75 protein-coding genes are annotated in these 84,770 nt (G+C 58.3%); 38 read left to right on the forward strand and 37 right to left on the reverse strand.

Going from position 1 to position 84,770, the window contains the following annotated elements; translation table 11 throughout:
* Positions 1-380: 380 nt before the first annotated feature.
* Genes LOH53_RS09655 through LOH53_RS16930 form a run of 4 tightly spaced genes read left to right on the forward strand, consistent with a single transcriptional unit; the run spans position 381 to position 5,570 of the window.
* Positions 381-1,712 (forward strand): MFS transporter, encoded by a 1,332-nt coding sequence (locus LOH53_RS09655; RefSeq protein ID WP_230067532.1) that lies wholly within the window; start codon positions 381-383, stop codon positions 1,710-1,712.
* Between the two features lie 21 nt (positions 1,713-1,733).
* Entirely contained in the window at positions 1,734-2,981 is a 1,248-nt protein-coding gene (locus LOH53_RS09660; protein ID WP_230067533.1) for a hypothetical protein, read from the forward strand.
* A gap of 2 nt (positions 2,982-2,983) precedes the next feature.
* The gene (locus tag LOH53_RS09665; RefSeq protein ID WP_230067534.1) at positions 2,984-4,048 is read left to right on the forward strand and encodes an S-methyl thiohydantoin desulfurase domain-containing protein; all 1,065 of its coding nucleotides are present in this window, start codon (positions 2,984-2,986) and stop codon (positions 4,046-4,048) included.
* The gene (locus tag LOH53_RS16930; RefSeq protein ID WP_230067535.1) at positions 4,041-5,570 is read left to right on the forward strand and encodes a PucR family transcriptional regulator; all 1,530 of its coding nucleotides are present in this window, start codon (positions 4,041-4,043) and stop codon (positions 5,568-5,570) included. The genes LOH53_RS09665 and LOH53_RS16930 overlap by 8 nt, the downstream gene beginning before the upstream one ends.
* Before the next feature lie 26 nt (positions 5,571-5,596).
* Here LOH53_RS16930 and LOH53_RS09675 read toward each other — a convergent pair whose 3' ends face one another.
* The 4 genes from LOH53_RS09675 to LOH53_RS09690 all read right to left on the reverse strand — a co-directional run bounded on the left by LOH53_RS09675 (position 5,597) and on the right by LOH53_RS09690 (position 9,901).
* Positions 5,597-7,183, reverse strand: a complete 1,587-nt coding sequence (locus LOH53_RS09675) for a hydantoinase B/oxoprolinase family protein (protein WP_230067536.1) — start codon at positions 7,181-7,183, stop codon at positions 5,597-5,599.
* Entirely contained in the window at positions 7,176-9,215 is a 2,040-nt protein-coding gene (locus LOH53_RS09680; RefSeq protein ID WP_230067537.1) for a hydantoinase/oxoprolinase family protein, read from the reverse strand. The genes LOH53_RS09675 and LOH53_RS09680 overlap by 8 nt, the downstream gene beginning before the upstream one ends.
* A 96-nt stretch (positions 9,216-9,311) precedes the next feature.
* Positions 9,312-9,743 (reverse strand): nuclear transport factor 2 family protein, encoded by a 432-nt coding sequence (locus LOH53_RS09685; protein WP_230067538.1) that lies wholly within the window; start codon positions 9,741-9,743, stop codon positions 9,312-9,314.
* Positions 9,740-9,901, reverse strand: coding sequence for a hypothetical protein (locus LOH53_RS09690; protein ID WP_230067539.1), 162 nt, complete (start codon positions 9,899-9,901; stop codon positions 9,740-9,742). Before LOH53_RS09690 ends, LOH53_RS09685 begins: the two co-directional genes overlap by 4 nt.
* Before the next feature lie 470 nt (positions 9,902-10,371).
* Between LOH53_RS09690 and LOH53_RS09695 the strand changes: the two genes are divergently transcribed.
* The 3 genes from LOH53_RS09695 to LOH53_RS09705 all read left to right on the forward strand — a co-directional run bounded on the left by LOH53_RS09695 (position 10,372) and on the right by LOH53_RS09705 (position 12,373).
* The gene (locus LOH53_RS09695) at positions 10,372-10,734 is read left to right on the forward strand and encodes a VOC family protein (RefSeq protein WP_268251082.1); all 363 of its coding nucleotides are present in this window, start codon (positions 10,372-10,374) and stop codon (positions 10,732-10,734) included.
* 402 nt (positions 10,735-11,136) lie between these two features.
* Positions 11,137-11,439, forward strand: coding sequence for an NAD-binding protein (locus tag LOH53_RS09700; RefSeq protein ID WP_230067541.1), 303 nt, complete (start codon positions 11,137-11,139; stop codon positions 11,437-11,439).
* 202 nt (positions 11,440-11,641) lie between these two features.
* Positions 11,642-12,373 carry a flavodoxin family protein gene (locus tag LOH53_RS09705; protein ID WP_230067542.1) on the forward strand — a complete coding sequence of 244 codons (732 nt, stop codon included), beginning with the start codon at positions 11,642-11,644 and terminating at the stop codon, positions 12,371-12,373.
* A 368-nt stretch (positions 12,374-12,741) separates the two neighbouring features.
* On the opposite strand, the gene LOH53_RS09710 is transcribed toward LOH53_RS09705, so the two are convergent.
* Positions 12,742-13,110 carry a DUF1048 domain-containing protein gene (locus LOH53_RS09710; protein WP_230067543.1) on the reverse strand — a complete coding sequence of 123 codons (369 nt, stop codon included), beginning with the start codon at positions 13,108-13,110 and terminating at the stop codon, positions 12,742-12,744.
* A gap of 2 nt (positions 13,111-13,112) precedes the next feature.
* Positions 13,113-13,466 (reverse strand): PadR family transcriptional regulator, encoded by a 354-nt coding sequence (locus tag LOH53_RS09715; protein WP_230067544.1) that lies wholly within the window; start codon positions 13,464-13,466, stop codon positions 13,113-13,115.
* 238 nt (positions 13,467-13,704) lie between these two features.
* Here LOH53_RS09715 and LOH53_RS09720 point away from each other — a divergent pair, with 238 nt between their 5' ends.
* The 3 genes from LOH53_RS09720 to LOH53_RS09725 all read left to right on the forward strand — a co-directional run bounded on the left by LOH53_RS09720 (position 13,705) and on the right by LOH53_RS09725 (position 15,154).
* Positions 13,705-14,271, forward strand: a complete 567-nt coding sequence (locus LOH53_RS09720; protein ID WP_230067545.1) for a dihydrofolate reductase family protein — start codon at positions 13,705-13,707, stop codon at positions 14,269-14,271.
* 111 nt (positions 14,272-14,382) lie between these two features.
* Entirely contained in the window at positions 14,383-14,511 is a 129-nt protein-coding gene (locus tag LOH53_RS16825; protein WP_268251083.1) for a hypothetical protein, read from the forward strand.
* Position 14,512: 1 nt separating this feature from the next.
* Positions 14,513-15,154: a dihydrofolate reductase family protein gene (locus LOH53_RS09725; RefSeq protein ID WP_230067546.1), complete on the forward strand. Its 642-nt coding sequence runs from the start codon at positions 14,513-14,515 to the stop codon at positions 15,152-15,154.
* Between the two features lie 144 nt (positions 15,155-15,298).
* Here LOH53_RS09725 and LOH53_RS09730 read toward each other — a convergent pair whose 3' ends face one another.
* Positions 15,299-15,502: a hypothetical protein gene (locus tag LOH53_RS09730; protein WP_230067547.1), complete on the reverse strand. Its 204-nt coding sequence runs from the start codon at positions 15,500-15,502 to the stop codon at positions 15,299-15,301.
* A 75-nt stretch (positions 15,503-15,577) separates the two neighbouring features.
* Between LOH53_RS09730 and LOH53_RS09735 the strand changes: the two genes are divergently transcribed.
* Entirely contained in the window at positions 15,578-16,222 is a 645-nt protein-coding gene (locus LOH53_RS09735; protein ID WP_230067548.1) for a response regulator transcription factor, read from the forward strand.
* A 20-nt stretch (positions 16,223-16,242) separates the two neighbouring features.
* Here LOH53_RS09735 and LOH53_RS09740 read toward each other — a convergent pair whose 3' ends face one another.
* The gene (locus LOH53_RS09740) at positions 16,243-16,500 is read right to left on the reverse strand and encodes a metal-sensitive transcriptional regulator (protein ID WP_230067549.1); all 258 of its coding nucleotides are present in this window, start codon (positions 16,498-16,500) and stop codon (positions 16,243-16,245) included.
* Positions 16,501-17,115: 615 nt separating this feature from the next.
* On the opposite strand from LOH53_RS09740, the gene glgX reads away from it, so the two are divergent.
* The 5 genes from glgX to LOH53_RS09765 all read left to right on the forward strand — a co-directional run bounded on the left by glgX (position 17,116) and on the right by LOH53_RS09765 (position 25,965).
* Positions 17,116-19,347, forward strand: coding sequence for a glycogen debranching protein GlgX (gene glgX / locus LOH53_RS09745; protein ID WP_230067550.1), 2,232 nt, complete (start codon positions 17,116-17,118; stop codon positions 19,345-19,347).
* A gap of 2 nt (positions 19,348-19,349) precedes the next feature.
* Entirely contained in the window at positions 19,350-21,782 is a 2,433-nt protein-coding gene (gene treY / locus LOH53_RS09750) for a malto-oligosyltrehalose synthase (protein WP_230067551.1), read from the forward strand.
* Positions 21,783-21,818: 36 nt separating this feature from the next.
* On the forward strand, positions 21,819-23,600 hold the full coding sequence (gene treZ / locus LOH53_RS09755) for a malto-oligosyltrehalose trehalohydrolase (protein WP_230067552.1): 1,782 nt from the start codon (positions 21,819-21,821) through the stop codon (positions 23,598-23,600).
* Positions 23,601-23,649: 49 nt separating this feature from the next.
* Positions 23,650-25,299 carry a beta-N-acetylhexosaminidase gene (locus LOH53_RS09760; protein WP_230067553.1) on the forward strand — a complete coding sequence of 550 codons (1,650 nt, stop codon included), beginning with the start codon at positions 23,650-23,652 and terminating at the stop codon, positions 25,297-25,299.
* A 117-nt stretch (positions 25,300-25,416) separates the two neighbouring features.
* Positions 25,417-25,965, forward strand: a complete 549-nt coding sequence (locus LOH53_RS09765; protein WP_230067554.1) for a dihydrofolate reductase family protein — start codon at positions 25,417-25,419, stop codon at positions 25,963-25,965.
* 24 nt (positions 25,966-25,989) lie between these two features.
* On the opposite strand, the gene LOH53_RS09770 is transcribed toward LOH53_RS09765, so the two are convergent.
* A complete protein-coding gene (locus LOH53_RS09770) occupies positions 25,990-26,403 on the reverse strand; it encodes a VOC family protein (protein WP_230067555.1) in 414 nt (137 codons plus the stop codon).
* A gap of 101 nt (positions 26,404-26,504) precedes the next feature.
* Here LOH53_RS09770 and LOH53_RS09775 point away from each other — a divergent pair, with 101 nt between their 5' ends.
* Both LOH53_RS09775 and LOH53_RS09780 read left to right on the forward strand, forming a co-directional pair.
* A complete protein-coding gene (locus tag LOH53_RS09775; RefSeq protein ID WP_230067556.1) occupies positions 26,505-27,464 on the forward strand; it encodes a VOC family protein in 960 nt (319 codons plus the stop codon).
* Positions 27,465-27,540: 76 nt separating this feature from the next.
* Positions 27,541-30,159 carry an excinuclease ABC subunit UvrA gene (locus LOH53_RS09780; RefSeq protein ID WP_230067557.1) on the forward strand — a complete coding sequence of 873 codons (2,619 nt, stop codon included), beginning with the start codon at positions 27,541-27,543 and terminating at the stop codon, positions 30,157-30,159.
* Positions 30,160-30,180: 21 nt separating this feature from the next.
* Here LOH53_RS09780 and LOH53_RS09785 read toward each other — a convergent pair whose 3' ends face one another.
* Positions 30,181-31,437: a phospholipase D-like domain-containing protein gene (locus tag LOH53_RS09785; protein WP_230067558.1), complete on the reverse strand. Its 1,257-nt coding sequence runs from the start codon at positions 31,435-31,437 to the stop codon at positions 30,181-30,183.
* 135 nt (positions 31,438-31,572) lie between these two features.
* Here LOH53_RS09785 and LOH53_RS09790 point away from each other — a divergent pair, with 135 nt between their 5' ends.
* The 3 genes from LOH53_RS09790 to LOH53_RS09800 are packed head-to-tail and all read left to right on the forward strand — an operon-like array spanning position 31,573 to position 35,671.
* On the forward strand, positions 31,573-32,565 hold the full coding sequence (locus tag LOH53_RS09790) for a pyridoxal-phosphate dependent enzyme (RefSeq protein ID WP_230067559.1): 993 nt from the start codon (positions 31,573-31,575) through the stop codon (positions 32,563-32,565).
* Entirely contained in the window at positions 32,562-34,265 is a 1,704-nt protein-coding gene (locus LOH53_RS09795) for an FAD/NAD(P)-binding protein (RefSeq protein ID WP_230067560.1), read from the forward strand. Before LOH53_RS09790 ends, LOH53_RS09795 begins: the two co-directional genes overlap by 4 nt.
* Positions 34,265-35,671, forward strand: a complete 1,407-nt coding sequence (locus LOH53_RS09800; protein WP_230067561.1) for an alanine racemase — start codon at positions 34,265-34,267, stop codon at positions 35,669-35,671. The genes LOH53_RS09795 and LOH53_RS09800 overlap by 1 nt, the downstream gene beginning before the upstream one ends.
* A gap of 470 nt (positions 35,672-36,141) precedes the next feature.
* Here the strand turns inward: LOH53_RS09800 and LOH53_RS09805 are convergent, their stop codons facing one another.
* From LOH53_RS09805 to LOH53_RS09825, 5 genes are all read right to left on the reverse strand, one after another.
* A complete protein-coding gene (locus LOH53_RS09805; protein WP_230067562.1) occupies positions 36,142-36,609 on the reverse strand; it encodes a hypothetical protein in 468 nt (155 codons plus the stop codon).
* 15 nt (positions 36,610-36,624) lie between these two features.
* Positions 36,625-39,708, reverse strand: coding sequence for a type I restriction endonuclease subunit R (locus tag LOH53_RS09810; RefSeq protein ID WP_230067563.1), 3,084 nt, complete (start codon positions 39,706-39,708; stop codon positions 36,625-36,627).
* Positions 39,698-41,080, reverse strand: coding sequence for a restriction endonuclease subunit S (locus tag LOH53_RS09815; protein WP_230067564.1), 1,383 nt, complete (start codon positions 41,078-41,080; stop codon positions 39,698-39,700). The genes LOH53_RS09810 and LOH53_RS09815 overlap by 11 nt, the downstream gene beginning before the upstream one ends.
* Positions 41,077-43,038, reverse strand: a complete 1,962-nt coding sequence (locus tag LOH53_RS09820; protein WP_230067565.1) for a type I restriction-modification system subunit M — start codon at positions 43,036-43,038, stop codon at positions 41,077-41,079. Before LOH53_RS09820 ends, LOH53_RS09815 begins: the two co-directional genes overlap by 4 nt.
* A 140-nt stretch (positions 43,039-43,178) precedes the next feature.
* Positions 43,179-44,177, reverse strand: a complete 999-nt coding sequence (locus LOH53_RS09825; protein WP_230067566.1) for a GIY-YIG nuclease family protein — start codon at positions 44,175-44,177, stop codon at positions 43,179-43,181.
* A gap of 157 nt (positions 44,178-44,334) precedes the next feature.
* Between LOH53_RS09825 and LOH53_RS09830 the strand changes: the two genes are divergently transcribed.
* Together LOH53_RS09830 and LOH53_RS09835 are read left to right on the forward strand one after the other, a co-directional pair.
* Positions 44,335-44,751, forward strand: coding sequence for a VOC family protein (locus tag LOH53_RS09830; protein ID WP_230067567.1), 417 nt, complete (start codon positions 44,335-44,337; stop codon positions 44,749-44,751).
* 67 nt (positions 44,752-44,818) lie between these two features.
* Positions 44,819-46,225, forward strand: a complete 1,407-nt coding sequence (locus LOH53_RS09835) for a mycothione reductase (protein ID WP_230067568.1) — start codon at positions 44,819-44,821, stop codon at positions 46,223-46,225.
* 61 nt (positions 46,226-46,286) lie between these two features.
* Here LOH53_RS09835 and LOH53_RS09840 read toward each other — a convergent pair whose 3' ends face one another.
* On the reverse strand, positions 46,287-48,068 hold the full coding sequence (locus LOH53_RS09840; RefSeq protein WP_230067569.1) for a long-chain-fatty-acid--CoA ligase: 1,782 nt from the start codon (positions 48,066-48,068) through the stop codon (positions 46,287-46,289).
* Between the two features lie 308 nt (positions 48,069-48,376).
* Between LOH53_RS09840 and LOH53_RS09845 the strand changes: the two genes are divergently transcribed.
* A complete protein-coding gene (locus LOH53_RS09845; protein ID WP_230067570.1) occupies positions 48,377-49,792 on the forward strand; it encodes a reverse transcriptase family protein in 1,416 nt (471 codons plus the stop codon).
* On the opposite strand, the gene LOH53_RS09850 is transcribed toward LOH53_RS09845, so the two are convergent.
* The 6 genes from LOH53_RS09850 to LOH53_RS09875 all read right to left on the reverse strand — a co-directional run bounded on the left by LOH53_RS09850 (position 49,782) and on the right by LOH53_RS09875 (position 57,485).
* Positions 49,782-50,555 (reverse strand): GntR family transcriptional regulator, encoded by a 774-nt coding sequence (locus tag LOH53_RS09850; RefSeq protein WP_230067571.1) that lies wholly within the window; start codon positions 50,553-50,555, stop codon positions 49,782-49,784. The genes LOH53_RS09845 and LOH53_RS09850 overlap by 11 nt on opposite strands.
* Complete coding sequence (locus LOH53_RS09855; protein ID WP_230067572.1) at positions 50,521-52,200, reverse strand: dipeptide ABC transporter ATP-binding protein; 1,680 nt, start codon at positions 52,198-52,200, stop codon at positions 50,521-50,523. The genes LOH53_RS09850 and LOH53_RS09855 overlap by 35 nt, the downstream gene beginning before the upstream one ends.
* A complete protein-coding gene (locus LOH53_RS09860; RefSeq protein WP_230067573.1) occupies positions 52,184-53,941 on the reverse strand; it encodes a gamma-glutamyltransferase family protein in 1,758 nt (585 codons plus the stop codon). Before LOH53_RS09860 ends, LOH53_RS09855 begins: the two co-directional genes overlap by 17 nt.
* Positions 53,942-54,004: 63 nt before the next feature.
* Positions 54,005-54,910 (reverse strand): ABC transporter permease, encoded by a 906-nt coding sequence (locus tag LOH53_RS09865; protein WP_230067574.1) that lies wholly within the window; start codon positions 54,908-54,910, stop codon positions 54,005-54,007.
* Complete coding sequence (locus tag LOH53_RS09870; RefSeq protein ID WP_230067575.1) at positions 54,910-55,863, reverse strand: ABC transporter permease; 954 nt, start codon at positions 55,861-55,863, stop codon at positions 54,910-54,912. The genes LOH53_RS09865 and LOH53_RS09870 overlap by 1 nt, the downstream gene beginning before the upstream one ends.
* Entirely contained in the window at positions 55,860-57,485 is a 1,626-nt protein-coding gene (locus LOH53_RS09875; protein ID WP_230067576.1) for an ABC transporter substrate-binding protein, read from the reverse strand. Before LOH53_RS09875 ends, LOH53_RS09870 begins: the two co-directional genes overlap by 4 nt.
* Positions 57,486-57,684: 199 nt before the next feature.
* Here LOH53_RS09875 and LOH53_RS09880 point away from each other — a divergent pair, with 199 nt between their 5' ends.
* A complete protein-coding gene (locus LOH53_RS09880) occupies positions 57,685-58,407 on the forward strand; it encodes a YoaK family protein (protein WP_230067577.1) in 723 nt (240 codons plus the stop codon).
* Positions 58,408-58,410: 3 nt separating this feature from the next.
* On the opposite strand, the gene LOH53_RS09885 is transcribed toward LOH53_RS09880, so the two are convergent.
* Positions 58,411-60,378 carry an AfsR/SARP family transcriptional regulator gene (locus LOH53_RS09885; RefSeq protein WP_230067578.1) on the reverse strand — a complete coding sequence of 656 codons (1,968 nt, stop codon included), beginning with the start codon at positions 60,376-60,378 and terminating at the stop codon, positions 58,411-58,413.
* A gap of 134 nt (positions 60,379-60,512) precedes the next feature.
* Here LOH53_RS09885 and LOH53_RS09890 point away from each other — a divergent pair, with 134 nt between their 5' ends.
* Complete coding sequence (locus LOH53_RS09890; protein WP_230067579.1) at positions 60,513-61,391, forward strand: alpha/beta fold hydrolase; 879 nt, start codon at positions 60,513-60,515, stop codon at positions 61,389-61,391.
* Between the two features lie 107 nt (positions 61,392-61,498).
* Here the strand turns inward: LOH53_RS09890 and LOH53_RS09895 are convergent, their stop codons facing one another.
* The 5 genes from LOH53_RS09895 to LOH53_RS09915 form a co-directional block, all read right to left on the reverse strand.
* Positions 61,499-61,675, reverse strand: coding sequence for a hypothetical protein (locus LOH53_RS09895; RefSeq protein ID WP_230067580.1), 177 nt, complete (start codon positions 61,673-61,675; stop codon positions 61,499-61,501).
* A gap of 75 nt (positions 61,676-61,750) precedes the next feature.
* Positions 61,751-62,686, reverse strand: a complete 936-nt coding sequence (locus LOH53_RS09900; RefSeq protein WP_376991689.1) for a patatin-like phospholipase family protein — start codon at positions 62,684-62,686, stop codon at positions 61,751-61,753.
* A 309-nt stretch (positions 62,687-62,995) separates the two neighbouring features.
* A complete protein-coding gene (locus LOH53_RS09905) occupies positions 62,996-63,487 on the reverse strand; it encodes an FBP domain-containing protein (protein WP_230067582.1) in 492 nt (163 codons plus the stop codon).
* Positions 63,488-63,747: 260 nt separating this feature from the next.
* On the reverse strand, positions 63,748-64,398 hold the full coding sequence (locus LOH53_RS09910) for a response regulator transcription factor (protein ID WP_230067583.1): 651 nt from the start codon (positions 64,396-64,398) through the stop codon (positions 63,748-63,750).
* On the reverse strand, positions 64,389-66,149 hold the full coding sequence (locus LOH53_RS09915; protein WP_230067584.1) for a sensor histidine kinase: 1,761 nt from the start codon (positions 66,147-66,149) through the stop codon (positions 64,389-64,391). The genes LOH53_RS09910 and LOH53_RS09915 overlap by 10 nt, the downstream gene beginning before the upstream one ends.
* Here LOH53_RS09915 and LOH53_RS09920 point away from each other — a divergent pair.
* The 3 genes from LOH53_RS09920 to LOH53_RS09930 are packed head-to-tail and all read left to right on the forward strand — an operon-like array spanning position 66,148 to position 67,540.
* A complete protein-coding gene (locus tag LOH53_RS09920) occupies positions 66,148-66,504 on the forward strand; it encodes a hypothetical protein (protein WP_230067585.1) in 357 nt (118 codons plus the stop codon). The genes LOH53_RS09915 and LOH53_RS09920 overlap by 2 nt on opposite strands.
* Entirely contained in the window at positions 66,501-67,019 is a 519-nt protein-coding gene (locus LOH53_RS09925; RefSeq protein WP_230067586.1) for a TetR/AcrR family transcriptional regulator, read from the forward strand. The genes LOH53_RS09920 and LOH53_RS09925 overlap by 4 nt, the downstream gene beginning before the upstream one ends.
* A gap of 59 nt (positions 67,020-67,078) precedes the next feature.
* Positions 67,079-67,540 (forward strand): DUF3817 domain-containing protein, encoded by a 462-nt coding sequence (locus tag LOH53_RS09930; RefSeq protein ID WP_230067587.1) that lies wholly within the window; start codon positions 67,079-67,081, stop codon positions 67,538-67,540.
* A gap of 30 nt (positions 67,541-67,570) precedes the next feature.
* On the opposite strand, the gene LOH53_RS09935 is transcribed toward LOH53_RS09930, so the two are convergent.
* A complete protein-coding gene (locus LOH53_RS09935; protein WP_230067588.1) occupies positions 67,571-68,728 on the reverse strand; it encodes a hypothetical protein in 1,158 nt (385 codons plus the stop codon).
* Positions 68,729-68,900: 172 nt separating this feature from the next.
* Here LOH53_RS09935 and LOH53_RS09940 point away from each other — a divergent pair, with 172 nt between their 5' ends.
* Both LOH53_RS09940 and LOH53_RS09945 read left to right on the forward strand, forming a co-directional pair.
* Positions 68,901-69,599: a TetR/AcrR family transcriptional regulator gene (locus LOH53_RS09940; protein ID WP_230067589.1), complete on the forward strand. Its 699-nt coding sequence runs from the start codon at positions 68,901-68,903 to the stop codon at positions 69,597-69,599.
* 80 nt (positions 69,600-69,679) lie between these two features.
* Complete coding sequence (locus tag LOH53_RS09945) at positions 69,680-70,861, forward strand: acyl-CoA dehydrogenase family protein (protein ID WP_230067590.1); 1,182 nt, start codon at positions 69,680-69,682, stop codon at positions 70,859-70,861.
* On the opposite strand, the gene LOH53_RS09950 is transcribed toward LOH53_RS09945, so the two are convergent.
* Together LOH53_RS09950 and LOH53_RS09955 are read right to left on the reverse strand one after the other, a co-directional pair.
* A complete protein-coding gene (locus LOH53_RS09950) occupies positions 70,858-71,775 on the reverse strand; it encodes an oxygenase MpaB family protein (RefSeq protein ID WP_230067591.1) in 918 nt (305 codons plus the stop codon). The two genes, LOH53_RS09945 and LOH53_RS09950, sit on opposite strands and share 4 nt — an antisense overlap.
* 51 nt (positions 71,776-71,826) lie before the next feature.
* Positions 71,827-72,711: a hypothetical protein gene (locus LOH53_RS09955; protein ID WP_230067592.1), complete on the reverse strand. Its 885-nt coding sequence runs from the start codon at positions 72,709-72,711 to the stop codon at positions 71,827-71,829.
* Positions 72,712-73,075: 364 nt separating this feature from the next.
* Here LOH53_RS09955 and LOH53_RS09960 point away from each other — a divergent pair, with 364 nt between their 5' ends.
* From LOH53_RS09960 to LOH53_RS09970, 3 genes are all read left to right on the forward strand, one after another.
* Positions 73,076-73,855, forward strand: a complete 780-nt coding sequence (locus LOH53_RS09960; protein ID WP_230067593.1) for a class I SAM-dependent methyltransferase — start codon at positions 73,076-73,078, stop codon at positions 73,853-73,855.
* Positions 73,856-73,937: 82 nt separating this feature from the next.
* Positions 73,938-74,474 (forward strand): GNAT family N-acetyltransferase, encoded by a 537-nt coding sequence (locus LOH53_RS09965; RefSeq protein ID WP_230067594.1) that lies wholly within the window; start codon positions 73,938-73,940, stop codon positions 74,472-74,474.
* A gap of 370 nt (positions 74,475-74,844) precedes the next feature.
* Positions 74,845-75,426, forward strand: a complete 582-nt coding sequence (locus LOH53_RS09970) for a hypothetical protein (RefSeq protein WP_230067595.1) — start codon at positions 74,845-74,847, stop codon at positions 75,424-75,426.
* Positions 75,427-75,785: 359 nt separating this feature from the next.
* Here LOH53_RS09970 and LOH53_RS09975 read toward each other — a convergent pair whose 3' ends face one another.
* Positions 75,786-76,514, reverse strand: a complete 729-nt coding sequence (locus LOH53_RS09975) for a FadR/GntR family transcriptional regulator (protein ID WP_230067596.1) — start codon at positions 76,512-76,514, stop codon at positions 75,786-75,788.
* A 207-nt stretch (positions 76,515-76,721) separates the two neighbouring features.
* Here LOH53_RS09975 and LOH53_RS09980 point away from each other — a divergent pair, with 207 nt between their 5' ends.
* Both LOH53_RS09980 and LOH53_RS09985 read left to right on the forward strand, forming a co-directional pair.
* Positions 76,722-77,243, forward strand: a complete 522-nt coding sequence (locus LOH53_RS09980; protein WP_230067597.1) for a gluconokinase — start codon at positions 76,722-76,724, stop codon at positions 77,241-77,243.
* Positions 77,244-77,327: 84 nt separating this feature from the next.
* Positions 77,328-78,731 (forward strand): GntP family permease, encoded by a 1,404-nt coding sequence (locus tag LOH53_RS09985; protein WP_230067598.1) that lies wholly within the window; start codon positions 77,328-77,330, stop codon positions 78,729-78,731.
* 632 nt (positions 78,732-79,363) lie between these two features.
* Here LOH53_RS09985 and LOH53_RS09990 read toward each other — a convergent pair.
* From LOH53_RS09990 to LOH53_RS10010, 5 genes are all read right to left on the reverse strand, one after another.
* A complete protein-coding gene (locus LOH53_RS09990) occupies positions 79,364-79,621 on the reverse strand; it encodes a type II toxin-antitoxin system RelE family toxin (protein WP_230067599.1) in 258 nt (85 codons plus the stop codon).
* Positions 79,618-79,866, reverse strand: a complete 249-nt coding sequence (locus LOH53_RS09995) for a type II toxin-antitoxin system Phd/YefM family antitoxin (protein WP_113719418.1) — start codon at positions 79,864-79,866, stop codon at positions 79,618-79,620. Before LOH53_RS09995 ends, LOH53_RS09990 begins: the two co-directional genes overlap by 4 nt.
* Before the next feature lie 141 nt (positions 79,867-80,007).
* The gene (locus LOH53_RS10000) at positions 80,008-81,528 is read right to left on the reverse strand and encodes a hypothetical protein (protein WP_230067600.1); all 1,521 of its coding nucleotides are present in this window, start codon (positions 81,526-81,528) and stop codon (positions 80,008-80,010) included.
* Complete coding sequence (locus LOH53_RS10005; RefSeq protein ID WP_230067601.1) at positions 81,512-82,165, reverse strand: ABC transporter ATP-binding protein; 654 nt, start codon at positions 82,163-82,165, stop codon at positions 81,512-81,514. Before LOH53_RS10005 ends, LOH53_RS10000 begins: the two co-directional genes overlap by 17 nt.
* Complete coding sequence (locus LOH53_RS10010; protein WP_230067602.1) at positions 82,162-82,683, reverse strand: ArsR/SmtB family transcription factor; 522 nt, start codon at positions 82,681-82,683, stop codon at positions 82,162-82,164. The genes LOH53_RS10005 and LOH53_RS10010 overlap by 4 nt, the downstream gene beginning before the upstream one ends.
* Positions 82,684-83,137: 454 nt before the next feature.
* Between LOH53_RS10010 and LOH53_RS10015 the strand changes: the two genes are divergently transcribed.
* Both LOH53_RS10015 and LOH53_RS10020 read left to right on the forward strand, forming a co-directional pair.
* Positions 83,138-83,641 (forward strand): hypothetical protein, encoded by a 504-nt coding sequence (locus tag LOH53_RS10015; protein WP_230067603.1) that lies wholly within the window; start codon positions 83,138-83,140, stop codon positions 83,639-83,641.
* A gap of 301 nt (positions 83,642-83,942) precedes the next feature.
* The gene (locus LOH53_RS10020; RefSeq protein WP_230067604.1) at positions 83,943-84,683 is read left to right on the forward strand and encodes a DUF2971 domain-containing protein; all 741 of its coding nucleotides are present in this window, start codon (positions 83,943-83,945) and stop codon (positions 84,681-84,683) included.
* The last annotated feature ends 87 nt before the right edge of the window (positions 84,684-84,770 follow it).

The following is an 84,770-nucleotide window of genomic DNA, read 5'->3' on the forward strand; positions in this document are numbered from 1 at the left end:
AAATGAGAGCGGATCAATCAAGGTCCACCCCCCCCGGGAAAGCAGAAAATTCTTGAAGAACGTCCAGCAAGCAATCCCAGGCACGTCCCCGGCGGCAAGGCCGGGAAACCAGAGAGCACGGCTATCCTACCGATCGCCATGAAGCACAGACGAACATTCAGTATTGGCCAATATGAATGGCTTTTAAGCGAGCGAGCAAAAGAGAAGAATCAGATCCGGCAAAGGGTTGAAAGTCACTCATGACTGAAGATATTCACACAGTGCATGCCGCACACCTAACATCTAATGAACCATGCGGAATGCACGGAAAGTGGGAAGTGACCCAGATTACCATGAGAGCATCGCCGACGACCTGGCGACATTCACCGAAGGAGTAGTACATGGGCAACGATGCCAAGATCTCTTCTGAACGTTCCCGGCAGACGACAACAATAGGCGATGTATTTGAACGAATGACGTTCACACGAGCGCATTGGAAAATCGCTATCGCATTATTCGTCGTCTTCGTCATCGAGTCATGGGAGCAACTTGCCTTAGTTTACGTCTCCGACGACGTCGTGAAGCAATTCTCCCTCAACGAGGTTCAGCTCGGTTGGCTTCTTGCAGCCGTCGCAACAGGAATGATCCCGGGAGTCCTAGTTTGGGGCCCTATAGCCGACCGGATTGGACGCCGGAAAGTTGCCACCATCAGTCTCGCCACTTATGGCGTCGTAGCCTTGCTTTCGGCCGTCGCCCCGAGCTTCACTGTTCTGTTAGCGATTAGAATCGTCGCCGGTTTCTTGTTCGCCGGAATCTACACAGTGACTTTCCCTTACTTCCTCGAGCTGATGCCGACGCGAGTGCGCGGACGGGCAACGGTATTACTTTCAATCGGCTGGCCAATCGGCGTGCTCCTAGCCCTTGGCGTGACAGTGACCTTTAGCTCTCTAGGATGGCGCGCAGTCGTTTTGGCCAGCGCAGCTGCCTGCCTTTGGCTCTTCGTCATTCGTGCCTGGGTCCCCGAATCCCCACACTGGCTCGCCATCAAAGGCCGAGATTCAGAAGCATCAACGGTACTGAGGAAGCTGGGCGTGGAAATTCCCGAGGGCACCAAATTTGAGATGAAGGCGTCAGCCCTCGGTAATCCCATCAAGCTGGTTCAGAAACCATTCTTGCGAATTACAATCCAAATGTTGATCGTGAACTTCGCTTTCAATTGGGGCTACTGGGGCCTGCAGGTATGGTTACCGACACTTCTGCAACAGCGAGGGCTAAGTCTCTCTGACAGTCTTGGCTTTGTTGCCATCAGCGCGATGTTCATGATTCCGGGCTACCTCGTGGCCTCATTTCTCACTACGCGTTGGGGGCGGCGTGCGGTCTTCCTCCTATTTATCGGTGGAGCGATCGCAGGTGGCGTTTTATTCGCACTCTCCTGGGACCTCACCTCGCTCAACGTGGCTAACTTCATTCTCTCATTCTTCATTCTCGGCGGGTGGGGCATCTGGAATACCTGGAACGGCGAGCTTTACCCGACTTCATTGCGGAACACTGGATTCTCGTGGGCTACAAGCGCCCAGCTCATCTCGAACGCAATAGCACCCGCAGTCATCGGCGTCATGCTCGCGGGTGCGGCTTCGTTCTCAACGACGGTGCTCTTCATTGTGGCATTCTTGGTAGTGACATTCCTCGCGGCGATGACTTTGCCTGAAACAGAGGGTAAAGAACTGAGCTAGCTGGCACGGACCGAGGTAAAAATGATTCTATCCATAGCCGCCGATGAGCGGGGATTTGTGTCGATTCTTCCTGGAACTCAACTCCGAGCCGCTGCGGTCGTCGAAGGTCACCACCAGAAATGGAACCCCCAGAACCTAGCCCAAATACTCAATCCTGAGACCGAGGGTATTTCAGAAGTTCGAATAGCCATCGAGCCGCAGGCAGGAGACCTAGATTTCTCAGATGTTTCCGTAATCCGGCTCTCCCCCGCCAGCTCGCCAGCACTGGGGCCGCTCAGCGGTTGGCCACGCGCACTCGCAGAGCCTATTCGCTCGCGGGTCCGTGTGGCCAACGGCGGCACGCGTCTTCTGGGAGCCAGGCACGCTTTCTCCTCTCACGATGAGCTCATAAAAGTCATCGATGACCTGTTCCAGGCCGGATCGCGGGTATTTGCCGTGGCAGCTACCGGTGCATTGAGTGATGCTGAACCCGAGGAACGTCTAGCAATGCTTATCAGGGAACGAGTCCCAAACGCGATTGTGGTTCTTTCTGCCGAAATCGGAGGCGTAGGTCTCCGAGAACGGGAAAATTGTGCCATCCTCAATGCGGGTTTGGTGCGCTGGGCTGCTGCCCGAACCAGCGAGCTCTCCAAGGCTTTTCCCCACGCAGAGATTTACATTGGGCGCGGCAGCGGGGGAATGGTCTCGGCCGACTACTTTGAGCGATTTCCAATGGTGGCATTGAAGAGTGCTAACGGAGCCATCCTTTCTGGAGTAATTGAGCAGCATTCGCTACAGGCTGCGGTAGTTGCAATCCCCCAAGGGGACAGAGAATTCGCATCACTCTATTTTGTAAATGGCGGCCAGGTTGCACGCGAAGAGCTGAACGTTTTCGCCGGAGTTTGCGTAAATTTGAATGCTTTCCGAACCCTCCAAGTTCCAGTAGACAAGCTGGACGGAGCAGGGGCGGAATGGGACGGACTGCCCCTTATCCGGCTAGAAGATGCCCAAGAAACTGACGCTGATGAATATTTGCGGCTAAGAGCCGCTGCTCATGGCCTTGTAAATGCATGTGTTCGTACGGAATTGACACGTATTGTGTACGGCTTCGAGAACGGAATAACCGGGTCTCTCACCCAAAGCATCACCGACGATCTCAGCGGACGCGCAATCACCGCAGGCGCCCACCCGCTCCGACTGGGCGTCCCACGCATCGAGGCTGCGCCCATGGCATATCTGCCGGAGGGCTCTTTGATTGTTCGCGCCGTATTATCCGGTGAAAATCGGTGAGTATGGACAACGTGCCCATAGGTGTTCGGGAATTAGAGATTCTGACGCTAAGTGCAGGAGTCTATTCATCAGGTATCAATTTCTCAGCGCTCAGAGCCATGCACGACTGGACAGTTGAGACATTGTCCAAGCGCCCGGCGCAGATGCAAGACGTTAATTCATGCACTGATGAGTACACGTACGCTGTTGTGAGTATTGTCGGTTCATCAGCGGCTCTCGCAGAGTATCTTCCAGACGGCGGAGAAATCGAAAGAGCTTCCAAAGCTTTTGAACGAGTTGTTGGCCGCAAGATCCGAGGAATCGTTGCCCTGAACTTGTCTGGGGAAAATGCTCTACTTGCCGTCCAGGCCGCGGCTGTACTCGATGTTCCAGTGGTCGACGGCGACGGATGCGGCCGGGTCTTTCCGCTGCTAGAGCAAACACTCTTTACCCTTGGGGGGATTACTGCTGGCCCGTTCGTACTGGCCATGCCGGGCGAAGAAACCATCACAGTCGACGTAGCCCACGAGCGCACAGAGGCCTTTGCCCGCTTCTGCGTCGCCGCTGCCGGAGGCTGGGGCATCTTCTTCGGTTATGCCATGACCGGTCAGCAACTGAAGGCAACCACGGTCTCAGGTTCAATGAGCGGACTGCTCGAGTTGAGCGGCGACCGACTACCGACGAGATCCAGGTCCAAACCGCGAACTATATGCCGAGGAACCATCAGTGCGCTCGAATATCCAGGACACATGTCACCACACGCCCTCGATGGAATCGCTTTCCCTTCTGATGCGGTCAGCATCTTGCTCCGCGAGGAAGGCGGGCGCTCGCGTTTGATAAGGCTAGAAGCGCACAACGACATCTTTTTCGCGCTGGCAGATGGGATCCCCATAGCCACAACTCCAGATCAGCTCCTCCTAGTTGACGAAAACTACCGAGTTGTTGACATCGACCGCCTGGTTCTAGGCCTCCGCGTCGAATTCGTGGTCATTGATGCACCACCCGCCTGGCACACCGAGACCGGACGATCACTCGCCGGTCTGGGGAGTCCATTAATATTGCAGACTCCGGAGAGATCGCGTGCCTGACTATTCGATGACGGTTGCCGAATTGATCTCCCGGCTCGACATACCGGTGGTGGTCTCGACCGCTGCGGGACTCGAAAAGCCAGTCAGTGGCGTAAAAATAGTAACCACGAGAGAAGCCGTCAAGGTATTGCCTCCACGCACCGCGCTTGTCGTGGCAGGTGATGTGGCTTCCAGCGGGTGGAGTGTAGATCTTGTCATTCGCGCCGCGTGGGAGAGAGCAGCTGCCTGCGTCATCCTGCCGCATTCGGACGTGCATGCAAATTCGACTGCAGCACTGGCACAGAGCTTAGGGATCGTTCTCCTCGCCATTACCTCTGACCCATTAGATTTCGCTGTCCAAGCTGCCATGATCATCTCTTCGCCCGACGCTACCGCTGCCACGATCGTGGCTGCCGTGGCTGAACTTTCGACCCCTGCGGCGAGCCCGGCCCGCACAGTCAAAGGGCTGGGTCGGGTATTGCCCGGATACGACTTTAGTGTGACAGACGAGTGGGGCCAGGTGGTAGCCACAACTGCACTAGCCGCCTCATCGCGCAGCACACCCAACGGGCCACAGACTGCAGCGGTGTCCGATGTATCTGTGAAGGTACCGTTCCCCAGGTCTGACTCGATGGCGACAATTCACGCCATTTCACGCCATTCATACGAAAGCCTTCGCCAAACTGAAATTCGTCACGTGCTCAGGATTGCTGCCGCACCGCTCACCTCATGGGCTGCTTTGCGTAGACTTCGTGACCAAGAGCAAGAACATCATGCGGCGGAATTGCTGGAACGCTTCCTGGAAGGATCCGAGAAAGATCATGACGTCCTCGCCGAAATAGCGGCCCTCGGCTGGTCCAGCGCGGGTCCGCACTTCGTCGTCGTCGTACCGGTTGAAGAAGGCCGCCGGCAACGGCTAAGACAATCAACTCTTCTTCGCGAGCGGTGGCTCACTTCACGGGAGGCAAGCCCGTTCGTCGAAAGCGGTTCGGCTTTCGTGCAGTGGATTGCAGCCGAGCATGCTGGCAAGGAACTGGACCCAGAACAGCTGTTGCAAGACACGGCAATGTCAGTTAAGGCGTTAGCGAGTGATTACGTGAAGTCCGCCGGAATCGTAGGGCCAATACAAAACTTGCGTGAACTCTCAGCGGCCATAGAAAAAGGTCTCTTGGCGGCAAGAATCGCCGCCGAAACAGGACAGGCCGCGCTGGACAGCAACGCCATCTCAAAGCGAGGGGTGCTACCTATTCTAGTTGCCTCAGACACGCTTGCCGTGGCCCGGGCGACCCTCGAAAGACTAGCCGCAATCGATCACGACGGTGAACTCGTGCGGACACTTCTAGTCGCTCTTGACAACGGTGAGCACATTGCAAAGATCGCGAGAGTGCTCAAGCTGCACCGTAACACTGTTGCAGCGCGGCTTGAGCGAATCCGCTCACTTGGCATAGACACCGCAGACCCTGACCGACGTCTCGCCATTCACGTTGCGGCGAACCTGCTTGTCAACAGTAGCGATACAAGCGGCCGTCGTCGCCCATCATGATCCGCAGGCCAGCCAATTCTGCGGAACTAGGCGTTGCCATATCCGCCGCCGCCGCCTGACTCACAGAGCAAAACATCTCCTGCTCGCACCCGAATCGCGTTGGCCTTCAGTAGTTCTCGCTCATCCTGGGTGCCGGGATTGAGGCGAACCCTAGGGGCTTGCCCGCTCCCACCGCCAAATAGGCCCCATGCGGGCGTAACTGAACGCTCCCACCAAAGCGACAAATCCTGATCGGCTTCGAACACATACTTCCTGATGACACCATCGCCGCCGCGCCATTCGCCAGCTCCACCTGATCCCTCGCGTACTTCATAACGCTCGATCCGCACTGGAAAAAGAGTCTCCATTACTTCCACTGGCATGTCCCGGAGAGAACCATTGACATTGTTGATCAAACAACTTTCCCCGTCGCTACCTGCCCACGCACCCCAACCACCAACAGTCGCTTCCTGAGACAGGAAAGGCATCTGCGTGCGAGGATCCGTGCCCATCATCTGCACGATCAGTGAGTCGCCGTAACTTGCAGCGGCGGCCCGATCGGGCATGGCCGGAGACAGTGCAGTCACGACGAGGTCGATCAAAAGTCCAAGGTGTGAGTAGTAGTACTGCACGGCAGCAGGCTCCTGAGCCCCGAGAACAGAGCCCTGCCGAACATCGACGGTTAGTGGCAAAAATGACCCACCGTTAAGGGGTAAGTCAGGACTCAGGAGAGCCTTATATGCGACGCGGCAGGCGGCCACCGCCTGAGCGCGTCCGCAGTTGATCGGCCCGAGTGCCTGATCCGCTGATTCAGTTAGGTCGATATGGATGCGATCCCCACTGACCGTGACTTTCACGACTATTGGAATCGGTGTTCCGATGTCAATACCGTCATTGTCAAGTCTCCCTGATGCGCTGTACTCGCCGTCGGGGACAGCAGTGATTGCCTCACGTTCAAGCTGGGCAGTCTGAGCAAAATAGGAGTCACGCGCGGCTTCGACAGTGTCAATGCCCCAACGCCGGGTAATCTCGCGCAGTCGTGACGTTCCCGTCCTAACGCAGGCGATTTGGGCACGCATGTCTCCAATTAGTGGTTCGGGGAAACGAGAATTTGTGGCGATGAGATCAATGATGGGATCAATTTCCAAACCGCCGGACATGAGTTTGGTTGCGCCTAGGCGCAAACCCTCCTGATAGATGCTCGTCGAATCCATGGAGCCGCCAGGGTCTTTCGATCCTAGGTCAATCCAGTGCGCTCGTGATGCCGCAAAACCGATGAGATCCTGACCGCTGTCATCGAGAAAGATGGGAGCGTAGATAGTCACATCGTTCAAATGTGCTCCCGCAACGTAGGCATCATTCATAACCCAGACATCGCCCGGTTGCCACACGGCAGAACCAAAGCGCTCTTCAGTTGCGCGGGTACATTCTTCGAGGTTACCGAGGAAGATGGGTAGCCCCGAGGACTGCCCAAGCACACGATGAGCTGAATCGAGGATAGCGACGGCGCAGTCTTTCGCCTCGTAAATAGTGGGTGTATACGCGGAACGGATAAGTGTCGTATTCATATCCTCCGCAGCCTGTGACAGCGCGCAGCGGATGATCTCGGTCGTTACAGGGCTGATATTAGGCACGCGGGTGCACCTCCATAGTGAGGACGCCACTGACTTCCCGCGTTAGGGATGCAAGTGGAGAAATGACTGTCGTTGTGGTTTCTTCAAGGACGATCGCCGGACCCATAATGCGCTGGCCTGGGATAAGTCTCGAGCGCTTGTAGACAGGAGCCGTGTGAGTCTCTCCGTTGAAAACAATGGCAACGTTCTTAACGACGCCCCCGCTTTCCAGCGCACTACCCCCTGTGATATGCCCATGCGGGCTCTTTCCCGTGCCAGTCACTCTGATATTGACGATTTCGAAGGGTGCCGCACCGTTGGCGTGCCCGTATCGGCTGCGGTGACTGCGTTCAAATCTCGAGGCGATATCTCCGATAAAATCTTTACCGACCACTTCATCGAGCCCCAGCAGTGGAATGCTCAGTGTGTAATCCTGTCCGATGTATCGCATGTCCAGCGCATATTCCACACCTTGCATATCAGTGGTAATCGCTTGAGTGGTCAAAACCTCGCGGGCCTCATCACCGAGCTTGCGCAGCGCGACCTGCAATTCAGTCCCGTCAAGCAAATCACGTTGGACGTAAAATTGGTGGCTGAAGTCGCGACGAACGTCGGCACCAAGCATTCCCCACGCCGAGAACGCGCCTGGATACTCCGGCACGATTACACGTGTCACGCCCAGCTCCCGGGCAATTCCCTCGGCATGCATGGGTCCCGCACCTCCGAAGGCGATAAGGGTGAAATCTGTTGGTTCCAGTCCGTGCTCGACGGTCAGCGTGCGAATCGCTTGTGCCATTGTCGCGTTCGCAATGTCAAGCACGCCTTCAGCCGCTTCGATCGTTCCGAGCCCAATCTCTGCTCCCAACCGTTCAACGGCCACGGAAGCCGCAACCCCGTCCAGTGTCATTCGCCCACCGGCAAACCAATCAGGATCTACCCTGCCTAAAACCACGTTCGCATCCGTAATCGTCGGCTCCGTTCCTCCGCGACCGTAGCTGGCTGGACCAGGCGTCGCACCGGCGGAGTCAGGCCCCACACGTAGGCCACCTCCAGCGCAGCGAGCAATCGAGCCGCCCCCTGCACCGATTGTGTGGAGATTAACAAGAGGCATGAGTACTGGGAATCCGTCAGCACTGCCATCGGTGGTGATATCCGGGGCGTGATTGAGAATGAGTGAAACGTCGAATGAAGTGCCGCCCATGTCGATACAGATGGCGTGCGGGGTTGCCAGTACCTTACTGAGCGCGGCTCCCCCTGCAGCACCGCCAACGGGACCCGAAAGCAGTGTTTGAAGTGGATGCTGCCGAGCAAAGTCAGCAGAAACTATCCCGCCGGATGACTGCATGACTTGAACTTGGGCAGATATGCCGGTCTGTACGAACCTTTCGCCAATTTGTTCAAGGTAGTTGCGCACAACGGGACCTGTATAGGCTTCTAGTACTGTTGAAGACGTGCGCTCATATTCGCGCCACTCCCCGCTAACACGGTGCGAGAGTACGATCATAATCTCTTCCCCGAGGACTTCGCGCAGAATCTCCTCGATCCGCAATTCATGTTCTGGTGCCAGGAAACTGAAAAGCAGGCAGACAGCGATGGACTCGTAACCTCTTTCCCGCGCGGCAACCGCTAATTCGTGAACACGTTGCTCATCAAGCTGATATAACTCGGTTCCGTCTGCTTTCACCCGACCTCCGACACCGAATGTGTCCTCACGCGCAACAAGTGGCTTTTGTTTGCGATAGTGAATGTCGAACATGCGTGTGCGATTGCCGCGTGCGATTGTGTACACATCGCGCATTCCCTCATTCGTAATCAGCATGACGTTCGCGCCCTTCCGCTCTAACAAAGCGTTCAATCCCTGCGTTGTTCCGTGCACGAAGTATTCGATTTCGCCGGGTTCGATGCGAAGTTGGGTTATTGCCTGAAGGACCCCATCGGTTAACCGACCCGGAGTCGTGTCTGCTTTGGAAGCAGTAAAGTTTCCAGTTTCGGTATCATGCACGACAATGTCTGTAAATGTCCCACCGATATCCATTGCGACGCGAAAAGCCACGAACGTCCTCCTTAATTGGTCAACTGATTACAACGATAGACATCGTCAACTTTTTCAGCAGTGCACTGTGCACACTTAGATTTCAACTACTAGGCATCAAGCCTGACTAGTCTGAGCACCCGACCAAACATCCTCATGCAAGTGGACAATTCGTAGGGCTGTTTCGTCACGCACGAATACGGCCGTATTGCGGCTCAATTCCGGATCCAACGGACACCCGTGGAGGTCTGTCAGATCGACCTGCAACCAATAGCTGGCGACTAGAGCCCCAGAAGCGGAGCACACCAAAAGCTCCGTTACAGTCAGCTGTGTTTCAGCGAAGGTTGACGGCAAGGCAGAGTTTCGGCCTTCTCTCAGGACACCGAGCTCGAAGAATCCGGAAATGAGATTGGCGTGCTCAGAATCAAAGATCTTGACGTTGGGATCTAGACAACTATCTATTTCCGCCGAGTCGCCTCGGAGATATGCGGCATACATTCTTGAAAGTACGACAGCGACCTCGTCGTGACAGGGATGGACGCCTGTCACGACGGCACCACAATCTGATGTGCACACGACAGCGACGCAACATATTTCTCCCTGCCATCCCCCACTACAGTGCTGACTATGACGGGAATCAGCGCATCATCGTCACTCATGTCCGGTTCGGGATTCAAACGAGAGATCTTGGACAGTACCTCAGACATGGTGGGCTCCTTTGAAAGTTGATTAGCAGTTCCATATTCTTCCAAATTCGCTCTTCTGCGATCAGTGCATGGCGCACAGGCCTTGAAGGTCCCCGTTGAAGTTCTGTTGAGTGAAGCCCGTATCCGTGCACCTCTGTATTAGTGGGCAGTGGGAGAATCTGAACCAAGAGACACAAAATTTGGCAATCACCTTCACTTACTCTCTCCGAAGGCCGTCTCACAGAGGTTGTCCAACGCCTCAAAGACACCCCTGTGAAAGGTCTCTTTGTGAATGGTGTGATGCTTCCGAAGGCAGACTCGCGGGGTAGGCTTCGCGCTGATCTGGCACTGCTCCCCTCGGAATGCACTACTTCCGGAATCGGACACCGCTCCCGCGTGGCCGCCGTCGGACTTAAGTAGCATGTCAGGTAGGCAGATCATATTTCGACACAATTCCGCGAACCGTGCGGGTGAAAGGAGTCCCTGTGGACATGCGTTTGGAATTAATTCCGTTGCCTTCAACGGAGGTTGCCCGGAGCATAGCTTTCTACGTTGACCAAGTGGGCTTTCACCTCGATCATGACATTGAGCCCGGCAACGGTATGCGGATCGTCCAGCTAACACCACCAGGCTCAGCATGTTCCATCGTAATTGGTGTTGGCATCAGTGACCCCCATGCGGCACCGGTACATGGCCTACATTTAGTCGTGGAAGACCTTACTGCCGTCCGCCTGAAACTTCTCGGAAACGGGGTGGAGGTATCCGAGGTCAGCGATATGGGCGGCGGTGTCAGCTACGCCTATTTCAGCGATCCCGACGGGAATTCCTGGGCACTTCAGCAAATCTCCCACTAGCGCAAGTCCGTCAGCGCCATCATTACCTCAATCCAAAATGGCCTAGTTTAGCGCTGACAAAGCACGCGATAGTTCTCTGCATTTGGCCCACAACCATCCAGGCGCGAACACAGGCAATTGCGAGGCCACCCAGCGGTGGCCGCCACATTCGGTGTTCAATATTCGCTGCCAAATTGGCTTCAGCAAATAGATTGGCTGCGGCAAATAAGAAGTGCCACATTGGCCGGATTGAAACACTCTCCTGCAACTCCGCGACCGACAAGGTCAAACAGCTATACGCCTGCATCACCGAGATAACATGCCGCTGAAGTGGTTTCTGAAGACTCTCCGTGTCGAGGTATCGTCCTTTGGCCCAACAATTCCGCTCATCCTAACGATGGGGAGCCACAGCCCAACGTACTGATGCCTTGGGCTCTTACAACGGGTTCCGGCATCGCGCCCGTGACCGCCGTCATCCCGGAACTTGACACCGCCCTGGTGGTCACCCCAGAAACCGTGGCGGACCTTCAAACACTCCCGTTACGGCTGACCATCATCTGCGACGGACCCATCGTCTGCGAACTCGGACAGGCCCTCGCCCGCCTCGGGTCACAGGTAATTATGGTGGCCCGCTCCGGAATCCTTCCCAAGGAAGACCCCGATGCGGTCACGCTGGGGCGCAAGATGCTGCCGGCAGCGACCATGCGAAACACCATCATTGTGTGAGTGTCAACTGCGTGTTAGGCTCGGTGCTCTTTAGCCACGGGACAGCATCGGCTGGGCCACCGCGACTAACGATCCCGCGGCTGCCTCAACCACGATCAACGCACCGCTCTAGTTCGATTCCTTGACCGGTGAGCTGTTTACGTAACCCTCGAAAAACGAATCGAGGTCCACACCATCCTGCGATCTCTAAGGAAGAACTGACATGTCAGCGAACCATCCGGATTTTTCCAACGTGAACGCATTATTCATCAACACCACACTTACTCGCTCGCCTGCCATCAGCCACACGCAATTGCTCATTGATTCCAGTGCCGCAATCATGGCAAAGCAAGGCGTGCGAGTTGATGGGTTCCGTTCCGTAGACCATCAAATAGCATCCGGGGTGTATCCCGATATGCGCGAGCACGGCTGGGAAGCAGACGCGTGGCCGGACCTGTTCCCGCGCGTGCTCGCCGCCGATATTCTCGTAATTGCCGGCCCCATCTGGCTTGGGGACAACAGCAGTGAGACGAAGAAGGTCATCGAACGGCTCTACGCCCACTCCGGGGAGCTAAACGACCATGGCCAGTGGCTCTACTACGGCCGGGTCGGGGGCTGCCTAATCACCGGCAACGAGGACGGCATCAAACACTGCGCTTCCAACGTTCTCTACAGCTTGCAGCACATCGGCTATTCGATACCGCCGCAAGCTGATTCTGGATGGATCGGCGAAGCAGGACCGGGGCCAAGCTATGGCGACATGCAAGACGACGGTACGCGGGCGGGGTTGGACAACGAATTCACAAAACGAAACACCACCTTTATGACGTGGAACCTGATGCACCTCGCACACACGCTGAAAACGATGGGCGGATTCCCCACACACGGCAATCAACGCCGCAAGTGGGACGCTGGGGCGCGCTTTGATTTCGAGAACCCGGAGTACCGTTCCTGACCCGTAGCTATGCTGCAGTGATTCGACAGAACTCAGTGGTCCGTCAACAGGGACCCCTCTACTCGGTTGATGTTTAGTCGGCCCGTTTCCGGTTCTGTGCCGCGTGTGAGAATCCCGGAAAATATCTGTGGTGAGTCGTGCTCGCGCCCCCAACCCACCATCCAATCTTGCACCGACGAGACGTTTACAGCGAACCGCAACCGTTCCCGATAGAACGCTAACAGAAGACGTTTTCACAACCACAGCTTTGTGCGATCAACATTGTTGAACTTCCAACGGCGTGCCCGTGGTAGATGCTGGCCTGACCTCGCTTGCAGATCCGCGCCACCGTCTTTGGGTCGCAGCGAGCTGGGTTCGGGGCTGCGTTCTCACATCCGTTCCTTGCGCTCGGCGTCCTCAACAGCCTGATTCAGACGTGCACGCTCTTTGTCGATCCATTGCTTGCCTGCATAAGCCTGCGCGAATGTTTCAGCGAAGTCGACAGGGTCCTCACCAACTATCTCCCGCACGGGCGTCGCGTCGACCGCTGCGCGTTCCCACAAGTCCGCTAGGTCCCCGAACATCGCGATGAGGGTGTCACCGTCGGTGATGCCCCCGCAATACATCAAGTAACGGTGCATGGCCTTCGCTGTACTGCCGTAGGGCTCCGGGAGCGAATCGATGCGAGTTTTGTCCTGTCTATACTGCTTCTTCTGCTCGAGCGATCCAGTCAAAGATTCCAGCCACTTTGCTGCCATTTCTACTGCCCTTCTTCCTGTGGGTGTTCTTTGCGGGGGTGAAGCTGCTGTATCCGTTCAACGAGGAAGTCCCAGGTCCGCCAGAACCCGCTGAGGTACTCCTCTCCCCGTCCGTTCAGCGAGTAGACCTTGCGCGGTGGTCCTTTCGCTGATGGGACCTTTTCGACGTCCACCAGGCCGCGCCGCTCAAGCCTGACCAGCAACGCGTAGACAGTGCCCTCGACGACGTCGGAGAAGCCCTGTTCTCGCAGCTGGGCTGTGATTTCGTACCCGTAAGCCGGCTGCGTGGCCAGGATCTCAAGCACGATTCCCTCGAGCGTGCCCTTGAGCATCTCGGTCATCTGCTGCTTGTTCATGACGCCCGTCCTCTCCACTACTCAATGACATTGACTACTGCTAGATAGTAACGCGTAGTACCACTAGCTAGCAAGACTGAATAGCGGCTTTTCTACAGTTGATGGATGCAGCAATAAAGAAACACCAGAGCTTTGAGAGCTGCAAACTAGCTCGTCTGCCCAAATCTCACCTCTAACGACCTTGCCGGTGTCGCCCTGACGCGGTAGAAAGAAGTAACCCGTCAGACCGGAGGCAACTATGGGCAAGCTGATATACGGGGCCAACACCTCGCTCGACGGCTATCTTGAGGACGAAACAGGCTCCTTCAGCTGGTCTGTACCGGACGAGGAAGTGCACGCTTTCTGGAACGAACACGAGCGGAACATTGGCACAGCCCTCTATGGTCGCCGCATGTATGAAACGATGCGCGTCTGGGAGAACGACGACTGGCTGACGGCCCAGCCCGCGGTCGTCCGAGAGTACGCGAAGGTCTGGCGCGACGCCGACAAAGTTGTGTACTCGTCGACACTCGCAGGGGTGTCGACGGCGCGTACGAGGATCGAGCGGCAGTTTGAACCGGAGTCGGTGCGACATCTCAAGGAGCTGTCCAGCTCTAATCTGAGCATCGGCGGTGCGACTATCGCGGCGCAGGCGTTCCGTCACGGGCTGGTCGACGAGTGCGTGTTACTCATGTGCCCCGTGCTCGTGGGAGGCGGCAAACCGGCGCTGCCTCTGGGCGTGCGGATCGACCTGGAACTACTGGACCACCGAAGGTTCACCAATGGTGTGATCTACGTCCGCTACGCTATCCACGACCGCGAATGAAGTGATTCAGAGTCGCTTTAGCTGATTGATCCAAGACACGAGCCAAACGCGAGTCACATTGCTCGCGTGAAACGATTGACTAATCCCCTCACTTTAATGAGACTGACGCACATGCCTAAGAATCATGATGAACTCGACGCCGTCCTCCGCCCGCTCGCGGCTCCGACGCGCCCTGCCGTCGGAGAACGGTTGGTGAAGACACCAGCAGCCGTGTCCCAGCCACCCCTAAAGGAGACCTGATATGACCCGCGTTCGCATGGACCTGTTCGTCTCGCTGGATGGCTACACTTCAACTGCAGGCCGATCATCCGAAAATCCGATGGGCGAGGACTGGAACCGCCTCACGGCAGCCTATTCGGCGACCCGCACATTCCACGAACAAGTCGTTGGCGACTCCACCGGCACGACCGGCATCGATAACACCTACGCCGCCGCGTTCTTCCAAGGTGTCGGCGCCGAGATCATGGGCGCAGCCATGTTCGGCCTACACTCGTTCCCCGACGACCCGGACTGGAAAGGATGGTGGGGAAACCAACCGCCTTTCGGCACCCCGGTCTATGTACTCACCCACGCCGCACCGCGTCCGTCGATCCCGATGGCGGGAGAAACGACGTTCCACTTCCGCAGCACCTCCGTCGAGGACGTGCTCATCGAAGCGAGAGAAGCGGCCGGCGGACTGGACGTGCGCGTGGGCGGAGGGATTGGCACCGCGCGCGATTTCCTGCGAGCCAACCTGGTAGATGACCTGCATCTCATGATCACCCCCATCATCCTGGGCCGCGGAACCCGGTTGTGGGACGATCTGCCCGGCCTCGACCGCACCCACAAGGTCACAACGGAAGTCGCCGAGAGCGGTGCCATCCACGTGACCTTCACCCGATAGCACGAACCCACGAGAGCCGAACACTGACTCACCCGCGTCGGCTTCGCCCTGACCTGCGGCCTCAACTCCAACCCCTACGCCGACGCCGAGTTCTATCCGAACCCCAGCGCAGTATGTTCGGAATTTTAGCGATCACGTCGACGGCTAGGAGTGCGTGAGTTCGCTCTTTCGCAAAGCAGCCACAAGATCTTGCTCACGTTTGGCTATCTCAGCGATGCGGCCCGGGCTGGCTGTATTTCTACGCTCTTCTTCGGCCAGGGCCAGTTGCACGATCAATTCCCGAGTCGTGGCCTGACCCAGATCTCCATCTCTTCGCCTGACGCCGCCGTCGGCCTTGATCTTGTTCACGCAAGCAGCCTAATCTTCTAACGCGGCGAACTTCTTCACCCCCAGGGGTGAATTCGTTTGTCCTATAGTGATGGAATGGACAGCCTTCGCATTGCACTGGTGGATGACTACGAGATTGTGCTGCGGGGTTTGGAGACGATGCTGCAGTCCTATGGGGACACCCTGGAAGTCGTGGAACTTGACCTCAATAGCACGGTGGCCAGGCGCGTGGACCTGACGCTGTACGATACGTTTGCAGCAACGCCGGGCGATCGGGAGGATGTGCATGATCTGGCCGCTAATCCTTTGTCCGGCAAAGTAGTGGTCTATTCATGGGATCTCGATGAAACCCGAGTCAGGGCCGCGCTGGCCAACGGCGCCAGCGGGTACCTCTCAAAAGGCCTGCCGGCTGCACAGCTGGTTAGTGCTCTCCACGATATTCACCACGGCGTAGCTCAGGTATTTTATGGCCCTGGCGGCAATGCAAAAACGAGCATCGGCGATTGGCCTGGACGCGAAGAGGGTCTGACCCAACGGGAAGCCGAAGTGCTGGCACTCATCACCCAGGGTCTCAGCAATACCGAGATTGCCGAGAGGGTTCGACTATCAGTCAACACCGTCAAAACGCTCATCCGAAGCTGCTACCGCCGTATCAACGTTGCTAACAGAGCCAACGCGATTATTTGGGGTGTGGACCACGGATTCTTTCCGGACCACAAAAGGATCCCACCACTACGGTAAAACGAGCCCTACCGTCCGGGTCAGGCCAAGGATAGGAACAGCTTTTCTAGGTCCTTCTTGCTCATGCTGGCGTCTTTTTGCGTAATGCACTGTTCTAAGCCTGTGGCGATAATGGCGAATCCTGCGCGGTCCAGGGCTTTAGAAACTGCTGCAAGCTGTGTAACAACTTCCTTGCAGTCCCGGCCCTCTTCCAGCATGCGAGTGACAGCGGCAAGCTGCCCTTGGGCGCGCTTGAGACGGTTAATAACCGGCGTAAGTTCTGTCGGATCGAGTTCCACCGCACGCTCCAAGGCTTGTTGAGTATTTCAACAACTCTATACCCCCAGTGGTATGCGAGTCTCCACCGTGGAGGGACGTTTGACGTCACACTTGCTGCTCGTCATGTCATGATCCTTAGCCAGCCGCATACGCAGCCAATTCATCATTGGGACAATCGTTTGACGCAATGGCTGTGACCAATTCTCCACGGGACAGACGATTGCCCCCTGGAAGGACTAAAGCAGTCCAAAGATACCCCATGGGGTATTATTCTGGAGTTATCCATTCATACCAAGGGAGCAAACAGATGTGCCGTGCAGTGACATGTAAGAAATGTGGAAAGACTACGTGGGCGGGCTGCGGCCAGCATGTTGATCAGGTCATGCGCGGGGTCCGCGCTTCTCAACGCTGCCCGGGCCACGAACAGGAAAATTCCAACGGCAAAGGCTTTTTCGCGAAACTCTTCGGACGCTAGTCACTCCCCCGGTAGGTGCCAACAGACTTGGTCACGTGCAGTGCCCGGCGCCGCGATGATTCATGACCCTCACGCCGTGTATTGGTGCCGCTGCCGTTTGCTGCGTATCCTGCAATCGAGAGCACCATGATGCATCGACGAACACTCCCTTGGAGGACACATGGAAGTTTGGCCCGGAAACGCCTATCCGTTGGGTGCCACGTTTGATGGAACCGGCACCAACTTCTCACTGTTCAGTGAGCATGCAGAGAAAGTTGTGCTGTGTCTGCTCTCCGACGACAAGACGGAGACCCGGATCGACGTGGAAGAAGTCGACGGACACGTTTGGCACTGCTATCTTCCAGAGGTTCAGCCCGGCCAGCAGTACGGTTACCGGGTGCATGGCCCGTACGAGCCTACGAACGGGCTGCGCTTCGACGAGAACAAGCTTCTTTTGGACCCTTATGCCAAATCCATTCACGGACAGATCGACTGGGATCCAGCACTGTTTTCTTACCAGTTTGAGGATCCGCAGACCCGGCAAGAGGAAGATTCCGCGCCGCACACGATGTACAGCGTGGTCATCAATCCTTTCTTCGACTGGGACGGCGACCGGCATTTGCGCATTCCGTACCATGAGTCCATCATTTACGAAGCCCACGTCAAGGGATTGACCCAGCTGCACGAGAAAATCCCGGAAGATCAGCGCGGAACCTACTCCGGGGTCTCCCACCCGGTGATGCTTGAGCATTTCAAGAAACTCGGCGTCACTGCCGTTGAGCTGATGCCCGTTCACCAGTTCGTCAATGACGGGACCCTCGTGGAGAAGGGGCTGAGCAACTATTGGGGCTACAACAGCATCGGCTACTTCGCACCCCAGAACACTTACAGTTCCACGGGTGAGCAGGGAAGCCAGGTACAGGAATTCAAGGCGATGGTCCGGGACCTCCACCGCGCAGGCATCGAGGTCATCCTGGATGTGGTCTATAACCACACCGCCGAAGGCAATCACCTCGGCCCCACCCTGTCGTTTAAAGGCATCGACAACGCAGCCTATTATCGCCTAGTCGAGGATGACCTGCAGTACTACATGGACTACACCGGCACGGGAAATTCGTTGAACGTTCGCCACCCCAACTCGCTTCAGCTGATCATGGATTCGCTGCGTTACTGGGTGACGGAAATGCATGTGGACGGTTTCCGCTTCGATCTGGCCTCCACCCTGGCCCGCGAGTTTTATGAAGTTGACAAACTTTCCACGTTCTTCGAACTCATCCAGCAAGATCCTGTCATCTCTCAAGTCAAACTCATTGCCGAACCGTGGGATGTGGGGCCAGGCGGCTACCAAGTGGGAAATTTTCCACCTCAATGGACGGAATGGAACGGCAAATACCGTGACACTGTTCGTGATTTCTGGCGTGGTGAGCCCTCCACCCTTGGCGAGTTCGCCTCGCGGCTGACAGGTTCAGCGGACCTCTATGAGAAATCCGGGCGACGGCCAGTTGCCTCCATCAACTTCGTCACCGCCCATGACGGCTTCACCCTGCGTGATCTGGTTTCCTACAACGAGAAACACAACGACGCCAACGGTGAGGACAATAACGACGGCGAATCCCACAACCGCTCGTGGAACTGTGGTGCGGAGGGGCCCACCGACGACGAGGCGGTGCTGACGCTGAGGGCCCGCCAACAGCGCAACATCATCGCCACGCTCTTGCTCTCCCAAGGCGTCCCCATGATCCTCCACGGTGACGAACTGGGCCGCTCCCAGCAAGGCAACAACAACACCTACTGCCAGGATTCTTCGCTCAGCTGGATGCACTGGGATTCCGTGGACCAGCCCTTGGTGGAATTCACCGCCATGGTGAGCAAAATCCGCAGCGAACACCCCATCTTTCAGCGCAGCCGCTTCTTGGAGGGCCGGCCGGTCACACGTGGGGACGGCGACGACCTTCCAGACATCATCTGGTTCCGGCCCGATGGTGCCTGCATGCTGCCCGCCGACTGGGACAACGGATTCGGCCGGTGCATTGGTGTCTTCTACAACGGGGACGGCATCCGGGAGAAGGACAGGCGTGGACGCCGCATCACCGACAAGAACTTCCTGCTGATTTTCAACGCCGACGACGGCCCAGTGGACTTCCAGCTCCCCTCCAAGGAACACTCCCCGTTCTGGGAAATCCTCGTTGACACTGCCAGCAGCGGCACAGCGGACCCTGTCCAGGCCGAAACCATGATTGTACTGGAGGCAAAGTCCACCATGGTTCTGCGCGCCTACGCGGGTCCAAAGGAAATCGTGGGCCACTCCGCGGAGGCATCCTTGGCAGCCGCAGCCGCAGCCGGATCTGAAGCCGAATCTGAATCTGAAAGCGAAGCAGAAACCACTGCCGAAACCGCAGCGGACGGAGAATAAGGATGAAGACGCCAGCGTCCACCTACCGGCTGCAGCTCACCCCGGAATTCACCTTGTTCGATGCTGCCAAGACAGTGCCGTACCTGAAGGCGCTGGGCGCAGATTGGGTCTATCTTTCCCCCATCCTGACCTCTGAAAAGGGCTCAACCCACGGGTACGACGTCACCGACCCCGGCAGCGTGGACGTCGAAAGGGGTGGGCCTGACGGATTGCTGGCACTTGCCCATGCCGCCCACTGCGCTGGCCTTGGCGTACTGGTGGACGTGGTACCCAACCACATGGGCGTGGCCACACCGTTCCAGAACCACTGGTGGTGGTCGGTGCTGAAGGAAGGCCGGGATTCGTCCTGGGCCAACGCCTTCGACATCGACTGGGCCGCTGGCCGTGGCCGCGTACGTATCCCGTTACTAGCGGATGACTTCAGTGCAGAGGACCTGGAGATCAAGGCAGGGGAACTTTGCTACTTTGAGCACCGCTTTCCGCTGGCCACCGGCACCTTTTCGCCCGGGGACACTGCCGCAGAAGTCCATGCACGCCAAAACTACGAACTCATCGATTGGCGCCGGGCTGATACAGATTTGAACTACCGCAGGTTTTTCGCTGTCAGTACCCTCGCCGGGGTTCGGGTGGAGAAACCCGCCGTCTTCGACCAGACACATACCGAAATTTTGCGCTGGTTCCGGGAGGGCTTGGTTGACGGCTTGCGGATCGACCATCCCGACGGCCTGGCCGATCCGGAAGGCTACCTGCACCAGCTGCGCCACGCCATTGGCGGAAAATATGTGCTGGTGGAGAAGATCCTGGAACCCGGGGAGTCCCTTCCTCCCGGGTTCGACTGCGAAGGAACCACGGGCTATGACGCATTGGCGGATGTCGACCGGGTTTTTATTGACGACGCCGGCGAGCCCGGACTCGACTCCATCGATGCCTTCTGGCGGGGTGGGAGGTCCCCGGACTATGAGCAGATGATGCACAGGACCAAACGCCGGATCACCGACGGCATCCTGCATGCGGAGATGCTGCGCATGGCCCGTCTGGTGCCTGCGAGCGCGGCACACGGCGTTGAGCATGTGGCCGATGCCCTGTCTGAGATCACCACTGCGTTTCCCGTGTACCGCACCTACCTGCCGGTGGGCGCGGAGATCCTGCGCGCAGCGTGTGCGCTGGCGAGTCAGCGTCGTCCGGAGTTGGCAGAAACCGTGGAGATGCTTTTGCCTTTGCTGCTCGACGCCGGACCGGGCGACCACGCCGAGCTGGGCCGCCGCTTCCAACAAACTTCCGGCATGGTCATGGCCAAGGGTGTGGAGGACACCGCGTTTTTCCGGCACACGCGGCTGGGAACGCTAACTGAGGTGGGCGCTGATCCCACAGAGTTTTCTATTACGTCTGCCCAATTTCATGAGCGCATGCTGACCCGGCTGCAGGAGTTTCCGCTGTCCATGACCACCCTGAGCACCCATGACACTAAACGCAGCGAGGACACGCGGGCCCGGATCAGTGCCCTTGCCGAATTACCCCAGGTGTGGGGGGACTTCCTTGAGGGCGCACAGGAACTCACCCGGTTGCCCGACGGCCCCTTGGCCAACTTGCTCTGGCAGGGCATTGCCGGCGTTTGGCCCGCGGAGCGTGAGCGATTGCATTCCTTCGCCCAAAAGGCGGCCAGGGAGGCTGGCACGTGGACCAGTTGGGCAGATCCCAATGAAAATTATGAGAAGCAGCTTGCACGGGTGGTTGATTCCGCCTTCGACAACCCCCAGGTGCACAGCAACCTCCAGGAACTGGTGGAACTGCTGGATCCCTTGGGTGCCGCCAACTCCCTGTCAGCGAAATTGGTACAGCTGACAATGCCGGGCGTGCCGGACGTTTACCAGGGCACCGAGTTCTGGGATCGCTCTCTAACGGATCCCGACAACCGCCGCCCTGTCGATTTCACGAAACGCCAAGCGCAACTGAAACGCTTGGACGCAGGCGAGCTACCGGCGGCGTACCTACTGGAGGAAACGAAACTGTTGGTGACCTCGCGTGCGCTGCGGCTGCGGCGGGACCGCCCGGAGCTCTTCCACGGATACACTCCCATGTACGCCGAGGGTGCGGCGGCCGAGCATTTACTCGCCTTCAGCCGGGCCGACATGAGCACCAACTCCGATTCCGATTCCAGCATCAACTCCAGCAACGATTCCCGCTCCGACGGTGCACTGACGCTGGCCACCCGGCTGCCGCATGGACTGGAACGCAAGGGCGGCTGGAAGACCACCACACTCGAGCTTGCCGTAGACATGAGCGATGAGCTGACGGGCCGTCACTTCCCACGCGGGAATGCACGTGTCGGAGAGATCCTGCGTAGCTACCCTGTGGCGCTCCTGGTGCCGGCCTCCCCCGCCCAGAGCAGTGCCCAGAGCAGTTCCCATGCGCCGACGCCCAGTCCAGACGCATAGCACCGACGCTTAGCCCCGACGAACAGGAGAACAGTGATGACCTTGCCGGCACAGGGCAGTGAACGCTTTGATGTTTGGGCCCCCAACGCGACAACAGTGACATTGCTGGTGGGCGAGCATGAATTTGCCATGTCCCCGCGTCCGGCGAAAGCGCCCGGGCACGGAGGCTGGTGGACGGCGGCAAGCGCTCCTGCTGACGGGGAGGTGGAGTACGGATACCGTTTGGATGAGGACGCCACGGCTTTGCCGGACCCTCGCTCGCGCCGTCAACCGCACGGCGTCCACGCTCTCTCCACCACCTTTGACCCGACCACCCACATCTGGGCTGACGGGTCATGGCAGGGACGTGAGCTCTCCGGGGCAGTGATTTATGAGCTGCATGTGGGCACTTTCACCGATGAAGGAACCCTGGACGCGGCCGTGGGAAAGCTGGATTACTTGGCGGAGCTGGGCATTGACTTTGTTGAGTTGCTACCCGTCAATGGTTTCAATGGAACGCACAATTGGGGCTATGACGGCGTCCTTTGGTACACGGTCCATGAGGGCTATGGCGGTCCGGCTGCCTACCAGAGATTCGTTGACGCCGCCCATGTCGCGGGCCTTGGCGTCATTCAAGACGTGGTGTACAACCATTTGGGTCCCAGCGGGAATTACCTGCCGCGCTTTGGCCCCTATTTGAAGTCCGACGGCGGAAACAGTTGGGGGGACTCGATCAATCTTGACGGGCCGGGATCCGATACCGTCCGTGACTACATCTTGGACAATGCTGCCCTGTGGTTGCGGGACTACCATGTGGACGGTTTAAGGCTTGATGCAGTGCATGCGCTCAAGGACCAGCGCGCCGTCCACATCCTCGAGGAGTTGGCAGTCCTTGCCGACGCCATCTCTGTGGAGTCCGGGCGCCCCGTGTCCATGATCGCCGAATCCGACCTTAACGATCCGAGGTTGCTGTATCCGCGGTCCGCGAACGGCCTTGGCTTACGCGCCCAATGGAGCGACGACTTCCACCATGCCGTCCATGTCAACGTCAGTGGTGAGACGGCCGGATACTATGCCGATTTCGCCTCTGTTGGAGCGTTGGCAAAGGTTCTTCAGAAGGGCTTTTTCCATAACGGCAGCTATTCCAGTTTCCGTGGCCGCCACCATGGCAGGGATATCAAGGCTGGCCTGGCGCATCCCTCGGCGCTGGTGGTCTGCTGCCAGAATCACGACCAAATTGGAAACCGCGCGGCCGGTGACAGGCTTTCCCAGACGCTTAGCTACGGCCAGCTTGCCGTCGCAGCCGTTGCCACTTTAGCTTCACCGTTCACCCCCATGCTGTTCATGGGCGAAGAGTACGGGGCCACCACGCCGTGGCAGTTTTTCACCTCCCACCCCGAACCGGAACTGGCTAAAGCAACCGCCGAGGGACGCATCAAGGAATTTGAACGCATGGGCTGGGATCCGAATTTGGTGCCGGACCCGCAGGACCCGCAAACGTTCCTGCGCTCCAAACTGAACTGGTCACAAACTCACGAAGGTTCCCATGGAAGACTGCTGGACTTATACCGGCGTCTGATTGCTCTTCGGCGGCTCACCCCGGCCCTCAGCGAACCGGTTTTTTCCGACACCACGGTTGACTTCGACGACCAAGCCCACTGGCTGGTGCTGCACAGGGGCGGGATTGATGTGGCGCTGAACTTCGCCCCGGATGAAGCTCACCTGCCTGTCCAGGGAAAGGATCTCTTGCTCGTTACGGATGAAGGGGCCCAGTTACTTTCCGGGGCTCCCGGCACCCTGCTGACGCTTCCCGGCCACAGCGCCGCCATCATAAAATAGTCTTTTCCCTATAGCCATGCTTCTCTCGCCAGCTACGAAGGATCCTTGCATGCCTTTCACTGCTCTACCGTTGCTGCCCCGCCCTGTTCACGAGGAACAAATGCCCGGTGAGTTCATGCTGACCGCCCAAACCACTCTTTCCCACCACCCCGGTCTTGAATCCGTGGCGATCAGCTTGCAGAATTCTCTGCGTTCGGCCACCGGATTCCCTGTCCCGGTCGACGTCGAACAGGGCAACATTTCTCTCCTCCTTGACCCCGGGCTGGGTGAGTCTGAGTACAGCGTGTCGATTTCCCCCAACACGGTTGAAATCCTCGGTGGTGATGCTGCTGGTGTCTTTTATGGGTGCCAGACATTTCTTCAATTGCTGCCAGCAGCGATTTTTCGCTCTGCACCCGTTGCCAATGTGCAGTGGAGCGCGCCGGCGTGCCACATTGCTGACAAGCCACGCTTTGGGTGGCGCGGGATCATGCTTGACGTTGTCCGGCATTTCCTGCCGAAGCGTGAAATCTTCCGCTTCATCGATCTCATGGCCATGCATAAGCTCAACACTTTGCATCTGCATCTCAGCGATGACCAGGGCTGGCGTGTGGAAATATTGCGGTACCCGAAGTTGACTCAGATTGGTGCCTGGCGCCGGGAAACCCAGGTTGGCGCTGGTGCCAATGCCGGAGCCGATGGCAGGCCCCATGGTGGCTACTACACCCAAGGCGACATTCGCGAGATCGTAGCGTACGCAAGGTTGCGCTTCATTGACGTGGTGCCGGAAATCGAAACCCCAGGCCACGTCCAAGCAGCCCTTGCGGCCTACCCCGAGCTAGGCGTCACGGACCAAACTTTGGAGGTTTATACACGGTGGGGAATCAACTACAACGTGCTCAACGTCGAAGATTCCACGGTGGAATTCTTCAACAACGTCTTTGACGAGATCATGGACATTTTCCCCGGTAAGTACATTGGGGTTGGTGGGGATGAATGCCCCAAGGATCAGTGGCGCAACGATCCTCGATCGTTGGAACGCATGGCAGATCTGGGCCTAAACCGCGTGGAGGATCTCCAGAGCTGGTTCATCGCGCAAATGGAGACGCATATTTCTGCCCATGGACGGCGCATCTTTGGATGGGATGAAATCCTGGAAGGGGAACTGGCGCCCACAGCTACGGTGGCTTCCTGGCGGGGCATGACCGGAGCCCGCAGCGCGGCCCGGCGAGGCCATGACGTGGTCTGCTGCCCAGATGACCTTGCCTACTTCGATTACCGGCAGTCGCTGCTGCCCTCCGAGCCCATCCCCGTCTCCATTCCGCTGGGCGTGGCGGAGGTCTATGGCTTTGATCCGGTTCCGCATGGTCTGAGCCCCGAACAGGCGCTTCATATTCTGGGTGGGCAAGCTAATTTATGGACGGAGCACATCGATTCCGCCCGCATGCTGGACTACATGGCATTTCCACGCCTGTGCGCCATGGCCGAGGTTTTATGGGCCACGGGCGAAAAAGATCTAGCGGCGTTTACCCCTCGTTTGGAGGCGCATTTGGCCAGGTTGGACGCCGTCGGCGTGGAATACCGGCAAGCGGAGGGGCCACTGCCATGGCAGCAACGCCCGGGCGTCAAAGGACGGCCCGAAACCCATCAAGAGCGAGCAGCGCTCATTGCCAAACTCGTTGCCTCAATCAAAAGCTCTCCTGATGATGACCTCAGCTAGATGGTCTCAGCTAAGAATTTCAACGCGAATGCTTCAGCTAAGCACTCCAGGGAAGTAGCCTAGGTCTATTCACGCGCATGCCCAGATCGAACGTCATCTCAAAAGGCTGGTACAACTATGAGTCGCAAGGTCACAGCTCACCTGTTCAACTCCCTTAACGGCGTCGTGGAAAGCCCAAACCTGTGGCAATATGACTCGTTTGGAGCCGAGGAAGCGGCGGTGATGACGGATGTGATCACCCCTGTCACCGACGTCGTCATCGGGAGGAAGCTCTGGCAGGAGTGGTCGCAGTACTGGCCGGACGCCACGGATCCGTTCGGCGAATGGATCAACCCGGTTCGCAAGCATGTCATCTCAGCGACGTTGCCTGAGGAGTTGCCGTGGAATAGTACTCGGATCACCGGCGACCCAGCGCACTATGTGAGGAATCTACGCGAGCACGGTGAGGGCGGCATCATCGTCAGTGGCGGAATCGAGACGGTCCGCTCACTGTTCCTGCAGCGCCTCATCGATGAGCTCATCCTGACCACACACCCGGTAGTCACCAACCAAGGCCGGCGGCTCTTTGATGAGAGCGTGCCAGCCACCCGACTCCAACTCCTCAACGCCACATCAACCGCAGCGGGAAACGTGATTATGCATTACGCGCTCCGCCCCGCTGACTGAAACGTCCAGTATTTGCCCCGCGGCTCAGCTCCCAGCGACGATGTTGACCAGCCAGTCCACTCCGAACTTGTCAACGCACATGCCGAAGGTATCTCCCCACATGGACTTCTCCAACGGCATGGACACGGCGTCGCCGTCGCTGAGTTGATCCCAGTAACCGCGTAATTGGGCTTCGTCGTCACCGTTGAGCGAGACCGAAAAATTGTTGCCCGGCGTGAAAGCCATGCTCTTGGGTTTATCGGAGCCCATCAAGGCCAGTCCGCCTTCAGTCGTCAAGGCACCGTGCATGATCAAGTCAGCCTCGGCAGGGTCTTCGGACGCGTGAAAGTCCGCGAAGGTGCTCAGGGTGAGTTCGCCGCCGAATACCGAGTGGTAGAACTCCATGGCTTCGCGCGCATTGCCGCAAAAATTGATGTACGGGCTGAGTTGGGTGGCCATAGTTATGCTCACTTTCGGTGTTGACGCCATATTTATTTGGCGTTCGGTGGAGCGCGCTTTAGCTAAATTATGGACCATACGTAGCCAAGGTACTAGTGGCAATGATAAAAGCACTAAAGCGTCTTGTTGCCCCCTCCGGACTGTGCCATGCTGTGAAGATTCGACGAGGAGAAACCATGCAAAGAATCGTGCCCAACGTGTGGTGTCAAGGTAATGCTGACGATGCTGGCAGCTTCTATGCGGCGATACTCCCTGACGCGTCCGCGGAGGTCGTTGCCTCTTACCCAACGGAGAATATCCCTGATTTTCAACGCGAACTAGCCGGTAAGACCCTCGTCGTTGATGTGAGCGTCAGCGGGTACCGGATTCGCCTGATCAATGCCGGAAGCGAGTACCGTCCCACACCAGCGTTGTCTTTCATTGTGAATATGGACCCTTTGCTGTTCGACGGCGGTGAAGAGGAAGCGCGGGCCCGCATCGCTCGCATGTGGGGTGCTTTTCTGGATGGCGGTGAGGAACGCATGCCGCTGGGCGAGTATCCGCACAGCAAGCTCTACGGTTGGGTTGAGGACCGCTTTGGTGTCAACTGGCAGTTGATGCTTACCGATCCTGCTGGTGAGCCCCGACCCCTGATCATTCCCCAATTCCTGTTCACGGGGCCCGCCCCGCAAGCGCAGGCGGCAATCGACTTTTACACCGCTCTGTTGCCGGACTCAGCACTCGGGATGTTCATTGCCGGACCGGAAGAAACCGGGGGCGTCCTCTTCGCAGAGTTCACCCTTGCCGGCCAATGGTTCTCCGCAATGGATGCCGGTGCGGGCCATGATTTTTCCTTCACGCCGGGACTCTCGCTGGAGGTTGACTGCACCGAGCAAGAACAGATCGATGCATTGTGGGATGCCCTCAGTACAGTGCCAGAAGCCGAGCAATGCGGTTGGTTAGTGGACCAATTTGGGGTCAGTTGGCAGATCGTGCCCGAGAACATGGGTTCCCTCATGCAACACCCCGGCGCATACCAGCGGATGCTCTCCATGAAGAAAATCATCATCGCCGACTTGTGAAGAGTGGATGCCACGCCGAAAACGGTGGCTTGAGGGAAACTTCCACTGCGAACAGCAATCGCCTAGTGTTTTAGCTGTGATACCTTCCGACGACGCCACGCACCAGTTCCCAGCTTTCGACGACCCCTCCGACGGTTATGTCCGCGTCCGAGGAGCCCGAGAAAACAATTTAAAGGACGTCGACGTCGATGTTCCCCGCGACGCGATCGTCGCCTTTACGGGAATCTCCGGCAGTGGGAAGTCCTCCTTGGCCTTCGGGACCATTTTTGCCGAAGCTCAACGCCGGTATTTCGAGTCGGTGGCACCTTATGCCCGCCGTCTGATCCAACAGGGCAACACGCCGGACGTAGACGCTATCACCGGGCTCCCGCCCGCCGTCGCCCTGCAGCAGCGACGCGGAACACCCAGCACCCGATCCTCAGTGGGCACGCTCACCACCTTGTCGAACTCCTTACGCATGCTCTTCTCCCGGGCTGGGGACTACCCAGCGGGTGCCGGCATCCTGTACTCGGATTCCTTCTCCCCCAACACCGTGACCGGGGCGTGCCCGGTCTGCCACGGCTTAGGCATTGCCCATGCTGTCAGCGCCGATCTGCTGGTTCCTGATCCACAGCTGTCCATCCGTGAAGGCGCCGTCGCCGCATGGCCGGGCGCTTGGCAAGCCAAGAACCTGCGCGACATCCTCACCCATCTTGGCTACGACGTCGACCTGCCTTGGAATGAACTGCCGCCCGAGCAGCAGGACTGGATTCTCTTTACTGAGGAACAGCCTGTGGTGGAAGTAACGCCCCAGCGGGACCGCGTGGCGAAACCCTACAAAGGCAAGTTTTGGAGCGCGCGCAGCCACGTTCTGCATACCCTGGCTGATTCCAAGAGCGCGCCGATGCGCGAACGCGCGCTGGCCTTTATGCACTCCGGGCCCTGCCCAAGCTGCGGCGGCAGTGGCCTAAAACCCGAAGCCCTGGCCGTGACCATCGCTGGGCGAAACATTGCCGCCATGAACGCGCTGTCCCTGACGGACTTGGCTGATGTGCTGCGGCCCATCGCGGTTGCCGGAGGCGGAGAAGACGGGAGCCGGGACGCCGTCGCCGCAGCGATCTCCAAAGACCTCCTCCAACGCGTGAATGTGCTGACGGATTTGGGGCTTGGCTACCTGAGCTTGGGTCGCTCCACGCCCACCCTATCCCCCGGTGAGATGCAGCGGCTGCGGATCGCCACGCAACTGCGGTCAGGACTTTTCGGGGTTATATATGTGCTGGATGAGCCGTCCGCCGGACTGCACCCCGCGGACGCCGAACCACTGTTGGAAGTGCTGGAGCAGCTGAAAGCCTCGGGCAATTCCGTGTTCGTGGTCGAACACAATATGGACGTGGTGCGCAAGGCTGACTGGTTAGTGGATGTGGGACCGCAAGCGGGCGAAAATGGTGGGCGCATACTCTACAGTGGCCCGGTCGCGGGGCTGGCGCAGGTAGAGGAGTCGGTGACCCGTCCGTTTTTGCTGGGCACAGCCTCGCCTTCCGAATCGCTAACGTCCGGCAAGCGTTCACATCAGCCGGGCGGTGCTGGGGCTGACGGTACCGGAGCGAGCGGCGGTGATGTCGGCGGTGCTGGTGCTGAACTTGACCCGGCACCACGACGTCGGGCTGCGCTGGGTTGGGTGGCGATGACGGGCGTCAGCTTGCACAACTTGGAAAACGTTGACGCGAACGTGCCGCTGGGCATCCTGACAGCGATCACCGGGGTCTCCGGCTCCGGCAAATCGAGCTTGCTGCAGGTGGTGTCGAAAGCAGCCGGATCACACGTGCACACAGCTGAGTTGAATCCTTCGCACAAGGATGACCCGACGCCGGATGCGGCCGAGGCTCCGGGCGGAGCCGTTGTGGCCCAGATTGACGGGCTGGAACTTTTGGACCGCTTGGTTCAAGTCGATCAGCGCCCAATCGGGCGGACACCGCGATCCAATTTGGCAACATATACGGGCATGTTTGACGCCGTTCGTCGGGAATTTGCGGCAACAGAGGGAGCCCGGGCACGCGGATTCGGGGCGGGACGGTTTTCGTTTAACGTAGCCGGCGGACGGTGTGAAGTCTGCCTCGGAGAAGGTTCAGTAGCGGTGGAGCTCTTGTTCCTGCCCGGTAGCTATGGGCCCTGCCCGGCCTGTCACGGTTCACGCTTCAACGACGCAACCCTTGAGGTCGAATACCACGGCAAGAACATCGCCGAAGTCTTGACGCTGAGTGTGGAAACAGCGGCAGACTTCCTTGCGGACATTCCTGCAGCAGCACGCAGTCTGGCCACCCTGCGTGAGGTGGGACTGGGCTATCTTCGCTTGGGTCAACCCGCAACCGAACTATCCGGCGGGGAAGCCCAGCGCATCAAATTGGCCACCGAGCTCCAACGAGCCCGCCGCGGCCACACCCTCTATCTTTTGGATGAACCAACCACCGGACTTCACCCGTCCGATGTGCGGTTGTTAATGCACCAGCTCAACCGTCTGGTAGATGCCGGAAACACCGTGGTGGTGGTCGAACACGATATGGATGTTGCCGCTGCCGCTGACTGGGTCATTGATCTAGGTCCCTCAGGCGGGGCCGACGGCGGGCGCATCATGGCAGCCGGCACACCCGAAGACGTGGCCGCAAATAGCGCGAGCCGCACTGCACCGTATTTGTTGAAAGCTCTAGCGCCTCACTAAGTCCTTGAGGAGCTGAAGTTTTTAGAGGAGCGGGCGCAGCGGAACCAGAACCACTTCGCTGAACCGGGCCAGCGGGGACCGGTGCTGCCATTCCTTTATGGTCAGTTCTTTCGAGTTCTTGCTGTCAAATTCGAATATTTTCTGCATATCCGAGGCAAAATCCTCGTCATGGATTTCCAGATTTATCTCGTAATTGCCCGTCAGGCTCAGCCGGTCAATATTGGCACTGCCTACCGTTGACCAACTGCCATCGATGGTGGCTGTCTTGGCATGGATCATGGCATTGCGGTACAGAAGAATGGTCACGCCATCCTCCAGCAAGGAACGGTAGAACCCGCGGGACAGCCAGTCAGAGAGAACGTGGTTTGAATCCTCAGGGAGGATGATTCGAACATCCACACCACGCCGGCTAGCTGCCAGCAGGGCCTTAAGAATCTGCTGGTCCGGGATGAAATATGCCATGGTCACGTAAATGTGGTCCTGCGCCCTGGCAATAGCGTCAAGATAGACCCCGCGGATGGGATAAACAAGATTCGCCGGGATATTGTTTACCGCACGGATCCTCGGTTCCCACACCTCCGGACTGGTCTGGGGAATCTTCGGGGTGGATTTGGAAGCGTTCTTGTTCCACACGTTCGCAAATGCTTGACGGAGATCCCAAACTGAGGGTCCCACTAACCGCAGATGAGTGTCCCGCCATTCAGTGGCGTACAGGGAACCGATGTTGTAGCCGCCCACAAACCCGATCTGATCGTCCACCACCAGAAGCTTGCGATGGTCCAGTCCAGTACTACGGACGGTGTTAACAAGCATCGCGGTGCGGACCACGGGGAAACGGTAAACGTGAACATCCGGATGGAATTGAAAAAAGGATCGCGGCACCACCAAGTTGGCGAAGCCGTCGTAGATGACATAAACATCCACTCCACGCGCCGCTGCTTCATTGATCGCGCTCTTGAACCGCTGTCCGGTTTCGTCGTTTTTCCAGATAAACGTTTCAATCAGAATGGTATCTTTTGCTTCGCGAATCGCCTCAAGCATGTCTGTGTAGAGATCGGCCCCGAAAGTGTAGGTCGTCAGCTCCGTGTCAGAGACCTTCTTGTCAAAGATGCCAGGATGCGGGAAGCCTTTGCGCTTGCTCCGACCCTTTTTCTTGACCATGTCCAGGACCACAAGTCCGGCGATCACCGCCCCTTGAACCGCGGCAAAAGCCAACATCAAACGCACAAGGGTCTTTCCGGCGACCTCAGCAACGGGCTCGGGGTGCAATTCTTCCATGCAGAAAGTCTAGCGGTTACTGGCCGAATCAAAGGTGCGAAACGTGCACCTAGACTCGCCCACATTCAAGGTACTGCGAGATCAAATGTTGGTTCTAGACTTGGTGCACATTGAGAAAGTATCTGAGGGGACATTGTGGATAGTTTAGGGACGCTCAAACCATTTGTAACTCCCACTGTGAAGGTTGGCCGCCTCTTTAACGCCTACGACGTCGAAATTTACGCCAAGCTTGACCTGCTCCAGCTCGCTGGCAGCACCAAGGAGCGCACTGCCAATGGACTCATCGAGGATCTCCTCGATTCTGGCAAGCTGGTACCAGGCGGGATGATCATTGAATCCACCTCCGGGAATCTCGGGATCGCCTTAGCGCGGCAGTGCGTAGTGCGGGGGCTCCGCTTCACGGCTGTGGTCGACGAAAACGCTAATCCGCTAGCCCTGGAACTCATGGAAGCGTACGGGGCTACGGTGAATCACGTTCAGACTCCGCCGGACGGCAACAAACTCGCTGCTCGACGCCGTCGGGTCACTGATCTCCTGGCAGCGAATCCCGGTTCCGTGACCACCAATCAATATGGTTCGCTGGCCAACCCGCGTGCACACTTTGAAACAACCATGCCGGAGATCATGGCAGGATCTGGCGGAAAACTGGACTATCTCTTCATTGCCACCAGCACCACTGGCACGCTTCTTGGCTGCCAGCAGTACGTTCGAGCCCACAGCCTGGACACCAAAATCGTGGCCGTTGATTCAGTCGGTTCCGTCCTCTTCGGTGGGACGGCTGGCACCCGCCGGCTCCCGGGGCTGGGCGCCGGAGTTCTGCCAGAACTGGCGGCCTCTGCCGAGCCGGATCTGGTCTTTGCGGTGGAGGAAATCGATATGGTCCGCGGCTGCCGGCGGCTGGCACATCGCGAGGGCATATTGGCTGGCGCGTCAACGGGAGCCATTGTTGCCGCCATGGGCACACTCCTACCCACACTGGATGCCGGCTCACGTGTGGCGTTCATGGTCCACGACACCGGTGTTCCCTACTTACAGACCGTTTACAACGATGAGTGGGTTCGCGACACCTTGAACGCCGAGCCTGAGCTAGAAGCTGAGACTGGTGCACAGGAGCTTTCGGCGAAGTGATCCGCATAGCCGTCATTGGCGGCGGACCAAAGAGCCTCTATGCGTTGCTGGCCCTCCATGACGCTCTTTCCGGCACCGGATTTGCTGCTGCGAAACTTTCTGCGGAGGGACGTCCCTCCACTGGATTTCCTGCCACCGCAAAAGCGCAGCTCGTCGTTGATGTTTACGATCCGTTGCCCCCGGGAGCAGGGAGCGTTTGGCGGGTTGACCAGCCTGAGATCCTGCGTTTGAACGTTAACGCCGGCATTGTCGATGCTTCCTCGTCGCTAAGTGGCGAGGACTTCGGCCGGTGGGTGAATCGGGTGGTCCCGGAGCTGGCACAGGAAAAGTATCCGCCACGGGCCGTGGTGGGCCGGTATCTGAGAGAGCAGTTCCAGCTTTTGTCCCAGCACGGGAACTTCGCCGTGACCCATGCACCCTTCGTCGTGACCGGCGTCGAACGTACCGGTCCGCGATGGCACGTCAGCGGCTCCTTCGGGACGCAATCCTATGACGAGGTGCTCGTGGCCACCGGTCACGGCTTGGCGCAGGCAATCATCGCGGATCCGGTGCCAGGGGCTTTGAATACGAATCCGCTGATCGGGGACTACGCCGCATTCACTTGCGCACAGATCCCTGCAGGGTCAGAGGTGTGGATTCGTGGAGCTTCCTTGACGGCTTACGATGCTGCGTTGCTGTTGACGGAGGGCAGGGGCGGGACCTGGTTGCGGGACCCGGACGACGCCGGCAAGGAGTCCCAATGGCGCTACGGTGCCAGCGGGAAAGAGCCGCGACGAATCACGTTCTTCTCCCGCAGTGCATCACTGATGGATCCCAAGAGCGAGAGCGTGCCTACTGATATTGCCACGTGTCTGACAGTGCACAAAGAGCGGCTGCGCCAGTGGGGCAGGCAGGTGCGGGAGTCGACGTCCACCCCGCAGCTGACTCAGGCTGGACTGTGGGCGATCCTGCTGCACGGTGCCCAGGATTGTGCCCGCGTCATGGGTTTGGAAGTCAGCGCGCTGTCGTTGTGGCGCACTGCTTTGACCGGGATATCGGTTGAGCTTGGCACTGGGACGCCGCCTCTATCCCAGCCGCACCCTGCGGCGATGGCTCTGCGGAACAGCTTGGCCGTGAATGATCTCAAGGCGCCGTTGACCACCGGCTGGCTTTGGGCCAGGGTGTGGTCTGGGCTCTATGCCGAGCTGGTGTCTGTTATGGACAGATTGCCACAAAGTACCCGTGAAGCAGGCCGTTTCGCCAGAGTGGCTCACAGCCTGGAAAAGTTCACTTTCGGCCCTCCTGAGCTGACGGCTCGCAAGTTGTTGGCGCTTTTTGATGCTGGAATCCTTCACGTTGCGAGGTCCCAGGAGAGACCGCCGACGTCGGCCGTTCTCATTGATGCTGTGACTCCTGCACCCGGGGCGCTTCGCTCCGCGGCGCCCGGAGGAGATCCTAATAGTGAGATTTTTGCGCAGCTTCTAAACGCTGGCGTAGTCTCGATCCGCCCGGGCGACCGCGGCCTATTAACCGAAGCCGATGGGACGTGTGTGGCACAGGATGGCACCCGCAGTGAATCGTTGGCGGCGCTGGGCCGTCCTACGGAAGGCCCTACTTTGGGCCACGACACTCTTAACCGTTCCCTGCATGGGGAATACCGTTTATGGGCTCAGCGAGTTGCTGGCCTAGCCCTGATCAAAACGACCCCTAGGACACTGTGATGGACGAAAAAATGCACGGCACGGCTCGGTTGACTGCCCGGTTGGAGCCTTGGATGGAGGAGCTGCTGGGCGACCCGGCGCTCTGCGCGGAGCTGGTTGAGAGCCACGGCTCCCCCGTCAACATTCACAACTTTGACGCTTTGGGACGCAACGTGAGCGAATTACGTACCGCGGCGGCTGCACACGGGATCGACTTTGAAATTTATTATGCCCGTAAGGCGAATAAGACCATGGGTGCTCTTGATCGGGCCGTTCGGGAAGGATGCGGCGTGGACGTCGCAAGCCTGAACGAGTTGCGTCAGTGCCTGGATGCAGGGGTGCCAGCGGGGCGGATCATTGTCAGTGCGGCCGTGAAATCCAAGGCCTTACTTGAGGTGGCCATTGACTCCGGGGTGACCATCAGTTTGGACAATGAGGACGAGTTGCGTGATGCCATGGAACTGGCCGGCTGCAAGGCTGAGACGCTCAAGATCGCGTTGCGGCTGGCCATTGAGCACCCGCTGATCCCGCCGACCCGTTTTGGCCTTCTTGCTCCCGAATGGCTGCGCATACTCTCCGACGGCGCAGTTGCTAGCCGCGTCAAGGTCGCAGGCATTCACTTCCATCTCAACGGCTATGCAGCGAATGCGCGGTCCGTGGGAATCCACCAGGCCCTGGCCGTGATCGGCCAGCTACGAGGCATGGGCCACGAGCCAAGCTTCGTGGATATGGGCGGTGGAATACCGATGTCCTATCTGGACAGTGCGCAGCAGTGGGACGATTTTTGGTCCCGGTTGGCGCAGTTGCCCGACGGCGACGAGTCCCTGACGTGGAAATCGGACAGGCTAGGTGCCGCAGGATCGCTTCCCGGGACGGGCGTCTACCCCTATCACCAGAGACTCATCCGGGGCGGTTGGCTAGATGAAGTGCTGGGGTATGTGCCTGAATCTGGAACGGATTCCATTGCCGAAGAGCTGCGTGCTGCCAAGATTCAGCTGCGCTGTGAGCCAGGGCGCTCACTCATGGATGGTTGCGGGCTTACTCTCACCGAAGTTGCGTTCACCAAGGACCGTAGCGACGGCGTTCCGTTGGTGGGTCTGCATATGAACCGGACACAGTGCCGGTCTACGTCGGCTGATTTCTTGCTTGATCCGGTGCTTGTCCACGCCGCACCTCCCCGGCGGAAACGTCGTTTTGAGAGCGCATTTCTGGTGGGTGCCTACTGCATTGAGGAGGAGCTATTGTTGCGTAGACGTTTTGAATTCCCGGCAGGGGTGGCCGCTGGCGATCTGATTGCGTTCCCCAATACAGCAGGATATTTGATGCACATTGTGGAAAGTGCCTCCCATCAGCTGCCCCTTGCCGCCAATGTTCTCTGGGATGGGAACGCATGGGTGGCGGACGGTATTGATGGGGTGAAACTGTAGGCGGGGGTTCGCGGGTGGAATGGCAAGGACCAAGATTCTGCATCGATGCATCCAAAACAACCTAACGCTCCGGGACGTTTCTCAGCGTGGCTAGACGTTCTTTTCGCCGTTGTCACCCTGAAGTCGCCAAGATATTGGCTGCCTCTTTTCAACGATATTCAGCGTCGTAACAACGTCCAGCGTTTATCCGCGAGTTGGATCTCTTTGTAAATCTCGTATAGCCCGTACAGCTGCCATGTGATGGCACAGTCTGTCATCCGTATTTATCATGCGGATACTGGTACAAGGGATGATAATGCCCATGAACAAGCCCTGGTTCACAAAATGCACCTATTTCGCAGCGGTAGCGTCCTCTATGGGCCCCGGCGAAACAGCGCTCCCAAAATACTGATTCGTACGCCAGTAGTTTGTGGACTTTCAAAGCGGCGGAGAATAGTACGATGCCGTCCTAGTCAATACTGATTCATTGTCTACAAAAGTCCGTACCATCGTTTTAGGAAATTCGAAAGCGCCAGGGGATCCGACTTGGCCGGGTCAATATGGAATGGAGGCAGTAGATCCAAAGTCTTCACAACGTCGGATTTCATTAGCTCCGCGAAAGGCTTACGTGCTACTTGAAATCTGATGCCTTGTTTCCATATTTCCCATGTTTCGTCTGTTACAAAACGCCTTTTGCGTAGATCTAGTTCATCCTCACACAATCTCAGGTATTGCAGACAGAGTTTGGCATCGGTTTCGTTCAGGCCCGCAACGGGTATCTCAACTCCGATGTCAAACGACAACCTGTCAACGATAGACCAATAGCGTTGAACATAGACAAGCTCGAATTCCCGGTGCCGTTGTTTCCTTGCGGTAACAAGCTGCATAATCGCGAAAATGACGGCCAGTGCTGTCAGTACCGATGCGATGGCGGACACCGCTTCCCAAATTTCGTGCACAATCATTCCTATCGATCAGTCCAGTTCCGCAGTATCAATTGCTTTTTCCCGCAACCGCTGCTGCAATCCACCGAGTAGCAGCACTTCCACCAGTTTTCCCGAGTCTGCCATCTCCAGCAGGGCATTGATGGCCTTCTGGTGCCCCTCGCCTGCGACATAGACGGCTTCTTCAACGACGTCCGGCAGGGACGGCGAGGAAGCGAAGTCGATCGGCCCGTTGGCCTGGGCTTCACGCTGCAACTGCTCATTACCCTCCGCATGGACCATGATCGATGAGATGGCGTTGATCTGGTCCTCATCGGAGATCCCGATCCCCTCGAAAAGCTTGTTGATCTTCTCAATCAGCGCTGCCCAAGTACCTGACCTCTTCTCCCGCGCCACACCGGATCCCGAACCCGTGATCCCCTTCAAGCCTTGCCCCTGGCCATCAACCAGTTTCAGGTCAGCATCCTCAATCTTTTTCAAGGCGTAGTGCGTCAGCACCACATCGGACAGGTCAAGCTGATTGCCCTTTGCTTTGTCGCTGAGCGCCTTGACGAGCAGCTTGATGTAGATCGCCAGCTTTTCAATCCGCGTGTCTTGGTAGTTGATTATCTGCGAAAAGAAGTCGTAGGCCTTGTTGAAGGCCGACGCGGTCTTTTGGAATTCCTCCAGCTGGCCGATCGCCAGATTATCGTGGTCCGCACGAGCCTGCCGCATCCGTTCCCGGAACACATCTACTGCTGGGTTCAGGTGTGAATACAGTCCGTTGTGGTTCCGCTGTGCCACCCACTTCTGGGCCACCAATTCCACGTCTTGGTCGTTGTAGATGTTCATGGCGTCCATCTTGGAGACCATGTCGTGGATGACGTCCGGATTGGATGCGTCCTGGATCTCGGCGTCCTCGTAGTAGTCCTGGAACGCCGCCAAAATTGTTTCTGGATCGTTGACGAAATCCAGGACAAACGTCTGATCCTTCCCCGGAATGACTCGGTTCAACCGCGAAAGCGTCTGCACTGCCGTGATGCCGGAAAGTTTCTTGTCCACGTACATGGCAACCAACAGTGGCTGGTCAAAACCGGTCTGAAATTTGTTCGCGACAATCATGATCTGGAATTCGTCGGTCCCGAACGCCTTGGTAAGCGACCGGCCCTTCAAACCGGCGTTCATCGTGTGCTCGGTGAATTCGTCAACGCCTAGTTCTGAGTCCACAATCTTGCCGGAAAACGCCACCAGCGTCGCCAGCTCGGACTCGTATCCATGCGCGTGGATGTATTCATCCATGTACTTCTTGTACCGGACTGCCTCCCTGCGTGAACCTGTCACCACCATCGCCTTGGCGCGTCCCGCCAGGTGGTGCGCCACGTTGGAGCGGAAGTGCTCCACTATGACAGCGACTTTTTGCGCAATATTGTGCGGATGGAGCTTCACCCACTGCATCAAGGCCTTTGAGCCCTTGTCGAGCTCCACCTCAATTGACTGCCCCGCCTCATCGAGATCGGCGATCCTCACGGCCATCGCGTACGTGGTGTAATTCTGCAGCACATCCAGGATAAAACCTTCCTGGATGGCCTGCTTCATTGAATACAGGTCGAAAACTTGCGGAGCACCATTCTCATCCGGCCGCCCGAACATCTCCACGGTCTTCGCCTTCGGCGTGGCCGTGAACGCGAAGAAAGACAACCGCCGCGTCTCCCCCGCCCTGGCCGACATCTCGGCCACCAGCACATCCTCGGCCGTGATGTCTTCCTCGGCTTCCAGGCCGGCAGTCGTGAGCACCTGCTTGAGTGACTTCGCCGCATTGCCCGACTGCGAGGAATGGGCCTCATCGGCAATGATCGCGTACTTGCGCCCGGCCAGTCCCTTGTTCTTCCGGATCTCCTCCAGCGCATGGGGGAACGTCTGCAAGGTGACGCCAATGATCTGGCGCCCCTTGATCAGTGCCTCCGCCAGCTGCTGGGATTTGGCGCCCTCGGAGCCACGGGTGATCGGCGCGAACACGCCCTTGACCGTCTCCAGCTGCTCAATGGCCTTCTGCAACTGTCCGTCCAGCACGTTCCGGTCACTGATCACAATGACCCCGTCAAAAACCTTGACGCCCTCCGGGGTGAACAGTGACGCCAGCCGGTATGCGGTCCATGCAATTGAGTCCGTCTTCCCCGACCCCGCCGAGTGCTGGATCAGGTAGTTGTGTCCTGGCCCCTCAACCCGCGCGGTCGCGGTCAGGGCATTGACCGCCCGCCACTGGTGGTAGCGCGGGAACCGCACGGACTTCTTGAACTGCTTCTTCCCGGTGATCGGGTCTGTGTCTTCTTCAAAGCGGTAGTGGATGAACTTGCCGATGATCGTCAGCCAGGCATCCTTCTGCAGCACCTTTTCCCAAAAGTACGACGTCGGGGAGGAACCTTCCACATGAGCGTTCCCCGCGCCGTTGTGCTCACCGGCGTTGAAAGGCAGGAACCGTGTGGACGAACCCTCCAGCTTAGTTGTCATATGGACTTCACGGTTGGTCACCACAAAGTGGACCAGGGCACCCCGGCCCATAGTCAGTAGGGGCTCTCCCTTGGGATTCCGGTCCTGCTTGTACTGCTTGATCGCGTCCTCGGCGGACTGTGTCATATCAGTTTTGAGCTCAACCGTTGCCACCGCAATACCGTTCAGGAACAACACCAGATCCAGTGATTTCTTAGGTGAGGCAGCGGAGTAGTGGACCTGGCGCATGACCCGCACACGGTTCATTCCGTAACGTTGCACGGTTATTGGGTTCAGTCCGTCAGCTGGCTCCGGTTGGAACATCTTGAACGACGCCGGCGTGACAGCGAAGCCCTTCTTGATAGCGTTCAGTGTGCCGCCACCATTGATGGGCTCCGACGACATGACGGATGCCAGCCGATCCAGGATCCGAACCTCTGCCTTTGCCTGCATCGTCGGGTTCAGATCCGGCTTGATCACCTTCGCCAACTCATCGGGAGCTGTCTCCCTCAGCCAGGCGAACACGTCCTCCGGGAATAGCCCACGTTCACGGTCGTAGTCGCCATCGTTCTTTGAATACAGCCACCCATGAGACTCCAGGTACTCGCACAACTCTGCTTCGAAATGCTGCTCGTGACTAATGGACAACGAACTCCCCCTCCAACGACTGTTGCTTCGACGCCACGGCATCGCGCACATCGATCTTGCCGGTAACTGCAGCCGAAATCAGCGCCGCACGCCGTTCTTTCGACAACGCAATCGATTCCTTGGCATCTGCAATGGCTAAATCGAATTCGTTCGTTTCCCGATTCAAAAAGTCGACTATTTGAGCCTGTTGATCTTTCGCCGGAACGACTACGGGCATCATCTGGATCTTGGGGATTGGCAAGTTCTGGACTATCGAGCCACTGGTTTCTACATCAATGTAGCTACGCATATGCGGCATGTAGAGGTTCCAAAGCAATAATTGTGGGTCAAGTTTGATTTGATCACATTTTAGTAGAACCATCCTTTGACCAAGCGCATAGATGCTGTCCGCCGGAACGAGAGCAGCCTCTCCTGCCGGGGCTTCACGGGTGAAGAAGATGTCCCCCTTCGACGGACGGCCTTTGGCCGTGCGCACCTGGTAAGTGTCACGACTAATGTCCAGCCCGCGATCAGGACTAAACCGCCCGTCTCGCACGCAGCTCGTCTTTACGCTGACGAATTCACCAGCGACATCTTCGTCTGGCGTCGTGTGCAGGCAATCAATGACCCTGGATGTTACGTGTTCAAGCCGTTGAATGGTCCATCCGGCAGGAATCGCATCCAACCATTCAACACCGCTGCACTCCAGCGACACCTTAGGGTCGAGGCCCTTGGTGACGGCTTGCGTGATGGTTGCCGCGCGGCGTTCGTTCAGCAGGGAGATGAGTTTTTCCTGGTCGGCGATGAACGCGTCAATCTCGGCCGTCTCACGGTCCAAATAGTCACCAATTTGTTCGGCCTCATGAACTGATGGAGTCGGCACCCTTAGGTACTTCATCGTGTTTTGGCTCAACCCAACACGCGTAACACCCGGAGTCTTATTCTCGAAGGTGGTCTTAACGTACTTCGATTCGAACAAATATCGGATGAAACGACTGTACCGGGTATCATTTGGCCTGTAAATTGCCAAATGATACCCGAAAACAACCCCTGGCATGTCGTTTCGCACATATGCCGGAATACCAATATCGTCCGAAGTTTCGGAATCCTTGGTGATTGCAACATCCCCAGATTTTGGAGTGAACGCCATGATCTGCGAAGGAGTCGCCGTTGCCTTCATATAGTGCGGATCGTCAACAAGAACGTCGTTGTAGTACACGTCAGTGTAATTGCACAGACGAACCGGTACCTCGTCGTCGTAAGATTTCTTGTCAACGGTGCTGGTCACAACACGACTGATCGCCGTTGCTGGCTGAACTGTCCAGTGCTTCGGCACGTCGCCGAGCCACTCAACTCCGCTCGCCCGATAGTGCGGATACGGCTTGAGGCTCATGCCTTTACCTGCTCGAGGCGGGTGCGGATGCGGCCGAGGACCGCGTCGAGGTCGGCGTCGATGTCTTCAAGAGCGCGCGGAGGAACGTACTTGTAGAAATGGCGTGTGAAGGGGATTTCGCACCCTTCCTTGGACTTGTCTTCGTCGATCCAGGCGTCGGGCACGAAGGGCTTGACCTCGCGTTCCAGGTAGGCGTGGACGCCCTCGTCCCAGGGCACGTTTTCGGTGTCGCGGAGATCAGTATCAGCCTCAAACTTGCCTTTGGTGCCGGTGCAGATGTCGGCGGTGTCGTCGCGCTCGGACAGGCCGGAGATGAGCGCCTTCATCTGGGTGCCGGTGACAGGCGTTTCGCCGTTGGCCAAGGCGCCGCGCAGGGCTTTCGCGAAGGCGTCGCGGTTGGTCCAGACTTCGCCTGTGGTCAGTGCCGCGAGGGAGGTTTCGAGCGCGAGCCGGGACTCGGCGTCGTACTTGGAAAAGGCCTTGGAGGACAGAGCCGTCTCGATGCGCTCAGCTGTGACAGCGAAGTTGAGGCGCAATGGGCGTTCGACGGTGATGGTGCGGTAGAAGAAGTCGGTGGTGTTGAAGATTTTGGACTTGTCGCTCTGTTCGAAGTCTCCGTAGAGCTTGACGATGGTGTTGATGTCGTCGGGCCCGAGTTCGTTGCGCTTGGAGCCGAGGCCCTTGCGCATTTTCCGGAAGAGCTGGGAGCCGTCGACGAGCTGGATCTTGCCCACACGGTCAGGATGCTTGGATTTGGAGAGGACCCAGACGTAGGTGCTGATGCCGGTGTTGTAGAACATGTCCGTGGGCAGGGCGATGATGGCTTCGAGGTAGTCGCGCTGCAGGATCCACTTGCGGATGTTTGACTCCCCCGAGCCGGCGCCGCCGGTGAACAGGGGCGAGCCGTTCAGGACGATGGCCGCCCGGCCACCGGTGGTGCCCTGGCCGGGCTCGCGCATCTTGGAGATCAGATGCATCAGGAAGAGCATGGAGCCGTCGGACACGCGCGGGAGGCCGGGACCGAAGCGGCCGCCGAAGCCCTTTTCGAGATGTTCCTCGCGGACGGCTTTTTCTTGTTTTTTCCAGTCGACGCCGAAGGGCGGGTTGGAGAGGCAGTAGTTGAAGGTGGTGCCGGCGTGGCCGTCGTTCAGGAGGGTGTCGGCGTTTACGATGGCGTCCACGGATTGGCCCTTGATGACCATGTCCGCCTTGCAGATGGCGTAGGACTGGGCGTTCAGTTCCTGGCCTGCGAGGGTGAGTTTCGCTTTCGGGTTCATCTGGGTGAGGTGGTCTTCGGCGACCGAAAGCATACCGCCGGTGCCTGCGGTGGGGTCGTAGACGGAACGAACGATGTCCTTGTCGGTCAGGTCTTTGCCATCGGCGTCGAAGAGGAGATCCACCATGAGCTCGATGACCTCACGCGGGGTGAAGTGTTCACCGGCGGTTTCGTTGGAGGCTTCGGCGAACTTGCGGATGAGTTCCTCGAAGATGTGGCCCATTTTGGCGTTGGAGACACGCTTGGGGTGGAGGTCCACTTCGGCGAAGCGCTGGACAACGAGGAGGAGCAGGTTGTTCTCCTCAAGTTCCTCAATCCGGTCCTCGATCTTGTACTTGGAGAAGATGTCGTGGACGTTCAGGGAGAATCCGTTGATGTAGGCGAGCAGGTTCTCCCGGATGTTCTCCGGGTCCCCCACCAGCTTCTTCAGATCATAAACGCTGGTGTTGTAGAACGAGTGCTGGTGTCCGGCCTTTGTGCGGAGGAGGACGGGGCGAACTGGCATGCCCTTCTCGTTTGCTTCCTTGACTGCCTCAAGCACCTGGGGTTTGGTGTCTGCAAGAACTGAATCCAGGCGGCTGAGCACCGTGAACGGCAGGATGAAGTCGCCGTACTGGTGAGCCTTGAAATTGCCTCGCAGAAGATCCGCGATTCCCCAAATGAATGATGCGTAATTACTCAAGTCTCTTGCCTGCTCTGTCCGGGTCTTGCTTGTTGTGTTGCCGATGCTGGCGATCGGTGCACGCGGCACCACTTAGAGCATATGACGATGCGGAGGCATCCGGGCAAATCGCTACAGCGTAAGCAGGGTGGGCACGGCGTCTACATAGGGGCGCGCTTGTCCAGAAAGTGGATTTTACGCAAAATGTCAGCCGCGAAAGCATGATTATGGTGCTTGGCGAAAACCGTGGTGGACCGGCGCATCATGGTCACGTTGAGCCTATAAGCGGCATCCAAAATGAATGGCTGCTCCAGCACCCTGGAAAAGGTATCAGTGCCTACGCAGTCCAGAGTCAGCACCGGACCTGCGCTTCGATAGTTAGTGGACACTTGGGAAGTTACCCGCCGAAGCCAGCGGTCTTTCAGTGCTTCCAACTTGGGTGAGAGTTCCTCAGGCCAAAGATTGACTGTCCATTCAAGCTCTGTGCTTCCATTTTTGAGATCCTGCTCAGTCACGTACAAGGCTTCCACGGAACCGACATTCAGCGTGAAGAGCCTGCGGTGATCCCTATACTTCCGTGTTGATGGAAACGCTGTAAGCGACCACAACAAACCCCCTGTCCGGCTGGGGCTTGGGATGGTCTCGTGCATGTACCGCGCCAGCTCATCTCGTATCTGCCGATAGTCGCGACGCTCCGAGAGTTGCCAGAAACGGCCATCTTTGGACTGCCTGGGCTCTTCCGAAACAGTTAACCGCCTGGATCTCTCCCATGGCAGCGTGAGTCTGGCGCCGACTGCCATCTCAATTTCCAGATCCCCACGGCCGCCCGGCTGGTCGGTCAGCATCTTGTTGCGCAGGCTGTAGCCGCGTTGCTCGTGGACGATGGCTGCGCGCTCATATGCGTCAAGCAATTCTCGCTCGCATGGGGCAAACCCGAACGCCAAGATATCACCGTGGGTGCGCCTGTGGTCCGCGTAGCGACGGATGATATTCACGGTTTGGCCCACATAGCGGACACCATCTTCAAACTCAAGGACGTAAATCCCACAGAGGTCTCCCGATTCCGCCATGGCAAAGAGTGCGGAAACAGGGGCCGAATCTTCCATGGAATACCGTGTGAAAATGAGAGGTTCCAACATAGCTGCGTCTGGGCTGTCCATGCCCCCATAGTGACATCAATAGGCGCGGCTGGCTAAAGGACTTTCCCGTCAAAATCCCCACTCATAACAATGCGCCACCGTCAGTCCGCCCGACCAGCGAGTCACAGTACCGAAGGCGGCCAGCCAAGACAGCCACCTTCCCGGGGCTATGCTCAAAATGACCAGAGAGGAAACCATGCCCACATTCGGGATGCCGTCACATATTGATTTTTCAGTTTCCAATGCCGAGGCCAGCGCACGGTGGTATTGCGAGGTCCTGGGCTTGAAGCGGGTGCGGCGCGTTGACTTCGAGGACCGCATTATGATCGTTCTCTTGCATGCCACCTCAGGTCTTGTCATCGGGCTCAATGAGCACTCCGTAGTCCCCAATGGCCGCTTCGATGACCGGAATGTGGGCTTGGACCACATTGGTTTCAGCGTCACCGAGAGGGCCGATTTGGAGACTTGGGAGCGCCACCTGAGCGCCCTCAACGTGGTGCATTCCCCCACCGAAGATACTGCCAACGGATCCGCCCTGGTCTTCCGCGACCCAGACAACATTCAGCTTGAGTTTTGGTGGACCCGTAAACAATAAACTGGTAGCTGGTGTGGAGGTTGCAGTGCGATAATTTCGATATCACCAAGCAAAGGATCTCTACCTCATGGCCCACTTTGACCTCGTCATCATTGGCACCGGCTCCGGCAACTCCATCCCAGGCCCCGAATTCGATGATTGGTCCATTGCCATCGTCGAGGACGGCTACTTTGGCGGCACCTGCCTCAACGTAGGTTGCATCCCCACCAAAATGTTTGTCCACCCCGCCGAACTCGCAGACGCGGCCCGTCACGGCAAGGCTCTGGGCATCGACGCCCAGCTCAACTCCGTGGACTGGAAAGGCATCCGAGACAGGATCTTCACCCGCATCGACGCCATTGAAGCCGGTGGGCGTGCCTACCGCGATGGCGACGAATGCCCCAACATCACGGTCTTCTCCGGGCACGGGCAATTCACCGGGACCAAGGCACTGCACGTGGACCTCCACAACGGTGACACTGCCGAGATTACCGGTGACCGATTCGTCCTGGCCGCGGGATCCCATGCGGTAGTTCCCGAGATTCCGGGTCTGGCCGATGCCAACGCCCCGTTCCATACCTCGGACACCATCATGCGGATCGAATCCCTTCCGGCCAGCATCGCCATCCTTGGCGGTGGCTACATCGCCGCCGAATTCGCGCACGTTTTTTCTTCATTCGGTGTCAAAGTCACTCAGATCGCCCGTGGCTCCCGGCTTCTCAAGTCCCAGGACGACGACGTCTCCGCTCAGTTTACAAAGGAAGCATCCGCACGCTACGACGTCCTATTGGACACTAAGGTCAGCGGCGTCACAGAGACCAGTGACGGCGTCGAACTTGTTGTTGAAGGCCCCAACGGGACCCACACCGTGGCCGCAGAGTTGCTGCTGGTCGCCACCGGACGCCTCTCCAATGGTGCCCGGCTGTCAGTGGAAAAGGCGGGTGTGGAGCTGGATCACCACGGCAGGGTAGTGGCGGATAAATTCCAGCGCACCACTGTGGATGGCATCTACGCTCTGGGAGACATCAGCACCCATCACCAGCTCAAGCACGTGGCTAACCATGAAGCCCGCGTGGTCAAGCACAACCTGGCCCATCCCGAGTCCCTGATCAGCTCCGACCACCGCTTTGTACCCGCGGCCGTCTTCACCGATCCGCAGATCGCCTCCGTTGGTATTACGGAAGCACATGCGATCAAGGCCAACATTCCCTATGTTGCCAAAACCCAGAACTATTCCGACATCGCCGCGGGCTGGGCCAGGGAAGATCAGGGCCACTTCCTGAAGGTGCTGGCAGATCCCGCCACCGGGCTACTGCTGGGCGCTCATGTGATTGGGCCGGAGGCTGCCACGGTGATCCAGCCGCTGATCCAGGCCATGTCCTTTGGGCAGAGCGCACACGACGTTGCCCACAATCAGTACTGGATTCATCCTGCCCTGACGGAATTGGTGGAGAACGCGCTGCTGGGCTTGCCGGAGCCATCCGCGCAGCAGTAACTACTCACGGCCAGAGACTCTGAGCAGTTCAGGGGCGGGTGCGGCCACGCAACGGAACCATTTAGAGTTCCGGGAGCACCCGCTCCTTGACCTGCTTGCGGAGGATTTTCCCGAGCATTGAGCGCGGCATATCCGGCACCTGCACGATCCTTCTCGGGACTTTGTACCCGGCCAGCTGCCCACGGCAATGCTCACGCAGGGCTTCTTCGTTCAGGCTGACACCTGGTTCAAGCTCGACGGCGGCCACCACCATTTCCCCGCCGCGCTCCAATGCCTTGCCGAAGACGGCGGCATCCACCACGTCGCGGTGCTGGCGCAGAACACTCTCCACCTCCGATGGGGCCACATTGAACCCACCAGTGATCACAAGTTCCTTGGCACGGTCCACAATGGTGGTAAATCCTTCTTGATCCACCGTGACAACGTCTCCTGTCCGGAGCCAGCCATCCGCCGTCAGCGTCCTTGCAGTTTCTTCCGGATTGTTCCAATAACCCTGGAACACTTGCGGGCCTTTCAACAGCAACTCACCAGGTTGCCCTTGCGCCACTTCCTCGCCGGGATGATTTGCGTCGACCACTTTCATTAGCGTGGATGGAAACGGTACTCCTATGGTCCCGTTCTTGCGGGTGGGGTAGAACGGATTGCCCAATGCCACCGGCGAAGATTCCGTCATCCCGTAACCTTCCACGAGCAAGCCTCCCGCGACGGATTCCCACAGCTCCACCACATGATCCGGCAAGTTCATGGCCCCGGAGATACAGTATTTGCACGAACGCAATGACACACCCTTCTCCTTGGCAGCCAAGGCAGTGCGCTCATAAATGGGCGGTACGGCACAGTACACGGTGGCGGGCGATTTCTTCATGGCGTCCAGCACCAGGTCCGTCTCAAACTTCGGGAACAGCACCAACAGACCCTGTTTGCGAATACCAAACGTCAAATACAGTGTCATCCCAAACGCGTGGAACATGGGCAGGATCGCATAGAGGATCTCTTTGCGCTTCTGGGCTCCGTGCATCCAAGCTTCGCCCTGCAGCGCATTTGAAAACAGGTTGAAGTGCGTGAGCATGGCACCTTTAGGCAGACCCGTGGTGCCAGAGGTGTAGCCAATCACGGCTAGGTCAGCCACGTCCGGGCGAGGGTGGGCCGGATCAATGCTCCCGCTAGACAACAATTCCTTCCACGGCATGGTCCCCGGTGCCGGTGCGCTGAGCGCAACACGGCTTTGCCGCAGTTTTTGCACCGGCAAGTACAGGGCCAAACGCTTAAGCGCAGGGAACGCTGTCAGCAGATTCACGGACACGATTTTCTCGATTTTGATGTCAGCGGGGAATTCCTCAATGGCGGCGACCGCCTTATCCCACGCGATCACGACCCGCGCCTGGTGATCCTCGAACTGGTGCCGCAATTCCCGCGAGGTATAAAGCGGGTTGTGTTCCACCACCACAGCACCCAGACGCAGAACAGCATAAAAAGCCACCACGTGCTGGGGACAATTGGGCAGAACCAGTGCCACCCGATCCCCCGCACGCACACCAAGTTTCCGCAATCCCTCTGCGGCCCGATTAACCTGCTCACCGAGCTGGCGGTAGCTGGTGCGGCGCCCGAAGAACTCCAGCGCCGGGCTGGCACCGGCCTCCTCCACGGACGTCTCCAACATATCCACCAGCGACTTCGTGGGCAGTTCGATCTGTTCCGGGACCCCTGGCTGATAGTTCTTCACCCACGGATGACTGGTCGCGGCGCTTTCCTCTGTAAATACTTCAGCGCTTGCTTCAGCCTTTGCTTCAGCGTTGGGAACGCGGTTTGCAGGATCGGGATTCACGGAATCTGGAAGTGGCATGATTCCATCCTGCCGCCAACTCTGCGTAGCTGTCGAATGGCTTCACCGGCGAGCGCCGAGGAAGCCTCTCACCGCGTCAGAGCCCTTTGCTACCCTTGAGGCATGCGACGGCTTCTGGATGAGGTGGGTACGGCACCTAGTGCGCGTCCCTCTCCGGGGTTACCCCGGGGCTTGCACGTCACCCTGAGACATCCGCCTCGGGTGCCTCACTGCGCTCCGCGCAGCAGCGCACCCGAACAGAGAGTGAAGTCATCCAGAAGCCGTTGCGCTCTTCCGCCCAACCCCGCCCACCGCAGCTTGACTTGCCCATGACCACTCCCACGCCCGGCGCTGCGGTCCTCGCGCGCACACCGAACCCTTCGCCTCGTAACGTGTCCACAGCTCTTGCCTATGCTTTTCTAGCCGCGCCGACCTGGAGCGAAGCGGAGCTGGCCGCCGCAACCACATACGTCGTCGGAAAGCGAGGCGGCACACGGTCCGCAAAGTGGCACACACAACTCGCGTCCAGTGTGCTGCGAGCCTACCCGCGCCCTCCTCTACGGGAACCACGCCAACTAGCGGTCTTCATAGCCGGCGCTAAGCCCTTCTACCTTGCAGTAGACCGTGCCACCCGGTTGCACGCCACCTTGACGATTGCGCACTATGTTCTCCCACCCACCAACGTTGCTGAGCTGAAGTCACCACTGGAAGAGCGCAGTCTCATCCCGCAAACGCTTGCGGAACTGGCGGGTGTCCTGGATCTGACCGTTGGTGAACTGGATTGGTTTGCCGATCCCCTGCAATGGAACCGTACGGCACGCAACAAACGTCTGGTCCACTACCGCCACCAATGGCGGCTGCGCCCCGGGCGGACGCCTCGCCTCTTGGAGATTCCGGCTCCCCGCCTGCGCGAAATCCAGCGCAGCGTGCTGCGCGAACTACTCTCCCCGCTCCCCCTACACGACGCCGCCCACGGGTTCACTCCTGGACGCAGCCCCGCCACTAACGCCGCACACCACACCGGCCGGAACGTCGTCGTCAATGTGGACCTCACTACGTTCTTTGCCCGGGTCACTGCCGGGAAGGTCTTTGGCATACTGCGCCAAGCCGGATTCCCGGAGACCGTGGCGCACCGCCTGGCTGGGCTATGCACGCATACCGTCCCCCTGGGCGTGATTGCCGAGATGCCCCAAGGCGGCGGCGCATCCGGCCGTTTCGCTTTCCGCCAAGCCCTGGCCACCCCACATCTGCCGCAGGGCGCCCCGACTTCTCCGGCGCTGGCCAATCTGTCCCTGCGACGTTTGGATTCTCGTCTTGCCGGGCTGGCTGCAAGCTTCGACGCCGACTACACCCGTTACGCCGATGACTTGGCCTTTAGCGGCGGACCCGGCTTTTCCCATAGGTCTTTAGCGTTCGTCAGCTTGGTGCATAAGATCGTGGAGCAGGAGGGGCACACCGTCAACGATGCCAAAACTCGGGTGCGTGGAAGTGGTGTTCAGCAGCGTGTTACGGGCGTGGTGGTCAATGCGCACACCAATGTTTCCCGTGCCGAGTTTGATCGGCTCAAGGCAATTTTGCACAACTGCGCCGTTCACGGCCCGGCCGGGCAAAACCGTTGCGGGCCACAGGGCTCAGAGCATTCAGACTTCCGCGGGCACCTCCAGGGGCGGATCGCGTGGGTGCGCCACCTCAACCCGGCCCGTGCGGCCAAGCTAGAACGCATCTTTGCGGCGATCATTTGGTAGGCGGCTGCGCACCTAGACCCTGTGCAATCTCCCCGTCGGCCACCACAACTTCGGAACTCTCGAGACTAAACCGCCGAGCATAACCCACCCGTGACTCGTTCACATGCCTACTCATCAACTCACCGGCATCTGTAGCATTTCCGGCGTCGATGGCCGCCATAATATCCCAGTGCTCACTCCACGAATGCTTGCCGCGTGACTTCACATCTGAGGCGTAAAGCCACTCAATTTTCCGGGCAATCTGTGAGAACAGTGCCGCCAAGGATGTACTGGAGCTAAGTTCTGCAATGGCCAGATGGAAGCGAATGTTCAGTTCCGGTAATTGTTCTTGCCGGTCTGCCGCCACAGCCTCGTCTCCCTCGGCGAGGATCTGCGCTATCTCCTTGCGAATGCTCCACCAACCATCGTCCGGGTGTCCAGCGGAAAACTGGGCTGCAGCACGCCGGGCGGCCCTGGCGGCAATAGCCGCCTCCAGGGCCTCCCGCACAGCAAAAAGATCATCTGCTTCGTCGACCGGAATTGCTGCCACCGTGGACCCGGCATAGGGCTTTGATTCCACAAAGCCTTCCATCTCCAAGCCCCGGAGTGCCTCGCGCACAGGCACCCTGGAGATGCCATACTTTTTCGCCAGGGCCGCCTCCGTCACGCGGCTGCCCGAGGGAAGCACACCGAAGATGATGTCATGACGGATCTCATCCTGAATGCGCAGCTTAGGTGTTGGTTCCGTATTATCGAGCAAATGAGGCTCCAGGGATGGCTCCAAGTAGTTCCTTCGTGTAGTCGGCCTCGGGGGCCATAAAGACCTTCTCAACACTACCGTCTTCCACCACTTTGCCAGCCTTCATCACCACCACTTGGTGCGCAATCTGACGCACCACCGCCAGATCATGAGTAATGAAGAGGTACGTCAATCCCAATCGGTTCTGCAACTCCGCCAAAAGATCCAAAATCTGATCCTGCACCAGCACATCCAACGCTGAAACGGCCTCATCACAGATCAACATTTCAGGTTCCAAAGCCAACGCCCGGGCAATGGCTACACGCTGACGCTGACCGCCGGAGAGTTCATTGGGTCGGCGCTGAGCCATGGTGCGTGGAAGCGCCACCTGATCCAGAAGTTGCGCCACACGCGCCCGGCGTGAAGCGGCATTGCCTACCTTAAAGACCCGGAGCGGTTCATCAATGAGCCGTTCGATGCTGAACGTAGGATTCAAGGAGCCGTAGGGATCTTGGAAGACTGGCTGCACCTTTCGCCGCAGCGCCCGTCGCACCGCTCCGTCGCTGGCAGTAATGCTCTTTCCATCGATCAGGGCCTCGCCGCTAGTGGCTTGTTCCAGACCCAAAATCATTCTTGCAATAGTGGTTTTGCCTGACCCTGACTCACCAACCACGGCTGTGGTAGTTCCTCTCTCCACGGAGAAAGAGACATTATCTACGGCCAAGAACTTTTTCCCATGCTGACTGCGCAAAGTGAATTCCTTGACTAAGCCACGCACCTCCAAAATAGTTGTGGACGCCGCCTTGGACTCAACCGGCAGGCTTGCCCCGGCCAGTTCTTCGCCAGTGACAGTGGCTAGCAGAGACGGAGCCGCGGCCACCAATTGCTGCGTGTATTCCTCCTGCGGATTCAACAAAATCTGTTCCGGCGTACCGACCTCCACAATATGACCGTTAGCCATGACAATGATCCGGTCCGTACGGTCCGCCGCCAGCCCCAAATCATGGGTGATAAACAAGAGCGACGTGCCACGGGCATCCACCAGCGTCTGCAAGTGATCAAGGATCTGGCGCTGGACCGTCACATCCAAGGCCGACGTCGGCTCATCAGCAATCAGAAGCTCCGGTTCTCCGGCCAAAGAGATGGCAATGAGCACTCGTTGACGCATTCCGCCGGAAAACTCATGCGGGAACTGACCGTAGCGCCTTCCCGCATCGGGAATGCCAGCTTCAGTCATCAAGTTCACGGCACGCTGACGAATATTGTCCCGACCCTGGTGTCCATTGGCTGCCAGAGCATCCGCGATCTGCGCCCCCACTTTCATGACGGGGTTCAGGTTGGACATCGGATCCTGGGGTACCAACCCAATTTGGCGTCCACGGATGTGACGCAACTGCTTTTCACTTGCGCCGCCCAGATCCGCACCGTCAAGTGTGATCGAGCCACCAGTGATCCTGCCGTTGCCGGGCAGGAGTCCAAGAATTGCTCCTACAGTGGTTGATTTTCCCGAGCCGGACTGGCCCACGATTGCCACTCGTTCTCCGCGCCTGATGGTGAAGTTCACACCGTGCAGAACGGGCCCTTCTCCGAAGCTGACCTCCAAGTCCTTGACTTCCAAGATCGGCTGCCCGGAGTCCACTGCTGACTCCTGCGATGTGTGCTGCGCAAAAACACTAGCGTCCTGCTGCATATCCCTGTGCCCCTCTCGGATTGGCTGAAGCGGTGAGCATTCCTGTTGCGGGCTCGCGGCCCACTGACGAGAGCCGGCCAAGGGCCCAGTCGCCAGCACGGGTGACGACATGTCCGCGGCGTTCCAACTCGTCAATGACGACCGTGCCTAGCCGGTCTTCCACAACGGCCCCTCCGGGAGTCCAAGTTCGCGGCCAGAACGATCCTGCGATCGAGGTGGTGTGCAAGGCGGGAGCATCTACCGCCTGCTGGGGCGTGTAACCGCCTACCAAGGTGCGTAGCAAGTACAGCAGCTGCCATTGATCTTGCTGGTCCCCGCCAGGGGACCCCAAGGCAGTGACTGCCTGACCATCCTTGAGGATCAACGTTGGAGTGAGTGTGGTTCGCGGCCGTTGTCCCGGTTCCAGCGAGGAAGCGGCGCCTTCCTCCAACCACGTCATTTGCAACCGCGTACCCAGGCAGAAACCAAGCTCAGGGATGGTGGGTGACGACTGCAGCCACCCTCCTGACGGGGTAGCGGAGATCATGTTGCCCCACTGGTCAACCACGTCAATATGGCAGGTGTCCCCCTGGGTTTCCCCCGAGGGCCGGACGGTAGGTTCCCCGACCCCCGCAAAGGTTCCTTCGCTAATGCCCACCAACGCCGGTGGCATGTACTCGGTGCGTAGCGGCGGGAAGAAAGGTTTGACGCCGGGTACATTTCCGGGTCGGAACTCAGTGCTGGCCCGTTCGCCAATCAAGGCACGGCGTTGTGCGGCGTACTCCTCACTGAGCAAAAATGACATGTCAACGTTCGCGTCCCCGTAATAGGCATCCCTGTCGGCGTAAGCCAATTTCTCGGCCTCCATAATGGTGTGCGCGCCCAGAGCGGTTGACGGGTCTAAATGCTCGTCGTCGAACCCGGCAAGGATCGCCAGCGTTTGCAAAAGTACGGGTCCCTGGCCCCAAGGACCCGTTTTGGCGATGGTGTGTCCGCGGAACTCCAGGGTGGCGGCGTCGTCGTACACGGCTCTGAAGTTGGCGAAGTCCTCCCGGTCCATGACGCCAGCGTGGTCCGTACCCGAAGAATGCCGATGCGCCTTAGCAAGGAACTCGACAGCAGCCTTAGCCACAAATCCCTCCGCCCACTCTTGCCGGGCGCCGTCGATCCGACTCTCACGATTGCTGCCTGCGCTCTCGCCGGCGGCGATCAATCGATCCATGACGGAGGCGTATGCTTCGTTGCGAATCAGCTCTCCCTCCTGCGGGATGCGCCCGCCCGGCATCCACGTCTGCGCGGATGTGGGCCAGTGCTCAGCGAACAGTTCAGCCACCGATTCAATGGTGGTGCTCACCCTTCCCAGCACCGGATAGCCGTTGCGCGCATACCCGATGGCGAATTCCAGCACGGCGCTGAGTTCCCAGGTTCCATGATCACGCAGGAGCAAAAGCCAGGCGTCGAATCCGCCTGGCACGGCTGCGGCAAGCGCGCCTGCGCCAGGTACTAGCTCCAGTCCTTCGGCGAGGTAGCGCTCCCGCGTTGCGGCCATCGGGGCCGGTCCCTGCCCCATCAGCACCACAGGCACTCCGGGTTCCGCGCTCGTCACAAAGACGGCTGTCATGTCCCCGCCTGGGCCGTTGAGATGCGGCTCCACCACGTGCAGCACGAATCCGGCGGCGCAAGCGGCGTCGAAGGCGTTGCCCCCTCTCTCCAATACTGCTTGAGCCGATGCTGTAGCCAGCCAGTGGGTGGTGGCGGTCATGCCGAAGGTTCCCTGCAGGTTGGGGCGGGAAGTGAATGAGTTGGGTTTCGTGTACGTCACGGTCTACTTTCGGCTTGATGCTGTGGGGTCAAAGGCGTCGCGCAGGGCGTCGCCAAAGAGATTGAAGGCAAGGCAGATGACAGCAATGCCGAGCCCGGGAATGATCGCCGCGGTGGGCGAACGGAACATGTACTGCTGCGCGTCAGAGAGCATGATCCCCAGGCTCGGAGTGGGCGGTTGAATGCCCAATCCGAGGAAAGACAAGAGCGCCTCTCCAATGACGGCCACCGGCATGATCACCGTCGCTTGGACAATGATGGCACTGGCCGCATTGGGCAGCACATGCGTGAAGACAATCCGCAGTCCAGAGGCATCCATCGTCTTCGCGCTCAGGACAAAGTCACTTTCCTTGATGCGTAGCGTCTCACCGCGAACTATGCGGATCATGGTCGGAATATATGCCACGCCTAGGGCGATAGCCGCGTTTTGCAGGCTGGGACCGCTGATGGCAGCCAGGCCCACGGCGATAATCAGGAACGGGAACGCCAGTGTCACATCCGTCAGCCGGGAGATGATCGCATCAAGCCACTTCCAATAGCCTGCCAGCAGCCCCAAGGGTGCACCGACGCCCACCGCCAAGAGGACGCATAACACCCCGACTTGTAGTGAGGCGCGCATGCCGAAGAGCATCCGGGAGAAGACGTCCCGGCCCAGATCATCTGTCCCTAAAAGGAACCCGACCGTTCCAGGTTTTTGGAACGGCGTCGCGAAGTGAACTTCAGCGGGTCCATAAGGTGCCAAAATCGGAGCCAAGATGGCTAAAAGGACCACAATGACTAACAACACACCGCCGAACAGGCCCAGCTTGTTACCACGCAGGGAGCGCCAAAGACGTCCACGGCTGGAGCCCAGCACGAGGCCGTCCTCTATATCCAAGCCAGACTTGGGAAGAATTTCATTAACAGCCATCAGTTGCCTCCTCCGATTCGTATCCGCGGATTAATCACCGAGTAGAGCACGTCTACCGACAGGTTGATCACAATGTAGCTGAGCGTGATGATCAGCACGACGGCCTCAATGACCGGGTAGTCGCGGGTAAATACCGCATCCAAGGTGAGCTTGCCGAAGCCCGGCAAAGCAAAGATTCGTTCGGTAACAACAGCTCCTGAAATCAGGCCACCGAGTTGGAGCCCTACGATCGTCACCACCACTATGAGCGAGTTTCGCAGCCCATAACGGGTCAATACCCGCGCCCCGCTGAGACCTTTCGCCTTCGCGGTGCGCACATAATCGGTGTTCATGGTTTCAATCATGGACGCCCTGGTTTGGCGCATGATCACCGCTGCAAGCGAAGTTCCAAGAATGACTGCAGGCAAGGTGAGGTAATACAAGCCCTTGATCGGGTCAGAGAGAACGTCCACATATCCGGAAGCCGGGAACCACCCCAGACCGACAGCCAAATACAGGATGGCAAGAATTCCCAACCAGAAGTTAGGGACGGACAGGCCGAGGAGTGCAAAGCCATTGGTGAACCATTCAGGCCACCGTCCCCGGAACCGCTCAGCTATGACGCCGAAGAGCACGCCCACCAACACGGCCACAGCAATCGCATACGCCGACAACCATAAAGTGACCGGCAACGTGGTCGCGATCAGATCGATCACTGGCGTTCCTGTGCGGGTTGAGGTGCCAAAGTCCCCGCGGGATAGATTGGATAAGAAAGTCATGAACTGGGCGGGCAGCGAATCATCGAGCCCCAACTGTTCGCGCATGGCGGCAAGCTGTTCCGGGCTGGCATCCTCGCCAGCCATAGCCCGCGCCGGGTCACCGGGAAGCAGACGCACTCCCAGGAACACGACCACGGCGGAAAGCACCAGCGTCAGCGCGGACTGCCACAGTTTCGTCAGAATGTAGCGAATCATTTGTCTTGTCCTTTCTGCGCTTGGACGAAGGCGGCGTTACTGAGGTGGACTACCCCGTCGGCGAACGTTGAAATGCCGGAGACTGATGTGCTGTAGGCGGTGAGACTGCGGGTTCGGTACAGGTAGATGATGGGGTTATCCTCTTGAACCTTGGCGATGGCCTGACCGTAGATTTTTCCGCGCTCACTGGGGTCATTGATCTGTGCCGCTTCAGTAAGGAGCTTATCCATTGCCGCGTCGCTGTAACCGGCAACGTTGGTTCCTCCCTTGGTCGAAAGGAAGTTGTACATATTCCCATGCGGGTCCGGACGGCCAGACCAGCCAAGCTGAAGCAAAGCAAAGTCCCCTCGGTCCTGAACGTCTAGAAGCGTGGAGTATTCCACGGGCTGGAGCGTCAGATCGAAGCCACCATCTAGCAAGGCTGCCTGCAGTGCCTGCGTGAAACGGAGGCTATCTGGGGTGTTGGTCACCAGCATTTCCACCTTGTAGGGAACTTCGACGCCGGCTTCTTTGAGGAGTTCCTTGGCCTTGCTCGGGTTATATTCAGGGCACGCCTCACTGGCCGGGGTCGCAAACGGGCTCGACGGCGAGATGGGCGAGCAGGCAGGGTCGTACCAGTTATTGAATACGGTATTCACCAGCGCCTTGCGGTCGATCGCCAGGGAAAGCGCTTCGCGGACCAAGGGGTTCTGCGCCAAGGGCGTATCAATCACTCCCGGGGCTTTTCCCACGCCAGCGGTGTTACCAAGGTTGATCGTCAAGCCCTGATAGCCCAAGGATCCCACCTGGAGCACACCGACATTTCGCTGCTGCGCAAGAGCATCAATATCCTGCGGTGAAATGGAATCGGCTACCTGAATATCGCCCGAGCGTAAATTGGCTGCCCGGATGTTTGAATCTGTCATAATCCGGTACGTGATGCTATCCAGATGGACGTTCTTCGCGTCGTAATACAAGGGATCGCGCTGAACAATAATGGATGTCTGTGGGATCCGCTTGACGAATTTAAAGGGTCCAACGCACACCGGGTGATCGCTGAACGCTTGCTCCGTATTGCTCAGAGCGGTGGGCGAGAGGATCATTCCCGCACGGTCGGCAAGTGCCGCGGTCAAAGGGGCAAAGGGCTTCTTGTACGTGATCTGGACATGGGTGGAATCCGGTGCCGCAATTGAGGCGATGGGGCCCAGTTCGCTCTTGCGTCCAGAGCCCTTCAGGTTCAGACCACGGTCCAAGGTGACGCGCACTGCTTCAGCGTCAAAGGGCGTCCCATCAGCAAAAGTCGCGTCACTTCGCACCGGGATATTGACGTTGAGACCGTCTGCGGAAATCGTGGGCAGGGCTGTGGCCAATTGCGGCACTAAAGTGCCTTGCGCGTCAATGTCGTAGAGCTTTTGACACATGGTCTGCATGACGTAGCGGGTGTAAAGGGATGAAGAAGTGGTGGGGTCCAAACGGTCTGGTTCGGCGGAGAGGCCCATCACCAGATTCCCGCCTTCGATGATTTTCTGGTTGCCAATATTCGCGCTCAGCACGTCGGTGCGCGGCGGTGCGCTCTGCAACGGCTGAATTGGAATACAGGCAGAAGTGCTGGCGGTCAGGGCCACAGCACAGGCAAGCCCCACGGCCAGTCCTATGGCCTTCCCCGGCTGTTTCCCCGAAGAGGCAGCCCTCTTGGGCCACCTCTGAGGGCGAGATAAAAGCGGCATACACGTCCAATGATCGGTTTCAATTATGAAGTATTATCGAAGATTGTATACAATACTTGCTACAGCCTATACTTCGAATACTTTGAATTCAATAGACGATCAAGGAAATATCTTTATGAGACGTATTCGTTCTCTGCGAACAGATCGCATCCATCTGATTCTCATGCTTGCCCTAACATTTTCCACCGGCGTGGTTGATGCAGTGGGTTACCTGGGCCTTGACCGGGTCTTTACGGGCAACATGACAGGCAACGTAGTCATCTTGGGCATGGCGCTGCTAGGAGACACCGGACTTCCGATCCTCCGTCCTGTGCTGGCCTTGCTGTTCTTCATGCTCGGCGCCGCGTTGGCCGGACGAGCTCTACGTCATGCCCATCCAGGATGGTCCCACCGAACTAGCATGGCATTTTTCACTGTGGGTCTTGGTCTGGGTGTTTTAGCGCTGGTAGTGGGATTGTCAGTGGATCCCGTCCCGGAACTGACAGGAAGTGTGGTGACGTCCGGAATGGCGACCATGATGGGAATCCAAGCTGCCGCTGCCCGCAAACTAAAGGTCGTTGATGTCACCACGGTGGTGGTGACATCAACGATCACGGCTTTTGCGTCCGAGTCAAAGCTGGCTGGCGGAGACGGCAAGTATTGGGCTCGCCGGCTTTTGGCCATCATCTTGATTCTTACCGGAGCCGTAGTCGGGGCGGCTGCCTTGCACATTGCTTTATGGCTCGGTCTTGCAGTCTCAGCGGTCCTCACCATCGCCGTGGTCACGCTGGGACACTCGCGATACAAGCAGGATCAACGCATAATCGAGCAGGAGACGTTGGAACTGACTGGACTGTGACCCTCAGCGGTTCAATGCAGCGCTTAGCTGATCTAAGAACTTGGAAACAGGGCCAAGGGTGAACATTCCTGTGCCCGCTCCAGCAAGTTCACCGGCAGCTGGGGAGAGTGCAGCCCGGGCCCGCTCCATAGTTCTGTGGTCGCCAAGGTTGACTGCTGCTACGCCCACAAAACACCAGAGAGCTTCAAAAAGATGGTCCGACGGCGGATCCTGCATCTCGCGCAGGGCGTCCATGGCAGCAGAACGGTCCCCCTTCGCATCCAGCAACAACGGCTGCACCCACGGCAGATAAGGCCCCCAGTCAGTTCCTGGATCAAAGTCCACGGCGTCACCATGCGCAACTGTCAGTGACAACAATGCCAAAGGCAGCAGCCCAGCGCTCACTCCCGGCATTCCTGCACCCAATAGATGAGATGCCGCCTCCCGGTACGCGCTCGCCACCACATCCCGGGGCTGTCCACTCATTGCCAGAAACAAGGCGCTGTACCACGTGGTGAAGACTGCTGTCAGGGGCGAATCATATTGCTGTCCTAGACGGTCAAGTTCGGTGGCGTGCACGGTGGCACCGGCTAGATCTCCCACAGCGCACCGAGCCTGCAAGCCGATCAAGCGCCCCAGAATCTGGTACATGGGCAAGCCGTGCCGGGTTGCCAAAACGACGAGCTCAGTTCCAAGCTTGTCCCGCATCTGACTCTGGCCCGCACAGCGAAAGGACTGCATGAAGACACCGTTCAAAGCAAAGGCAAGAAGTGCGGGGTCCTCTTGTCTTCGGGCTATTCTCTCCGCTTGGGCGGCAGCCTCCGCGCCCCGAAGAGTAGTAGTTCCGCGAGATTCCACTGCTATGGTCGCCAACAATCTGGCGCGGGCATCATCATGTCCGTCCAATGGCAAGGCACTCAGCGTTCGTTGGGCAGCGTCCACAATGCGGACGCCCTGTTCGGCGTCGTCAGCCCGGGTCCAGATGGCGGGGACGTCGTAAGCGCCTATTACCCGTGCTGTCAGTTCCGCGTCCCCGAATTCTTCGGCTGCAAGGATTGCCTCCAATCTGTGCCGCCGGGCAGCAATGAGTCCTTCGCCACCCGCCACGGCAAGACTGCGCAATAAGTCAACGGATGAACGCAGCCTGCCCCGGGCACCCACTGCCATGTTCTCGTTGTAACTAGCGGTGGCCTGTGCCCAAACTCGACCGGCGGCGGATCCAGGACCGGACAAAGCGGTGAGCCTGGGATCTTGCTGGAGGATGTCCGCTTCCAACTGACGCAGGGCGTTGCCAGGCGTGAGCCCCAGTTCCCCCACAAGTTTCCCCCTTGAGCGGCGCAATACTGCCAGCGCGTCACCTTGACGGCTTGATTGGTAGAGTGCCAACGCCAATAGCCGCCAGCCTTCTTCGCGCCACGGGTGTTCGCCAACATGGGCATTGAGTGCGGGGATGGCTTCCCTAGCTTTCCCCACATCAAGAAGCCGTTGGGCTCGCATTTCCATTGCCAACAGGCGTAGCTCCTGTAAACGAGAGCTCTCCGCCCACGCCCAGTGTTGCTCGCCGAAGTCCGCGTAGGCGCCACCACGCCACAGTGCCAAGGCCGTGTCCAGTGTTTTCAGCGCACCGGAATGCGGTAGTGCTCTGGACGCTTCAATGGCCTGTTCAAATTTTTCCGCGTCAATGCTCTCGGGTGCGCCACGCCAGGCATAGCCGGAGCCCTCGGTAACGATCAAATGAGCTTGGCCGCGCGGAGCACGTTCCGGTTCCAAGGCTTGGCGAAGGTCGCCAATAAAAGTCCGCAAGGCTCCCACGGCTCGTGAAGGCGGGACGGTCCAGAGGTCATCGACCATCATAGTGAAGGGCACTACCCGGCCCCGGGCAACCACTAAACGGGCCAGGACACGCTGGTGCAGAGGGCCCTTCAGAGCGATCCTCTCCCCCGCAGTGTTCCATGCGGTCAGGGGTCCTAGGACGCCTAGTTCAACAGCCACGCAACCACCCTTCCCTTTTCCGTCCATCAGCCTACCTCCCGGCGTGGCAGCTGACACCGGGCTTACTGATTGAATGCTGATTCACTTCCGGGATGCTGGTCACAACACTGATTTCCCTTACAAAGGAGCACTTCATGACACTCGAGATCGACAATTTTACTTACCAACAGATCCACGTTGGAGACGGCATAAGCCTCAACGCCGCCGTCGCAGGAGCAGGGACCCCCGTAGTCCTCCTGCATGGCTTTCCGCAGACACACTTGATGTGGCGTCACGTCGCCTCCGATCTCGCGGCGGACCACACCGTCATTTGTCCTGATCTGCGCGGCTACGGGGACAGTAGCAAGCCCGTTGAGAAGGACGAGTCCAGCTACTCTAAGCGGACCATGGGCAACGACGTCGTGGCTCTCGCCGCAGCATTGGGTCATGAAAAATTTGCCCTCGTGGGCCATGATCGTGGCGCTTTGGTCGCGTTCCGCGCGGCCATGGACCACCCGGACACTGTCACGCATTTGGGCAGCCTTGATGTTCTTCCCACCCTGGATATGTGGAACGTCATGCACGGGACATCGGCCGCCGTCGGCTTCCACCTTTACCTCATGGCGCAGCCCCCCGGGCTTGCAGAAACCATGATCGCAAACAGTGCGGAGGCGTTCTTTGGCTACTTCCTGGATGTCTGGACCAAGAACCCGGAAGCCATCCCTGCGCAGTACCGCGCCGCATATCTGTCCTCCAGCGCCCAAGCAGTAACCTCAATCGTTGCTGACTACCGCGCCTCTGCCGGCATCGACGTCGCGCATGACCAAGCGGACGTGGACGCCGGCAATCGGCTCACCATGCCCGTGGCTGTCCTCCAACAGGACTGGGGCCAGGCGCTGGGCTTTGATGCGCAGGAGATCTGGGGAGCCTGGGCTAGGAACTTGCAACACCAAACAACCACCAGTGGACATTTCATGGCGGAGGAGAATCCACCTGAAATAGCCCAGTTCATCCGAGACCTAGTAGCGCGCTAACTTCACGAAGACGAGTGGTCCTGGCCAGGTCGCTTCCCCACCCCACACGCCTTCGCCCAAGCTCCATCTGCGGAAACTCCTTGTATTGGCTGACGGTGCCAAAAAATTCAGGACTCACGTTTTTCATCTTTTGCGGCCCAACCGCTGATAATGACAACTCCGACGCACCCAAGAATGGCAGTGAAAAGAAGCCCGGTGAATGATCCTAAATACTTGCCGAAGTTATACCCGGCAAAAGCGCAGATCAAAACGGTCAAGCTGATCACGAGCTGTTTTATTCTCATATCGTAGATAGTCCCACAAACACTCCGTGGCTGACCGTAGCGTCAGGCTGTCTTGGCGGGCTAGTGAACTATGCGTCAGCGCCAGAATTCGGTGAGCTGCCCGGCAAGAGCTGTTCCTTGGTCGTACCCAACTACGGCAGCAGGCGGTCGCAGCGAGAGATCCATGGCATTTGCACCGAACAAGTGCTCGGAATCGCTGTCCGGGAAAATCGTCTGGACTCTGCTGGATCGCGCCCGTAGTTCCTCGAGTTGTGTCTCCAGATGCATGCCCCACTTCACTGGTTGCAGTGATCTCCCGCCAAAGGGGGAGAGCACCAGCACCCGCCTGTATCCAGATGCCAAATCTGCATTCTCGGCGTTGGCCCGGTAGCCGCCGTCGATGTATCGGTTGTCGCCGATACGGTAGGGCAGCCCGCTGGCACAGCTGGCGGCGACGGCATCCGCCAGCTCGACTCCGCTCTCGCGGTCGAAAACGACCGGTTGCCCGGTATGCGCATCGACCGCCGTGATGAGCACCCTTCGTTCCGGCCATCGCTGGCTGGGCAGCCGAGCGGCAACGGTGGCGCGCCACCGTGTTGACCAGGAGCCGTCCGACGCCGCATCCATGTCCAGCGCTGCCGCTCCCATTCTCCGGCGCATGTCAGCCACATCCTCTGCGGAGGCAATGATTTTGTTGATCCTCGCCAACTGGCCTATCGCTGGCCTGGTCCGATCGAGGCCCGGCCCGGCCCCGGTCAAACCGGCACGTCGTTGGGGAGCGGTGTCAAGGATGGCAGCAAACAGCTCGGTCGGGGTCGCGCCAGCTATCTGTGCCGCAGCAGTCGATCCGGCCGATGTCCCGATGGTCAGCTCCGCTGTGGTCAGATCCACGCCGGAATCGAACAGGCCAGCGATGACGCCGATCAGCCACGCGTTGCCGGTCGATCCACCGCCGCCTAAGGCCAGCGCTCGATCGCCCTCGCCGCGCAACCGCTTCGAGGCGTCGACTTGCGGTTGGTCCTCTGCAGGCATACGCCGCTCAGAATTCGTCGACGTTATGTCCAGGGTTGAAAAAGGTTTTGAGTTCATGAGAGTCACTTTCGCGAATTGCCTTTCGGGCCCTCTCGGTGGCGACTGTCTCAGTCGTGCAGTCGTGGACCGCAGGGAGCACCCATTATCGATACTGCGTTCATGGGTATCACCTCCTGCAGATTGATCACGTTCAACGAAAAACTATCACCCCGCCGACGACACGACAACACTTTGTGGTGAAAGTTGCCGTTGCGCTGTCGGACGGGCAGGCTGAGCGCGCATCATAGGCCTTGATGCGCGCTCACCTGGCTAGACGCCGTCGCGCAGATTGCGCAGAAATCCTTCAAAGTTCGACACCAAGGTGGCCATGCGCTCTCGCCGGGCACCTTCGACGTCGAAACCCAAGTACGCGGCCACCGGGAGTCGGCGGACGTTGGCCGAGCATTCAAAGCCGGCACACATCAGGGTAGAGACAGTGTTGCCGTTCCGCCCAGCCTTTCCAGCCCGCTTGGCGTTGAAGAAGGCAACGTCATTGGGTAAGAAGACGTCCTCGCACAGAGTGCACTGCGGACGCGCACGCGTTGCTGCTTCAGCTCTGCGAAGCAGAATCGCGGTAGGCTTCGCGTCAACGTAGCCCACCACATATCCAAGCTCAGGATATTTGCGGTCCCGCCACCCCAGAAAATCCAGCTCTTCCCAGTCCAGCGTGGCGAAGTTCTCCGGCAACGTCAGGTTGGTGCGTTCGCGCACTGAGGCGTTGATAAAGGACCCGCGGATTGTTTTTTCGTTAAGTTCAAGCATGTCTTGTGGTGCCGTCTCTCTGGTTCTGGTTCAGCGCAGCGTTCAACGCAGCAAGCCAGCGTTCAACACTGAAAGACCAGGGTGGATGTGGGGGCGCTTCAAAGCGCGATGTTTCTCCAAAAGAAGACAGCGCTATCTAGTCCCGGCGATTGAATCGCCAGGAACCTCCAAACGCCCCGTGGGCGCAGCATCCAAAACAAGCACAGTAAAAAGCCTACACCCAGTAGGAAGACAGTGTGGGCTCGCGTGATGCCCGGGCTTCAACTCTCGCTGAGGTAACGCATGACCGCCAGCACTCTCCGGTGCGAATTCGAGTCAAGAGGCAGGTTCAAGGCGTCGTAAATCCGTGAGGTATGTTGCACAACTGCCTTGCCGCTCAGGAATAGCTCAGCGGCAATCCGGGAATTGCTGCGTCCTTCCGCCATTAAGGCAAGTACCTGATGCTGACGCGGCGTCAAGGCACGCACGGCGCCGTCGGAGAGTTTCGCCCGAGCCATCATGAGTGCCACAATGTCAGGATCCAAAGCGGTTCCGCCTGCCGCCACTACGAGCAAATCAGCAAGGAAACTCTCAATATCTGCAATCCGCTGTTTGAGCAGGTAGCCGACCCGTCCATTGGGCGATGACAGTAGCTCGCTAGCATACCGCCGCTGCATATGTTGGGACAGGACCACCACGGCCGTTTCCGGGTACTGACGGCGGATGCGCAAGGCCGCCAAGAGTCCTTCATCGGTGTGGGTCGGTGGCATCCGAATATCAGTGATAACAAGATTCGGGCGGTGTATTTCCACCGCTTTTTCCAGTTCTACTGCGGTGGCTGCGGCAGCCACCACCGTGAACCCGCCATCCTCGAGAACTAGTTGCAACCCGTGGCGCAGGAGTGCCTCATCCTCACCAATTACTACATGCATGGCAGCTCCACCACTATGTGTGTTCCTTCTCCGAGCCGGCTGACCAAGCTCGCCTGCCCACCTAAAACATCAACTCGATCCATGACCCCTCGCAAACCCGTGGCCCCGCTCAAGCGTGCCCCTCCCCCGCCGTCGTCGTGAATTTCCATACGCAACCAGTCCTCCACAAGGTGCAAACTGATACGCACACTAGTTGCGTGCGCATGCTTGATTACATTTGTCATGGCTTCCGCCAGCACAAAATACGCAGTGCTTTCCACCGCGGGACTGCAGGCACGCGCCCCTATTCCCAACTCCAGCGTGGTGGGCACCGGCATCCTGTCCACCAGGTCTTCCGCTGCCGCTGCCAGGCCCCGCTCGATCAACGCGGCCGGCATGACAGCATGCACAAGGCTGCGCAGATCTGCAGCCGCTGAATCGATGCCCTTGCGCAACGTCGTTGCACGTTGAGGCGCTCCCGCATCAGGCGCGGACCCACCTAGTGTATTGGCCAACTTTTGCGCATCCAGAGCTAGCAGGACCAGATGCATTTGCAATCCGTCGTGAAGGTCCAGGGCAATCCTGCGTCGTTCCTGATCCGCAGCGTCAACCAGCCGTTCGCGTGAGCGTTGCAGATCAGTATGACTTCGCCTCAACTCAGCGGTGAGGCGTTCCCTGTCCATGGCGAGGGCCAGAACTTTTCCCGCTTCCCGTACTGGTTCTGGGGTTGAAATCAGCGAAGAATCATAGGAAATGGCGCCAATGACCCGGCCATCCAGCTCCACGTGCACGCTGGCACGATTACTGTCCCCTATCTGGTTCTCTGCAACGCTGCCATCCTCCGTGACAAACACCTCTCGCCTGGGAACCCAAAACGATATCTGCACCGACGGATCTCCCAGGACCCGAGCCAAAGCGCGAGTCAAAGCTGGACGCTCCGCTCCCGTGGCTCCCAACCAGGAACCAAGTTCCTGCAATTCACCGGTCTTAGCGAATCCGCCGACCAGCATTCCCCAGGTAAAGGCGACAGGGATTCCGCCAATCGCCAGTAACTGCAGCCAAGTTTGAACTTCAGCGGAGGGGTGTCCTAATACTTTCAGAATCTGCCCGGAGAAGGGGATGAAGAGCATGACGGCGGCCCCGTAGGCGAACAACGGGACCAAGACCCGGCGTCGCTGGTTATCCGCCCGGACCAGCCTCCCCACCAGCACCACAGCAGTGGTCAGCATGACGGCGGCACCAGCCAGCTTTTGCACCGTGCCCCCGGCAGCCACTAAGGAAGGGTTTTCGCCAATAAATAGATCCGGGGCGGAACCTCCGGGACTGAAAAGGTATCCCGGAGCCTGCAGCAGCAAGGACGTCACATAGGCAGTTGCCACACTCAGCATGGAAACCCTCCCCCGCAGGCGCCCTGACGGAAAAGCATGCAGAAGATGGACTATCACCGCCAAAACCAAGGTGGCCCCAATCTGACCTGCAGCTGCCAGTATCGGAATGTCCGTATTGGGCAGCCCTCCCACGAAGACGGCGAAGCCACCCCACAAGATCAATGCACCCATGCGATTGCTGGGCCGGCGATACCAGGCCAACGCTCCGGCACCCAGGTAGACCAAGAAAACCAGTGGAAACAAAATCAGAATATGGCCAAAAGGCCCGCTCAGGGGAAGAAGGCTCGCCTCCAGTGCGGCCATCAAAAGACCCCCGTACAGGATCACCCTGAGCGAACGGTTCAGCGACCTTGCAGTGTTTGAGCGAACAATCTTCGGGTGCATGGCTTCCAATCTATTACTTCGCCACCCTGTTCAGTGCCGAACACGCAAATATGTTCAGCCGCAGTTCGATGCCAACCACTACGAGTGTGATTTGACGGATGCATTCTTCGCCTATACGGTCGTACTGTACGATCGTATATATATGGGGGATGTTATGGGAAAACATGGATGGAAGTTCGTTTCCGGCGCTGTCATGATCATCGGGGGCCTCGTGATGTTCTTCGCATTGCTTGGCGTGGAGACGCCCATTGTGGGCCTGCGCCAAGCCGGTCTGGTGATCGCGGTGCTGGGTGCGGGAGAGATGGTGACAACCGTGATCATGATTCGTCGGGCAAGGCGGCCACAGCGCAAATGAGCGTCACTCACCTACTTGATGGCGTCCTGACAGTGCTTGCTGAGCAAGGAGTCGGAGCCCTAAGCGTCCGAAGTGTCGCAGCGGCGGCGGGCGTATCTCCGGCACAAGTTCAGTATTATTACCGGACCAAGAGCGAGCTGGTGCGTGCAGGCTTCGACCATGCGGGTGAACAGTTCCTTGCCGACGCGGCAGCCGCACAAGCCACCACACTCATGGACTTTGTGGGGCAGTGGCTCCCCGTGGACGATCGACGCGAGCGCCGCGCTCGAGTCTGGCTCGCCTACGCCGCTATGGCGGCGATCAATCCGCTCTTGGCAGTGACGTCGGCACAACTTGATCAGCAGCTTCGTCGATGGTTCATCGACCAAGGCCTCTCAGACGTCGAAGCCTCGCAGCTTTTTGCTCTGATCGACGGCGTCACCGTCCAGTGCCTCATGCTGCCTCAACCAGAACGCCAGTCCCTCATCGAACGGACGGTGCTCCCTTTCGTCTCAGGACTCCAAGCGGACCACTGAAGCACTCACATTTGAGATAATTGTTAGAACCGCTAGGCCACCCACACCGAGAGAGCCAAATGACTCCCCGCACTTTTTACCGCACGCTTGCTACCGCCGAGGCGGTTACGTGGACCTTGTTGATCGCCGCCATGGTGGCCAAGTACGGCTTTGACGCCGGAAAACTACCGGTCACAATCGCCGGATCCATCCACGGAGTCGTCTTCATTTCCTATGTGCTGTGCGCCTTGCTGGTGGGCACCAACCAGCACTGGTCTAAAGGTAAGATCGCCACGGCAATTGCAACCGCGTTCCTTCCTTATGCGACCATTCCCTTCGATCGCCATCTGGAAAAGAATGGCAGGCTCGACGGCGGCTGGCGTACGCTGGCCACCCCGGACCCTCGCGATCACACGCTGGCCAGCAAGATCCTGCGCATTCTCCTCAACCGGCCAGTGCTGCTGGTGCCTGGATTCGTGGTGCTGGTTGGAGTGATCGTCACAGCCCTGCTGGTAATTGGCCCTCCAGGCGGGCGCAGCTAACAAAAGCGCCGGGCTGGCTGGACCGCATTGCTAGCTTTTGTGCACGTTAGCCTGCCGCGCGATCTTCGCCAAGATGGCTGCATGCTGTGTGGTCCCAAAGGATACGATTGCGTCGCGTCCCAAAATCCTGCGCACCACACTATCCATGGTGGGGATGTCGTCGTCGAACCCGGTGTGGGTGGTGGCCGTGCTGCGGGCGGACGGTGGACCGGAAACGGCGAGCGACCAGATCGCTTCCGCAACGCCCTTCGCCGGCGCCACCGCAAAGAGCGCGGAAAGGACCGGATCCTGCGAAACGCACTGTTGCAAGCCCAAAATTGGCGCACCCGCAGGCTCTTCCAGGGCATCCCGGATCAGGTATAACAACGATTTTCTATACAGACCAAAACTACTGTCCGCCAATGCCACGTCCACGTTCATACCGAACATGGACAACGCACCAATCCCTGCACCCAGCAGCGGCAACATCCCTTCCTTGAAAGTATCCACACGCAAGGAAGGCACCAGCAGTTGGCACGTTTTCACGTTGACTCCTCCCCGGACGACGGCGGGAATGAAGTGCCCATGAAAGTTCGACCCTGCGCTGTGCCCGGCAGCGTGGACAGTGACCAGAAGCGGATGTGCGGCCACAAAAGCACTCAGTGCCGTCGCCACGTAGGCTGCCCCACCGCCCCTCTGGGAAGCCCGGCGCGCATTATTTTTCATGGCCTGCCAGACTGCCGGGCCGCCAGCGCCGCGCACCACGTCTTCAATGATGGTGTCGGTAAAGCCCACCAGTTCGGGCCCAGGAGCGCCAGCCTGATCCTTCCTGGAATCAGCCAACATGTCACCCAAGGTTTCCCAAAGGCCGGTATGCCACACGAAGTGGATGGGGTAGATGCCGTTGCTCCGCCACCATGGAATATCGCGTTGGGCAACGGCCAGCGCGGCGCGTTCGCTGACAAGCCCGCCGTGCGCCCAGAACATCACCGCCACAGGTCCCCCACCGCGCGAGGCGATGAAGTCCGGCAGGTGATGTTCAAAGATGGCGTCTATATCAGCCGCCGTGGTGTTTAGCTTTGCCGTCGTGGCAAAATGGCCGTCTTGAAGATCCACCACATGAGGGCGGAGGGCGGCAAGCTCCGAGACGCTCAGCGCCGCCTCATGATCGGTTACCAGCTGGTTCTCGTGATGTGCCGACTCGCCCATGTGCGCCTCCCTTCCTGCCAATGCTGACCGTGTAGAGCTCAGACTGTCAAGCAAAGAGGCAGCTGCCCGCACTTGTGCCCTCAGTCCTTCGCCGATAACGCCTGCCCCACTCAACCGCTAAGGTGAGAAACATGTTTGCCTTCAATTCCCACCGAGTCCCACAAGAGCTGCGATGAGCCCGGATTCAACCAAACCGGCACCTAATGTGGCCCGCTACGCGCTGGAGTTGTTTGCCCGGCAGGGTTTTGAAGCGACCAGCGTGGACCAGATTGCCGCCGCGGCAGGAATTTCCCGCAGCACGTTCTTCCGCCAGTTCGGTTCCAAGGAAGACGTCATCTTTGCCGACCACGCCGCGTTGCTGGAGGATGCTCGGACACTGTTAGCAAGTTCGTCAGCTGACCCTTGGCAGGTCGTTTGTCAGGCCGCTGAGTTGGTATTTGCCCACTTTGCCGCGGAAGACTCCCTGGCAGCACAGCGCTATAGCGTGGTCAATGCGCACCCAGCTCTCCGCGATAAAGAACTTGTCACCGTCTTCCGCTATGAAAAGCTCTTTGACGCCCATCTGCGTTCGCGCGTTCCGGGGATTAAACCCTTGGAGTCGGTGCGCTTTGCTGCTGCCGTGATCGCAACCCACAATTACCTTCTGCGCGAGTTTATGCGTGGTGCCCGGGCCGTGACGGCGTTGCAGGTGAGCCTGGAGCTCGACGCCGTTCGCCAACTTTTTGGTGTCCTGAACCCCGCACCCGCTGCCGTCCGCTCAGAGAACCAAACGGACGACGTCGTGGTGGCCGTTTTTTCCCGCTCAACCCCTGCCGCAGAAATCGCCGCGGCAGTGCAACGGACGCTTGAAAATAGTTCGCCCACATTTTGAAACTGAGTTTCAATTGACGTGAGACTGCGTTTCACGGCAAACTGGCGGCAGAGAACATTCAGCCCACCCAAGGATGCCCCATGCCCGACTATGATGTCAGCGAACCCCTCGACACCGACTATTTTGCCGTCTTTGCCAACCTACCTGAGGCGGATCGACTGGCGTGGGAACGTGCCCGAAGCCTGAGCGCGGAGGCCCTCCCGCAGATGAACGACTACTGGGATAGGGCAGATTACCCACTTCACCTCGTCAAGCGCATGGGCGAGAAGAACCTCCTGGCCGACGGAATCAACGTTCCCGGTCTGGAGCAGATGTCACCCATGGCCGCTGGGCTGATCAACATGGAAATCTCCCGGATCGACGGCTCATTGGGCACGGTGATCGCCGTGCAGGGCGGACTGGCGTTGCGTTCCATCGCGTACTTTGGTTCCGACGAACAAAAGGACCGCTGGATGGGCCCCTTGGCCCGAGGAGAAGAATACGGCGCTTTTGCCTTGACCGAACCTGACCATGGTTCCGATTCCGTGGGTCTGACCACCACGGCCCACCTGGACGGGGACGAATGGGTCCTCAACGGGGAAAAGAAGTGGATCGGCAACGGTTCCATTGGCGGCGTCACCGTCGTGTGGGCCAGAGCGGACGACGGCGGCGTGCGCGGCTTCCTTGTTGAGCAAGACACCCCCGGCTATGAGGCGAAGACCATTACTGGCAAGGCATCACTGCGGGCCATCTTCCAAGCGAGCATCACCTTGAACAACGTGAGGATTCCGGCCTCAAATGTCTTGCCCGGAAGCCACACCTTCAAGGACACCTCGAAAGTCTTGGTGGCTACGCGGCTTGGCGTCGCGTGGTCAGCACTCGGGCATGCCACGGCCGTGTATGAGGCAGCTTTGAACTACGCCAACCAGCGCATTCAGTTCGGCAAACCGTTGGCCAAGTTCCAACTCGTTCAGGAACGGCTCACGCAGATGTTGGCGGAACTGACCAGCATGCAGCTTATGTGCGTTCAGGCGGCAACCTTGGATACTGAAGGCAAGCTCAGGCCCACACAGGCCTCCATGGCCAAGTACAACAACACTCGTAAAGCGCGGGCGTTGGCATCAACGGCCCGTGACATGCTCGGAGGCAATGGCATCCTGTTGGAAAACCATGTGGTGCGCCATCTGCTGGATATTGAATCCATTCACACGTACGAGGGCACAGAAAGCGTCCAGACGCTGCTCATTGGCCGCGACATCACCGGCCAAAGCGCCTTCGCCTAACCTTTGTTGTCTAACCCCAAACGACGGCGTCTAGCCCGGGCCGAGGCTTCACTGGGCCCGGGCTTGCCCAAACCGGCCTGCACACCGCGCAGCACCAACCGAGTGCAAAGATTTACCGGTTGGGGCACTATCCCCCATCGAGGTACTTTCAGCCCTAGCATCTCCCGGTACTCCGGCGCCATGCTGGAGACCGCGGCGGCAAAGAGAATTTGGTAGCCCAGTTGCTGCGAGCGCGGCAGGGGTGGATTGCGTAGGAAAGCCACAGTGTCTGCGACCCGTTGGTCGTAGCGCAGAGCCGGAGTGAACTGCGCTAACTGTTCATGGAGTTGGGTCTCGGAGAGCGGTGGATTAGGCACGTTCATCAGATGGGCGGCTACCGCCCAGTCCGCGACGTAGGCGTCTGGTTCAACGTGAGCCTTGCCATTGCCACCAAATTTTTTGTGGGAAGAGAGAAACGCTTCCGTGAAGGCCAGCTGCACCCAGCGCAGCAGATCGGGGTCGTTGGCCGTGTAAGGGATGAGTTCCCCAGCGTTATTCTCATAGCTGCCAGTGACATGGGTGTGGATGCGCAGTATCTTATTGGACGCGGCAGCGGCCGCCACAGTGTCGCCATAGGTCAGCGTGAAGATCCAGCGGATGGTGCCCGCCAACCGGGAGAGCGGATCATTTTTGTAGTCGGAGTGGTCATGGACCCCGGCCATAGCTCCGGGGTGGAGTGACTGGATCAGAAGGGCCTGAATTCCAGCAACCAGCGTCGTCATGGAGCCGTGTACCGCCCAAGCGGCAGATTCGGGCCCAAAGTAGCCGCCGTCGTCGCCCTCTGCCAGGTCCAGTTCCCATTGGGGAATAGTCGCGGCGTTGTCACTGAAGGTGCCACGCAACTCGCGGCGCCAACGCACTAGTGGGTTTTCCATAAAGACCAGTCTGAACCATCAACATGTGCATTGGAAAGAAGAGGCTGGCTGCTAGCGAGGGGGACGATTGGGAACGTCCGCGTCCCAGGTCAAGTCTGCGCCCTCAAACAGTGGCAGCGCCTCGATGGCAGGGTCTTGTACCAGAGCCAAAATGAGCGCTTCGCTGCCGGCCACCACGGTGGAATCGAAGTCGATTTCCGTAACCACAACCCAATTCTTGTCTGCGGGCCACAGAAGGTTCGGTGACTGCGGCCAAGCCGGCGAATGGTGCCACGGCACGTGGTTCACCCACGCGGGATCAATGTACAGCTTGGGGGACGCGTTGAATAAGTAATAGGCGCGTCCCGGCAGGTCAAGAGTCTCTCCGTTGACCACCTCTGCCGAAAGCAAGCCTGAGCCAGGGCCGCTGCCCCCTGAGGTGCAAACGCCCTTTACAAGAGGATCGTCATTGGAAAAGGTGACCTCGGCATAGCCTGCGGAACTTGTCAGGCCGCCCCATCCCTCCCAAATGCCGGTTACTCCCTGGTCAGGTGTGGCCGTGTGCTCGCAGAGGTGAACAGCGCTTGCAGCCAGTATCTGCGGTGCCAGGTTCCCGGTTTCAGGTCCTGAATACCGCCACCCTTGTGCATCCAAAACTTCCCGCCCAGCCTCATGCTGGCCAAATATGCGGTGGAACTGAGCCAAGGGGTGCATGGTGGTCCCAAAGGTCTGGGCCAGGGCCGCCCAGGTGATCTGTTCAGAGTGGATTGGGACAACGCCGGTTCGAGAATGCGCATGCCACGTGCCAGTGTCCGCCGGGCGGTCCCGTTGAGCAGGGTGAAAAATCCTCGCGTAGGCCGGGAATCCGCGAGGTACGACAGCGTGCATGTCATGCCAGGCGATATCCAGGCGTGGCTTGAGCCATTCGCCGGGGTCAGAAGTGGTCAAGGGGCCCATGAGGCCAGCCTAGTGGCCGGAGCGTTGATTCGGATCTGGGGTTCTCCCGTTCAGGGATGCCGCGGAGACTATTCGGCTTCATGGCACTGAGTCGGGTTTTCCGGGCATCTCACCGGGCGCAGTGAACTTGGTGCCGGGAGCGACCAGACGCCGTAATTCATTGAAATGCTGGCTGCGACTCGATCCTATGGCCAATCCGTCCTGTAAGGAGTGCATAGCGCGAGCCGTGCCATTTTCTGCTTGGTCATGCAGACCAGTCCGCCACGGGCCTGAGGATAGTGCACTTTTTCTTCTCGGGCACAGTGTCAGTTACTTTAAGGCTTTACAGCCAGGCCGTGCTCTAGTTCTCGTTAGACTGGCGGGCATGAATCAGATGCATAGCGCGCCAACGGTGTCAGGCCACAATGCCGTCCTGCATGATGCTGTTCGCCCTCAGTGGTCCGCGGAGGTAATTTCGTGGCTATTGGGATCACCTTTGCTCGGCCAACGGCTAGAAGTCTTGGATCTGGGAGTTGGCACAGGTCTGGGAACCCGGTCAATCGCTACTCTGGGGCACTCCGTCACCGCAGTCGATACAGACAACGACATGTTGTCAGTACTCCGGAAAGTCAGTGAGGAGCTTTCACACGGAGGAGTTGGTCTCATCACTGCTGCTAATGGGTCAGCCGAATCCATCCCTTTAGAAGATGAGAGCGTCGACGCCATTACGTGTCTCCAAGCTTGGCACTGGATGGACGCCGAGCGGGCAACATTTGAATGCGATCGTGTCCTCAGGCAAGACGGCATGATGGCTATGGGTTGGCACACTTGGGACCGCACCAGCGAGTGGGTAAATGGACTCGCTGCAATCATCGAGCCGGACGGACCTCCCGATGATCAGACCCGAAGCGTACCCAGAGAATTTGCTGGACGAGGCATCTTCGAACGGAAGGACTTCGCGTTCAATTACGAGCTGTCGGTCGACCAACTCGTCAAACTCGCCAGCTCATGGGCATTCGTCGCACAGAGATCTGATCAGAACGCCGTGTTGGCGAAAGTCTGCCGTCTTGGTGACCAATTAGAGTCATCTGACGGTCTTGTTAGATTCCCCCACATCACAGCCGCCTTTCGGCTACAACTGCCAAGCAAAGATTTAGTGGGATAAGTGGAGCAACTTATGCCATTGGCACAACTAACTCCGAAAAGTTCCCCGGCGAAGGCTCTTCAAAACGGAGGCGACGTGTCAGATGACTAGCAACGAATTTGCTGATTACGAACCCCAACGTCCAAAGAGCGAAGTATTGATTGCTCCCGTGAACGTCAGATTAAGCAAGATTGATGACATCCACGCGATACGCGGCATCGATGTCAAAGCGGGCCGTGCACCCGCTTCTGCTGAGGCTTTAGCCGCGGCTATTCAGGACGATTGGCGACTGGTTGTTGTCGCGTCAGTGGGTGGCACGATTGTCGGGTGGGGCAAGACTCACTTCTGGTCGTTTGCCGATGGTCCGGCACCCGGCGGACACTTCTTGGGCGGCGTTACCGTAATCCCGGAGTTGAGGCGCCACGGGATAGCTCGGGCATTGACTCAAGCGCGACTGGCCTGGATCTGGGAACGGACCGATTCAGCCTGGTATGTCGTCAACCTATCCAACCGAGCATCGATTCAACTTCATCGCCAGTGGGGTTTCACTGAAGTTGCCAGGGCGGCGAAATTTCACACGATCAGCTTCACCGGCGGCGTGGGATTGCTGTTGCGAGCAAAAAAACCGGCAGAAGACTAAGAAAGTGGTTCCTCCGGCTTCACACCATTTTGACACTACCCGGGGGCTTGCTTTGGGGACGGCCGTGCCCCCTAAGCCGTTGCGCTCCTCGACTGAGCGAACCAATTACTCTTGGATCTTCAACGGGTTGCCCCGCATAGGAATCTTCACGGCGCAAACCACATCGGAAATCGACGGAATGACCTGGTAGAAGCTGCCATTTCTGACAAAGGGCCAAATCAGGAACAGAAAATGCCAGCCTTGGAGTTCGGGTCTCGGCTATCCCAGCCAACTCTGAACGCCATCATGGCGCACCACGCTTCGATCCGGCACTCTTGCGGACAGTCACGTTTCCGTGGCTAATATCGCTGTCGCAGAGTAGGCTCGCCGCATGGAACCCGATCAGCTATTCCTTGCTGCTGACGCCGAACTTCGAAGCGTCATTGACCGCATCAGTCCAGAAGATTTTGACAAGCCGGTACCCGCCGCGTGGTCACAAAATCCCAATCCCACCATCCTCGACATCCTGAGGGCACACGCCTACGACGAAGCTTGGGTTCCCGGAGTGATCGCCGGAGCTTCTGCTGCGGACGGCGACGAGCTACTTGGCCGCGACTTGCTTGGTGACGATCCAATCGTTGCCTATAACCTACTAAATGACGCCGCAACAATGGCTGTTCGAGAGGGAGTCAATTTAGATGCGACTCGCCGTTTTCAGTATGGCGACTACCCGGCAAGGGAGGGCTTGGCGCACCTGGCAATGTATCGCGGCTTTCAAGCGTGGCTTATCGCTAAGCACCTTTCAATCCCGTTTCATTTGTCAGCTGAGACCATTGCCGAGATGAATGAACACGTCGTGCCCAACGCGGATGAATGGCGTAGCTTCGGGGTATTACCTCCCGCGATTGCTCCGCCAGCTGGCGCCGATGATGAAACACGACTTCTCTGCACAGTGGGGTTCTGGATCCATTGACGACTCGGCCTGTTAAGTCCGCCAGCAGCGTCCCGCAGATTTTTCTCCTCTGTAACGCCCATGGTGGAATTCTTCAACTCAAGCGCGAACATGAATCAACGCGTTTGTCTCCGACCTACTATCGGAATTTCGCTAAGGACATGGAAGAGTATCCGGGAGACCCGACGCAGTCCGTCCAGATCCCTCCTCATGATGATTTCTGCTGCCCTGACCACGTACTGGATCATCGGGTGGTTCATCATCCCCGCACTCAGAGATCATAACCACCGGCTTAGCGCCAAACGCTGTCCTGCTGCGCGTAATGGGCACATCGGTGGTTCTGCTTGATTGATAGCAGTGTCACACGGCAGTGCCGTTTCTCAGCGGAGCCCTATTGCGGTGCGTACTTCCTCGAGAATACGATGCATGGCTTCTTCCGCGGTTCGCGCGTCTCCACAGGCCACCGCAACGGCCACATCTTCATGAGCCTGAAGCGCTTCAGGCCTTGGACTGAAAGGCATCAGTCCCTGGCGGGTACGACTAGTGAGGACCTCAGCCACCACGCCATCTAAAGCTCTGAACATCTCGTTTCCACAGCTGCGCAGCAGAAGCTGATGAAACTCGATGTCTATCGCCAGGAACGCCTCAAGATCTCCAGCCTCACCCAACCTTCGCAGTGACTGCGCCAGAGTCACCAGCCGGCGTCGTTCTGCGACACCAGCCCGTCGTGCCGCGCCAGCGGCAGCAATCGGCTCAACGGCGATGCGCAGCTCAGTGAGATTGGCGTATTGCTCTGCATGCGCTGCTGATGCGAGCCGCCATCGGATGACTTTAGGGTCATAGACGTTCCACTCCTCACAGGCCTGCACCACGATTCCTACGCGTCGGCGTGAGTAAACGAGGTTCATTGATTCCAAGACGCGCATCGTGTCTCTTGCGAGGGTGCGCGATATCCCATGATCTTGCTGGATCCGCTCAAGGGTAAGTCGCTCACCAGGACCAAGCTCACCAGAGATTATCTGCTGTCCGATCATTTCCAGGACCCTCTGGTGCAGGGCCTGCGCAGAAGAATCAGGTGCTGCGTCTTCTTCATCTATTGTCGTCGACATTCTCGTGCCTCCTCGACGCTCACACGTTCCCAATTGTAGAAACTACATAGTCAAAGGTATGACCAACCGACCAGCACCAAAGTAGAAGGTCACGAACTAAATCACAAAGATAGTACCAATCGCGGTCAATGGTGCTATCTTTGTTTCACGAGATTGAGCGTATTGCCGTCTATCTCAGCCAACGATACCTGCCACGAAGGTAGAACAATGAAGTCTACTGCCACTCACCTAGTCGTCATGGGCGTTGCCGGCTCCGGCAAATCTACTCTTGCCGAGTCGCTCTCCCACCGCCTCGACTGGCCCATGGCCGAAGCGGACGAATTCCATCCGGCGGCCAACATTGCCAAAATGAACAGCGGAACTCCGCTGGACGACGACGACCGCTGGCCCTGGCTACACGCCATTCGGGAGTGGATAACGGTACAAGCTAGCGAGGGCAACAGTACAGTCCTCACTTGCTCTGCCCTCAAGCACAGCTACCGGGACCTGTTGGCTGAGGCTGACGGGAACGTCGTCTTTTTGCATCTCGATGGCAGGAAAGAGCTTCTGCACGACCGCATCGGAAGTCGTAAGGGTCATTTCATGCCTCCTACGCTGCTGCCAAGCCAACTTGCCACTCTGGAACCCCTCACTTCCAGCGAACTGAGCAAGGGAAGCCTGCGGCTCGACATCAGCAAGAGCCCTGAAGAGCTCGTCGAGGAAGTCGTCACCGTACTGCACCTGGCCTGAGCGCCATCATTCCGTAAATACCTTGTACGCCTCGGCGCCACTGAAGCATTATTGCGGCCCCATCACCGGATTCAAAGGAGAACCATGATAATCGAAGGCTGGACCCAAACACTGGGCGCCGGACCGCTGCTGCTGATCGCCGGAGCAGCTATCGCAGTCCTACTGTTCCTGATCATCAAACTCAAGATTCACGCATTGCTGGCGCTGATCGTTGTCAGCTTACTTACGGCCTTTGCCACAAGAATTCCGGCAACCCAGATTGTGCCGGTCCTGGTCAACGGCTTCGGCACCACGTTGGGAACAGTGGCTCTTTTGGTAGCCCTGGGCGCAATGCTCGGCAGGCTTATGGAAACAAGTGGTGGCGCCAAAGTCTTGGCTGAAAAGTTGATTGACGTCTTCGGAGAGAAACGAGCACCGTTAGCGCTTGGCGTGGCCTCTCTAATTTTCGGCTTCCCGATCTTCTTCGACGCCGGGCTGATCGTCATGCTCCCCGTGGTTTTTGCGGTGGCGAATCGCATGGGTGGTGGGGTCCTGCGCTACGGCCTCCCCGCAGCTGGCGCCTTCTCCGTGATGCATATTTTTCTGCCGCCGCACCCTGGACCCGTTTCAGCCGCTGCGTTCTTTGATGCAAACATTGGTCTGGTCCTGATTGTTGGCCTCATTGCAGCCATCCCCACCTGGTACGTCACCTCTTACCTATTCGGGTTATGGATCGGAAAGAAAATTGTCCTTCCCGTTCCTACACTATTGGGTAAGGCCGACGAACAAGCAGAAAACAATCCGCCCCGCTTCGGCACCATTGTGGGCCTTCTGTTCCTTCCCATGGTGTTGATCTTTATGAACACCGGCCTCAGCACGGCAACATCAGCTGGCGTACTTCCGGAATCAGTGAAGAACGAGGCCTGGTTCCAGGTGCTGCGGACCCTGGGTGAAACCCCCGTGGCATTGTTGATTTCGGTATTAGTTGCGATGTATATCCTGGGGCGCAAGCGTGGCACCGTTCGCGGCGATCTGAACAATCTTTTGGAATCAGCCCTTGGCCCCGTCTGCTCCGTAATTCTCATCACTGGCGCCGGCGGCATGTTCGGCGGAGTCCTGCGGGCCTCCGGTATCGGCGCGGCTCTGGCCGATGTGCTGGGCGACGCCGGTATCCCATTGATTCTTGCCGGCTTCCTCATTGCCGCAATCCTGCGCATCGCACAGGGTTCCGCGACCGTTGCACTGACGACGACGGCGGGCCTGATTGCGCCCGCAGTTGCACTGGCGGGAATCAATGGAGTCCAAGTTGCCGCCGTCGTAATCGCTGTTGCCGCCGGTTCCGTGGTGGTCTCCCATGTCAACGACTCGGGATTCTGGCTGGTGGGGCGCTTCTTCGGAATGGATGTCAAAACGACTCTCGCGACGTGGACAGTCCTGGAAACACTCATCGGTGTCATGGGCTTCGGGATTGCCGCGGCGGTCTTCGGGCTTGCGGGACTCATGGGATAAGGCCCCTACCGGGCAGTTTTTGCTGCACTAGGGAACAATCACTCGGTGCTCAGACGACGGAGCTACCTGTTCTGCGAGCGCTCCGGCTCGGGCTCCTCACCAGGAGCCCGAGCCGTTTTGCGTTCAGCCCACCGTTGCAGAAACGTTCCGTTCTGGCACAGCGTCACTAACCCAGGGCCTTTCGCTTATTCGCGGCAACACCCTTCCGGCAATCGTGGCGATCGAACGCGTCACGTGCGGCAAGTTCGGACCCTAAGTGATCACAAAAAATTCCCCACCGAGCACTGAAACCCACACCCCTAATTTCTGTCTTAGAGGGCTTCTGCTTCAATCCAAGATCGTGACCAACCATGTCAGATACGCAATGAGCACGACGCCGCTCGCAATTGGAATTGTCGGCAGGGGATGCAACCCGTGCCGTCTTGCCGTGGGCCACGTTCCAAATGCTGCAATTCGCTGCGCAATCGGGCTGTGAAGCCGCTAAGGCCTTCGGGCGGATACAGCCCGAACCACATGTCCTCGTCATACATAACGACTCGGAGACGCCAAAGATCTAGGGAAGAAGGGCGCCTGTCCAAGGCTAGATATATGGAATATCGGGGGTGAAGGAGAGCTGATTCGTCGGCGGGCAGTCAGCGTTCGTAGACGTTGCTACGATGACCAAGCGTGATCACTGCTATAACGAAGATGTTGTCGTCAACCGTGTAGACGATGCGGTAGTCCCCTATGCGAACTCTGAGGCCAGGACGCCCTTGGAGGGCCTTGGCGCCCGGAGGTCGTGGATCTTGACCGAGGAGCGCGATCGCTCCACGAATGCGGTCGCGATCCTGATGGTCAATTCGTTTCAACGCGCGAACCGCTGCAGGACGGAACTCGACTTGGTAAATCATACCCAGCCCAGATCGGCTTTCACTTGAGCCCAAGGGATGTTGGGGCCCTCCTCTGCCATCGCCTCATCAAATGCGGCGACATCTTCGGCTTCTTCCAGAGCTTCGAGCATCTGCTCGTACCGCTCAGGGCTGACAACCACGGCAGCGCGATGACCGCGGCGTTCGATGAAAACCGCTTCGGTCTTCGAGCGATCGATGACGTCTGAAAAGTGGTTGCGTGCGTCTGCGACGCTGACTATGGACATAAACAAATTGTACATCTAGAACCTTAGAATGTACATGATATAGGTTCTTTGAAAGGAAAGCCGCGCTGATCGCAATACCCACCGAAGGAAGGCTCATCGGGACACGATTGTGTTCAAAGCCCGTTCGCTAGTCTCGGGTGCTCATTGGCTTCGAATTCGTCGTTTGGTTGTGGCGAGGATGACGAGTGCTGCGCCGGCCAGGAGTGTTGTAGCGGCAAGCAACGATCCGGAGCTGGTGAGGGCGAGTAGGCCCGCCCCTGCTGCCAGGGAGACTAGTAATGCGTCCGCTTGCCAAGCAAGTACGGTGACCGTGGACATATCCCCGAACTGGGATGGCATGGGGGTAAGCAGTGAGACCGGAAGGGGGCTCTTTGCGCTGTCGTAGGCTCGGACGATCACGATTAGCACCGATATTCCGACGGCGGCGGCACTGACGGGTACACCGGTAACGGCGACTGAAGCAGTCACTATGACTGAACATGCAAGGGTCACTACCAGGGGGAATACTGCGTGGAGTGCGTATAGCTGTGTGTTGGAATATTTATACAAGGGAGGGGCCGAGGCCGCTTCGGCAGCATGTCGAAACCCGTCGCTGAAAACACCTAGGGCCAGATAGCAAAGGCCCCCACCCATCCCACCTAGTAACCATGCAGGCATACCCAGCAAACTTGGGCCAAGAACCAATGTGAGGTTCCCGAGCAGGAGAAAAATGATCCCTGTCATGAATCGCTTGGGGGTGCGCAGCGTGCCTATGAAGTCGCGAACGAAAAATCGTACCGCTGCATGGTTACAGGTGGCGGCCGGCCAAGTGCGTCCCCACTGTGGTTGTGCCCGGAAACTACCCAATGCTGCTGCTGCAGCGTCGCCGACGAATGCGGATACTCCTGCCGCCTGCCAGCGTAAAGACTGATCCATCAGCGCCGTACCGGTGAGTGAATTCAGGAGCTTAGACACCCGCATGGCTGCCGCCGCGGTAACGAGCAACAGGCCTGCCAACACCCACAGATTTACACTGCTGCCTGTCATCCAGAGTCGCCCCACCCATCCCCACGGGGCCAGAACCCCAAGAGTCGGGATTGTCCAAGTGAACAGAGAAGCGATAAGCAATCCGGCCGTCAACCTCCCGGCATGTTTGTCACCCAGGACCTGGCCAGAAAGCCAAGTGACACTGCCCAAGACCCCGAAACAGCCGGCCGCAGCAACGAAGGCCATGCCATTCCACGCTGAGGCGATCCCGGTAGTCACGGGTACGGTGCTGGCCAGCAGGGCAACGCCCATGAGTATCCCCGTCAGAAGTGCCGCGGACTGTATGAATGGTCGTCGCAGCGTGCGGCTCCGGGGTAGATCATTGCCAGCGAGAACTGCGGTGAAGAACGGGGACAACAAGGCAGGGCCCCGCACAGCGCCAGAGGCCGCCAGCCCAGCAAGGACGAGTCCACACACAACCCCGACCATATGGTCCGCATTCGGATCGGTGAGAATTGAAAGGAGACTTGGCTGTGCGAGAGTCAGCCCGATGCCCCAGCACCATGGGGCGGCGACAGTGAGAAGTGCCAAGAAGCCGACATAAACTGCGTAGGTAATGTCACCTCTGGTCCGTCCGTCGCCCCGGCGTCGATAAACGGCGCGGACGCTCCGGAGTCGGTCAGGAGTGAAGGTCATAGGATGCATCCGTCAAGGTCAATACTTCATCGCTGGTGCGTTCTACGAGGATGTTGCTATGGCTGGCCAAGATGAGTGTTTTGCCATCCTCGACCAAATGGCGCAACACACTGCCGACGAGTTCCAGCCGGTCGGAGTCAAGCCGCTGCTCGGGCTCATCCAGGATCAGGACTTCAAATGGGCGTGCAAGAGTGAGCGCCAAGGCAAAGAGTTGTGTCTGCCCGGAGGAGAGCTCGTGGGGGAACCTTCCCTTCAGCCTGATGATGCCAAACTCGTCCAGAAGCCGGTCAGCAATATTTTCACCATCGACGATTTTGGAACCCCAGGACGTGGCCACGAGGACCAGATGTTCCCGCGGTGTCAGGTTTCGAGCCAGAGGTGGCAGCCCGATCAGCGCCGCCATGCGGGCACGAAATCCTGACGAGCGTTCATTTGTAGGCTCGCCGGCAATAGCCACCGACCCGGTAGTAGGAGGGGTCCTTCCAGCCAATACGCGCAATAGCGTTGTTTTCCCGGTTCCATTGGAGCCGGTGACAGCCAGGGCTTTGCCAGCATCAAGACTGAAACTGACTGGTGCGAGCAAAACTTGGTCTCCCGAGAGGACGCTGGCTTGTTCGACTGCAATGTAACCGCTCATGCTTGCGGAGTTCCTGACGCCACCAAAATAGCCAATAGCGGAACAACCCTGGAGGCAGGTACATCAAAGAGGCCACGTTTAGGCGATGCCAACCAGCCAGCTGCAGTCAGCTCCTTGAGATGGTGATAAACCTGACCACTTGTCCCCGCATCGATCTCCTCCACCAACTGGGCCGCGCTTGTAGAACCATTCAAGACAGCCTGCAGAATCCTCAGACGTATCGGGTTCCCCAGTGCGGCCAGGCGCTCGGCCTGGTCACTCCAATTTTCGGCAAATATATCGGGGCCCGTCTGTCCATATTGCCACCGCACGAGGGCGCCGGCGGGAGTCTGAACACTCCCCGTGTAGATGATCCCGCCGTCAGGGATCCGACATTCCAGCCCGTTCAGAGCCCACAACATCTCGTTCATGCGCTCAAGCGGTGAATTCGGCTCGGCCGGCTTCGCCGGTACAGCACTCAACTGGGCAACAGCCTCTTCTAATGCGGACAGGCGATCTTCGATTGACTCATTCGACATTCTCGAATTATACGTAATAACGTATTTATGTCACAAACGTGGAATGTCTGCCAGCTTGTCTAGAGGTCAATCCCGGGTCGGCCGGTTAGATCACCCAAGAAACCAGTGCATTTTCGGGTGACACGGTTGCCCGCAGAAGGAACCCTCTGCGGGAAGCCGCCATCCTGTTGGTCAAAATCCTCCTTATCTATATGCGCTACAGAGCTGATGCTGAGTTCTCAATTGTGTGCAGATGCCGAGATCCCCGGATTTCAAACTTATGGGCGGTGATGCTTGGTACTCCAGATTTCCGTATTTGGAAAATTAGCTCGTATTGAGCGCTTCCTCGTGTCTATGCATCCCCGTAGGGCGTGGTGGTGACGGCTTGAGCTCGCGTCTGATTGGGAGCAACGCTAAGGTTCCAATACGTGTTGTTTAACTAGATGACATCTCGTGTTGGTTCCTTAGGAGTTTCATGCCCGCGCCGAACGACCGAACAGCCACACCAGTGAGTCCACAGGTGGAAGCCCTATCTTCAATCACCCTTGCGGGGCTTTGGCTCCGGTTACTGCTCGGTGGCTCAGGTCTGCTTGCATTGATTCTGTTGGTAGCGGTTAATGATCCAGGACTCAAGTGGTCCTTCGTTCCCACCGTCGTGGTGATGTTACTCGGTGCATGGTGGTTCGGCTTCGGCAAGGTAGTCGTCGACCATGCTGGCGTGCGGGTCTACGGCGGCGGCGTATTGAAGATGCTCAATGTAAAGCCCGTCGATGTCGACTCGGCCGTGGCCAAAGAAATCAATCCCATGGAATACGGAGGATGGGGACTGAGGAGCACTGCTTCCGGCACGGCATTCATCCTCAGGAAGGGCCCTGGCCTGGTCGTGAACCGCAAACAACGCAAACCTCTTGTCTACTCCGTGGCCAGCATGGCGGATGCCCAGCTGATGGCTACCCGCATAAATCAATTAACCGCGTGAACCATGATCGAAACAGTAACCAGGCAGACCCCTTGTTGTGCCAGGAACTTTCTCATTGACCCTCAAGCCGGTCCGGCTCCGGGGTGTTGAACCACCTTGCTCAACTGCGTCCGCGAGATCGATAGTGCTGTCCGCAGGGGAACGTTCTGCGGTACAGGCTGTCCACGCCAGACAGCTGCAGTGGAATTTCACCTGTCGTTCTCGGCAAATGCGGCAAGGGAGGCGGTGGCATAGCCGAAGTCGGTGCCGGCCAGGGCACACGATCCTGTCAATGAGAGGCTTCCGATGGGATACTTTGATCATGTTTGAAACTGGAGACAACGCGGCCGAACCAGATCATGGCGATTTGGTTTGGCGGTACATGGATCTCGGTCGTTTCGTGTCCCTACTCGATCAATCGGCTGTGTTCTTTGCACAAGCCGCCCGCATGGTCGACAAGTGGGAAGGATCGCTCGGGTCATTCTCTATACCAATGTCGGATGAAACGCGTCGGCAGACCCAACTGGCGAACCAGCAGACCACTTACTTGAGTTGCTGGCATGCATCCGAGAATGAATCCGCCGCAATGTGGGACATCTATCAGCGCGAGGGACGGGGCATTGCTATTCAAACGACGTGGGGTGATTTGATCTCTTCGATAACCTCGGCATGGCCAATCTCAGGAGGCCTCGTCCAGTACGTCGATCCGAGCGAAATCGCGATCCTCCATAGCACTTTGCAATCACCATTTATGCTGAAGCGAAAGAGTTTTGAACACGAGCGGGAGGCGCGCCTTGTTCTCTGGGGCAACGGCTGCGGGGGGCCGGATGAGCGGCGGGGAATTGTTCCCGGTATTGAAGGTGAGATCTTCTACAGCGACGCAAGCACGGGGCGCCCTGGGCACTATGTTGGGTTCGATCTCAACCGGCTAGTCAACCGGGTCTATGTGTCCCCAGCCTCCCCTGGGTGGGTTGAACAGACAATAGTGAGACTCGTGCAAAGGTTCGGCTATGAATTCCAGGTCGTGAAATCCGATCTATACAGCGATCCATTCTTGCGGTAGTTCCAGCGCCTTGGAATCTGGCAAAGTCAATAGGCCCGTTGTGTGAGGTGTACTAATGATGTGAGACAGTTCCTGAAAGGATTGTTC

The organism is Arthrobacter cryoconiti (assembly GCF_020905375.1).
Classification (GTDB): Bacteria; Actinomycetota; Actinomycetes; order Actinomycetales; family Micrococcaceae; genus Specibacter; species Specibacter cryoconiti.

Bases quoted from the DNA above. Each gene is read 5' to 3' on its own strand.
- LOH53_RS09655 (WP_230067532.1), top strand. From the start codon at position 381: ATGGGCAACGATGCCAAGATCTCTTCTGAACGTTCCCGGCAGACGACA.
- LOH53_RS09660 (WP_230067533.1), top strand. From the start codon at position 1,734: ATGATTCTATCCATAGCCGCCGATGAGCGGGGATTTGTGTCGATTCTT.
- LOH53_RS09665 (WP_230067534.1), top strand. From the start codon at position 2,984: ATGGACAACGTGCCCATAGGTGTTCGGGAATTAGAGATTCTGACGCTA.
- LOH53_RS09690 (WP_230067539.1), bottom strand. From the start codon at position 9,901: ATGTCTGAGGTACTGTCCAAGATCTCTCGTTTGAATCCCGAACCGGAC.
- LOH53_RS09695 (WP_268251082.1), top strand. From the start codon at position 10,372: ATGCGTTTGGAATTAATTCCGTTGCCTTCAACGGAGGTTGCCCGGAGC.
- LOH53_RS09700 (WP_230067541.1), top strand. From the start codon at position 11,137: ATGCCTTGGGCTCTTACAACGGGTTCCGGCATCGCGCCCGTGACCGCC.
- LOH53_RS09705 (WP_230067542.1), top strand. From the start codon at position 11,642: ATGTCAGCGAACCATCCGGATTTTTCCAACGTGAACGCATTATTCATC.
- LOH53_RS09710 (WP_230067543.1), bottom strand. From the start codon at position 13,110: ATGGCAGCAAAGTGGCTGGAATCTTTGACTGGATCGCTCGAGCAGAAG.
- LOH53_RS09715 (WP_230067544.1), bottom strand. From the start codon at position 13,466: ATGAACAAGCAGCAGATGACCGAGATGCTCAAGGGCACGCTCGAGGGA.
- LOH53_RS09720 (WP_230067545.1), top strand. From the start codon at position 13,705: ATGGGCAAGCTGATATACGGGGCCAACACCTCGCTCGACGGCTATCTT.
- LOH53_RS16825 (WP_268251083.1), top strand. From the start codon at position 14,383: ATGCCTAAGAATCATGATGAACTCGACGCCGTCCTCCGCCCGCTCGCG.
- LOH53_RS09725 (WP_230067546.1), top strand. From the start codon at position 14,513: ATGACCCGCGTTCGCATGGACCTGTTCGTCTCGCTGGATGGCTACACT.
- LOH53_RS09735 (WP_230067548.1), top strand. From the start codon at position 15,578: ATGGACAGCCTTCGCATTGCACTGGTGGATGACTACGAGATTGTGCTG.
- glgX (WP_230067550.1), top strand. From the start codon at position 17,116: ATGGAAGTTTGGCCCGGAAACGCCTATCCGTTGGGTGCCACGTTTGAT.
- treY (WP_230067551.1), top strand. From the start codon at position 19,350: ATGAAGACGCCAGCGTCCACCTACCGGCTGCAGCTCACCCCGGAATTC.
- treZ (WP_230067552.1), top strand. From the start codon at position 21,819: ATGACCTTGCCGGCACAGGGCAGTGAACGCTTTGATGTTTGGGCCCCC.
- LOH53_RS09760 (WP_230067553.1), top strand. From the start codon at position 23,650: ATGCCTTTCACTGCTCTACCGTTGCTGCCCCGCCCTGTTCACGAGGAA.
- LOH53_RS09765 (WP_230067554.1), top strand. From the start codon at position 25,417: ATGAGTCGCAAGGTCACAGCTCACCTGTTCAACTCCCTTAACGGCGTC.
- LOH53_RS09770 (WP_230067555.1), bottom strand. From the start codon at position 26,403: ATGGCCACCCAACTCAGCCCGTACATCAATTTTTGCGGCAATGCGCGC.
- LOH53_RS09775 (WP_230067556.1), top strand. From the start codon at position 26,505: ATGATAAAAGCACTAAAGCGTCTTGTTGCCCCCTCCGGACTGTGCCAT.
- LOH53_RS09785 (WP_230067558.1), bottom strand. From the start codon at position 31,437: ATGGAAGAATTGCACCCCGAGCCCGTTGCTGAGGTCGCCGGAAAGACC.
- LOH53_RS09800 (WP_230067561.1), top strand. From the start codon at position 34,265: ATGGACGAAAAAATGCACGGCACGGCTCGGTTGACTGCCCGGTTGGAG.
- LOH53_RS09815 (WP_230067564.1), bottom strand. From the start codon at position 41,080: ATGAGCCTCAAGCCGTATCCGCACTATCGGGCGAGCGGAGTTGAGTGG.
- LOH53_RS09825 (WP_230067566.1), bottom strand. From the start codon at position 44,177: ATGGACAGCCCAGACGCAGCTATGTTGGAACCTCTCATTTTCACACGG.
- LOH53_RS09830 (WP_230067567.1), top strand. From the start codon at position 44,335: ATGACCAGAGAGGAAACCATGCCCACATTCGGGATGCCGTCACATATT.
- LOH53_RS09835 (WP_230067568.1), top strand. From the start codon at position 44,819: ATGGCCCACTTTGACCTCGTCATCATTGGCACCGGCTCCGGCAACTCC.
- LOH53_RS09840 (WP_230067569.1), bottom strand. From the start codon at position 48,068: ATGCCACTTCCAGATTCCGTGAATCCCGATCCTGCAAACCGCGTTCCC.
- LOH53_RS09845 (WP_230067570.1), top strand. From the start codon at position 48,377: ATGACCACTCCCACGCCCGGCGCTGCGGTCCTCGCGCGCACACCGAAC.
- LOH53_RS09855 (WP_230067572.1), bottom strand. From the start codon at position 52,200: ATGCAGCAGGACGCTAGTGTTTTTGCGCAGCACACATCGCAGGAGTCA.
- LOH53_RS09860 (WP_230067573.1), bottom strand. From the start codon at position 53,941: ATGACCGCCACCACCCACTGGCTGGCTACAGCATCGGCTCAAGCAGTA.
- LOH53_RS09865 (WP_230067574.1), bottom strand. From the start codon at position 54,910: ATGGCTGTTAATGAAATTCTTCCCAAGTCTGGCTTGGATATAGAGGAC.
- LOH53_RS09870 (WP_230067575.1), bottom strand. From the start codon at position 55,863: ATGATTCGCTACATTCTGACGAAACTGTGGCAGTCCGCGCTGACGCTG.
- LOH53_RS09880 (WP_230067577.1), top strand. From the start codon at position 57,685: ATGAGACGTATTCGTTCTCTGCGAACAGATCGCATCCATCTGATTCTC.
- LOH53_RS09890 (WP_230067579.1), top strand. From the start codon at position 60,513: ATGACACTCGAGATCGACAATTTTACTTACCAACAGATCCACGTTGGA.
- LOH53_RS09895 (WP_230067580.1), bottom strand. From the start codon at position 61,675: ATGAGAATAAAACAGCTCGTGATCAGCTTGACCGTTTTGATCTGCGCT.
- LOH53_RS09900 (WP_376991689.1), bottom strand. From the start codon at position 62,686: ATGCCTGCAGAGGACCAACCGCAAGTCGACGCCTCGAAGCGGTTGCGC.
- LOH53_RS09905 (WP_230067582.1), bottom strand. From the start codon at position 63,487: ATGCTTGAACTTAACGAAAAAACAATCCGCGGGTCCTTTATCAACGCC.
- LOH53_RS09910 (WP_230067583.1), bottom strand. From the start codon at position 64,398: ATGCATGTAGTAATTGGTGAGGATGAGGCACTCCTGCGCCACGGGTTG.
- LOH53_RS09920 (WP_230067585.1), top strand. From the start codon at position 66,148: ATGGCTTCCAATCTATTACTTCGCCACCCTGTTCAGTGCCGAACACGC.
- LOH53_RS09915 (WP_230067584.1), bottom strand. From the start codon at position 66,149: ATGCACCCGAAGATTGTTCGCTCAAACACTGCAAGGTCGCTGAACCGT.
- LOH53_RS09925 (WP_230067586.1), top strand. From the start codon at position 66,501: ATGAGCGTCACTCACCTACTTGATGGCGTCCTGACAGTGCTTGCTGAG.
- LOH53_RS09930 (WP_230067587.1), top strand. From the start codon at position 67,079: ATGACTCCCCGCACTTTTTACCGCACGCTTGCTACCGCCGAGGCGGTT.
- LOH53_RS09935 (WP_230067588.1), bottom strand. From the start codon at position 68,728: ATGGGCGAGTCGGCACATCACGAGAACCAGCTGGTAACCGATCATGAG.
- LOH53_RS09940 (WP_230067589.1), top strand. From the start codon at position 68,901: ATGAGCCCGGATTCAACCAAACCGGCACCTAATGTGGCCCGCTACGCG.
- LOH53_RS09945 (WP_230067590.1), top strand. From the start codon at position 69,680: ATGCCCGACTATGATGTCAGCGAACCCCTCGACACCGACTATTTTGCC.
- LOH53_RS09950 (WP_230067591.1), bottom strand. From the start codon at position 71,775: ATGGAAAACCCACTAGTGCGTTGGCGCCGCGAGTTGCGTGGCACCTTC.
- LOH53_RS09955 (WP_230067592.1), bottom strand. From the start codon at position 72,711: ATGGGCCCCTTGACCACTTCTGACCCCGGCGAATGGCTCAAGCCACGC.
- LOH53_RS09960 (WP_230067593.1), top strand. From the start codon at position 73,076: ATGAATCAGATGCATAGCGCGCCAACGGTGTCAGGCCACAATGCCGTC.
- LOH53_RS09965 (WP_230067594.1), top strand. From the start codon at position 73,938: ATGACTAGCAACGAATTTGCTGATTACGAACCCCAACGTCCAAAGAGC.
- LOH53_RS09970 (WP_230067595.1), top strand. From the start codon at position 74,845: ATGGAACCCGATCAGCTATTCCTTGCTGCTGACGCCGAACTTCGAAGC.
- LOH53_RS09975 (WP_230067596.1), bottom strand. From the start codon at position 76,514: ATGTCGACGACAATAGATGAAGAAGACGCAGCACCTGATTCTTCTGCG.
- LOH53_RS09980 (WP_230067597.1), top strand. From the start codon at position 76,722: ATGAAGTCTACTGCCACTCACCTAGTCGTCATGGGCGTTGCCGGCTCC.
- LOH53_RS09985 (WP_230067598.1), top strand. From the start codon at position 77,328: ATGATAATCGAAGGCTGGACCCAAACACTGGGCGCCGGACCGCTGCTG.
- LOH53_RS09990 (WP_230067599.1), bottom strand. From the start codon at position 79,621: ATGATTTACCAAGTCGAGTTCCGTCCTGCAGCGGTTCGCGCGTTGAAA.
- LOH53_RS09995 (WP_113719418.1), bottom strand. From the start codon at position 79,866: ATGTCCATAGTCAGCGTCGCAGACGCACGCAACCACTTTTCAGACGTC.
- LOH53_RS10000 (WP_230067600.1), bottom strand. From the start codon at position 81,528: ATGACCTTCACTCCTGACCGACTCCGGAGCGTCCGCGCCGTTTATCGA.
- LOH53_RS10005 (WP_230067601.1), bottom strand. From the start codon at position 82,165: ATGAGCGGTTACATTGCAGTCGAACAAGCCAGCGTCCTCTCGGGAGAC.
- LOH53_RS10010 (WP_230067602.1), bottom strand. From the start codon at position 82,683: ATGTCGAATGAGTCAATCGAAGATCGCCTGTCCGCATTAGAAGAGGCT.
- LOH53_RS10015 (WP_230067603.1), top strand. From the start codon at position 83,138: ATGCCCGCGCCGAACGACCGAACAGCCACACCAGTGAGTCCACAGGTG.
- LOH53_RS10020 (WP_230067604.1), top strand. From the start codon at position 83,943: ATGTTTGAAACTGGAGACAACGCGGCCGAACCAGATCATGGCGATTTG.